Below are 109,370 nucleotides of genomic sequence, written 5' to 3' on the forward strand. Positions count from 1 at the left end.
CGCGGCGCCGATCGCCACGAGCGCCGCGGGATCGGCCTGCGGGGCGCGGCGGACCGCCGTGACGTCGACGGCGTCGACGCGGTGCCGCAGCCGCGAGGGCAGGACCTGCCGGACCGTGGTCAGCGCGCGGGCGGCGGCCTCCTCGATACCGGCACCCGACGTGACGGCGATCCGCAGCGCGACGGCGAGCGCGACCGCCTGGTCGTCGTCGAACAGCAGGGGCGGCAGCTCCGTGCCGGCGGCCAGCCGGTAGCCGCCGTCGGGGCCCTTGGTGGCCTGGATCGGGTAGCCGAGCTCGCGCAGGCGGTCGACATCGCGGCGGACGGTGCGCGGGCTGACGTCCAGCCGCTCCGCCAGCAGCTGTCCCGGCCAGTCGCGACGCGCCTGCAGCAGGGAGAGCAGCGAGAGCAGTCGCGCCGAGGTCTCCAACACGCTCCGGATACTGCCGGAGGTAGAGGACCGTAGCTGACCTCTTCTCCGGGCAACCTCGTGGTCGTCCGAGAACGGCACCAGGAGGTTCCACATGGCAGTCAGCAGCGTCACCCACCTCAACTTCCGCGGCGACGCCCGCGCGGCGCTCGAGTTCTACCGTTCCGTCTTCGACGGCGAGCTGGTCGTGATCACGAACGGCGACATGGGCGTCCCCGGCGACCCGGAGCAGGTCAAGTGGGGTCAGGTCGTCGCCCCGAACGGCTTCCACGTCATGGCCTACGACGTGCCGGCCGACCAGCCGTGGAGCCGCGGCGACGACTCGTTCTTCCTGTCGCTGCGCGGCGACGACGCCGACGAGATCAGCGCGCTGTGGGCGAAGCTCGTCGAGGGCGCGACGGTGCGGGCGCCGCTGGAGCCGGCGCCGTGGGCACCGCTCTACGGCATGCTCACCGACCGCTTCGGCGTCACCTGGGTGCTGGACGTCGCGGTGCAGTACACCCCGGCCTGACGCGTCGAGAACGAACTTGTGGTGATCAACAGGGCCTGTTGATCACCACAACGTCGTTCTCGACGCGTTCCCCGGGTCAGTGGAGCTCGTCGATCGCCTTCTGGATGCGCTTCACCGACACCGGGTACTTCGTGCGGATCGGGTGGGCGTAGAGGTTGACCCGCAGCTCCTCGATCATCCAGCGGATCTCGGTGAGCGCTGCGGAGGGTTCGACGCCCTCGGGCAGCGCGGCCAGCTCGGCGGCGTACTCGTCGGCGACGACGCGGACCTCGGCGGTCCATGCGGCGTCGCGGGCGGGGTCGACGCGCAGCTTCTCGATGCGCTTCTCGATCGCCTCCAGGCACCGGGCCACGTCGCCGAGGCGGGACGCGCCCGCAGCGGTCACGAAACCGGGCCCGACCAGCGCGTCCAGCTGCGCCGTGATGTCCGCGAGGCCGGCCCGCAGGACGGGTGCCCGCAGGTCGGCGACCTGCGCCTGCACCCGGTGCCATACGGCCAGCACGCCCTGCACGGCGCGCAGCACCCGCAGGGTGGTGGAGCCGAGCTGGCGGGCGAAGATCGTCTTCAACCGCGCGTAGCCGGCGTCGTCCCAGCACGGGCCGCCGGCGGCGGTGATCAGCGCGTCGGCGGCCGCGGTGGTGCAGTCGTCGACGAGCGCGGGCACCGAGCCGTGCGGGTTGCGGGAGAGCGCGAGCTTCGCCTGGTTGTCCAGGTCGCGCACGACCTGCCGGTTCGGCGACGGCGTCTCCAGCAGGAGCAGCCGGCGCACCCCGCGGTGGTGGGTGGGGTCGCGCTCGGCCTGCGTGGGGAACGTGCGCACGTCGACGGTCGTGCCGCGGTCGACCAGCCCCGGATACGCGGTGACGACGTGTGCGCCGCGCCGGATCGGCAGCTCGCGCGGCAGCGTGCCCAGCGTCCAGGTGGTGAGGCCGCGCCGCTCGAACTCCTTTCCGGCGGCGGCCATCTCGCGGCGCACCTGCGGGGCCAGCCGGTGCCGCAGCTCGTCGAGGTCGGTACCGCGGGCGACCTCGCGGCCGCGCTCGTCCACCACCCGGAACGTGACGGTGAGGTGCTCTGGCAGGCGGCCGAGCTCCCACGCCTCGCGCGGGATGGTGATGCCGCGCATCCGGCCGAGCTCGCGCTCCAGCCCGTCGAGCAGCGGCTCGGACGTGTCGGTGAGCCGGGTGAGCACGGCGCGCGCGTGATCGGGCGCCGGCGAGTAGAGCCGCCGGATGTTCTTCGGCAGCGTCTTGATCAGCGCCGTGACCAGCTCTTCCCGCCGCCCCGGCACCTGCCAGGTGAACGGGGTGGCGTCGATCTGGTGCAGCGCCGCGGCCGGTACGTCGACGGTGATGCCGTCGTCGCGCTTGCCCGGTTCGAACGCGTACGACAGCGGCAGCGTGAGCCCGCCGGCCTCGACGTGATCGGGGTAGGCGGCCGGGTCGATGCCGGCGGCCTGCTCGGTGCGCAGCATCTCCTCGGTGAAGTCCAGCAGGTCGGGCTGCTGCCGCGACGCCTTCTTCCACCACGAGTCGAAGTGCCGCCCCGACACCACCGACGCCGGGATCCGCTCCTCGTAGAACGCGGCGAGCGTGTCCTCGTCGACGACGAGGTCGCGGCGCCGGGCCCGTTCCTCCAGTTCCTCGACGGTGTCGAGCAGCGCCCGGTTGGCCCGGAAGAACCGGTGCCGGGTCTCCCAGTCGCCCTCGACGAGCGCGTGCCGGATGAAGAGCTCGCGGGCCTCCTCGGGGTCGATGCGCCCGTAGTCGACGCGGCGGTCGACGACGATCGGCACGCCGTGCAGCGTCACGCGCTCGGTGGCGACGGCGCCGGCGCGCTTGCGCGACCAGTGCGGCTCCGAGTACGTGCGCTTCACGAGGTGGCCGGCGAGCGGCTCGATCCACTCCGGTTGGATCTTCGCGACGGTGCGGGCGAACAGCCGCGACGTCTCCACCAGCTCGGCGGCCATCACCCAGCGCGGCGGCTTCCTGGCCAGCGGCGACGCCGGGAAGATCAGGAACTTCGCGCCGCGGGCGCCCAGGTACTCGCGGCTCTCACCCTCCTTGAGCCCGATCTGCGAGAGCAGGCCCGACAGCACGGCGATGTGGACGCGGTCGGGGTCGGCGTCGCCGTCGTTCAGCGTCATGCCCGCGTTGCGGGCCGCGATGCGCAGCTGCTGGTGCAGGTCCTGCCACTCACGGATGCGCAGGAAGTGCAGGAACTCGTCGCGCAGCGTGCGCCGGAACTTGCTGCCGGAGAGCGCCTTGCGCTGCTCGCCGACGTAGTTCCAGAGGTTGAGGAACGCCATGAAGTCGCTGCCCTGGTCCGCGAACCGGGCATGCTTCTCGTCGGCGGCCTGGCGCTGCTCGGTGGGTCGTTCGCGCGGGTCCTGGACGGACAGCGCGGCGGCGATGACCAGCACCTCGCGCAGGCAGCCGGTGCGGTCTGCCTCGACGAGCATGCGCCCCAACCGCGGGTCGACCGGCAGCCGCGACAGCGCCCGGCCGACCGGTGTGAGGCCGTTGCGATCGGTCAGCGCGCCCAGCTCGTGCAGCAGCGCAAGACCGTCGGCGACGGCGCGTGCATCGGGCGGATCGACGAACGGGAACGCGGAGATGTCGCCGAGTTCCAGCGCGATCATCTGCAGCACGACCGACGCCAGGTTGGTGCGCAGGATCTCCGGGTCGGTGAACGCGGGCCGCGCGTCGAAGTCGTCCTCGGAGTAGAGGCGGATGCAGATGCCGTCGGCGACGCGGCCGCAGCGGCCGGCGCGCTGGTTGGCGCTGGCCTGCGAGACCTTCTCGATCGGCAGCCGCTGCACCTTCAACCGCCGGGAGTAGCGGGAGATGCGGGCCAGACCGGGGTCGATGACGTAGCGGATGCCGGGGACGGTCAGCGACGTCTCGGCGACGTTGGTGGCGAGCACGACGCGCCGGCCCAGCGTGGCCGCGTTCGGCGCGAACACCTTCTGCTGCTCGGCGGTGGTCTGCCGGGCGTAGAGCGGCAGGATCTCGATGCCGGGGAAGTTGCGTTTGGCCAGGCCGTCGGCGGTGTCGCGGATCTCCCGCTCGCCGGGCAGGAACACGAGGATGTCGCCGGGGCCCTCGCGGCGCAGCTCCGCGACGGCGTCGCCGATGGCGTCGAGCTGGTCGCGGTCGGGATCGTGCTCCGGGTCGTCGAGGTCGACGATGGGCCGGTACCGCACCTCGACCGGGTACGAGCGGCCGCTGACCTCGACGATCGGGGCGTCGCCGAAGTGCTTGGCGAAGCGTTCCGGGTCGATCGTCGCCGAGGTGATGATCACCTTGAGGTCGGGGCGGCGGGGGAGCAGCTGGGCCAGGTAGCCGAGGATGAAGTCGATGTTGAGGCTGCGCTCGTGGGCCTCGTCGATGATCAGGGTGTCGTACTCGCGCAGCATCCGGTCGCCGGTCAGCTCGGCGAGCAGGATGCCGTCCGTCATGAGCTTGACCAGCGTGGAATCGCCGACCTGGTCGGTGAAGCGCACCTTCCACCCGACGGTCTCGCCGAGCTCGGAGCCCAGCTCCTCGGCGATGCGGGCCGCCACCGTGCGGGCGGCCAGGCGGCGCGGCTGGGTGTGGCCGATCGTGCCGCGCACCCCGCGGCCCAGCTCCAGGCAGATCTTCGGGATCTGCGTGGTCTTCCCGGAGCCCGTCTCGCCGGCGACGATCACCACCTGGTGGTCGCGGATCGCCGCCGCGATGTCGTCGCGGCGGGCGCTGACCGGCAGCTGCTCGGGATAGGTGATGCGCGGGACGGCGGCGCGGCGGCGTTCGACGCGCTGCTCGGCCTGGACGACGGCGGCCTCGATGCCGGCGGTGCCGAGGCGGCGACGCAGCCGGGCCTCGTCGCGCAGGGTCAGCTCGAGGAGGCGCGCCTCCAGCTCCGGTGACACCGCCGGTTCCGGGCGCCGTCCACCTCGACGGCGAGGCCTCCCGCGCCCCGGCCGCCGGTCGCCCCGGGCCGGGACCTCGCTCCGCGACGCGCCCTCGGAAGGGGGCACAGAGGGATCGACCGGCGCAGGGCGTGCGTCAGCAGCTCGGGGCGCGGGAGGGGACATTATGAGAAACAGTCTGCCTGTGCTCGACTACGAGTCCGAGCGTAGGGCGGGCAGCACCTCGTCGGCGACCGGATTTTCCGACGCCGGGTGTTCGACCAGCGCGATGACGCGTCCGGCGAGGAACTGGGCTGTGCGGACCGGAGATCCGCCGCGGGTGACCTCGGCGACCGTGATCGTGCCCCGAGTGTGGGCGATCTCGACGCGGCGACCGGCCCGCGTCGCCTCGATCTCGTACGTGCGGGTCGTGCCGCTGCCCGAGTCGACGACGATCTCGACGCGATCGCCCTTCATCCTGTGCCTCCGGAACGTGGTGGGGCGGCGCCGGGGGGACGGCGCCGCCAGGCAGCCGGGAGTGGCGGTGGCGGGAAGCACCGCGAGGCCCGGCAGGTCTGAGTGGGTGGTGGAAGGGTCCGAGCCGGGCGCCGGTCGCCTCTCGGCGCGTGGCGCACCCGTAGGCGGCAGTGGTTGAGACCCGGGGACACGGATCGCCCGGCTCGGACGCTCTTTCCAACGTGCACCGCCCCCGGAACATTCCCGGGAACGGCGTCCGAGCCGGGCGCCGGTCGCCTCTCGGCGCGTGGCACACCCGTAGGCGGCGATGGTTGAGACCCGGGGACACGGATCGCCCGACCCGAACGACCTGCACAACGGACGGGGTGCGCAGAACATTCCCGCGCGGCCTCACCCGCGAGCGCGCAGCCCGTCGAGCACGACGGCGAGCTGGTGCCGCCAGGTGCCGGGCGTCTCCTCCTCGGTGAGCTGGATGATCCGGCCGAGACCCATGAGCAGCAACGACACGTCGTCGACGCTGACGTCGGCACGCGCGGCACCTGCCTGCTTGGCCCGCTCGACGATGCGGGTCATGACCGGGCCGACGGCCTCCCGGCACGCGACGATGCCGGGCGTGCTGATCAGCGGGTTGCTCAGCCCGTCCAGCAACGCGCGGTGCTTGGCGAGAAGCGCCAGCGAGTCCTCCATGAACCGGCAGAGGCCCTGCCACGGATCGGACGTCGTCGCGGCCTGGTCGACCGCCGCCGCCCAGGCGGTGAAGTCGTCCTCCAGCACCGCGTCGAGCAGGCGGTCCTTCGTGGGGAAGTGCCGGTACAGCGTCCCCATGCCGACACCGGCGCGGCGGGCGATCTCCCGCACGTCCACGGAGAGCCCGCGTTCGGCGAAGACGGCCGCCGAGGTCTCGAGGATCTGCCTGCGGTTGCTCGCCGCGTCGCGCCGCTGGCGCCTGGGCGGTTCCGGACGGGTGGCCACGCACCCAGCTTAGACGTTGCGGAGCACATGCTCCGCTTCTGCTACCCTCGATGAGGTAGCGGAGCATGTGCTCCGGTTAGAGGGGGAAGCATGCGGAACATCGTCATCTCAGGTGGCACGGACGGGATCGGTCGTGCGCTCGCGCTGCACCACCTGCGGGCGGGCGACCGGGTCGTCGTCATCGGCCGGAGCGCGGAGAAGGGCGCCCAGCCGGGACGCGAGGCGGCCGCGAGCGACCGCTTCCACTTCCTCGGGGCCGACCTGTCGCTGGTGTCGGAGAACCGGCGGATCATCGGCGAGGTCGCCGACCGGCTCGGCCACGTCGACGCGCTGGTGCTGTGCGCCGCGTACCTGCGGATGAAGCGGTTCGTGACCAGCGAGGGCTTCGAGTCCTCGTTCGCGCTCGCCTACCTGAGCCGGTTCCTGCTCAGTACCGGGATCGCGCCGCTGATGCGGGACGCCGAGGCGCCGGTCATCGTCAACCTCGCCGTCGTCGGCGCGGGCGCCAGTGCCATGAACTGGGACGACCTCCAGTTCACCGCGAAGCACGTCGGGACGAAAGTGTGGGCACAGACCCGCAGGGCCAACGAGCTGCTCGCCGTCGGCTTCGCGCGCGAGCACGGCCTGGGCAGGATCAAGTACGTGATGGTCAACCCGGTCTACGTGAGGTCGAGCTTCGCGGGCGAGTTCGCCAAGCCGGTCAGGATCGTCATCAGCGCGCTGGGCGCGCTCTCCGCGAAGCCGGCAGCGAAAGCCGTCCTGCCGATCGTCGACCTGATCGAGCACCCGCCCGCACAGGAGCTGTCGTTCTACAAGGCAGCCACGAGGCAGGACCGCACTCCCACCGCTGCCGACGTGGAGGACGCCGAGCGCCTCTACCGCGAGACGAAGCGCATCCTGAACGACTGACGACCCGGGTCGACAGATCGCCTACAGGGCGGCGAGCACCGCGTCGGTCCACCGTGGCCAGGCCTGCACCGCCCAGTCACTGAAGTCCCGGTCGGTCAGGACCACGGCCGCTGCCTGTGCGTCCGGGTCCACCCACAGGAACGTGCCACTCTGCCCGAAGTGCCCGAACGTGCGCGGCGAGCTCGCCGCACCCGTCCAGTGCGGGCTCTTGCCGTCGCGGATCTCGAAGCCCAGCCCCCAGTCGTTCGGCTTCTGGCGGCCGAAGCCCGGGAGCACCCCGTCGAGCCCGGGGAAGGCGACGGTCGTGGCCTCGCGCAGCGTCTCGGGGTGCACGAGCGTCGGCGCCTGCAGCTCGCGCGCGAACAGGACGAGGTCGGCGACGGTGGCCACCGCCCCGGCGGCGGGCGACCCGTCGAGCCGGGTGTGCGCCATGGCGAGCGGCGCCAGCACGGCCTCGTGCAGGTACTGCGCGAACGGCATGCCGGCGTTCGCCGCGACGGTGTCGGCGAGCACCTCGAAGCCGGCGTTGGAGTAGATCCGTCTGCTGCCCGGCTTCGCCTGCTCGACGCCGTCGGAGAACGAGAGGCCGGACGCGTGCGCGGCCAGGTGCCGGACGGTCGACCCGGCCGGTCCCGCCGGCTCGCTCCACTCCACCGCCCCTTCCTCGACGGCGACGAGCACGGCGTACGCGGTGAGCAGCTTGGTGACGGAGGCCAGCGGGAACTCGCGGTCGATGTCGCCGGAGGTCACCGCGGGGCCGCCGACACGGACGAGCGCCGCTCCGACGTGGTCGACGGGCCAGTCGAGCACGGTGCCCACGGCACGGGAGAGTTCCACGCGGACATCCTGCCCGCCGCGGAGGATCATCGCCCGCGTGGCTCGCGTGGTGGTGGGGACGTCGGGGTGGAGGTACCCGCCGTGGCGGCGCACGTTCTACCCGGAGGGGCTCGCCCAGCGGCGGGAGCTGGAGTACCTGTCGCGCCAGGTCACGAGCATCGAGATCAACGGCTCGTTCTACTCGTTGCAGCGGCCGGAGAGCTACCGCACATGGGCCGCGGAGACACCTGACGGGTTCGTGTTCGCCGTGAAGGGCGGCCGGTTCGTCACCCACCTCAAGCAGCTGCGCGACGTCGAGGCGCCGCTCGCGAACTTCTTCGCGTCCGGGGTGCTCGCGCTGGGGCCGAAGCTCGGGCCCGTGCTGTGGCAGTTGCCGCCGCGCATGCGCTACGACGGGGACCGCGTCGGTGCGTTCCTGGAGCTGCTGCCCCGCTCGACGACGGCGGCCGCGGCGTTGGCGGCCCGGCACGACGAGCGGCTGGACGGGCGCGCGCTCACCGAGACCGACGCCGAGCGGCCGCTGCGGCACGCGATCGAGGCGCGCAACGAGTCGTTCCGCGACCCGGCGTTCGTCCGGCAGCTGACCGAGCACGGCGTCGCGCTCGTCGTCAGCGACTCGGCCGGCACCTGGCCGGTGTTCGACCAGCGCACGACCGACTTCGACTACGTGCGGCTGCACGGGCAGGGCGAGCTGTACGTGGGCGGCTACACCGCCGAGGCGCTGGACGAGTGGGCGGCGCGGATCCGCTCGTGGGGAACAGACGCGTTCGTCTACTTCGACAACGACGCGAAGGTGCGTGCCCCCTACGACGCCGTGGAGCTGCTGGAACGGCTGGTGGTCTGAGCCGAGATCTGCTCGATGGCCCATTCGGCCCAGCCGTGCACGGCCTCGTACTGGCGGCGGCCGTACTCGGCGGCGAGGGCGCCGAACTCGATGGGGCCGCATTGCGCCTCGAGGGTGGCGATCACCTCCGCCAGCTGCGCGGCCTGGTCGCCGGTGAACTCGGCGACGCCGCGCAGGTAGGCGATCGCGTCCTCGGGTTCGAGGGCGGAGATGAGGAACATCCGCAGGACCTCTTCGTTGCGCACCTTGCGGGTGCGGTCGCGCTCGAACATCCAGCGCCGCAGCTCGGCGCGCCCGGCGTCGGTGGCGGCGTAGTAGCGGCTGCCCCGGGCGCCCTCGTGCGTGACCTCGACGAGCCCGGCATCGGCCATGCGGTTGAGCTCGGGGTAGATGCTCGTGTGCCCGGCCGCCCAGGCGTGCCGGCCGAGGTGGCCCTCGAACTCCTTGGTGAGCTCGTAGCCGCTGCGCGGCTGGACGATCAGCAGGCCGAGCAGGGCATGGGGCAGTGACATGTGCCGATCTTACATGAAAATCTCGACATGTAAGACTTGACATGTAGCTGGTTCGGCGCCACGCTCGTGCCATGACGACGACCGAGCTGCCCGCCCACCTGAGGGGCCACCTCGCCCCCGTCCCGGACGAGATCACCGCCACCGACCTGCCCGTCGAGGGCGCCATCCCGGCGGAGCTGACCGGGCGCTACTTCCGCAACGGCCCCAACCCGCTGCCCGGCGAGGTCACGCCGCACTGGTTCGTCGGCCACGGCATGCTGCACGGCATCCGCCTGCGCGAGGGTCGCGCGGAGTGGTACCGCAACCGCTGGGTGCGCACCAAGGCGCTCGCCGGCAAGCAGATGGTCAATCCCGAGACCGGTGCCATCGACTACTCGGTCGGTGTCGCCAACACCCACGTCGTCCCGCACGCCGGACGGATCATGGCGCTGGTCGAGTCGAGCTTCCCGCACCTGGTCACGCCCGAGCTCGACACGATCGGCACCTGCGACTTCGAGGGCCGGCTCACCACCGCGATGACCGCCCACCCGAAGATCGACCCCGTCACCGGCGACCTGCACTTCTTCGGCTACGGCTTCGCGCCGCCCTTCGTCACCTACCACCGCGTCGACGCGCAGGGGCAGCTCGTCACGAGCGCCGAGATCGAGGTCCCGGGCCCGACGATGATGCACGACTTCGCCATCACCGACCGGCACGCCGTCTTCCTCGACCTGCCGATCACCTTCCGGATGGAGCTCGCCGGCCGCCGGGGCATGCCCTTCAGCTGGGACGAGGGCTACGGCGCCCGCATCGGCGTCATGCCGCTCGCCACGCCCGGCCGGGTCACGTGGTTCGACGTGGACCCCTGCTACGTCTTCCACGTCGGCAACGCGCACACCGACGCGCAGGGCCGGGTCGTGCTCGACGGCGCCCGCTACGCCCCCGCCGACGTCGTCGCGATGTGGGAGGGCGACGACGGCCCCACCGACGCCGCCGGTCCGGCCGCCGGAGCCGCAGCCACCGGCGCTGCCCGGCTGCACCGCTGGGTGCTCGACCCGGCCACGGGATCGGTCTTCGAGAGCGTCCTGGACGAGCGCCCCGTCGAGTTCCCGACCGTCGACGACGACCGCGTCGGCCGCGAGGCCCGCTACCGGTACGCGGTCTCGCAGACGCCCGGCCGCTCCGCCATCGTCAAGTTCGACGCGGACCACGGCTCGGTCGCGGTCCACGACCTGGGCACCGACACGATCGGCGGGGAGGCCGTGTTCGTGCCGTCGTCGGCTCCGGGTCGGGCCGAGGACGACGGGTGGCTGCTGACCATCACCACCCGGCGCGACGCGTCCGCGTCGCAGCTGCTCGTGCTCGACGCCACCGACGTCGGCGGTGCGCCCGTTGCGGCCGTGACGCTTCCGCGCGGCGTCCCGGCAGGGTTCCATGGTTCCTGGATCGACGACGCCGAGCTGGGGGAACAGTGAACCGGTCAGAACCGAACGAAGCAGACACCCGCGCCGGCGGCATGCGCGCCATGGTGCGCGGACTGCTGATCGACGTCGGCCTGCCGATCATCACCTACTACGTGCTGCGGGCCGCCGGGGCGTCGGAGTGGGTCGCGCTACTGGCGGCCACCGGCGTCGCCGCCGCGCGGATCGTGTGGGGGGTCGTCGCGCAGCGCGAGGTGAACCAGTTCGCCACCGTGATGCTGCTCGTGTACGGGCTCGGGCTGGTGCTCGCGCTTGTCACGGGTGACGAGCGGGTCCTGCTGCTGAAGAGTTCGCTGATCACCGCGTCGATCGGTGCGGTGTTCCTGGTCACGGCCGTCATCGGCAGGCGCCCGCTCACCCTGGCGGCGTCGCAGAGCTTCCAGCCGGCCCGCGCCGCCGAGATCGCCGAGGAGTTCCGCACCGAGCCGGCCGCGCGACGGGCTCACCGGCTCATCTCGGCCGTGTGGGGGACCGGGCTGCTGGCGGAGGCGATCCTGCGGATCCCGGTGGTCTACCTGCTGCCGATCGACATCGGGTACCTGATCTCCGAGCTGATGCTCGTCGGGGCGTTCGTGCTGCTCATCGGCTGGACGGTCTGGTACGTGCGCAGGCTGGGCAGCAACGCGTCGGCACCGGCCGCGGAATCCGCCTGAGCGGTCAGCCGCGGATGCGGCTGGCCTCGCCCTGCCACTCCTGCTCGCGCAGCTCGAACTTCTGCACCTTGCCCGTCGAGGTCTTCGGCAGCTCCGCCACGAACGCGACGGCCTTCGGCGCCTTGTACCGGGCGATCCGCGACCGGACGTGCTCGATCACGTCCTCCTCGGTCGCGGACTCGCCCGGGGCGAGCACGACGAACGCCTTCGGGCGCTCGCCGAACCGCTCGTCGGGCACGCCGATCACCGCCACCTCCAGCACCGCGGGGTGGCTCATGATGGCCTGCTCGACCTCGACGGTGGAGATGTTCTCCCCGCCCGAGATCACCACGTCCTTGGCGCGGTCGCGCAGCTCGACGTAGCCGTCGGGATGCATCACCCCGAGGTCGCCCGAGTGGAACCAGCCGCCGGCGAACGCCTTCTCGGTGCCCTCCGGGTCGTCGAAGTAGCCCTTCATGACGTTGTTGCCGCGCATCACGATCTCGCCCATGGTGGCGCCGTCGGCGGGCACGTCCTGCATCTGCTCGTCGACCACGCGGAGGCGGTCGGCGCACACCATCCCGACGCCCTGGCGGGCCTGGTGCTTCGCGCGCTCCTCCGGGTCGAGGTCGTCCCACGCGCGCTGGTACTCGTTCACCGAGTACGGGCCGTAGGTCTCGGTGAGCCCGTAGACGTGCACGATGCGGAAACCCATGTCCTCTGCGGCGCGGATCGTCGTCGGGCTCGGCGGCGCCCCCGCGGTGGTGATCACCAGCGGCCGGTTCAGCTTCCGCGCCTCCGGGGCGCGCACCACCGTCGTCACGACGGTCGGGGCGCCGTTGAGGTGCGTGACGCCCTCCTCGTCGATGAGCCGCCAGATCACCTCGCTGCGCACCTCGCGCAGGCACACGTGCGTGCCGCCGATCGCCGTCACCGCCCACGGCGTGCACCAGCCGTTGCAGTGGAACATCGGCAGCGTCCACAGGTACACCGAGTCCGGCGTGTGCCCGGAGTGGACGATCTCGCCGTACGAGTTCAGGTGCGCGCCCCGGTGGCTGTACTGCACGCCCTTCGGCCGGCCCGTCGTGCCGGACGTGTAGTTGATCGAGATCGTGGCGTCCTCGTCGTCGACGGCCCACGGCAGCACCGACTCGTCACCGGAACCCCTGGCCAGGAGGTCGCCGTAGCGCACCCCGCTGCCGACGCCGTCGCCCGGGCTCGCCGGGTCGAGCACCGTGATGATCTCCTCGACGGTCTTCAGGCCACTCGCGACCGGCCCCACCGTCGGGTACAGCGCGGCGTCCACCACCAGCAGCTTCGCGCCGGAGTGGTCGAGGATGTAGCGCACCTCCTCCGTCGACAGCCGCGTGTTGATCGCGACGAGCACCGCGCCGGCGAGCGGCACCGCGAAGTGCGCCACCAGCATCTCCGGCACGTTCGGCAGCAGGTAGGCCACGCGGTCGCCCGGCTCGATCCCCGAACCGCGCAGCCCCTTCGCCACCTGCTGCACCTCGGCGGCGAACTCGGCGTACGTCGTCCGGCGCTCCCCGTAGACGATCGCGGTCTTGGAGGCGAAGACGTCGGCAGAGCGTCCGAGGAAGCTCAGCGGGGTCAGGGGGGTGTGCCAGACGGACGACATCCCGTGATACTCGGCGCTGCGGCCGGGTCAGGCAACCGACGGTCGGTTCAACATCGCAACCGGGACGAGATCGATCCCCGCAGCCAACTCGACGGAGGCGGCACGCACTTCGTCGGGGGGCATCCGTGCAACTGCGTACAGAGCCTCGAGCACCGAGTTGGTGCTCGCTTGCAGATCCGTCGGGACGCCGGTCATGTCGAAGTGGTGGATCAGCCGTCGCTGCGGTGCCCCAGCCGGCGACACGGCCACGAAGAGTTGACATTCCAGTGCGATGGCGCCGACGAGGTCGAAGGGCGCCGGGATCGATCGGGATTCGGTCGAGCCGCCCAAGGGGTTGTAGGCCGCGAAGTCGACAGCGCCATCCTCGGGATCGTCGTCCTGGGGTGGAGCGACCGAGTCCGCTGGCCCACGGGTCCACGCCCGCACGATCTGCGTTGCCAGCTTCGCCACGGATGCCTGATCCATGATGTGAGCCCTTTCGCGGCCAAGGGGACGTACGCCTCAGTGTTCCTGATCAGTTCGCGACCCGGATGGCCATTGCCTGGTCGATGCCGTCCGGGCACCGCGTCGGGCCCAGGCAGTAGGCCGTGACAACGCCGAAGGGCTGGCCGTCGACACTCGGCGAGGGATCCACGACCACCTCGATGGTCACGAGCGAGTAGTCGCCGAGTCGTGCGGTCAGGCCATAGAGCCAGCGATTGTCGAAGCTGCGTCGCTGGGGTGCTGCGTTGTTGGCAATCACAGTGGCCACTGCGTCGTCGGACAGGTTGTGGTCGGTCGTGAAGTGGACGAGCCCGAAGGCGCCCGAACCCAGCGATCCTGGACGGCCGAGACGCACGATGATCGGGTTGCCCTTGTTCCCGTTGTCGTTGATCACGAACTGGCACGCGTAGACGGCTGGCGCGCTAGGAAACCGCTGGTTCGGATACGCCATGGTGTCCGGAGGGCAGTTGTTGAACACCGGTCGGACGAGGAAACCCGGGGGTGGCTACGCCAGCGCAGCGCTCGGTGCCACAAGGGTGGCCGCCAGCGCTGCGGCCGCACTGATGATCGAACGCCGCCACTTCGGTGTCCTGACCGCAGCCATGCGGATCAGGATGATGAGGTCGGCGGTGATCCGTGGGCGATCCGCAAGCCATCGCCCGGTTGGACCATCGCTGACCGGAGTCAGCCCTGCAGGCTGATCGCCGCGCGCGGGCAGGAACGCACGGCCTCCTCCAGCTTGGGGCGCAGCGACTCCGGCGGGTTCTCGTCGAGGATGTACAGGAAGTCGTCGTCCCGCACCTCGAACACCTCGGGGGCGATGCCCATGCAGACCGCGTTGGACTCGCACAGATCGAAATCGACCACAACCTTCATGGGCACATGGTGCTCCGCCGTGCTGTGGTCGGCAGCACTCAGGCGACCCTCACCAGTCACTGCGAGGGCTGCGGAACCGCGCAGTTGATCTTCGGGTTGACCCCGACGTAGTTGAGCGGGCCCGCGATCGCGGTGACGAGGACCGTCCCCAGCTCCGCGCACGACACCGACTCGTCCGCTCGGCTGAAGTAGCCGCGCTGGTACGCGGCGAAGACCCCGATGAGCACCCAGACCACGACGATCACAGCACCGATCCGCATGACAGCGGGTTACCCGCCGGTGGAGATCGATAGTCCTCTGTGGTCGGACGGGCGCTCACCCTTCCCGGCGCAGCACGGGCCGCAGTGCGTCCAGCACGTCCACGCTCTCGATCGTCGAGGGCACCGGCTCGTCGTTGCCGTCGGCGATGCCGCGCATGGTCTTGCGCAGGATCTTGCCCGAGCGGGTCTTGGGCAGCGCGGCGACGACGGCGACGTCCTTGAGCGAGGCGACGGCGCCGACCTGGTCGCGCACCATCTGCACCAGCTCGGCGGCGAGTTCGGTCTCGTCGCGCTGCACGCCGGCCTTGAGCACCACGAACCCGCGCGGGACCTGCCCCTTCATCGGGTCGGCCACGCCGATGACGGCGCACTCGGCGACGTCGGGGTGAGAGGCCAGCACCTCCTCCATCCCGCCGGTGGACAGCCGGTGCCCGGCCACGTTGATCACGTCGTCGGTGCGGCCCATCACGTACACGTAGCCGTCGTCGTCGATGCGGCCGCCGTCGCCGGTGAGGTAGTAGCCGTCGAACGCCGCCATGTACGAGCTGACGAACCGCTCGTCGTCGTTCCACAGGGTGGGCAGGGCGCCCGGCGGCATCGGCAGCTTCACCACGATGGCGCCGTCGGTGCCGGGCTCGACCGGCGCGCCGCTCGCGTCGAGGATCTGCACGTCCCAGCCGGGCAGCGGCACGGTCGGGGAACCGGCCTTGATCGGCAACAGCTCGATCCCGGCCGGGTTGGCCACGATCGGCCAACCGGTCTCGGTCTGCCACCAGTGGTCGATCACGGGGATGCCGAGCAGCTCCGACGCCCAGCGGTAGGTCTCCGGGTCCAGGCGCTCCCCGGCCAGGAACAGGTACTGCAGCGACGACAGGTCGTACTTGCGGGCGTACTCGCCGTCCGGGTCCTCCTTCTTGATCGCCCGGAACGCCGTCGGCGCGGTGAACAGGCTCTTCACCCCGTGCTCGGCCACCACCCGCCAGAACTGCCCCGCGTCCGGGGTGCCGACCGGTTTGCCCTCGTACAGCACCGTGGTGGCGCCGGCCAGCAGCGGCGCGTACACGATGTAGGAGTGCCCGACGACCCAGCCGACGTCGGACGCGGTGAACATCGTCTCCCCGGCCGTCACGTCGTACACGTTGGGCATCGACCAGGTCAGTGCCACCGCGTAGCCGCCGCCGTCGCGCACCACACCCTTGGGCTTGCCGGTGGTCCCGGAGGTGTAGAGCACATACAGCGGATCGGTGGCCTTGACCGGCACGCAATCGGCCGGCGTCGCCCCGGCGACCGCGTCGGCCCAGTCGAGGTCGCGCTCGCCCATCGCGGCCTGCGCCTGCGGGCGCTGCAGGATCACGCACCGCTGCGGCTTGTGCCCGGCCAGCTCGATCGCCTTGTCCAGCAGCGGCTTGTAGGCGATGACCCGCTTGCCCTCGATGCCGCACGACGCCGACACGATCACCTTCGGGGCCGCGTCGTCGATCCGCACGGCCAGCTCCTTGGGCGCGAACCCGCCGAACACCACCGAGTGCACCGCCCCGATCCGCGCGCACGCCAGCATCGCGACCGCGGCCTCGGGCACCATCGGCAGATAGATCACCACCCGGTCACCCCGCGTGACACCCAACCCGGCCAGCACCCCGGCGAACACCGCCACCTCGTCGCGCAACTGCGCATAGGTGTAGGTGCGCTGCGTGCCGGTCACCGGCGAGTCGTAGACCAACGCCGCCTGCCCACCCCGACCGGCCTCGACGTGCCGGTCCAGGGCGTTGTGGCACACGTTCAGCTCGCCGTCGGGGAACCACCGGTAGAACGGCGGGTTCGCCGCGTCGAGCGCCCTGGTAGGCGCGACGTGCCAGTCGATCGCCTCCGCAGCCCGCAACCAGAACGCCTCCGGATCGTCGACGCTGGCCTGGAACACCTCGTCGTAGGCACCCACCGTCGCTCCCTCCTCCCGCGGGTCACCGACCCTAGTGCCGCGACGCCCGCTCGGCGCGGCTCGCGACCCGGATGCGCCGATCCCGGTCACGGACGGTCACCCGCTCCACCCGATCGTCAGACTCACGATCAGGTGGTCCAGCTCGTTCCACCCAACGTGACGAGTGGAGCACATGCCGTTGACCCGCTGCGCGTTCCTGAAGGGGCGCGCCGGTGACCGAGGTACTGCCCGCTCGCCCGACCGGTCTCGTCCCGCGCGTCGCCTGGACGCTCGAGCCGGCACCCCGCTGGGCCGAACGCGTCGCGCCCGCCGCACCGGTCCGGACCCGGCGGCGCCGGTGGCCGAGGGGCCTCGCCGGCCTGTTGGCCGCCGTCTGCGCGGTCGGACTCGTCGCGGCCGCCGACACGCCGCGGCCCGCCACCACTGTCGCCGCCCCGGCCGCCGACCCGTGCGGGCCGTCCTGGGTGCGTGCGTGGCAGGCCAGCGTCCAGCCCGGCGCCGTCGACCTCACCGGCGCCACCCTGCGCATGGTCGTGCACCCCGGAGCCGGCGGCAACGAGGTCCGGGTCCGGCTGTCCAACCGCTTCGGCGCGACCCCGCTGGTCGTCGGCAGCGCTGCCGCCGGCCGCTCCGACGGCGCCGCCGGCGTGCTGCCCGGCACGTCGCAGAACGTCGCGTTCGCCGGCGTGCGCGGGGTGACCGTCGCTCCCGGAGCCGAGGTGACGAGCGACCCCGTCCCGCTCGACGTCGCCGCCGGGCACCCGGTCGCGATCAGCGTGCACGTGACCGCCGCCCCGGCCGTCGTGCCCGAGCATCCCGTCGCCCTCCAGACCTCCTACCTCGCCCGGGGGCGCGACCTCACCACGGCACCCACCGTCGACGGGGTCGCCGAACCCGTCCCGTCGTGGTTCGTGCTCACCGGCCTGGACGTGCGGGCCGAGCGGCCCGTCGCCGCCGTCGTCGCGGTCGGCGACTCGATCACCGACGGGGTCGGCTCGCCCGTCGGGGCCGGCGAACGCTGGCCCGACGCGCTGGCCGGCCGCCTCGAGGCCGCCGGCGGGTCGACCGAGATGACGGTGCTCAACGCCGGACTCGCCGGCAACCGGTTGATCGCCGCCGACCCCACCGCGGACGTGGATTCGCCGCTGGCCCGCTTCGCCGCCGACGTCGACGATGCGGCCGGTGCCACCGACGTCCTGCTCAACATCGGCACCAACGACCTGGCCGCCGGTCGCTCTGCCGCCGACGTCGTCGCCGGGCTGGTGGTGTTCGCCGACCGCGCGCACGCCGCCGGGAAGCGGGTGCTGTTCAGCACCATCACGCCGACGACCGCCGGACCGCACGGCACCCGCGCCGCCGTCGCCGCCCGGGAGGCGGTGAACCGGTGGCTCCGCTCGCAGGGCCGCGCGCACGCCGACGGCGTCGTCGACTTCGCGGCAGCGGTGGCCGACCCGGCCGACCCCCGCCGCCTCGCCCCCGCCTTCGACGCCGGCGACGGACTGCACCTCTCGGCCGCCGGCTACCGCGCGATGGCCACCGCGATCGACCCCGCACTCCTGTCCGGGAGCCCGTGCCTGGGCAACCGCACGACCTCGGTGGTGGCGGCGGGCGACTGAACCGGCGTCACGGAAACCACGACTCGCCGGCACGGTTTCCGCAACTCGCGGGAGGGAGGGCCCGCGAGTTGCGGATTCCGTGCCGGCGAGTCGTCCGTTTCGGGACGGCGAGTTGTCCGTTTGGGGACGGCGAGTTGTCCGTATCGGGACGGCGAGTCGTCCGTATCGGGACGGTCGTCAGGCCGGCTCGCGCCACTGCGCGAGCGCGTCGACCGTGCTGGTGGCCCGGAACTCGACGATCTCCGCGTCCGCGAGCCCGTTCACGGCGAACGGGTCCTCGGCGAGCGCCGCGTCCAGCTCGGGGCGCGGCATCGCGGCGAAGAGGAGGAACCCGCCGGTGCGCGGCGTGCGCGCTCCCGAGACCAGCAGCCGGCCGGCGTCGTACTGCTCGCGCAGCCACGCGCGGTGACCGGGCACGTGATCGTCGATCTCGGTCAGCGGGGCGGTGTAGGTCAGCACGACGGCGTACACGGCGCCGACCGTACGCCGCGGTCAGCGGCGCCCGAACCTGCGCAGGCCGCGCCGGCGCGGTTCCTCGTCGTCGGGGAGGGGTGGGAGCGGGCCGGTCGGGGTGTCCTCGCGGTCGAGCCGCTCGATCACCCAGTCGACGGCGAGCGCGCCGGGGCTGACCCCGCGTTCCGCGGCCAACCGCCGCAGCTGCTCGATGCGCAGCTCGGGCAGGCGCAGGGCGAAGACCTGCGCCGAGCCGAAGCGACCGGTCAACTCGGTGGCGTCGCCTGCGGAGCTGGGGGCGAGCGCCGCCAGGTAGGAGTCGAGCTCGACGTCGGGGGCGGCGTCGCCGAACGGGCTGGACGGGTCCGGCTCCGGGGGCCGCTGGCGGGTGCGTCGTTGCGGTTCGGGGGGCCGGTGGCGGGCACGCCGCGGCGGCTCGGGATGCGGCGGGGGCATGGCCGGCAGCCTACGGACCGCTCAGGCGAGCGCGTACCCCGCGACGGTGACGGCGGACGCGATCTCGTCGTGCGCGAGCTCGCGGGCGGACCGGATCGTTACCGTACTGCCGCTCGGACGGTCGTTGAGCGCGACGTCGACCGAGTCGACCCCGGCGATCTCGGAGATCTCCTCGGTGACCGACATCACACAGTGCTGGCAGCTCAGTCCGGTGACGACGATCTCGGTGCGGAACGGCGCCTCGACGGTCATGGTGACCCTTCTGACGTGCGGGAACGGGGGTGTTCGCCGTACATGGTCCCCTCCCGTTCCGATGAGCCGACACCGGGTGGGGGTTCCGTCGTTGCGCAGGCTGCAGAGGGTGACAGCGAGGTCTCAGGGAAGCCCACCAAAGAGGGGTGCGGCGACGCTCCGCGAAATGTAACGTCTCGGTCACGGCCGCCGGGGGACGGCGGTCGACAACTGGTCGGGGAGGCGTCGATGGGCGGTATCGGAAGTATTCGGCGAGAGATCGGCGAGGAGCGGCTCACCGGATCGGGGGGCAGCATCCCGACCCAGCGCACCGCAGCCGACGCCTACCGCGTCACGGACGAACAGCTCACCAAGGCCCGCAAGGTGGTGGCCCGCAACTCGGGCGACACCGAGGACCTCCGGGAGCTGCTCGACATGCTCGGGCTCATCTCGGCCAATCCCGACCTCCCTCCGCCTGTCCTGCGCTGACCTGCGACGACGCCGCGGCGGACCCCGGTTGCGAGGGCTGCCGCGGCGTTGTCCTATGCTGGTGCGGCACCCAACGGACAGCCGTTGGGGGGTCGGGCCCGCTCCGGCGGACCATGCCCCCATCGTCTAGTGGCCTAGGACGCCGCCCTTTCAAGGCGGTAGCGCGGGTTCGAATCCCGTTGGGGGTACGGAGTAGTCTTCCGTAGCAGTACGAGCAAGGCCCAGTGGCGCAGTTGGTTAGCGCGTCGCCCTGTCACGGCGAAGGTCGCGGGTTCGAGTCCCGTCTGGGTCGCTCCACCTCCCGGGTTCTCCGGGAAGGGCCAGGTAGCTCAGTTGGTACGAGCGACCGCCTGAAAAGCGGTAGGTCGGCGGTTCGACCCCGCCCCTGGCCACCATCCTGACCAGCAGTTTCGTTGGTCGGGTGCGTATCGAGCTGCCGGCGTTGTCCTGCCGGATCCGGCGTGCCTGCTCCTTCTGCTGATCCCTGATCTGCCGTCTCCTCCGACGGGCCTCCTGGCGCTATCGTCCGATCAGGAGGTTCGCCGCTGGATCCGGGAGAGGTCGTGGTGCTGGACAGCTCGCGCTCCTGGTTCGCCGTCACGCCGACGGTCGGAGGTCGGGCCGCCGTGCTCACCTTCCGCGGCGTGATCGACCTGGCCACCGAACGCGCGGCGGTCGAGGCCGTGCAGGACGCCGTGTCGGCGCTCCCGCCACCCGACGTGGTCGTCGTCGACCTGACGCCCGTCAGCCACTTCTCCGTCAAGGGCATCTATCTGCTGCGGGCCGTGGCCGACACGTGCGCCCGACGCGGCCTGCGGCTGCGGGTCGTCGTGGACCCGGACAGCATCACGGCCGTCGCCCTGCGGATCGGTGGCCCGACCGACGTCCCGATCTTCGACACCGTCGAGGCGGCCACCCGCGCCGACTAGCGCGTGGGCGCCCACAGCCGATCGGCGTCGCCCGCGACGAGCCGCCCGCGGTAGACGTCGATCTTGTGCGTGATCGCCTGCAGGTTCTCCTGGAGCGCCGCGATCTCCGCGAGCACCCGGTCGCGGTGCGACTCGAGCAGGTCCAGCCGGGCCTCCTCGTTGCCCCTGCCTGCGGCGACGAGCTCGGCGTAGCGTCGGATCTCCGCGATCGACATCCCGGTGGCGCGCAACCGGGTGCAGATCTTGATCCACTGCAGGTCGATCTCGTGGTAGCGGCGGCGCCCGGCTCGGTTGCGGTCGACGGGCGTGATGACCAGCCCGGCCCGCTCGTAGTAGCGCAAGGTGTGGGTGCTGACGCCGCTGCGGCGGGCGGCGTCACCGATGGTGAGACCCGACTCCGGGATCGCCGACTTGTCCGCCTTGACTTCGAGCACGCTCTAAATCCTAGCGTCGGCGGCATGCCTCCACCGGACCGTCGACGACGGGCCCTCGTGCTCGCCATCTGCTGCGCCAGCATGCTCGTCGTCGGGATGGACATCTCGATCGTCAACTCGGCGCTGCCCTGGGTCCGCCACGATCTCGACGCGTCCCCGAGCGGTCTGCAGTGGACGGTCGACGCGTACACGCTGGTGCTCGCGAGCCTGCTGGTCCTGGGCGGCTCCACGGCGGACCGCTTCGGCCGGCGTCGGATCTTCCTCCTCGGGCTCACGGTCTTCGGGATCGGCTCGCTGGCGTGCGGGTTGGCGCCGACCATCGGCTGGCTGATCGCGGCCCGCGTGCTGCAGGGCATCGGTGGGTCGATGCTGAACCCCGTCGCGATGGCGATCGTGGCGAACACCTACACCGAACCCGCCGAGCGGGCGCGCGCGATCGGTGTCTTCGGCTCCACGGCCGGTCTCGCGCTGGCGTTGGGTCCGGTGGTCGGTGGAGCGCTCGTCGACGGGCTGGGCTGGCGCGCGGTCTTCATGGTCAACGTGCCGATCGTGGTGACGGCCGTCGTGCTCGCCGCCCGGCTCGTTCCGGAGTCCCGCGCGCCGCGGGCCCGCCGGTTCGACCCGGTCGGCCAGTCGCTCGTCGTGATCGTGCTGGGCAGCGTCGTGTACGCGGTGATCGAGTCGCAGACGCTCGGCTGGTCGTCGCCCGTGATCGTCGGGCTCGCGGTGCTCGCCGTGCTGGGGATCGCCGGGGTCCTCGCCTACGAGCCGCGGCGCGCGGACCCGCTGCTGGAGCTGCGACTGTTCCGCAGCGTGCCGTTCAGCGCGGCGATCGGCACCGCGCTGTGCGCCCTGTGCGGGTTCAACGCGTTCCTGTTCGTGATCACGCTGTACCTGCAGAACACGCGCGGGATGTCGGCGCTGGCCGCCGGGCTCTGCCTGCTCCCCGTCGGCGTGCTCACCGTGGTGCTCTCGCCCGTCACCGGACGGCTGGTCGGCGCACTGGGTCCGCGGATCCCCCTGCTCGTCGCCGGTGCCGCCATGGCCGTGGGTGGCGCGATCGCACTGGAACTCTCCCCGGGCTCGCCGCTGCCCACGGTCCTCGCCGTCTGCGGGGCGATCGGGGTCTTCCTCGGCACCGTCAACCCGCCGATCACGCAGACCGCCATCTCCGGCATGCCGCGGTCGATGGCCGGAGTGGCCGGGTCGCTGGCCTCCGTCGGTCGCCAGACAGGTACGACCCTCGGCGTCGCCATCGCCGGCACGATCGTGGGCCCGGCACTCGCCAGCGGCCCGCTCGCCTACACCGACGCCGCACAGGCGGTGTGGTGGCTGGTGCTCGCTCTCGGCATCGTCGTCGCGGCGCTCGCCGTGCTCAGCACGGGACCGTGGGCGCGCGGTACCGCGGAACGAGCGGCCGCGCTCTTCTGCGACCTCGACGTCGTGCCCTCGCAGCGCAGCGCAGCGTGACCGGATCCGGCCGGACCTGCGCCGCACCGTCCACCACGCTCGGGCGCATGGAATCCCCGAAGCAGATCGTCCTCCGCGCCTGGCAGGCGTTCGCGACCCACGACCGTGACCGCATCGCCGCCTGCTTCACGTCCGACGCGGAGTGGCTGGCCCCCGCCGGCAACGCCGCGGCGCGCGTGGTCGGCACCCATCACCTGGTGGGCAGGGAGCGGATCGTGCGGTTCATCGCCGACGAGTTCCCCGACGTGTTCGGGGCGCAGGTCGCGGTCGAGTTCGGCGCCGTCGTCGCCGAGGGCGACACCGTCGTCGTCGAGGAGCGGATGCGCGCGACGCTGCCCGACGGCCGCCCCTACGACGTCCAGTACTGCTTCGTCTTCGAGCTGCGCGACGGGCTGGTCCACCGCGTGCGCGAGTACCTCGACACCCGACGCGGCCTGGAGATGTTCGGGATGACCGGCGCCTGACCGGACGCGGGCGGGCTGCTCCGGGCGGCGGCAGCGCGTAGGCGGATCGCGACGTGCTGTAACCGTGGGGATGCGGGCAGCGAATGGCCCCCTGCATCCGTTCAGAAGGGTCGTTCCCCACATGCCCGCATCCGTTCCCGTCAACGGCAAGACCATCACGGCAGGTGTCGTGATCGCGTTCGTCGCCATCGGCGGGGCCTGCAGCAGCAGGGAGTCCGCCGCTCCGCGGGCCCTCAGCTCACCCGTCACGGTCACGGTGACCGTCCCGGTGTACCCGTCCACGACGGCCGCGGCGCCGTACACGGCGACCCCGGCTCCCGTCACCAGCTCGCCGGCGCGCTCCAGCTCCCCTGCGGCCCGTCCCGTCCCGCTCGCCGCCCCGGACCCCGACGTCGACGCCCCTTCGCGGCCGGCCCCGGCCAACGTGTACTACAAGAACTGCGCGGCGGTGCAGGCCGCGGGAGCAGCACCGATCCGCCGTGGGGACCCCGGCTACCGGCCCGCGCTCGACCGGGACGGGGACGGTGAGGGCTGCGCCGGCGACTGACCGGCGAGCAGCACCGGGTTCGTCATCGCCGCCATCGCCCCGTCACCGGACCGCACCGACACCCACACGAATCCGGGGTCGGTCACGGTCGTGGACAGCTCGGCCGTCCGCTGCTCGACCGCCACGCCCCGTTCGGTGTGCACGCGGATCAGCGCGTCGGGCACACCGCCGACCGAGGCCGACACCGTCACCGGGTGCTCGCCCGCGACGAGCAGCTCACCCGGCCCCGCGACCGCCGCTCCCGTCGACGCGGTGAACTCCAGCGAGACGTCGGCGGTCGCGGCGATCCAGCAGCGCCCGGCCCGGACGGCGGCGACGATGTCGGCCGCCGTGCAGGCCGCGGCGCGCACCACGGTTACGGGCGTGCCGAGCTGTCCGGCGAGGTGGGCGTCGCTGTTGCCGACCGCAGGGCGCCACCGCCCGGCCGCGAGGCTGCGGCTCCACTCCGCGACGGCGGCATGGTTGTCGGCCTGCCACGGCACGTCGGAGGTCCACGGCCCGTTCCACACCTCGACGGCGTCGAACAGCTCGAAGGGGTACGCGAGCTGCCCCGACGGGTACGGGGCGTGCGGGTGAGCCGCCACGCAGATGCCGCCGTCGGCGCGGACGCGGGCGAGCTCGTCGGCGATCCGACCGTCGCGGATCCCGTACCGGGAATCGACGAGCAGGCCGGAGCCGACGGAGAGCCAGTGGCCGGTCCGCGTGACGACCTCCTGCCCGGGGATCACCAGGAGGGTGTCGGCGAACGGCGCCCAGTCGGCGTGCCCGTCCACCGTGTCGTGCTCGGTGGTCGCGATGAAGTCGAGCCCGGCTGCACGGGCCTCCCGCACCACGTCCGCCGGGGTGAGATCGGCGCCGTTGGAGCGCGCGGTGTGCACGTGGAGGTCGCCGCGGTACTCGGGCATCAGGTCACCGCGAAGCGGTCGAGCGCATCCTGGATCGCCCGGCTGAACTGCGCGCTGCCGGTGTGCCCCGCGTCCTCGATCACGACGAGCTCCGCGTCCGGCCACACCTTCGCCAGCTCCCACGGCACGTGCAGCGGCCCGCCGAGGTCGAGCCGGCCGTGGATCAGCACGCCCGGGATGCCGGCGAGGCGTGGCGCCTCCCGCAGCAGGACGCCCTCCTCGAGGAACGCGCCGTGGGAGAAGTAGTGCGCGCAGATGCGCACGAAGGCCAGCAGCGCCGCGTCCGGTCGGTTCGAGTAGCTGCCCGGCTGCCCGGTGGCCTCGTGGGAGATGACCGCGTCCTCCCAGGCGACCCACTCGTGCGTGGCGGCCTCGCGGACGGCCGGGTCCGGGTCCTCGACGAGCCGTCCGTACGCGCCGACGAGATCGTCGCGCTCGGCGGGCGGCACGTGGTCGCGGAACCGTTCCCACGCCTCCGGTAGGAACATGCCGACGCCGCGGTAGAGCCAGTCGATGTCGCTGCGCCGGCTCATCGTCACGGCCGGGATCACGATCTCGGTGACGCGCTCGGGGAACCGCTGCGCGTAGGCGAGGATCAGCGTGGAGCCCCACGAGCCGCCGTGCAGCAGCCAGCGGTCGATGCCGAGGTGCGCGCGCAGCAGCTCCATGTCGGCGATCAGGTGCTCCGTGGTGTTGACGCCCATGTCCGTCGCCGGGTCGCTCGCGTGCGGCAGGCTGCGGCCGCATCCGCGCTGGTCGAACAGCACCACGCGGTACCGCTCCGGGTCGAACCGGCGGCGCACGGAGGTCGAGCAGCCCGATCCCGGGCCGCCGTGCACCACGACGGCGGGCTTCCCGTCGGGCGCGCCGCAGACCTCCCAGTAGATGTGGTTGGCGTCGCCGACGTCGAGCATCCCGTGGTCGTACGGCTCGATCGGCGGGTACATGTCGATCAGCCTGCCACCGCTGCGGCGTAGGCCGCGCGGAGATCGCGGTCGAGCAGATCGGTCGAGTCCGCGAACATGTCCACGGACCCGATCAGGGGCAGGCCCCGCAGCCACGGGTCGGTGAGCGTGGCCGCCGCCGCCTCCGCGAACCGCTCCGCACCGAGCACCAGGAACGGGCGCTCGTGGAACGGCCGCGGTGCCGGGTCGACGGGCACCGTCAGACCGGACGCGTTGTGCGCGCGAGCCACGATCCCGTACGCCTCGACGAGCGCGGCCTCCCGTGCCGCGTGCCCGGTGGCGGAGACGGCGCGGGCGAGTTGCTCGCTCAGCTCCCCGGCGATCGGCAGCCGCGCGAACGCCGAGCCGAACCACTTCGGGTACGGCCAGTAGCGCCGCGCCAGCAGGAACGCGACCCGCATCACGTCACGGGCGAGCCGGGCGGCGAGGATCCGCGAGCCCAGCTCGTCGCCGACCTGCGCCGTTCGGCCGACGAAGGCCTCCTCCTGCGCGATCCGCGCCCAGGCGCAGGCCAGCAGGTAGCGGTGGACCTGGTCGGGGAACCACATCAGCGCTGCGCGGACGCGACCCAGCTCGCCGTCGGGATCAGCGAGCGTCGGTCCGGCCGTCGCCTCCAGCAACCGCTGCTGCGGCACGGCCAACCAGTCCAACGGGGTGGCGACAGCCGGCTCGAAGTGGAGGTGGCCACGGAGCCAGCCCGGCAGCGTGTCGACGCCGACGAAGTGCCGGACCGGCGAGTCATCGCCGCGCGAGAAGCGCACCGGCCAGCCGTGGAACGACTCCGGCAGCCCTGCGTCGATGATCGCGCGGACGCGAGGGACGTCCGCGGGTGCCACGAACACCTGCAGGGACGGCCCCCACCCGTGGTCGACGGACTGCGGGGTGTCGAACCCGAGCACGTCCGACCCCGGACCGACGCGCGCCGCGGCGTACGCGACGCCGGCGAGGAGCGGGGCGACGACCTCCTCGTGGAACAGGGTTCCGAGCTCGTTCCCCGGCCGGAATCGGGTTTCCACGGGGTTGAGTATCGCCACGGGGGCGTCCGGCGCGCAGCCGATCAGCCGCTGCCCGACCGTGACCGACAGCTCGCCGAACGCTACGAACGGTCCTGTCGACCGCCCGTCTTCCTGGCTACCATCGCCCGGATGGGGGGCAAGTGTGGGGGCGGAGGGTCGCGTTGATCGGTTCCGTGCAGCCGCGGCGCCGGCACGGCCCGACCCGGATCACCGGGTGGTCGCTGTGGTCCCTCCCTCGACGCGTGCTGTGCGTCGTCCTGCCGATCGAGCTGCTGGCCGTGGTTTCGCTGGCCGTCTCCGCCGCGCACGACGTCGCCGTCCTGCCGGACGGTTGGGTCGCCCGGCTGGCCGTGCTCGTGCTGGCCGGGGTCATCAGCACGGAGTGCTCGCTCGGTGTGGAACGGATCCGGCACCGTCGGGCCACGGTGCCGCACATCGACCTCAGCTCGGTGTGGACGTTCGCGGCAGCCGCCCTGCTGCCGGGCCTCGCGGCCTGCGCCCTCGTCGTGATCCTCTACCTGCACATCTACCTGCGCGTCGACCGCCGTGCCGGGGTGCGGGCGCACCAGGTCATCTACACCGCGGCCACGATCGTGCTGGCCGTGCAGACGGCGTCGGTGATCATGGGCCTGGCCGGGGCCAACCCGTACACCAGCGCCTTCGGTTTGGTGCTGGTCGGCCTTTCGGTGCTGGCCTACGCCGCGGTGAACATGCTGCTGGTCACCACCGTGGTGGTGCTCGCCGGTGAGCACCGCGACCTCGGCACGTTCCTGCGGATGCTGCGCGGCGACAACGAGTGGGTGCTGGAGTTCGCGTCGCTCTCGATGGGTGCGCTGGTCGGCGGCGCGATGGCCTCCTTCGGGCTCGGGTACGCCGTCCTCGTGCTGCCGCCGCTGGTGATGCTCCACCGCACCGTGCTCGTGCGGCAGCTGGAGGAGAAGGCGAACGTCGACTCGAAGACCGGCCTGCTCAACGCCGCCGCCTGGCACGAGCGCGCCGGCCACGAGCTGCGCCGCGCCGAGCGCGCCAACCAGCAGGCCGCCGTGCTCGTGCTCGACCTCGACCACTTCAAGCGCATCAACGACCGCCACGGGCACCTCGTCGGCGACTCGGTGCTGGCCGCGGTGGCCACCGCCGTGCGCGCCGAGGTCCGCGAGGACGACGTCGTCGGGCGCTTCGGCGGCGAGGAGTTCGTCGTCCTCCTGCGCGGTGTCGACGTCACCGACGACCGGGCGCACGCCGAGGCCGTCGCCGAACGCATCCGACGGCGAGTGGCCACGCTCGGGGTGGAGGTGCCCGGCCCGGACGGCACCGTCGTCGTCGCCGACTTCACCGTCTCCATCGGGGGAGCGGTCTTCCCGCCCGACGGGCCCGACCTCGTCCGGCTGCTCGAGACCGCCGACGCCGCCATGTACCAGGCCAAGAACACCGGCCGGAACCGCGTGCGGATGGGCGTCGCCGGATCCTGACCGCGTGGCACCATCTCCTCGGACGCACCTGCAGGAGAAGGGCATGTCGGCTTCGTCGATCGAACGGCCGCCCCGGCCACGCCGGCCCGGCCGCCGTCCCGTCACGTCCCGCTCGGAGATCGAGCACGTCGCCCTCGACCTCTTCTCCCGCAACGGGTTCGAGACCACCACCGTCGACGACGTCGCGGCCGCCGCCGGGATCGGCCGGCGCACCGTCTTCCGCTACTACGCGTCGAAGAACGACATCCCCTGGGGCGCGTTCGACGAGCAGCTCGACCGCATGCGCTCGGTGTTCGCGGCGCTGCCCGACGACCTGCCGGTGATGGCCGGCGTGCGGGCCGCCGTGCTGGACTTCAACGACGTGGCGCCGGCCGAACAGCCGTGGCATCGGCGGCGGCTGCGGCTGATCCTCGAGACGCCGGCGCTCCAGGCGCACTCGACGCTGAGGTACGAGGCGTGGCGGCAGGTCGTCGCCGACTACGCGGCCGCGCGGCTCGACCTGCCCAGCGACGCGCTGATCCCGCAGGCCATCGGGCACGCCAGCCTGGGTGCGGCGCTCGCGGCGTACGAGCGGTGGCTGCGTGCCGACGGCGCCGAACTGCGGGACCTGCTCGACGAGGTGTTCCAGGCCCTGGAGAACGGGTTGGCCGGGGCCCGCTGAGCGCGGGCCCCGGCCGTCCTCGTCAGGAACCCGGCGCCGGTGGGATCGCCGGTGCCGCGGGTACCTGCGGTGCGGCGGGCAGCCCGGACGGGACGTCCGGCACCGGCGCGGAGAGGGCCCCGACCGGCGGCAGGCCGGGCGCGGGCGGTGCGCAGTCGCCCGGACCCGCCTTCGCGTCGTCCGCGGCGCCGGCGGCGGGCGCGGCCGGGTCCGCGGCAGGCGCCCCAGGTGCAGCGGGCGCCGCCGGCGCGGCGGGTGCCGCAGGTGCCCCGGCGGCTGCCGGGTCCGGCGCTGCGCCCGCGCCGGGAAGAGCCGCCGGCAGCCCCGGGGCGCACGGCAACGGCGGGAGGCCGGGTGCAGCCGGAACCCCCGGCAACGCGGGCGCTGCGGGCACGGCCGGAGCACCGGGCACGGCCGGAGCCCCGCTGGGCAGTGCGGCTGCGGGGGCAGCCGCCGGATCTGCGGCCGGGTCGATCGGCTCCGCCGCGACCGGGCCCGCAGCGGGGTCACCCGCCGCCGGCTGCTGACCAGCCGCAGGTGCGGGCTTGGCAGGCAGCTCGCCGGCGGCAGGCAGCGCAGGCGCGGCGGGCAGGGCAGCCCCGACGGCAGGAGCCGCGGGCAGCTCTCCCGGTGCGGCCGGCACTGCAGGAGCGCCGGGCAGGGCAGGGGCGCCGGGCAGGGCAGGAGTGCCGGGCAGGGCAGGGGCGGCCGGCAGGTCACCGGCAGCGGGCAGGGCTGGGGTGGCCGGCAGGTCACCGGCGGCGGGCAGGGCTGGGGTGGCCGGCAGGGCAGGGGCGGCGGGCAGGTCACCGGCAGCGGGCAGGGCAGGGGCGGCCGGCAGAGCCGGGTCCGCCGCGGGCAGAGCAGGGGCTGCGGCCGGCAGCGCTCCTGCGGCACCCGGCAGAGCGGCGCCGGCGTCGGGCGGAGTCGGGACGGGCACCGGGGCGGCGGCGTCGAGCCGGCTCGCGGCGTCCTGCGGGACAGCGGCAGCCGGCAGGCCCGGCAGCGCCGGTGCGCCGGGCAGGCCCGGGAGCCCGCCGGGGACGGGGAGCCCGCCGGGCAGCGGGAGTCCGCCCGGAACGGGGAGGCCACCGGGGATCGGCAGACCACCCGGGACCGGCAGGTCGGGCAGACCAGGGAGGCCGGGCAGTCCGCCGGCGGCCGCGCCGGCGGCGGCCGGCTTGTCGCCCAGACCGGGCAGGGAGATGGGCAGCAGGCCGGTCAGGACGCCGGGCAGCAGCCCGTTGATGGCGCCGAGCAGGCCGCCGAGCAGGCCAGCGAGCGGGCCGCCGTCGCCGCCCAGCCCAGGGACGGCGGCCGGTAGCGCCGGTGCCGGCACCGGAAGTGGTGGCAGCGGTTCCTGCGCGTAGGCCGTCGACGCCGACGCGACGGTGATCAATGCCCCCGCCGACACGGCGGCGATGGAGCGAGTCAGTCTTCGACCCCGCATCGGAGCCTCCCTGATGTGTTCGGACGGTGTGCGCCGGAGATCATGCGACCCCGTACGGCGGGGCACCAGGGCCGGCAGGTGGCAGCGAATGCGCAGGTGAGAGGCTTTTCGTGACGGTGCGTGCTGATCATGCAGATCGTCACCGCGACGGGTGACCGTCGAACGAGGGGCCGGCGATGATCGCTCACCCGGCCGAACCCGATCCACTCGACCGGTGCTGGGCCATCGGCGCTAATGATCACCCGTCGGCATGGCGAATGGTTAGTCGTACCCGTCCGTGTCGACTCGTGACCATCTGTGCCCGTGTCGCGGCCACATCGTCACCGATGGTCACAGTGGTTGACTTCCGCCTCACCGGTCACAGTGACGAAGATCCGGCTGGCCAAGCGTGGCGCGCAGATCCCGTGATAGGTTCGCTCCCGGTTGCAGTACCTAGTTTTCCTCGATCGTTGTGAAGCGTCCGTGGAGAGTGACGGTGGGCTTCACGGACGTACGAGGACACCCTCCGCGCGGCCCGTGTACCCGTTGCAACCCCTTGTCGGCGCAGTGCCGTCAGGGTCGGATTCACGTAGGAGAAACACGCATGCCGCAGGGCACCGTCAAGTGGTTCAACGCCGAGAAGGGCTTCGGCTTCATCGCCACCGACGACAATGGTCCGGACGTCTTCGTCCACTACTCGGCGATCCAGAGCGACGGCTTCCGCACGCTCGAGGAGAACCAGCGCGTCGAGTTCGAGGCGAGCCAGGGCGCCAAGGGTCCGCAGGCCGACACGGTCCGCCCCGTCTGACGTAGCACACCGATCGAAGCCGGCGGCCCCTCGGGGCTCGCCGGCTTCGTCGTGTTCCGGGCCTATCCGCACCAGGCCGCGGTCAGCGCGATGCCGTCGTCCACCCCGCGCGGGGCGAACCCGAGGCCGCGTGCGCCGGCGTCGTCCACGTGCACCGGCGGGAACTTCCCGTAGACCTCTGAACGCCGCGCGAAGGTGTTCGCGTCCGGTCCCAGCGACGAACCCGGCGGCAGCAGCGCGACCCGCTGCCCGCCCACCGCGTCGGCGTAGGCGTGCAGCACGCGGCCCACCCGCGCGACCTCGCCGCACAGCACGTAGCGGCGCCCCGGCTCCCCGCCGTCCAGCGCCAGGACGTGCCCGCGGGCGGCGTCCTCGGCGAGCACCCACGCCATCGGGGCGTCGACGACCGCGGGTACCTCGCCGGCCGCCGCCGCGCGGAACAGCCCGTTGTACGACTCCGGCCCGCGCGGGCTCGGCCCGTAGATGCTGGCGGGGCTGACGACGACCGCCTCGATGCCGTCCGCGGCGAGCACCAGCTCCTCGGCCGCGATCTTGCTGGTCGAGTACGGGTCCGTGAGCGCGGGCGGCGCCACGGGCTCCTCGGCCACCAGCCCGGTCGCGTCCATGATCGCGGCACCGGTGCTGGTGTGGACGAAGCGCCGCGCGCCGGCGGACCTCGCAGCGTCCAGCACGGTGCGCGCACCGTCGACGTTCGCGTGGTGGATCTCCTCCGGTGTGCCGCCGACGGTCGCCGCGAGGTGCAGCACCGCCTCGCAGCCTGCGGTCGCGCGCGCCAGCGAGTCCGGGTCGAACACATCGCCGACGACGACCTCGACTCCCGCCGGCAGCACCCGCCGGGCCCGGTCCTCGTCGCGTGCCAGCACTCGCACGTCGCGACCCTCGTCGGCCAGCACCGCCACCACGACGCTGCCCAGGTATCCCGTCCCACCGGTCACGAGAAGCACCCGTCCTTCCTACACGCGCTACCGCTGAAGTGATCACAGAACGGACACGATCGATTGCCGCTTGTCGACGACGGCTCCTCGACGACCGGTTCCTCATCGATCGGAGTAGCCGCCCGTCCCCCTCCGCCTGGCCGATCGCCGGGCGCCGAACGGACGGGCGGCGTTCCGATGATCGTCACGATCCATTCGTCTCGAAGCCCGGCTCGGTCGCCGCCAGAGGGGTCCCGCTACCGCACCGCGCGGGGCATCCTCGTGTTGCACCTCACAGGAAGTGGGCGTGCAAACGTGTTTGAAACGGAGATGAGCAGATGTCGGGCTGGGACAGCTACCGCGCGGTGTACGGCGCGGAGCTGCGCGCGGCGGCGCGGGAGATCAGCGACCACGGGTGGCCCGTGGTCGAGCTCGACGGAGCCACCGTGGCCGTCGTGACGGGAACCGTGCTCGACTTCCTGGAGGTACCGGCGACGCTGGGCCGCCTGGTCTGCGCGCGCCTGCGGGCCGACGGGCTGGTCGTTCCGGTCGCCGCCACGCCGACGGGCGCCTGGTACTACCCGGTGGCCAGCGGGGCGGAGCTGCCCCTCGAGCTGGCCACGCTCCGCGGCGTCACCCTCCACACCGGCGGCGCCACGGTGCTGATGCCGCCCTCCACCGTCCCCGACGGGTGGGTGCACTGGCGGGTCTCTCCCGCGCTGAGCGGGTACGTCGTGCCCGACGCAGAGCCCCTCCTGCGCGCCGCCGTCGCTGCCGCGCGCGAAGCTGCCGACAGCATGATCACGAGCCCGGGTGCCCAGCGGCCCGCTGGCATGGTCGTCGTCGGAATGCGGTCATGAACGACCGCTGACCGGCGCCCCCGGGCGTCCGCTCCGCTGCAGCGATCGATCTGGTCGCGCCGGAGCCCGGGGCAGCGCCGGTGGTGCGGCGCCCGAGCGGAGGTCTCCCGCAGACCCCTCGACGCGCAGCCGCACCACGAACGTGGCCGGGGCCGGTGGAACACCATCGGCTCCGGCCATCGCCACATACGGGCACTATGGATCCGTGCACCCTTCACAACCCACCGAGCGACCCCGGACCCGTCCGGGCCTCGCCGTGGGGCTGGGCGTCGGCCGGATGGACGCCGCGGCGAAAGCCGCCGACCTGCGCCACATGAAGCGTCTGGCCACGGGCCTGCTCCTGATCGCGACCGTCGTCTTCCTCGTCTTCCGCTGGTGGGAGGTCAACGGCGGACCGGTGATCGTCGGGTACGTGCGCGCGATGGCCGAGGCCGGCATGGTGGGCGCGCTCGCCGACTGGTTCGCGGTCACCGCACTGTTCCGGCACCCCCTCGGCCTGCCGATCCCGCACACCGCGATCATCCCGACGAAGAAGGACGTCATCGGCAACAGCCTCGGCGACTTCGTCGGCGAGAACTTCCTCGCCGAGAACGTGGTGCGCGACAAGCTCGCCACCGTCCAGGCGTCCGCCCGGGTCGGTGACTGGCTGCGCCAGGAGGCCAACGCCGACCGGATCACCGCCGAGCTGGCCAACGTCGCCAAGGGCGTCGTCACCGTGCTGCGCGACGAGGACGTGCAGGAAGTGCTCGAACAGGTGCTGGTGCGCAAGCTCGTCGAGCGGCCGATCGGCCCGCCGCTGGGCACCGTGCTCGAAGGCGTGCTCGCCGACGGGGCGCACCACCGCCTCGTCGACCTGTTCTGCGACCGCGCCTACGACTGGGTCACCGCCAACCACGACATGGTGCTGAGGGTCGTGCACGACCGGGCGCCGTCGTGGTCGCCGCGGTTCGTCGACGACCTCGTCGCCGACCGGGTGTTCCTGGAGATCCAGACGTTCGCGTGGTCGGTGAAGACCGATCCCGAGCACCCGATGCGCAAGGCCGTCGACCGGTTCCTCGAGGAGTTCGCCGCCGACCTCCAGCACGACGACGACACCATGGCCCGCGCCGAACGGGTCAAGCAGCAGATCATCGCCCACCCGAACGTGCAGAAGTTCATCGGCCAGGCCTGGGGCACCGTCAAGGGCATCATCCTCGACGCGGCCGCCGACCCGTCCAGCGCGCTGCGGCTCCGCATCCGCGACGGCCTCCTCAGCTTCGGCTCCCGCCTCGCCACCGACGAGGAACTGCGCGCCAAGCTCGACGGCTGGCTCGCCGACGCCGCCGGCTACGTCGTCCGCCACTACCGCCGCGAGATCACCACCCTCATCACCGACACCGTCGAGCGCTGGGACGCCGAGGAGACCAGCCGCAAGGTCGAACTGCAGGTCGGCCGCGACCTCCAGTTCATCCGCATCAACGGCACGGTCGTCGGCTCCCTGGCCGGACTCGTCATCTACGCGGTGGGACAGCTGCTCACACTCAGTGCTTGACCAGCTACCCGGGTATCCGTCACGCTATGTGGGTCGGATTGGCCAGGCGTAGAGGGGCGGGCTCATGCGGGTGCTGGCGAAGGATGAGCAGTCGAAGGGTGAGAACGGGTGCGACCGAATCCTCGATCCGGACGGCCCAGATCTGTTGATCCAACTGCGACCCGCGGCGTCGGCGGACCACATCGCCATGACTCCGAACTGCGTTCCCGAGGGCGAGATCCTTGGGCGCATCTCTCGGGCGGTGTTCCTCGACGCGGCTCGCCAACTCGGTCTCCGATGATCCCGATCGACTTGGCTCGACTGAACCAGCTCTACGACGGGATCTCGCGCCGTTCCCTCCGAATGGAGACTCGGCAGACCTATGCCGTGCCTTGGGAGGATGAGGACATGGCCGCGTGGCGCAACGGTGAGCCGGAGCCGCCGCACGGGGAGTCCTACCGCGAACACCTTGAATCGGTGCGTCAAAGGGTCGCATCCGGTCGGCGCCCGCAGCGGGTCAGGTTCGTCGAGCTGCCGATGACGGAGTACACGGCCCAGGAGTTCGCCTGGGGATACCCGAACAACACGGCAGCCGGCGAGGAGATCAACGTCATCGACCGGGCCGAGCATCCCGAGTTCGACTCCTACGTGGAGGACTTCGTCGTTTTCGACGATGCCGGCGTCATGTACTACCGGTACGCCGACGACGACAGACTGCTCGGCTACGAGTTCAGCGACGACCCTGCGGTGGTTGCCGAGCATGTGCGGCTCGCCGAAGCGGCATGGGCGGCGTCGATCCCGTTTGCGGAGTGGGAGCGCCGGCACGGGCGGCCGGTGCAGCCGGCCCCTCCCAGCCAGGCAGGAGATGCTAGACAGCTGTCGTGACCTCCCCGTTCGGTACCGCCCGGCAGCGCACCCTCGGTGCGCTGCTGCGGCGGCTACGCAAGCAGGCCGGTTTGTCGGGTACGGCACTGGCCAAGCAGCTTGCCGTCTCGCAGTCACACCTGTCCCGGGTCGAGCTGGGTGCGGCCGCGGCGACCCGCGAGCTGGTCGCGTCGTGGCTGGACGTCACTGGTGCCAGCACCGCCGACCGGACCACGGTGACCGAGCTGTCCGAACGCGTGGCTGCCGAGTTCGGAACCTGGCGCGAGGCGCTCGCGGGCGGATTGGCGAAGGTCCAGCGCGAGTACGCGACCGCCGGAGCGGCAGCGACGACCTTCATGACGTTCGTGCCCGGGCTCGTTCCTGGCCTGTTGCAGACCCCAGAGTACGCGTACCAGCTGATGGCCCGTGACAACGATCCCGATCTGGACATCGCCGAAGCAGTTGCGGCGCGGATGCAGCGGCAGTCGATCCTGACTGACCGCTCCAAGCAGCTGCGTTTCGTGATCGCGGAGACCGCGCTGCTATGGCGGATGGGGCCGGCGGGTGTCATGGCTGCTCAGCTCGACCGGCTCGCTTCGCTCGCCGCTGACCCACGTCTCGATGTCCGAGTGTTGCCGTTCGCCAACACCGGGCCCATCTGGCACGACCACGGCTTCACCATCTACGCCGATCGCGCCGACGGCGAACCGGACCTCGTGAACATCGAGCTGCTCACCGGCCCCATGAACGTGCGTGACCCCGACCAGGTGCGCCAGTACCGCGAGGCGTACGAGCGGCTGGCCGCGCTGTCGGTGGGTGGCGGCGACGCGGTCGACCTGATCCTGCGCATCAAGCGGGAGTCTTACCCAGATTCTTGACTAACTTCCTGGGTAAACTGGATACTCGCTGGGTGGATATCACCCCGCGCTCTCTGGAGTCCGCGTCACCCGTCGCCCTGCAGCTGCTCCCGCACGTGCACGCGTGGCGGCAGTTGCTGCGCGAGCACGTCGATGACGGCACGCGGCACTGCGCGGGTTGCCGTTCGCAGGTCAGCCCGCGGACCTGGTGGCCGTGCACGCTGCACGCGATCGCCGCCGAGGCGGCTGCGCTGGCCGGCGAGGGCGGGGGTGGAAAAACTGTCGGAGGCGGTAGTTAGTGTTGGGACGTGCAGCGATTCATCTCCCGACCGCCACCCCGGCCGCGAGGCCCAGGGCGGCCGCGACCGACCCGACCAGCACAGAACCGATCGCGTTGACGGTCGCGGCGCGGCGGTTCCCGCTGCGCGCGAGGGCGACGGTGTCCTGAGCGAGGGTCGACCACGTGGTGAACGCCCCGCAGAACCCGGTGCCCAGCAGCGCTGCCACAGGCGGCGGCGCTGCGGATCCGACCACGATGCCCAGCACGAACGAGCCCAGCACGTTCACCACGAGGATGCCGCGCGGGAACACCCCATCGTGGCGGGACTGCACGTAGCGGTCCAGCAGGTAGCGCAGCGGCGCACCCGCGGCCGCGCCGAGAGCCACCCAGAGCGCCGTCATCGACGGCCCACCAGCCAGGCGCCGATCGCGGCCGCCCCGATCGCGGTCCCGGCCGTGGCGACGACGTAGAGCACGCCGATCGCGATGTGCGGCGACGGACCGAGCAGCAGCCCGTCGGCGTCGGCGGCGAACGTCGAGAACGTGGTGAACCCGCCGAGAACGCCGGTGCCGAGGAACGGTCGCGCGAGGGGGTGGACGTCCGGTCGCCGGGCGAGCGCGGTGGCGAGCGCGCCCATCAGCAGGCAGCCGAGGACGTTCACGAGGAACGTGGTGAGCGGGAACGCGCCGGGTGCCGTCGGGAGTGCGACGCCGGCCCCGTAGCGGCCCAGCGCCCCCAGCACGCCCCCCGCGGCCACCGCGGCGACGATCGCCGCCTGCGGTGTCGACGGGGTTCCGCCGTGCGCGCGCGATGCCACGCGCACAACCTCCCACAGGCCCGATCGGGTGTGGTGGAGGCCACGCCACCTGCGCAAGCACTGTGCTTGCAATAGCTAGCGCTCGTGGTTAACGTGGTTGGCACCAAGGACGGAGGTGAGAGATGACGGAGCCGGGCAAGGCGTCGAAGCTCTCCCAGCAGAAGGTCGAGAAGGCCGGCGAACGCGTCGGTCAGGCCGTCGAGCAGGTGGGCCAGGTCGTCGAGCAGGCCGGGCAGGTCGTCGGTGACATCGGTCGCGACATCAGTCGTGACATCGGCGGCTACATCCGCGCCCAGCGCGAGCACGCCCAGGTGTCGATGCGCGAGCTCGCCCGCACGGCCGGGGTGAGCAACCCGTACCTCAGCCAGATCGAGCGCGGCCTGCGCAAGCCGTCGGCCGAGATCCTGCAGCAGATCGCGAAGGGGCTGCGGATCTCCGCGGAGGCCCTGTACGTCCGGGCCGGGATCCTCGACGAGAAGCCCGCCAGCGCCGTGACCGACGCGGTGCTTGCCGACCCCTCTCTCACCGAGCGCCAGAAGCAGGTGCTCCTCGACGTCTACCAGTCCTTCCGCCGGGAGAACGGTGACGTCCCGTCCACCCCCACCACCGAACAGCACGCCACAGAGGAGTGATCACCATGGCCGTTTCGCTGCCCACCGCCGCTGACGTCCGCAAGGTCCGTGAGACCGCCCGCAAGAACGCTGCCGAGCGCGCCGAGCTCGTCCGCACCCCGGCACTGGCCGTGCTCGGTGCCGCCGACGCCGCCGTCGCCGCCGTGACCAAGGCCGTCGCCGAGGCCCGGGCCCGCGCCACCGCGCAGGCCGAGGAGGCGCAGACCCGCCTGTCCGGCGCGCAGACCCGCCTCGCGGAGCTGCCGCAGAAGCTGAACGCCGACGAGCTGCGCAAGAGCATCGAGGAGTTCCGCGCCCAGGCCGAGAAGTCCTACAGCGAGTTCGCCGCCCGCGGCGAGCAGGCCTTCGGCCGCCTCCGCAAGCAGCCGCAGGTCAAGCAGGCGTTCGACACCATCGAGTCGGTCACCGACCGGTTCGAGGCCCGCGTCGACGCGCTGGTCGACGACGCGCACGACGCCGCCGAGAAGGCGCTGTCGACCGTGAGCACGCAGACCCGGTCCACGGGCGAGCGGGTGGCCCAGGCCGCCCAGCGCTTCACCGGCCAGGCCTCCACCGCCATCTCGAAGGCCACCAAGGAGGCGTCGGAGACCGTCGCCGAGCTGGGCGCCGAGGCTGCGCAGGAGGTCACCGAGGCTGGTGCCGAGGTCGCCAAGGAGACCCGCAGCACCACCCGTCGGGCGGCCAACCGCACCGCGCCGAAGACCGAGGCGAAGGCCCCGGCCGCGCGCACCCGCAAGACCACCACCACGAAGTAAGCGTTCGCTCCCGCAGTACCGCAGCGCCCCCGAGGACTCCCGTGCCTCGGGGGCGCTGCCATGTTCCTGGGGGCGGCCGTCCGGTTCGTCCGGTGGCGGGGGTGTGCGAGTTCGCGCCGCAACGTAGGCTGGGGTGGTGAGCTGGCTTTCCCACCTCGACAGATGGATCCTCCTGGGGATCTGGCTGCTCGCCATTCCGGTGGGCGGCTACGCCTTCGTCCACGCGCTCCTGCAGCGGGCCGACGCCTTCACCGCCGCCGACAAGCTGACCAAGCCGGCCTGGCTGGGCATCACCGGTGCCAGCCTCGCCATGCTCGTCCTGTTCGAGGGCCCGCGCAGCAGCGGGCTCATGTTCTGGATCGCGGCACTGGTCGCGGTGCTCGTCTACATCGTCGACGTCCGCCCGGCGCTCATCACCGTCCAGGGCGGTGGCCAGCGCTGGTGAGCACTCCCCGCTGGGCGGTGCTCGGCACGCTCGTCGCCGCGCCCGCGCTCGACCGCCCCGACCTCCTCGGTGTCCCCGTCGCCGCCGCGCTGAAGGGCTTCGACCCGGCCGACGCCGCACTCGTCGGCGTCGCGGCGATCGACCCCGACCTCGCCGACACCGCTGCGTTCTGCGAGGCGTACGCGTCGCCGCTCGCGGGCTCGGCCAACTGCGTCGTCGTCGCCGGCAAGCGCGGCGGCGAGGTCCGCTACGCCGCCTGCCTGGTGCTCGCCACCACCCGCGCCGACGTCAACGGGTTCGTCCGCAAGCACCTCGACGTGCGCAAGGCGTCCTTCGCGCCGATGGACGACGCCTGCGAACGCACCGGCATGGAGTACGGCGGCATCACCCCGATCGGCCTGCCCGAGGGCTGGCCCATCCTGGTCGACGCGGCCGTGGCCGCGGCCCCGGAGGTCGTCATCGGCAGCGGCATCCGCGGCTCCAAGCTGGCGCTGCCCGGTGAGCTGGCCGCCCGCCTGCCCGGCGCCGAGGTCGTCGAGGGCCTCGGACGCTGAGCTGGAACCGTCGGTGCGTGCTTCTACGCTGCGGTCGTGGCTCCCGGCGCCTTTCCCGTGCTCGATGTCTCCGACTGGGAGCTGATCGAGAACGAGGTCCTGGGCCAGAACCCCAAGGTGTGGCTCCGGGCACCTGGAGGCACAACGGACAGGCAGGACGACTGGTTGTTCAAGCCAGTAGTGACCCCGCCGTCGACGGGTATCACGCAAGGCGAGGATTGGTCGGAGAAGATCGTCAGCGAGTTGGCGGTACTGCTGGGGGTGCCGTGCGCAGAGGTGCAGCTCGCTCAACGACAGGGTGAACGCGGTCTGATCTCTCGGAACGTCGTGCCAGCGGGTTGGATCCGTATCCTGGGGTCAGACCTCCTGCGCGCAAGGGAGCCGTCCTACGTCGGTGCGTACCTTGACGGCAGAGGGGTTGAGGTACGGCCCAAGGGACGGCCGGGGCACAGCCCGCAGAAGATCGCGCGCGTTCTCGAAGGGTGCGGCCCTCCGAGCGGGAGCGACGAGCTCGGCAGTGCGGTGGCGGTCTTCGCTGGCTTCCTCGTGCTCGACGCCTGGGTGGCGAATCAGGACCGCCACGACCAGAATTGGGCCGTTCTGCGATCTGCAGACATGTCGATGCAGATGCGGCTGGCTCCGTCCTACGATCACGCGAGCAGTCTCGGGTTCAACCTGCGGGACCAGCAGCGCATCGACTGGTCGAACAGGGGACTATCGGGGTTCGTGCGGAGGGCTCGAGCCGGGAGGTTCGAGCACGACCCGTCCGTGCCTACGTCTCGGCGACCGACGCTGGTCGACGTGGCACGAGAGATGCTCGAGCTCGCTGGACGTCAGGTTGAGACCGTCTGGATGGACCGACTCCGCCGGATCGAACGATCCGACGTGGAGTCCGTTGTGGCGAGGATCCCGGAATTGTCGGTCGTCACCGCTACCTTCGTGGCTGAGATACTCGATCTGAACCGGGGGAGGCTGCTCGATGAGTGTTGACGAACTCCCGAGTTCGCTCCGACCGGCGTCGCTGAGCGACTGGGACGCCGGTCGCTCGATGGGGCGTCTCATCGTGGCCTGGCAGCACCCCACGCTTCGTCTGATCTCACCTGTCGGTGTCCTCGAGCACGGGCCTACCGGCTACCGCTTCCGGTATCTGCGTAGAGCACGTGAGCTGGCGGGGTTCCAGCCGTTCCTCGACTTCCCTGCATGGCACGGGGACTACCGCGACGAGCGCCTGTTCCCGCTCTTCGCCCAGCGGATCATGAGTCCGAGGCGCCCCGACTTCCGGCACTTCCTCGATCAGCTGGACCTGTCCCCGGATGCGTCGCCGTGGGAGCAGTTGGCTCGGTCTGGTGGCCGCAGCGAAGGCGATACCTTGCAGGTCTTTCCGGCTCCGGTCGTCGAAGCCGACGGATCGACGGCGTGCATGTTCCTGGTGAGCGGCATTCGCTACTGCAACGGCGGAGTCTTGCCCCATCTTGCAGTGGGAGATCGCCTCGAGTTGCGGGACGAACCCGGCAACAGCGCGAATCCCGAGGCGCTCCATGTCTGCGTCGCGGGCCAGCCGATCGGCTGGATCCCGGACCTGATGATCGATTACGTTCGCACCTCGCGACGGTCCGGTCCTGTGCTCCTCACCGTCGTCCACGTGAACGGGTCGGACGCGCCAGCGCATCTGAGAGTGCTGGTCCGACTGGAAGGCACGGTCCCGCCGGGCTACCAGCCGATGGCCGGTCCTGGTTGGGAGACATTCGTCATCGACTGACCCGTTCGCTGGGAGCCTGGGTTGGGACTCGGCGCCGTAGTGGGTTGCGGGAAGTCTGTTGACGAGCATGTTGTTGGCTTGTGACGTGGCTTCCCATCCCGCTGTCCTCGCCCTGCGCCGCTCCCACGACGCCCTGGCTGCGCTCGTCCCGACCCTGACCCCCGAGCAGCTCGTCGGCCCGGCCTACCCCACCGAGTGGACGGTGGCCGCGACGCTCTCCCACATCGGGTCCGGCGCGGTCATCGGGCTGCTGGGCCTGGACGCCGTACTGGCCGGCGCGCCGGCGCCCGACCGCGCGCAGTACAGCGCCGTGTGGGACGAGTGGAACGCGAAGGACCCGCAGAGCCAGGCCGATGAGGCCGTCGCTGCCGACGGAAAGCTGACCGAGGCGTGGGCCGGCGTCGACGCCGACCGCCTGCCGGAGCTGTCGTTCGCCCTCGGCCCGATGCAGGTCGACGGCGTGACGATGCTGCGCTTGCGGCTCAGCGAGGTCGCGTTGCACAGCTGGGACGTCGCCGTGGCCGTCGATCCGACCGCGGCCGTCGAGCAGGCGGCTGTGGACCAGATCGTCGACAACCTGGCGCAGATCGCCGGCTGGTCCGGGGTGCCCGTCGCCGGATCGCCGGAGGTCGTCGTCGAGACCACCGACCCGGAGCGCCGGTTCGTCATCGCCGTCGGCGAGGCCGTGACGCTGCGGCCGGCCATCGTCGGGGACGGCCCGGCGACGCTCGCGCTGCCGGCAGAGGCGTTCGTCCGCCTCGTCTACGGCCGGCTCGACGCCGAGCACACCCCGACCGGCGTGGCGGGCGAGGAGCTGGAGCGGCTGCGGAAGGTCTTCCGCGGGTTCTGACAGCTCTGCGCTCGACGTCACACACAAAGTGCGGTCCTCACACACGTTGCAGCATGTGTGAGGACCGCACTCGCTGTGTGACGCGGGGTGGACGCTTCGCGTCCTGAGTCGGCCGCGCTCAAGGTTCCTGCGTTCACTCCTAGCGGAACGGGAATCGGCTCCGGGCTTACAGCGTTGCAGCGGTCATGACAGAGACGCTGAAGCTGCCGGTGCTTCCGCTCGCCGACTCGGTGGTGCTGCCCGGCATGGTGGTTCCCGTCCGGCTCGACGAGCCGGAGATCCAGGCAGCGGTCGATGCGGCTTCCAGCGTCGACCGGAAGGTCCTCATCGTTCCTCGGCCCGACGGCAAGTACACGTCCGTCGGCACGATCGCCGTCCTCGAACAGGTCGGACGGCTCCCCAGCGGCGAGAAGGCCGCAGTGGTGCGCGGCGAGGGCCGCGCCCGCATCGGGATCGGCGTGTCCGGCCCCGGCAATGCGCTGTGGGTGGAGGCCACCGAGGTGGTCGACCCGCCCGCGAACGGGCGCACCCAGGAGCTGGCCAAGGAGTACAAGCAGCTGGTCATCGGCATCCTGCAGCAGCGGGGCGCCTGGCAGGTGATCGACTCCGTCCAGCAGATCACCGACCCCGGCCAGCTGGCCGACACCTCGGGGTGGGCCTCGTGGCTCGACCTGGAGCACAAGATCCGACTGCTCACCGAGACCGACGTCGCGAAGCGGCTCGAGCTGCTCATCGAGTGGAACAAGGAGCACATCGCGGAGCAGGAGGTCTCCGAGAAGATCTCCAATGAGGTCCGCGAGGGCATGGAGCGGACGCAGCGCGAGTTCCTGCTGCGCCAGCAGCTGGCCGCCATCCGCAAGGAGCTGGGCGAGGGCGAGCCCGACGGCTCCGACGACTACCGCGCCCGCGTCGAGGCCGCCGACCTGCCCGAGCACGTCCGCAAGGCCGCGCTCGTCGAGGTCGGGAAGCTGGAGCGCTCCTCCGACCAGAGCCCCGAGGCGGGCTGGATCCGCACGTGGCTCGACACGGTCCTGGACATCCCGTGGAACACCACCACCGAGGACTCCGACGACCTGAAGGCCGCCCGCGCGATCCTCGACGCCGACCACGCCGGCCTCGACGACGTGAAGGAACGGCTGATCGAGTTCCTGGCCGTGCGGTCGCGGCGCGAGCGGGCCGGCAAGGGCAAGGTCGGCGGCCGCGGATCGGGTGCCGTGCTGTCGCTGGTCGGGCCGCCCGGTGTCGGCAAGACGTCGCTCGGTGAGTCCGTCGCCCGGGCGCTCGGTCGCAAGTTCGTCCGCGTCGCCCTCGGTGGCGTGCGGGACGAGGCCGAGATCCGCGGCCACCGGCGCACCTACGTCGGCGCCCTGCCCGGACGCATCGTGCGGGCGATCCGCGAGGCCGGCTCGATGAACCCCGTCGTGCTGCTCGACGAGATCGACAAGGTCGGCAGCGACTTCCGCGGTGACCCCACGGCGGCGCTGCTCGAGGTGCTCGACCCGGCGCAGAACCACACGTTCCGCGACCACTACCTCGAGGTCGACCTCGACCTGTCCGACGTGCTGTTCCTGGCCACGGCCAATGCGTTCGACACCATCCCCGGCCCGCTGCTGGACCGCATGGAGGTCGTGACGCTCGACGGCTACACCGAGCACGAGAAGGTCGCCATCGCGCGCGACCACCTGCTGCCGCGGCAGATCGAGAAGACCGGTCTGGAGCCGTCCGACGTGGAGTTCTCCGACGTCGCGCTGGGCATGATCGCCGCCGAGTACACCCGCGAGGCGGGCGTCCGGCAGCTGGAGCGGGGCCTCGCGAAGGTCCTGCGGAAGGTCGCCGTCCAGATCGACACGGGCGCCGAGGTGCCCGTCCACGTCGACGCGGACGCGCTGGTCACCTACCTCGGCCGGCCGAAGTTCACGCCGGAGTCGGCGGAGCGCACGTCCGTGCCGGGGGTGGCGACCGGGCTGGCCGTCACCGGGGCCGGGGGCGACGTCCTGTTCATCGAGGCCACCTCGATGGACGGCGAGCCCGGACTGACCGTCACAGGCCAGCTCGGCGACGTCATGAAGGAGTCGGTGTCGATCGCCCTGTCCTACCTGCGGTCCCGCGGGCTCGCCGGGGACCTGGCGGCGCACAAGCTGCACGTCCACGTGCCGGCGGGTGCGGTGCCCAAGGACGGGCCGAGCGCCGGCATCACGATGACCACGGCGCTGGCGTCGCTCGCGAGCGGGCGGCCCGTCAAGTCGTCGGTCGGTATGACCGGTGAGGTCACGCTGCAGGGCAAGGTGCTCCCGATCGGCGGGGTCAAGCAGAAGCTGCTGGCCGCGCACCGGGCGGGCCTCACCGACGTGATCATCCCGAAGCGCAACGAGCCCGACCTCGACGACCTGCCGGAGAACATCCGCGGCGAGCTGCGGATCCACCCGGTGGCCGACGTGGCCGAGGTGCTGGAGCTGGCCCTGGAGCCGGCGAAGGTGCCCGCGGCGGTCTGAGGTCGTCGCAGTTCGAACGTCAGCAAGGCCGCCTTCACGACCGGATCGGTCCTGGAGGTGGCCTTGCTGTCGTTCCAGGCCCCTGCGGAACCACGGTGAAACGCCCATGAGACCACCCGTGGGCACCCTCGAGGTCGACCAACGGCGGGGGATCATGTGGCGGCCGGTACCAGCGCAACTCCTCCCGCAGAGGAGGACACGCACATGACCAGCACTGACATCCGCGACCACGCGCCGCTGCGCGCAGCCATGACGGGACCCGTCCTGGCGCCCGCCGATCCCGGCTACGACGAGGCCCGCTCCGTCTGGAACGGCGACATCGACCGTCGCCCGGCCGTCATCGCGCGGTGCACGGGCCCGGCGGACGTCGCAGCCGCGTTGGCGTACGCGCAGGAGACGGGGCTGCGGGTCGCTGTCCGCGGCGGCGGGCACGGCTACTGGGGGGCCGCCGTCCCCGAGGGCGGGATCATGATCGACCTGAGCCTCCTCGACTCGGTGACCGTCGATCCCGAGGCGCGCCGGGCCCGGGTCGGCGGCGGGGCCAAGCTCGCGCAGCTCGACGCGGCGACGCAGGAGCACGGTCTCGCCGTACCAGCGGGCACGGTGAGCCACACGGGTGTCGGCGGGCTGACCCTGGGCGGCGGTTTCGGCTGGCTCACGAAGCAGCACGGGCTGTCGATCGACAACCTGGAATCGGTCGAGATCGTGCTGGCCGACGGCCGGTGCGTGCGGGCGAGCGCCACCGAGCACCCGGACCTGTTCTGGGCTGTGCGCGGTGGCGGTGGCAACTTCGGCGTCGTGACGGAGTTCGAGTTCCGGCTGCACCCGGTGGGTCCGCTCGTGCACCTCGGCCTGTTCTTCGTCGAGCAGGAGCGGGCGACGCACGCGCTGCGGACCGCGCGTGACCTGTTCGACGACCTGCCCGCCGACGCCACCCCGGCGATCGCCTGCATTTCCGCGCCGCCGGCCCCGTTCGTGCCGCAGGAGCACCACTTCCGGCCGGGCGTGGCGATCATGGTCGTCGGGTTCGGCAGCGGCGAGGAGCACGCCGCGGCGGTCGCGCCGCTCCGGGCTGCGCTCGAGCCGCTGTTCGAGGCCGTCACCCCGCTGCCGTACGTCGCGCTGCAGCAGCTCCTCGACGACGGCGCGTTCTGGGGGGTGCGCGCCTACTCGAAGGGCCTCTTCCTCGACGAGCTGTCCGACGCCGCCATCGACGTCATCGCCGACCGCACCGGCCGCCGGGACGCGCCCATGTCCCAGCTGCTGACGTTCCCGCTGACGGGCGCCTACCGCGACGTCGCCGACGCCGACACCGCGTGGGGCGGCCGTCGCGACACCGGCTGGCTGATGGCGATCGAGGGTGTGGCGCCCGACCCGGAGTCGTTCGTCGGCGCACGGCAGTGGGCTCGCGACACGTGGGAGCAGCTCGTCCCGATCGCCGGCAGCCCGGCCGGGTACGTCAACACGATGCCGGAGCAGGACGACCGCGCCCTGCTCGCCACGTACGGGCAGGACAAGTACCGCCGCCTGGCGCAGGTCAAGGGGGTCTACGACCCCACGAACGTGTTCGCGGTGAACGCCAACATCAAGCCGGCCTGACACGCAGCACCGGTCGGGAATCTCACGCGGCGCGGGCTGTTGAACGTGCCATGCCTCTCCTTCCCGATCCCTCCACGGAGTTCGGTGCCCGCGTGGCGAAGCGGCTCGACGACGAGGTCGTCGCCTGGCTGACCGTCGTCGACTCGTCGGGTGTCCCGCAGCCGGCGCCGGTCTGGTTCCTCTGGGACGGCGAGTCCGCGCTGATCTACTCGAGGCGGGACGCGCGGCGGCTCGCCCACCTGGCCACGCGCCCGCAGGTGGCGCTGCACCTGAACTCGTCGGCGAGCGGGGGCGACATCGTGGTCCTGACCGGCGAGATCACCGTGGACAGCGCCGCGCCTGCGCCCCAGGACAACCCTCCGTACCTCGCGAAGTACGGCGATCGGATCGCGAACGGGTCGTGGCGGACCCCGGAGGTCTTCGCCGAGACCTACGGGGTGCCGCTGCGCTTCACCCCGCGCCGGGTCCGCGGGTTCTGAGCACTCCCGCTGGCTCAGTGGAAGACGACGGTGCGGTTGCCGTGCACCAGCACCCGGTCCTCCAGGTGCCAGCGCAGCCCGCGGGCGAGCACCAGCCGCTCGATGTCGCGGCCGCGACGGATCATGTCCTCGACGGAGTCGCCGTGGTCGACGCGGATCACGTCCTGCTCGACGATCGGGCCGGCGTCCAGCTCCGCGGTGACGTAGTGGCAGGTGGCGCCGATGAGCTTCACCCCGCGCGCGTGCGCGCGGTGGTACGGCTTCGCGCCGACGAACGACGGCAGGAAGCTGTGGTGGATGTTCATCGCCCGCCCGGCCCACGCGTCGCACAGCTCGGGCGGCAGGATCTGCATGAACCTGGCCAGCACCACCGCGTCCGGGTCGTGCTCGTCGACGAGCTTGCGCACCTCGGCGAACGCGGCCGCCTTGTCGGTGTCGGGGAACGGCACGTGGTGGAACGGCACGCCGTGCGCGCGCACGACCTCGCCCGCGACCTCGTGGTTGCCGATCACGGCGTCCAGCTGGACGGGCAGCTCGCCGAGCGACACCCGGCCGAGGAGGTCGTGCAGGCAGTGCAGCTCGCGGCTGACCAGCACCACCATCCGCTTGGCGACGCCGGTGTCGGTGACCGTCCAGGACGCGTCACCGAGGTCCGCGGCCACTTCGGCGAACCGGCCGCGCAGCTCGTCGAGCCCGAACGGGAGCGAGTCGGCGCGCACGACCTGGCGGGTGAAGAACCAGCCGGTCGCCGGGTCGGAGTGGTAGCCGGCCTCGACGATCCAGCCGCCCGCGTCGGCGAGGAACCCGGCGATGCGGGCGACGATGCCGGTGGTGTCCGAGCAGCTGAGCGTGAGGACGTAACGACGCTCGCCGTTGGGGTCTTCCGGTGTGCTCATGTGGCTCGCTGCTCCAACCATCGATTCGTGAACTGCGCCTCGAGCTCCATCAGCTCGCGCACCTTTCCGGCGACCATCTCCTCGACGCGCGCGCCGAACAGGGGCAGCGCCACCGAGACGTCGGCGTGCACCCGGAACTCGCTGCCGGAGCCCGGCACGTCGGCCACGGCGAGCTGCCCGCCGGCGGTCGCGGGCACCGGCGATCCGACGACCCGCACCTCGACCGTGCCGGTGTGCCCGTCCGGCCCGACCGTCCAGTCCTCGGTGCGCTCCAGCACCAGCCGGCCGGCCAGCAGGCCGCGGAGCGCGTCCGGCAGCCCGGCCGCGTCCAGCTCGTGGCGGAGCACGTACCGCGCCCCGTGCTCGTCGGCGTGGTGGGAGACGACGCTCGCCTCCCGTCCGCCGAGCTCGGCGAGCCGCGCGCGCAGGAACTCCGCGTCCACCAGCGCGCCGTACAGCTGGGCGGCCGGGAACGCCGTCGCGTACCGGTAGTCGATCTGGCTGGGCATTCTGCGGAGGCTACCGTTGCCCATCGTGACCGCCTCCGAGACGGCGTCCGTGTCGACCGCCGGCCTGACCACGCTGCGCCTCGGCGGCCCGGCGGCCCGGTTCGTCGACGCGGCCTCGGCCGACGAGGTCGTGGCCGCGCTGCGCGCCGCCTCCGACGAGGTGCTGCTGATGGGTGGCGGCTCCAACCTGGTGATCGCCGACGAGGGCTGGCCGGGCACCGTCGTGCGGGTGGGGTCGACCGGCCACACCGTGGCGCGCGAGGGCGAGTCGGTGCTGGTCACCGCGGAGGCGGGCACCGAATGGGACGCGCTCGTCGCAGCAACGGTCGCCGAGGGTTTCGGCGGGCTGGAGTGCCTGTCCGGCATCCCCGGCCGCACCGGTGCCACCCCCGTGCAGAACGTCGGCGCTTACGGCGTCGAGATCGCCGACGTGCTCGTCGACGTCGACCTCTACGACCGCCGCCGCGACGTCGTCCGCACCCGGGTCCCGGCCGCGGAGCTGGGCCTCGCGTACCGCACCAGCGTGCTGAAGGGCCGGGCCGACGTGGTCGTGCTGCGGGTACGGCTGCGCCTGACCGCCGACGCGACCAGCGCCCCCGTCCGCTACGCCGAGCTCGCCCGCACCCTCGACGTCGAGCCGGGGACGCGGGTGCCGGCGGCCGCCGCCCGCGCCGCCGTGCTCGGGCTGCGCCGCGGCAAGGGCATGGTGCTCGACCCCGCGGACCACGACACGTGGAGCGTCGGCTCGTTCTTCACCAACCCGGTCGTCGACGAGGAGCGCGCGCCCACCGATGCGCCGCGCTGGCCGGCCGCGGGAGGGCAGGTCAAGCTGCCGGCCGCGTGGCTCATCGAGCGCAGCGGGTTCGCCCGCGGGCACCAGGGACCCGGCGGCCGGGTGGCCCTGTCCGGCAAGCACGTGCTGGCTCTCACCCACCGTGGAGGTGGGCGCACCGCGGACCTGTTGGCGCTGGCCAGAGAGGTGCGCGACGGCGTGCGGGCACGGTTCGGGATCGAGCTTGCACCCGAACCGGTGTTGGTCGGGTGCCACCTCTGAGCTACGCCCGTACGGTGGGTCACAGGTTGCTCTGGGCGCTGGGCAACCCGATCCACGCGCGTGACGTCTTCAACGGGGACGTCGGTAGAGGGGTAGAGGAATGCGACGGGTATTACTGGCCATGGCCGTGGTGGTCATCGGGGTGGCCGGGGTGCTGTTCGCGACCACGGCGTCCGGTGGCCCCAACGCCCCGCTCGCGCCGAAGCCGCCTGCGGCGCAGGTCACCTACACGCCGGCCATCGCAGCCACCGACGTCGACCCGCACACGAAGGCCGCCGTCACCGCCACGGGCGGCAAGATCGTCGAGGTCAAGCTCACCAGCGAGAAGGGCGGCGACGTCGAGGGGAAGATCTCCCCGGACGGCACCCGGTGGGAGGCGAGCGGCCCGCTCCGCTACGGCGCCACCTACCAGTGGCTCGGTGCCGTCGAGGACCCCGACGGCACCCGCGCCCCGCTGCAGGGCATCTTCACCACCAAGGCGCCCACGAAGACCGTCCGCGGCACCCTGAACATCGGCGACGGCCGCACCGTCGGCATCGCCGCCCCGATCCGCATCCAGTTCAACGCCCACGTCGACGACCGGGCCGCCGTCGAGAAGGCGCTGAAGGTCACCACGCCCACGCCGATCGAGGGGTCCTGGGGCTGGCTGCCCGACGAGGGCGGCGGCTCCCGCGTCGACTACCGGCCGAAGGACTACTGGCCCGCCAACACGCAGGTGAAGGTCGAGGCCGACCTCGAAGGCGTCGACTACGGCGGCGGCGCTGTCGGCGCGGCCGACGTCTCCAGCACCTTCACCATCGGCCGCGCGCAGATCGTCAAGGCGGACGTGAACAGCTTCCGCATGATCGTCCTGCGCGACGGCAAGCAGGTCATGGACCTCCCCGCCAGCTACGGGCTCGGCGCCGACCCCGAGCGCAACACCCGCTCCGGCATCCACGTCGTCACCGAGAAGTTCACCGACAAGCGCATGGTGAGCGAGCGCTACCGCTACGACGTCATGGAGAAGTGGGCGGTGCGCATCTCCAACAACGGCGAGTTCATCCACGCCAACCCGGTCTCGGCCGCCGCGCAGGGCTCGTCCAACGTCACGCACGGGTGCGTGAACCTGTCCATCGACAACGCGCGCGCCTACTACGACACCGCGCTCTACGGCGACCCCGTCGAGGTCACCGGCACCCCCGTCCAGCTCGGACCGAAGGACGGGGACATCTGGGACTGGACCGTCCCGTGGGCTCAGTGGAAGACGATGTCCGCGCTGGACTGAGCGGGCCGGCCACGTTCGACGTCACACACGTACGGGCCCCTTCACACATGTCCGAACGTGTGTGAAGGGGCCCAGCGGTGTGTGAATTGCGGCGTTCGCCCGGGCTAGGCCTCGCGGTGCGCCCGCATCGCGTCGTACTGCGCCCGCGGCTTGATGACGATCTGGTCGAGGTTGACGTTGCTCGGGCGGGTGACGGCGAAGGCGATGACGTCGGCGACGTCGTCGCCGGTCAGCGGGGTGAGGCCGCGGTAGGGGGCGGCCGCCTTGTCCGCGTCGCCGTCGAAGCGGACGAGCGAGAACTCGGTCTCCACCAGTCCGGGCAGGATCTCGGTGAGCCGCACGGGCTGCCCGAGCAGCTCGGCGCGCAGGGTGCGGTGCAGCATCGCCTGGGCGTGCTTGGCGCCGGTGTAGCCCGCGCCGTTGTCGTACGGGCCGAGCGCGGCGATGGAGGTGACCGTGACGATGTGGCCGTCACCGGACGCGATCAGCGTCGGCAGCAGCGCCTTCGTGACGCGCAGCGTGCCCATGACGTTGGTCTCGAACATCCAGCGCCAGTCGTCCTCGTCGGCGTCGGCGACCGGGGCCAGACCCTTGGCGCCCCCGGCGTTGTTGATCAGCACGCGCGCTTCGGGGACGGCTGCGGCGAACGCGGCGACGGATTCGGCGTCGGTCACGTCGAGGGGGAGCGCGGTGCCGTCGATCTCCGCGGCGATCTTCTCGCAGCGGTCGAGCCGGCGGGCGCCGAGCACGACGTGGAACCCGGCTCCGGCCAGCGCGTGCGCGGTCGCGGCGCCGATGCCGGAGCTGGCCCCGGTCACGACGGCGGTCGGACGAGTCTCGGTCATGCGTTCTCCAGGCCTTGTTGTGCGGTGCGGGAGCCGCGCCGGGCTGCGGCGCGCTGCCAGCGGAAGATGCCGTAGCCGAGGCCGCCCAGAGCGGTGCCGACCAGGCAGGTGACGAACCAGATGTCGAGCGGCCGGCCGCCGGTCAGCGACGCGACGAACAGCGCCGCGGCGGCCAGTGCCCACAGCGCGGAGCCGACGGCGACGGCGTCGGTGATGCGGGTGAGCCGGGCGGGCAGCGGCGGCGGGTCGACCACGGCACCACCGTAACTGCGATCACCGGACTCCGTGGCAGGAGACCGCTTGCGCCCGCGAAAGAGGTTAGGCTAACCTTCATCACGTCGCTTCGTGGTGGGAGCGGCGCGTCAGTTCGGGAAACGGCATCGGGGTCCTGGCCACTCGGCCAGGACCCCGATCCGCTTCCGGGCTGGTGGGGTCTTCAGCCGGCCCGGTCGTCGAGACGCATCGCCGGGTGACCGGCGGCGGTCAGTGCAGCTACCAGTTCGGTCTCCGGCTCCGGCCCGGATGATCGGATCAGGACCGGCGGCACCGGCTCGGCCAGCTGCCCGCCCCCGAGCACCTCGTCCACGAGCCGGCGCAGCGCCGCCGCGTACGCCGCGACCGCCGGTTCGAGCTCCTCCCGTTCGAGCCCGAGCAGGTCGGCGGCCTCGGCCGGTGACTGGCCGAGCACCTCCCAGCGCGCCACGTATGGCAGCTCGACGACCGCGGCGAACCTCCTGCCCAACTGCTGCACCCGCGCCCGCGACGCAGCCGGCGCGGCGCCCGTGTGCGTCAGCGCGAGCACGGGTCGCAGCCCGAAGGGGGCCAGCCGCAGCGCCTCCGCCGCCCGCATCGACCCCCCACCGCCCCGGCACACGACGATGTCGGCCGCCGGCGCCCACGTGCCGGCGTCGCGCGCGTGCAGCGCCTCCGCGACCGTGCTCGCCCCCGTCCCGTGGCCGAGCCCGGTGACCACCGGGATGCGCAAGCGAGTCATCGCCGCGCGCCGAACGGCAGGGCCACCGCGTCGCCGTCGAGACTCGGATCCACCGGCTCCTCCGGCTCCTCGACGGGCACCGGCGGCGGCTCGTCCAGCTCCTCGCCGAGGTTCTCCTCCCACGCGTCGACGGCGAGCCTCCCGCCGCAGCGCACGACGGGCACGGACAGCCGGATCCAGTACGAGCCGAGCGCCTCCCAGCCGCGCGCCTGCGGGGCGGGCGCGACAGCGGGGATGCCTGCGGTGTCGGGCGCCTCGGCCCATTCCGGCGTGCCGGCGGCAGGCCGACCGGTCCGCCGGTACGGCGTGACCCGCACCCGGACGTCGACGAGCGTGCGGCCGTCGCCGTCGGACCGCACGCGGCCGGGCAGCGCGAACTCGGCGCGCTGCCGGCCCCGGCCGGACCAGCCCAGATGCGTGGGATCGGTGCCCGGGGACGACAGGTAGTCGACCAGGACCCGGCCCCGGCGCTGCGGATCGTCCTCGTCCCACGACAGGTAGTCGGCCGCGAACGCACCGGCCAGCGACGCCGACTCCGCGGGGTCGGGCGACGGGTCGGGGGAGGTGTCGAACGGGACCACCGGTGCCACGGGCTCTGCGGCGACGGCGGCGAATCCCTGCGGATCGGTCTCGGGATCGTCGCTCGCCTCACGACCCTGGCCGGCGTCGCCGAACAGTGCCGTGGACGGGCCCCACGGCGCCGGCGCGCCGATGCGCGGCGCGGCGGCGAGCCGCAAGGGCGGCGGAGCGGGGTCGTCGGGGACCCGGCCGAACAGCCGGAAGCGGGACACCCCGCTCACCGGAGGCAGGGGAGGGCGGCACGGTCGGGCATCGGGTTCCCCGTCTCTCGAGGCGATCGGACGTCCCGACTGTAAGGAGCGTGCCGCAGGCCCGCGGGCGTTTCGCAGATCCGTGTGCACCCGTGAACGTTGCGTCGTACAACTACCCTCAGGGCAGCGGCCACGTGTGGACGGGCTCGTTCGCCTGTGACGACGTCAGGTAGGCGTCCAGCATCCTGCGCAGGGCCTCGTCGCGCCCGAGGCCGCGGTTCTCCAGCGCGGCCACCGCGTCGAGCTGCCAGGCCGCACCCGACCGGCGGGTCGCGCAGCGCTGCTCGATGACCGACAGGTAGCGGTCGATCACCGAGCTGGCGACGCCGAACCGCGTCAGCCCCTGCGCGGCGTCCGGCAGGAGCTTGCGCAGGATCAGCTCGTCGGGCCGGATCCAGCCGGTGCCCGGCCAGTACAGCGGCCCGTCCAGCCCGTGCCGGGCGGCGGTCGTGAAGTTCTCCTCGGCCGCCTCGAACGACATCGACGTCCACAGCGGGCGGTCGGCCTCCACGAGCCCGCGCAGCAGGCCGTAGAAGAACAGCGCGTTCGCCACCATGTCGACGGGGGTGGGTCCGGCCGGCAGCACCCGGTTCTCCACCCGCAGGTGGGGTACACCGTCGGCGACGTCGTAGATGGGGCGGTTCCAGCGCCAGATCGTGCCGTTGTGCAGGCGCATCTCGTCGAGCATGGGGATCTGGCCGGCGTCGAGGTCGGCCAGCGGGTCGTCGTCCTGGGTGCGCGGCAGCAGGCCGGGGAAGTAGCGGCCGTTCTCGGTGAACAGGTCCAGCACGGAGGTGATCCAGCGCTCGCCGAACCAGACCCGGGGGCGCACGCCCTGGTTGCGCAGCTCCACCGACCGCACGTCGCACGACTGCTCGAACAGCGGGATCCGCGTCTCCGCCCACAGCCGCGAGCCCAGCAGGAACGGCGAGTTCGCCCCCACGGCCAGCTGGACGCCCGCCAGGCACTGGGCGGCGTTCCAGTAGGCGGCGAACGAGTCCGGGTGCACCTGCAGGTGCAGCTGCAGCGACGTGCACGCCGCCTCGGGGGCGATCGAGTCGAAGTCGGCGGTCAGGTGGTCGGCCCCCACGGGATGCCGCCCGGACGCGTCGTCGCCGGCGATGTCGAGCCGGATCGGCTCGCCACGGGCGGACAGCAGCTGCTCGTTGAGGACGGCGTAGCGGTCGTCCTCGGACAGCGACTCGAGCACGAGGTCGCCGCGCTGCAGGGTCGGCAGGATCCCGATCACCGCCGGACGGGCCTTGCGGTCGGCCGCTGCGCTCCGCACGAGCGCCAGCTCGTCCACCAGCTGCTGCTCCAGCTGCCGCCACTCGTCACCGGGGAGCGGGCGCGGCGGCAGGTTCAGCTCCATGTTCCAGCGCCCGAGCTCCGTGGTGAAGTCCGCCGAGCCGATCGCGTCGAGCACGTCGCGGCCGACCAGCGCGGGTGCGAGCTCGTCGTCGACGAGGTTGAACTCCAGCTCCAGGCCGGTCATCGGGTCGGCCCGGGCGAACCGCTGCTCGCGCAGCATCACGGCGAGCGCCTCGACGCAGCGCTGCACCTTCGCGCGGTAGTTCTGCCGATCCCGTCGACTGAATGTGGTCCGGTCGACGTCCTGGCCCACCGCGCGATGCCTCCTACAAGACCGGAAAACCCTCACGCCCGCAGTGCCGGCCGGGCGATTGTCCACCGTGACACACCCGTGATCGCTCCGCTACGGCTGACCGGGCGACGCGATCGCAGCGAGCTCCCTGACGCCTGCGAACATCGCGGACCGTGGCCACCATCACGCCGATCTCCGACGTCGCCGACCCGCGCGTCGACGACTTCCGCGATCTGACCGAGGCCGACCGCCGCCCCGACCGTCCCGGCGGCCGCGGACTGGTGATCGCGGAAGGGGTCGTGGTGGTGCGCCGACTGCTGGAGTCGCCCTACCCCGTCCGGTCGCTGCTGGGCGTCCCACGGCGGCTCGACGAGCTGGCTGCCGACCTCTCCGACGTGGACGTGCCCGCCTACGCAGCCGACGCCGACACGATGGCGTCCGTCGTCGGGTTCCACCTCAACCGCGGCGTGCTCGCCGTCGCCGACCGGGCCGTTCAGCCGACGGCGGCGGAGCTCGCCAGCACCGCGCGTGCCGTCGCCGTGCTGGAGGGGGTGAACGACCACGAGAACCTCGGCTCGGTGTTCCGCAACGCCGCAGCGCTCGGCGTCGACGCCGTCCTGCTGGGGCCGCGCTGCGCCGACCCGCTGTACCGGCGCAGCGTGCGCGTCTCCATGGGGCACGTGCTGCGGGTGCCGTTCGCGGAGCTGCCCGGACCGTGGCCGGGAGCGCTGGACGTGCTGCGCGCAGCCGGACTGCAGGTCGTGGCGCTCACCCCGGCCGCCGACGCCGTCCCGCTGCGGGCGGCCGGTCTCTCCGGCGCCCGGGTCGCACTGCTGCTGGGCGCGGAAGGCCCCGGGCTGACCGCCGAGGCGCTCGCCGCCGCAGATCAGCGGGTGTGCATCCCGATGGCGAGCGGAGTCGACTCGCTCAACGTCGCGACGGCCGGCGCGATCGCGTTCCACGCGGTGCTGGGCTGATCGACCTGTCGATCTAGGGTGGCCGACGTGGAGCTCGGCGACCGGCAACCCGGCGACCCGCCCCTGCCGCCGGACCTGCAGGCCGCGGTGGACGAGTGGAACGCCCACGCCGACGCGGTGGCTCGCGGCGGACGTCCGGAGGAGCTGGAGCTGCTGCGCCGGCGTGGCCGCCAGCTCGCGTCGCGGCTCTCCGGGGTGCTCGGGCGGCCGGTGGAGTTCGTCGACCCGATCGACGGCGTCGTCGAGTCGGTCACCGTCGGCACCGGGCCGCTGCCGCGGCTGCGCGAACCCAGCGGCCCCACCCCGTGGGTGACCGGGCTCGTCATCGCCGGGTTCACCGCGGTGTTCGTCGGGATCGCGGACGTGGCACTCAGCCGGGCCTTCGCCGACGCGTTCGGGGCGCTGTGGGTGCCCGCGAACCTGCTCGTCGGGCTGGGGCTGACGCCGAGCCTGTGGCTGATGCGGCGGATCGCGCTGTGGCGGTGGTTCTCCCTCGGCGCCGCCGTCGGGCTCGCGGCGGCGTGGGTGGTGCTGCTGCTGGGGCTGCTCGCTCCGTCCTGAGCCGGTCAGACCTCGGCGACCACGAACAGGAAGCGCGGCGCCGTCGTGAGCAGGCGCCAGGCCCGTGGATCGCTCTGCTCGACGTACGGCTGCGGGGCCGGCTCGTCGAGCGTCGAGAGCCGCAGCCCGGCCTCGGCGAGGGCGTCGATCATCGCGCGCAGCGGCCGGTGCCAGAACCGGACCCACGGCAGCGGATCCGCGAGGTCGGCCCGGTGCAGCGGCACCTCCGGCCCGAGGCGTTCCGCGGCGACCTCCAGCATCCCGGCGCTGGCGTCGACGCCGACCACGCGGGCACCCCGAGCCACCAGCTCGGCGGCGTGGGCGCCGGCGCCGCACCCGGCGTCCAGGACGTGCTTGCCGGCGACGTCACCGACCATCGCGAGGACGGCAGGACGCTCGTAGCCGGCGTTGAACGCCTTGCTCTCGTTGTGGGCGGCGTAGGACCGGGCGAACGAGTCGTAGTCGTTCGCTGCGGTCATCGCTGACCGCGGACTCCGAGCAGCACCTCGTCCCACGACGGCATGACGGGCTTGCCCTTCTTGGTGCGCTTCGGCGGCGCTGGCTCCTCGGCGACCGGTTCGGGCTCCGGCTCGACCGCGACGGGTTCCGGCTCCGGCTCCGGCTCGGGTTCCGGGACCGGCGGCGGTGTCGGCCGTGCTGCGGGGCGCGCGGGCGGCGCCGACTCGATCGGCTCGGCCTGGCGCTGCGCAGGCGGTGCGGCCGGCCGCTCGGGCGCCGCCGAGCGGGCCGCGGGCGCGCCGGCGCCGTCGGCGGTGCGCCGGGCGGCGACGCGCTGCTCCTCCGGGTCGGCCGCCGGGGTGTCGGCCTCCGGGCGGGCCATGTCGATCACCGGACCGACGGTGCGCAGTGGGCGCTGCGGGAGACCCTCGACGAGGTCGCTGGCGTGCTCGTCCAGCGCGGTGACGGTGCCGCCGTGCGCGCCGGGCTGGAACGTCCAGTGCGCGGTGTTGTCCGACCGGCCCGCGCGCCACGACAGCGCGACGACCCACCGGCCGTCCTCGCCCTTCCACGAGTCCCACTCCGTGTCGGAGTAGTCCAGGCCGCGTAGGCCGAACGTGTGCGCGACGACGTCGCCGAGCATCCGCGAGTCGGCGCCCTCGGCGCGCATCGGATGGGCGCGCTGCGCCACCTCCGCGGTGCGCGACCGTTCCAGCAGGACCGGGTAGGCGAAGCGTTCGATCTTCGCGATGGGGACGCCGGCGGCGGTCGCGACCTGCTCGACGGACGCACCGGCCCGGATGCGGGCCTGGATCTCGCGTGGGCGCAACTGGCTCTCCAACTCGATCGCGATCTGTCCCAGCCGCGTCAGATCGCCGCGGGCCGCGGCGCGCAACTGCTCGTCGGCGGGGACCACGAAGCGCTCCTGACGGCCGGGCTCCTCGAGGACGACGGAGAGCGCTCCGTTGTCCTCGGTGATGCCGACGACTCGTAGCGCGCGCATCTGCTCCCCTGCCGCCCTGCTCTCGCTGCGTACTTCTCCCCGTCCGAGTGACGGTAGATGCCGTTTCGCAACCCGCCTCGGAGGCGCGCCGAAGCGACATCCCCCGGTTCGGGGGGTAGAACCTCCGACCACGACCCGTCGGACACGGAGCGTGGCACCATCCAACCTATCGATCACGGCCCGCGCTCGTTGCCACCGCTACCGCAGGTTCACCCGATGCGGTCGACCACCCAGTCGATGCACGTGGTGAGCGCGGCGACGTCGGCCGGGTCGACCGCGGGGAACATGCCGATGCGGAGCTGGTTGCGGCCCAGCTTGCGGTAGGGCTCGGTGTCGACGATGTCGTTGGCCCGAAGGACCTTCGCGACGGCCGCCGCGTCCACCGCGTCGGTGAAGTCGATGGTGCCCACGACCTGCGAGCGCAGCGCCGGGTCGGTGACGAAGGGCGTCGCGAACTCGGACTTCTCCGCCCACGCGTAGAGCGTGCTCGACGACTCGCGGGTGCGGGCGACGCAGGCGTCCAGACCGCCGAGGGAGAGCATCCAGTCGATCTGCTCGGCCATGAGGATCAGCGTGGCCAGTCCGGGAGTGTTGTAGGTCTGGTCCTTGAGCGAGTTGTCCATGGCCGTCGCCAGCGACAGGAACGGCGGGATCCACCGGTCCGACGCCGCGATCTCGGCGGCGCGCTGCAGCGCGGCCGGGCTCATCAGGGCGATCCACAGGCCGCCGTCGGAGGCGAAGCCCTTCTGCGGCGCGAAGTAGTACACGTCGGAGTTGCGGACGTCGACCGGCAGGCCGCCGGCGCCCGAGGTCGCGTCGATCAGCACGAGCTGGTCCGACGTCGCCGACGTCGGCCGCACGACCGGCACCGCCACGCCGGTGGACGTCTCGTTGTGCGCCCACGCCACGACGTCGCAGCTCTGGTCGCTGGTCGGCTCGGGGGCGCTGCCCGGGTCGGCCTTCACCACGACCGGGTCGGCGAGGAACGGGGCGCCCTTGGTCGAGTCGGCGAACTTGGCGGAGAACTCGCCGTACACAAGGTGCAGGGCGCGGTTCTTGACCAGGCCGAACGTCGCGACGTCCCAGAACGCGGTGGACCCGCCGTTGCCCAGCACGACCTCGTAGCCGTCGGGCAGGGAGAACAGCTCGCGCAACCCGGCGCGAACCCGTCCCACGATGGCCTTGACCGGCTGCTGCCGGTGGGAGGTGCCCATCACAGCGCCCGAGGCGGCCAGCGCCTGCAGCTGCTCGGGTCGCACCTTCGACGGCCCGCAGCCGAACCGGCCGTCGGCGGGGAGGAGCTCGGCGGGGATCGTGAGATCGGCGGTCACGGCGTCCAGTCTCGCACCGACGTCGGGCGCACCTCACGCCGACCGGTCGCCGCGGTAGGTGCGCCGGTACGCCAGCGGTGCCACCCCGATCGCCGCGTGCAGGTGCTGCCGCAGCGACGCGGTGGTGCCGAAGCCTGCATCGGCCGCCACCCGCTCTACGGGCAGGTCGGTCGCTTCCAGCAGGCGCCGGGCCAGGCTGACGCGCTGGGCGATGAGCCACTGCGCCGGGCTCTGCCCGGTCTCCTGGCGGAAGCGACGCGTGAACGTGCGGACGCTGGTGCGGGCGTGCGCGGCGAGGTCGGCGACGGTGAGCGGCTCGGCGAGCCGGTCGAGCGCCCAGGCCTGCGTGGGTGAGGTTCCGGGGCCGTCCGGGTGGGGCGGGGGCTCGGCGAACTGGCTCTGCCCGCCGTCGCGCCACGGCGCGACGACCGACCGGCGCGCCACCCGTTGCGCGACCGCGGCGCCGTGGTCGCGCCGCACCACGTGCAGCAGGAGATCGATGCCGGCTGCGTTGCCGGCGGAGGTCAGCACCTCGTCCTCGTCGACGTACAGCACGTCGGGATCCAGATCGACCTGCGGGAACAGCTGCCGGAACCGGTCGGCGTGCATCCAGTGCGTGGTGGCGCGCCGGCCGTCGAGCCGGCCGGCGGCGGCGAGCACGAACGCCCCGGTGCAGATGGACACGAGCCGCGCGTCGAGCCCGTCCAGCGCGGCGGCGAGCGGTGCGTCGAGCTCGCCGCGGCGTACCGTCGGATGGTCGTAGACGCCCGGGATCACCACCGTGTCGGCCTCGCGCAGGATCGACGCGTCGTGGTCGGGCAGCACGGTGTACTCCGCCGACGTACGGACGGGACCGCCGTCGAGGCTGGCCGTGCGGACCCGGTAGAGCGGCCGCTCGGCGTCGTCGCGGGCGCTCCCCAGGAACTTGTGCGGCAGACCCAGCTCGAACCCGACCACGCCCGGCAGCGCCAGCACCGCGACCTCATGCATGGCCGGATCCTTTCATATGTTGGCCTTCCGGCCACTGGTTGATCGGCGACCCGTCGGCGAGGGTTGACCGGTGACCGTGCTCCCTCTCCGGCGCGTCCACCCTGCGTGGTGGGTCGCCGCTGCGACGTTCCTCGCCCTCGTCGGCGCCGCCGGCTTCCGCGCCGTCCCCGGTGTGCTCATGGACCCGCTGCAGGCCGAGTTCGGCTGGTCGACGGCCACGATCTCGCTCGCCGCCGCCGTCAACATGGCCCTCTACGGGATGACGGCGCCGTTCGCCGCCGCGCTGATGGAGCGCTTCGGCATCCGGCCGGTGATCACGGCCGCGCTCGTGGTCGTGGCGGCCGGCAGCGGCCTCACCGTGTTCATGACGGCGAGCTGGCAGCTGGTGCTGTGCTGGGGCGTGCTCGTCGGGCTCGGCACCGGATCGATGGCCCTCGCGCTGGTCGCGACGATCACCGGCCGCTGGTTCGTCGCTCGCCGCGGGCTCGTCTCGGGCGTGCTCACCGCGGCCGGGGCGGCAGGTGGGCTGGTGTTCCTGCCCCTCGTCGCGCACGTGGCGCAGGACCAGGGCTGGCGGGCGGCGTCGCTGTGGGTGTCGTTCGCGGCGCTGGCCGTCGTCCCGGTGGTGCTGTGGCTGATCCGGGAGCGCCCGGCCGATCTCGGGCTCGCCCCGTACGGCGGCACCGACGCCGACAACCTGGCCCCCGTGCGGACCGGGGCCGCCCGCGTCGCCGTCCAGGCGCTCGCCGACGGAGTGCGCTCGAAGGCGTTCTGGTTCCTCGCGGTCGGCATGATGATCTGCGGCGCCACCACGATGGGCCTGATCCAGCCGCACTTCGTGCCGGCCGCGCACGACCACGGCATGCCGGCCACGACGGCCGCGGGCCTGCTCGCGCTCGTCGGGATCTTCGACGTCGTCGGCACGATCGCGTCGGGCTGGCTGACCGACCGGGTCGACCCGCGCAAGCTCCTGCTGGCCTACTACGTGCTGCGCGGCTGGTCGCTGCTGGCGCTGCCCGTGCTGTTCGGATCCACGGTGGAGCCGCCGATGCTCGCCTTCATCGTGTTCTACGGGCTCGACTGGGTGGCGACGATCCCGCCCACCATGGCGCTGTGCCGCGAGGCGTTCGGCGCGCGGGCACCGGTGATGTTCGGCTGGGCGTTCGCCAGCCACCAGGTCGGGGCCGCGCTCATGGCGGTGGTCGCCGGGATCGTCCGCGACGAGGTCGGCAGCTACGACCTCGCCTGGTACGTCGGTGGCGCCGTCTGCGTGCTCGCCGGGGTGGTGTCGCTGTTCGTGCCGAAGCGCCGCGTCGCGGTCCCGGTGGTGGTGGCCGCCGGTTAGGTCCGCTGCCACCACGGCGCTGGGGACGGGGTGGCGGACGACGTCAGCGGCACACCGGTGCCCAGCGGCACCACCACCCCGTCGAAGACGCGTGCCTGAGGCGTGGCGAGCACCCAGCCCTGCAGGGACAGCGTGGCCCCGGCGACCAGCGCACCGATCTTGAGCGCGGTCAGCCGGCCGGCGTCGACGACGGCCTCGGCGGCGCGCACGGTCAGCGCCAGCTCGACCGTGAACTCGAGCGTGGCGACGACCTGCCCGTCGACCAGCACGTCGACGACGGGCTCGTACGTCCTGGGGAAGCTGCGCTCGGCCAGCACGACGTCCTCCGGCGGACCTGGTGCGTCCCGCGTCCGGCGGGCCGCCTGCGCCAGCGCGCCGGCGGTGGACAGCCCCGCCACGAGCGCGTCCCCGACCCCGATCGACAGCTGCTGCTGGAGCACCTCCGCGATACGCGCCTCGGCGATCGCGCCGACGGCCGCGACCAGGCCCGGCAGCGCGCGCCGCGCGAACCCCCTGTCGCGCAGAGCGTCACCCGTCGGACCGAGCACCTCGGCGATCGTCGGTGGGGCGCTCATCGGGTGCTCCTGGCGACGACGCGCACGGACACGTCCGCGCCCGATCCCGGACCAGGTGGCACCACCGGCCCGACGGTCATGCCGGCCGACCGGGCGGCGACGTCGGGCAGCCGGCCGCGGGACTGTCGAGGGATCGGGGGCGCTGCCGCGGCGACGGGGCGGGGTCGGCGGCGCAGGGCAGCAAAGGCGAGGGCCGCGACGACCACACCGACCGCCACACCGATCCCCAGTCCCGATCCGCCCTCGTGCGGAGGTGGACCGGGCTGCGGGACGTACGGCACCGAAGGGCGGGGCTCCGCCGTGGTGGGGCCGGTGCCGGTGCCCACGGTGAGCGTTCCCGTCGCGGTGGACGTGCCGGGCAGGAACCGGTTCTGGCACGTCGCGACGACCTGGTGGTCCGCGGTGGCGATGCCGGACGGCACGGTGAACGTGGTGCGGAACGTGCCCCGGTTCGACGCGCCCTCCTGGACGGTCTCGCTGGCAACGAGTGCACCGTCGAGGGTGATGGCCACCTCGACCGGGGCGGGTCTGCCGTCGTGCGTGGTGAAGTCGTCGATGCAGTCGTCGAAGCCCGTGCCTTCGACGGCCACGGTGCCGCCTGGCCGCGCCGATCTCGGCGTCAGCACGATCCGCTGCCGATTGGCCGGACCCACGACCGTGACGTCCTTGGACTGGTGCACCTTCCGGTCCTCGACGCAGGAGGCTTCGATGCTGGTGGGGCCGGGCCGCGTGTCAGCCGGGATCTGCACGCGTTCGGTGAAGGTTCCGTTCGGCCGCACGGCGATGGGGTCGCCGAGAGGATCCGCGCCGATGGTCGCGAGGACGGTGGCGCAGGTGAAGTCGGTGCCACCGATGTCGAGGATCATTCCGGGCACGATCGGGCCGTCGGGAACGAACAGCGTCGGCGGCGGTGGGTGCGGAGTGGTGGTGAGCACCAGCGCCACGAGTCCCTGCACCAGCCGCCGCATCCGCCCGCCTCCCCCGACGCCTGTCGAGGACGCTAGGCCGCGGTGCGGTCACGCACATCGGGGCTGGCACCGAGACGGAGACGCAGAACGGCCCTCCCGCCGCAGCGGGAGGGCCGTTGGATCAGACCGTCACTTGTGGTCGAGCTGGTCCCAGCCCTCGACCTCTTCCGGCTTGCGCGGGCCCGGCCCGATGTACTGCGCCGACGGGCGGACGAGCTTGTTCTCGCGCTTCTGCTCCATGATGTGCGCGCTCCAGCCGGCGGTGCGGGCGCTGGTGAACATCGCGGGCATCATGTGCGGCGGCACCTCGGCGAAGTCGAGGATCACCGCGGCCCAGAACTCGACGTTCGTCTCGATGGGGTGGTCGGGGCGGCGCTCGCGCAAGATCTTCAGCGCGGCCTGCTCCAGTGCCACGGCGACCTCGTAGCGGGGCGCCTTCAGCTCCTGGCAGGTGCGGCGCAGCACGCGGGCACGTGGGTCCTCGGCCCGGTAGACCCGGTGCCCGAAGCCCATGAGCTTCTCCTTGCGGTCGAGGATGCCCTTGACCAGGCCGTCCGGGTCGCCGGTGCGCTCGACCTCCTCGATCATCGGCAGCACCCGGGCCGGCGCGCCGCCGTGCAGCGGGCCGGACATGGCGCCGATCGCGCCGGACAGCGACGCCGCGACGTCGGCGCCGGTCGACGCGATGACGCGCGCGGTGAACGTGGAGGCGTTCATGCCGTGCTCGGCCGCGGAGACCCAGTAGGCGTCGATGGCCTTGATGTGGGCGGGGTCGGGCTCACCCCGCCAGCGGGTCATGAAGCGGGCGGTGATCGTCGGGCACTCGTCGATGCGCCGCTGCGGCACGGCCGGCACGCCGATGCCGCGCGCGGACTGCGCGACGTACGACAGCGCCATCACCGAGGCGCGGGCCAGCTGCTCGCGGGCCTCCTCCGGCGGGGTGTCGAGCAGCGGGCGGTATCCCCAGTAGGGGGCGAGCATCGCGAGGGCGGCCTGCACGTCGACGCGGACGTCACCGGTGTGCACCGGGATCGGGAACGGGTCGGCGGGCGGCAGGCCCGGCCCGAAGCGGCCGTCGACCAGCAGCGCCCACACGTTGCCGAAGGTGACCTTGCCCACGAGGTCCTCGATGTCGACGCCGCGGTAACGCAGCGCGCCGCCGTCCTTGTCCGGCTCGGCGATCTCGGTGCGGAAGGCGACGTGGCCCTCCAACCCCGACTTGAACCCGGGTGGTGGCGGGGGTACCTCCCACTCGCCCGACTCCGACTTCTGGCCGGTTGGCGCAGCGGTCACCGCGACCTCCTCGTTGTGGTCCCCGTTGCGGGCGGTCCGCCCTGGGCCGTCCAGGGTGTTTGACGGCTAACGTGGTTGGCGTCACCCTGCCTGCAGGCGCGACGTCCTGCAACGGGACGAAGGGGTGGCTTCTGTCACCGGGGGATCCGCGAACGGGGAGTGGATGGACGAGCCGCATCTGGCCGGTATGCGCGTGGCCTACCGGGAGTCGGTGTTCGACGTCGCCGACCTGGCCGACACCTGGCACGAGCAGCTGTCGGCGTGGTTGACGGAAGCCGAACGCGAGGGGGTCACCGAGCCCAACGCGATGGTGCTGGCGACCAGTGACGAGGTCGGCCGGCCGAGCTCCCGCACCGTGCTGTGCAAAGGACTCGACGAGCGCGGTGTCGTGTTCTACAGCAACTACACCTCGGCGAAGAGCCGCGACCTGCGCACCACGCGCTACGCGTCGGTGACCTTCCCCTGGTACCCGTTGCAGCGCCAGGTGCACCTGCGGGGCGGGGTGGAGCGCGTGTCCCCGGCCGAGACGCAGGCCTACTGGGCGTCGCGGCCGCGGGGTTCGCAGCTGGGCGCGTGGGCGTCGGCGCAGTCGACCGTGGTGCGCGACCGGCGGGTGCTCGACGACGCGCTGATCGCCGCCACCCGCCGGTTCGAGGGGGAGGACGTGCCGGTGCCGCCGCACTGGGGTGGCTGGCGGATCGTGCCCGATCAGGTGGAGTTCTGGCAGGGTCGCGCCGATCGCATGCACGACCGGCTGCGCTTCGAGACCGACCGCGCGACCCGGCGGTGGACGGTGCAGCGCCTGGCGCCCTGATCGCGCCGTGATCGACGCCGCGGGACCGATGTCCGATTCGGCGGTGTCGATCGTGGTAGGTGTCGTGGGGTGACTCCGATCGAACCCCCGACGCAGCCCATGGAGACGGAGTCGCGGACGCGGGTGCTGGACCGGGTGCGCGGGATGCTGGCCGACACCCGACCGCTGCGCACGCCTGCGTACCGGAGGCTGTGGCTCGCCGCGATCGTCACCACGATCGGTTCGCAGCTCACGCTCGTGGCCGTGGCGTACCAGCTCTACGACCTCACGGGCTCCTCGGCGTGGGTGGGGCTGACGGGTCTGTTCGGGCTGGTCCCGCTGATCGTGTTCGGCCTGTGGGGCGGCGCGATCGCCGACGCCGTCGACCGCCGGACGCTGCTGCTGGTGACCGTCACCGGCATCGCGGTCACCTCGCTGCTGCTCTTCGTGACGGCGGCGACGGGGCTGGGCGGCCCGTGGCTGGTGCTTTCACTGGTGGCCCTGCAGACCGCGTTCATCGCCGTCGACCAGCCGACCCGCAGCGCGGTGCTGCCGCGGCTCCTCCCGGCAGACCAGCTGCCGGCCGCCAACGCGCTCACGATGACGGTGTTCCAGACCGGCGCCGTCGCCGGCCCGCTCCTCGCCGGCGGGCTGATCCTGGTCACCGGGGTGCCCGCCCTGTACCTGCTCGACGCCGTGGCGCTGCTCGCCACCCTGTGGGCGTCGTGGCGCCTACCGCCCATGCCCCAGGAACGGGACGGGCGGCCGCGTGCCGGGCTGCGCGAGATCGTCGCCGGGTTCCGCTACGCCGCGATGCACAAGATCCTGCTGGTGTCGTTCCTGATCGACGTGGTCGCGATGGGCTTCGGCATGCCGCGCGCGGTGTTCCCGGAGCTCGCCCAGGTGCGGTTCGCGCAGCCGTTCGGCAGCGGCGTCGCGCTCGGCGCGCTCTACGCGGCCATCCCGATCGGGATGGTGATCGCCGGCCTGTTCTCCGGCTGGCTGGCCCGCGTCGGCCGACAGGGCGTGGCGGTGGCCGCGTCGATCTGCGTGTGGGGGATCGGGGTCGCCCTGTTCGGGGTGACCGGGTCGATCTTCCTCGCGGTCGCGTTCCTCGCGCTGGCCGGCGCCGGCGACCTGGTGAGCTCGGTGTACCGCTCGTCCATGCTGCAGTCGGTCGCCACCGACGAGATGCGCGGCCGCATGCAGGGCGTCTTCATCGTCGTCGTGGCCGGCGGGCCGCGGCTGGCCGACATGTGGCACGGCGCCGCGGCCGACTGGATCGGGCCGGGCGCCGCGGCCACGGTCGGTGGGGTCGCCGTGGTGGTCGGTGCGGTCGCCGTCCTGGTGGCGTTCCCGGCCTTCTGGCGGTTCCGGGTGGAATTGGGTCAGCGCACCCCGGACCGGTAGATCTGCTCCAGGGCCGGGTCGCGCAGCGGCCCGGTGAACCACTTGCGCGCCGACAGGACGTACCAGCCACCGAACAGCACCAGTGCGCCGCCCACCGTGATCGGGGCGTAGTTGACGTACTCCCACGAGAAGTCGGTCGCACCGGGGATGCCGCGCGGCGAGAACGGCAGCAGGAACAGCACGCAGACGATGACGATCCACACGACGGCGGTGATCGAGATCCACCGGTAGTGGTGGCCGAGCGTCCAGTCACCCGTCTCGAAGGAACGGCCGGCCCGGATCCGCAGGAAGATCGGGATCCCGAAGGCGATGTTGAGGCCGATGACCGCGATCGAGCTGCCCACCGCGTAGCCGACCGCGCCGTTGACCAGCGTCGGGATCATCAGCGCCCACGCGACGGAGCAGATCGCGATGACGGCGTTGACCGGGACGCGGTTGCCGGAGACCCGCCGCCACACCTGCGAGAAGGGCACGGCGCGGTCGCGGGAGAACGCGAACATCATCCGCGACGCGGACGTGACCGAGGCGGTGCCGCAGAACAGCTGCGCCATCACCGCGATCAGCAGCAGGAACTCCGCCCAACCGTCGCCCATCGCGGTGCGCCAGATGAACGTGACCGCGTACTGGCCCTCGCGGGCCGTGGCCAGCGGGTCGGTGACGACGAACGTGATGGCCACCAGCAGCGCGAACCCGAACACGACGGACACGACCACGGACATCACCATGCCCATCGCCGACGAGCGCGACGCCGAGCGCGTCTCCTCGCTCATGTGCGCCGAGGCGTCGAAGCCGGTGATCGTGTACTGGGCCATCAGCAGCCCGAGGCCGAACACGAACAGCAGCGACGAGTCGGAGAAGCCGGAGTTGTTGATGACCTCGCCGAAGACGAAGCCGACCGACTGGTGCTTGCGCGGCACCACCACGAGCAGGACGACGATCAGCGTCACACCCGCCATGTGCCACCACGCCGAGATCGAGTTCAGCAGCGACAGGACGTTGACGTTGGCGAGGTTCAGCGCGAGGTGCAGCCCGACGATGACGGTGTAGACGATGAAGATCGTGATGTTGTCGGTGCCGACGACGTCGGGGAACCACAGGTTCAGCAGGGCCGTGGTGAAGGTGGCGGCGCCGTAGTCGATGGCCGCGGTGACGGCGATCTGCCCGAGCAGGTTGAACCAGCCGGTGAACCAGCCCCATGCGGGCCCGCCGAGCTTCGACGCCCAGTAGTACAGCGCTCCGGCCGTGGGCATCGCGGACGCGATCTCGGCCATCGCCATCGCCACGATCACGCAGAACGCACCGACGAACAGCCAGCCCCACGTGATGACGACCGGACCGCCGCTGTTGTACGCCAGGTAGTACGAGGTCAGGCAGCCGGCGAGGACCGAGATGATCGTGAACGAGATGGCGAAGTTGGAGAACCCGCCGAACTCGCGGTGCAGCGTCTGCGCGTAGCCGAGGCGGTGCAGCAGCGCCTCGTCGTCGGACTTGGGGACGGGGGCCTCGTACTGCGGGCGAGGGGAGCCGAACGTCCTGCCGGTCTGCGGAGCGTCGAAGCGGAGCATGGGGGCCTTCGGGTCGGCCGCAGGGGGACTGACTGCGGCGGGGTGCGGAGGGGAGCGGACGTCAGCGGCGGATCAGGCCGGAGTGTCGACCGCACTCGAGCAGCGCGGTGGTGTGGCGGTGGGTGGGGCCGAGCGACTGCTCGGCGTCGGCGATGGCCGAGGTCAGCACGAGGTAGGCGGACTCGACGGCGCCGGACGCCGATCTCGCCATCGCCAGGCCCATGCGGGAGGTAAGCGTGTCGGGGTGGTCGGCCCCGAGCGTGCGGGTGCGCTGGGCGGTGACCAGCGCGGACAGTGCCACGGCGTCGTCGACGTCACCGGAGAGGCGGTAGGCGACGGCCAGTGCGTCGCGAGCCGTGAGGGTGTCGGGGTGCTCGTCGCCGAGCACTCGGGAACGGTCGGCGACGCAGGTGAGCAGCATCGTCAGCCCCTCCCGGCGCCGGCCCGCGAGCATGCACGCCACGGCGAGGTTGCCGGCCACGCGCAACGTGTCGGGGTGATCAGGGCCGAGCACCGCCCGGCAGTCCGACAGGACGGCCGCGAGCTCGGGGATCGCCTGCTTGGGGCGGTCGGACCGACAGAGCTCTGCAGCTGCCGCATTGCGGTCGGCGAGATCGCCGACCACGCCTTTGGTTGAGCTACCAGTGGTGTCGGCGTACAAGTCCGCCAGCGGTGCTCGCGTCATCCCAGTCCCCCGGTCGGCCGCATGGTCACTGCATGGTGTGACGAAGGGTAAGCCATGGGCACCACCGGACAGGTGAAGAGGGGAGCTACACCACAGTCTTCGGTTACTGACAGACGCTGGATCGTCCTGTAGTGCACTCGGTGTAGATCACGATTCGGGCACCGCTTGCGGTCCGGACGGCTGAGGTGTATCCGGTTCGGTCCGCCGGACCTAGTCTCGCCCGGTGCCCGTCCCCGTCACCGACCTCGACCCCGCGACCGAGGCGCTCCTCGACTCCATTCCGTGCACGCGCGCGCAGCCGCGCACCGTCGAGGAGCTGTCCGGTGGGCTGACCAACCGCAACCTCAAGGTCACCAACGCCGACGGTGTCTGCGTCGTCCGCATCCCGGCCGCAGGCCCGGGACTGCTCGGCATCGACCGCGACCACGAGCACGCCAACTCCGTCGCCGCCGCGGAAGCCGGCGTCGGTGCGCCGGTGCTGCACTACCGACCGGGTGCCGGGCTCACCGTCGGCTTCCTGCCCGGCGAGGCGCTCTCCGACGAGCGGCTGCACGACCCCGCCGTGCTGCGCCGCGTGGCGGCCGCGTGCAAGCAGCTGCACGCCGGTCCGCGGTTCGTCAACGACTTCGACATGTTCGCCGTGCAGGCCCGCTACCGCGCGATCGTCGCCGAGCACGGGTTCCGCCTGCCTCCGCGCTACGACGAGTTCGCGCCCGCGCTGGCCGCCGTGCGCGGTGCGCTCGGGCCGCGCACCCACACCGTGCCCTGCAACAACGACCTGCTCGCCGAGAACCTGCTCGACGACGGCGAACGCGTGCGCATCATCGACTACGAGTACTCCGGCAACAACGACCCCTGCTTCGAGCTCGGGAACATCTGGAGCGAGGCGACCCTGCCGCCGCCCCTGCTGGACGTGCTCGTGGAGGCCTACTTCGGCCGCCCCCGCCCGGCCCAGGTGGCGCGGGCCCGGCTGTTCGGGCTGGTCGCGAAGTACGGATGGACGCTGTGGGCGTCCATCCAGGAAGGGTCCAGCCCCCTCGACTTCGACTTCTGGTCGTGGGGCATGGAGAAGTACGACCGTGCGGTCGCCGAGTTCGACGGGCCGGAGTTCGAGCAGCTGCTCGCCACCGCCCGTCAGTCAGATTGAGGATCCGGAGGTCAAGTGAGTACGCCCGAGAAGCAGCGCACCGCCGCTGACGACGATGCAGCGCTGCTGCACAAACTGGGCTACGCCCAGGTGCTGTACCGCGAGATGGGCGGGTTCTCGAACTTCGCGATCTCGTTCACGATCATCTCGATCCTCGCCGGCTGCCTGACCTCGTACTACATCGCGTTCAACAGCGGAGGTCCGGTCGCCATCACCTGGGGCTGGCTGCTCTGCGGCGCCTTCTGCGTGCTCATCGCCATGGCGATGGGCGAGATCGCGTCGGCCATGCCCACGGCCGGAGCGCTGTACTACTGGGCGTCCAAGCTCGGCGGGCCGGCGTGGGGCTGGTTCACGGGCTGGTTCAACCTGGTGGGCCAGATCGCGGTCACGGCGGCCATCGACTACGGCGCGGCCACCTTCACGACGGCCCTGTTGAGCCTGTTGACCGACGGGCTGATCGGTACCGACACCGTCACCATCTTCGTCGTCTACACGGTGATCATCGCCATCCACCTGACCCTCAACCTGCTGAACGTGAACCTGCTCGCCAAGCTCAACACGATCTCGGCGTGGTGGCACATGGCAGGCGTCGCGGTGATCGTCGCGATCCTGATCATCGTTCCCGAGCGGCACCAGAGCGCCGCCTACGTGTTCGGGTCGATGATCAACAACACCGGATTCTCCGACTCCGCGTTCTGGTTCGTCTTCGGCCTGGGCCTGCTCATGTCGATGTACACCATCACCGGCTACGACGCCTCGGCGCACATGAGCGAGGAGACCCGCGCTGCGTCGCGGTCCGCGGCTGTCGGCATGGTCATGGCCGTCGCCGTCTCCGTCGTCTTCGGCTTCATCCTGCTCGTCGCTGTCACGTACGCCGTTCCGTTCACGCCCGACGGCCTCCCGGACAACGCCAACGTGTTGCTCGGCGGGGGCACGCCGGACGCACCGGCTCCGGCCAACGCGGTCGTCTACATCTGGACCACGTCGCTCGGCAACCTGTGGACCGAGTTCCTGCTGGTCATCGCCGTGGTGGCGCAATTCTTCTGCGGTACGGCGTCGGTCACGTCGGCGTCGCGGATGATGTTCGCCTTCTCCCGTGACCGTGCAGTGCCGTTCTCGACGGTGTGGCGCAAGGTCTCCTCGAACCGGGTGCCGGTCAACGCGGTGATCGCGATCGTCGTGCTGTCCTGGGCGCTGATGATCCCGACCCTGATCAACGGGACGGTCGGCTACGCCGTGGGCACGTCGATCGCCGTCATCGGGCTCTACATCGCGTTCGCGCTGCCGATCATCCTGCGGATCAAGGCAGGCGACTCGTTCGAGGCCGGCGCATGGTCGCTCGGGAAGCACTACAAGTGGATCTCCCCGGTCGCCGTCATCTGGATCGCGATCGTGTGCATCCTCTTCCTCCTGCCCGCCTACGAGGCTGGTGTTCCGTGGTCGGAGAACTTCACCTGGCTCTCGGTGAACTACGCCCCGCTCACCGTGGGCGCCGCGTTGATCGGGTTCGGCGGCTGGTACTTCCTGTCGGCCAAGAACTGGTTCACCGGGCCGGTGCGTGAGAACACGGAGTCGATCGAAGCTGCGCTCGAGGCCGAGGCGTCGTCGGCCGAGCCCGCCGCGGTCGGCGCGACAGCTGCGGCCGCGGCTGCCGCGGCTGGTGCCGCCACCGCGACGGTCGCCGCTGCGACGGCCGAGGAGTCAGCACCGGCGACGGAGACCGAGCCGGCCGCTGACGCGGAGCCGGTTACGGAGGCCGAGCCCGAGGCAGCGCCGGTTACGGAGGCCGAGCCCGAGGCAGAGCCGGTTGCTGAGGCGGAGCCGGTTGCGGACGCGGAGCCGGTTGCGGACGCGGAGCCGGTTGCGGCTTCCGAGGCGCCCGCGGCCACCGAGGAGACCCCGGCGGCCGAGCCTGCAGCGGCGGAGTCGGCGGAGACCGAGGAGCCGGTGGTTGCCGGGTCCGATTCGGACTCCTCCTCCGACACGTCGGCGAGCGCATCCTCGGACTCGTCGTCGTCGGACTCGTCTTCCTCTGACTCGTCGTCGACGTCGTCCACGTCGGACGGTTCCTGACCGGGGTGGATGCGCCCGGCGTCCGGTAGATCACACGCTCCGCCGGGCGCATCCACACTCCCGCGCACTAGCGTTGCACCGAACCCGGCAACCATCAGTGCGAGGGAACCTCCACATGTCCGACAACACCACAACGGCCGTGCTGCGCGTAGGCGCGGACGACCACGAGATGTCGATCAAACAGGCCTCCGAGGGAGCGCCAGCTTTCGACATCGGCAAGCTGCTGACCAGTACCGGGATGACCACGCTGGACTACGGCTACGGCAACACCGCAGCGTGTCAGTCCGCGATCACCTACATCGACGGCGATGCCGGGATCCTGCGCTACCGCGGTTACCCGATCGACCAGCTGGCCGAGAAGTCCACCTTCCTCGAGGTCAGCCACCTGCTCATCTACGGCGAGCTGCCCACGCAGTCCGAGCTCGACGCGTTCACGAACAAGATCAGCCGGCACACGCTGCTGCACGAGGACCTCAAGCGGTTCTTCGACGGCTTCCCCCGCGACGCGCACCCGATGCCGGTGCTGTCCAGTGCGGTCAGCGCGCTGTCGACCTTCTACCAGGACGCCCTGGACCCGTTCGACCAGGACGCCGTCGAGCTGTCCACCGTCCGCCTCCTGGCGAAGGTGCCGACGATCGCGGCGTACGCGTACAAGAAGTCGGTCGGGCAGCCGTTCCTCTACCCGGACAACTCCCTCGGCCTGGTGGAGAACTTCCTGCGCATGACGTTCGGCTTCCCCGCCGAGCCGTACGAGGTCGACCCCGCCTTCGTGAAGGCACTGGACACGCTGCTGATCCTGCACGCCGACCACGAGCAGAACTGCTCGACGTCCACCGTGCGGATGGTCGGCTCGTCGCACGCGAACCTGTTCGCGTCGATCTCCGCCGGCGTCAACGCGCTCTTCGGCCCGCTGCACGGCGGTGCCAACCAGGCCGTTCTGGAGATGCTGCAGAAGATCCAGCACGAGGAGGACGGCAACGTCGAGAAGTTCGTCGAGCGGGTCAAGAACAAGGAGGACAAGGGCGCTCGCCTGATGGGCTTCGGGCACCGCGTCTACAAGAACTACGACCCGCGCGCGAAGATCGTGAAGCAGAACGCCGACGCGATCCTCAAGGGTCTCGGCATCTCCGACCCGCTGCTCGACATCGCGATGCGGCTGGAGGAGAAGGCGCTCGCCGACGACTACTTCATCGAGCGCAAGCTCTACCCGAACGTCGACTTCTACACCGGCGTGATCTACCGGGCGATGGGCTTCCCGACCCGCATGTTCACGGTGCTGTTCGCGCTCGGCCGGCTCCCCGGCTGGATCGCGCACTGGCGCGAGATGATCAGCGACCCGACCACGAAGATCGGGCGCCCGCGCCAGCTCTACACCGGTGCCACCGAGCGGTCGTACGTGGAGATGTCCGCCCGCTGACGCGCCCAGAGGCCGACGCGAACCCCGCGACCCGGACCGGGCCGCGGGGTTCGACGTCCCGGATGGGCCAGAGCTGCACGAGTCTCGCGGGCCGCTCATCTACCGATCGGGCTCCTACGCCCGCCGGCCCTGAGCAGGCGAGCACCGGGCCGGGCGGGGGGACGACCGACCCGGTGCTCTGCTCGGGAAGCTTGGTCATGTCGGGCTTCAACGTCGTTTCACCTGGGTGTCTGTGGGGCACTACGGTCGATGGCTGTGACGTCCGTGGTGTGGTTCCGGCGAGATCTGCGCGTCGGGGACCAGCCGATCTTCCTCGCCTGCGAGGGGCCGGCGCTCGCGTTGTTCGTGCTGGATCCGGCGCTGCTGGCGCCGTCGGGGCCGGCGCGGCGGACGTTCCTCTACCGCAACCTGCGCTGCCTCGACGACGCGCTGGGCGGGCGCCTGACGGTCGTGCGCGGCGATCCCGTGGACGTCGTTCCGCGGGTGGCGGCAGCGGTCGACGCGGCGAAGGTGCACGTCGCCGCCGATTTCGGCCCTTACGGCGGCCGGCGCGACACCGCGGTCGCCGAGGCGCTGGGCGCGGAGGGCCGGGAGCTGGTGCGCACCGGGTCGCCGTACGCGGTGGCGCCTGGGCGGGTGCGGAAGGCCGACGGCGACCCGTTCAAGGTGTTCACGCCGTTCCGTCGGGCATGGGCGGAGCACGGCTGGCGCGGTCCCGCGGCGACGGACGCCGGCACCGTCGACTGGCTCGATCCGGGTGACCTGGACGAGGGGATCCCCGACGACGAGGCCGTCGACGCGGAGCTGCCCGACGCGGGCGAGTCGGCGGCGCTCGCCCGCTGGCACGCATTCCTCGACGACGGTGTCGGCCGGTACGGCGAGGACCGCAACCGGCCCGACCGCCCGGGTACCTCGCAGATGTCGCCGTACCTCAAGTTCGGCCTGATCCACCCGCGCACGATGCTCGCCGACCTCGCCCGGCGCCGGTCCGCATCGGCCCAGACGTACACGACGGAGCTCGCGTGGCGCGAGTTCTACGCCGACGTGCTGCACCAGCGGCCGGACTCCGCCCGCGGCAACTACGACCGCGCGTTCGACGCGCTGCCCGTCGAGCAGGGCGCCGCAGCCGAGGAGGCGTTCCGACGCTGGCAGGACGGCGCGACCGGCTTCCCGATCGTCGACGCCGGGATGCGCCAGCTCCGCGCGGAGGCCTGGGTGCACAACCGGGTGCGCATGATCGTCGCGAGCTTCCTGGTGAAGGACCTGCACCTGCCGTGGTGGTGGGGTGCGCGGCACTTCATGCAGCTGCTCGTCGACGGCGACCTCGCGTCCAACCAGCACGGCTGGCAGTGGACGGCCGGCTCGGGCACCGACCCGGCCCCCTACTTCCGCGTGTTCAACCCGGTCGCGCAGGGCGAGCGCTTCGACCCCGACGGCGAGTACGTGCGCCGGTACGTACCGGAGCTGCGCGGAGTGCCGGGCCGGCAGGTGCACCAACCGTGGAACCTGGACGGCGGGATTCCGGACGGGTACCCCGAACCGATGGTCGACCACCGGGAAGAACGGCTGGCCGCGCTGGCCAGGTACGAACAGGTGAAGGCCGCGCGGGCTGATCGGGCCCGGTAGGGTCGCGGCACCGACGAGGGGACGTGATCATGGCGGAACAGGGGCGCCCGCGCAGGCGGCGCAAGTGGATCGTGCTGCTGGTCGCAGTCGGTGCCGGAGCATGGCTCGTCCGCTCCCGGCGCACCCCGGAACCGGACGCGTGGGTCCCGCCGCTGCCCGTCCCGTCGAGCACGCCGCCGCCCCGGCACGCCGCCGCCACGCCGGAGGCCGCCACGATCGAGGCGGAGTCGACTGGCGAGCCGCCGAAGCACGCCGCGAACGGCTCGAACCCGCTGTTCACCGAGGCCCCGGCCGAGCCGGAGAACGGCGCCGCCCCGCTGCCGGACGGTTCCGCACCCGGCCCCGAGTACGTGATCAAGGGCAACGCCGACTCGATGCTGTTCCACACCGAGTCGAGCCCGTACTTCGGGCGGACGAAGGCCGAGGTGTGGTTCCGCACCGAGGAGGAGGCCACCGCGGCCGGCTTCACGAAGTGGACCCGCCGCAGGCCGAAGGGCTGACACCATGGACGCACGCGAGATCAACCCGCGGGTGATCGCGAAGTTCCGCGCCGGCGAGGACCCGGACGGCATGCACCGCGACCGCCTGCTGCTGCTCACCACCACCGGCCGCCGCACCGGCGAGCCACGCACGTCGCCGATGGCCTTCTTCCTGGACGGCGGGACGCCCGTCGTCTTCGCGTCCAACATCGGCGCCCCGCGCCACCCGGCGTGGTACCTCAACCTCGAGGCGGACCCGCACGTCACCGTCGAGACGCCGGAGGAGACGTTCGACGCGACGGCGACCGTGGCGCAGGGCGCCGAGCGGGAGCGCCTGTGGGCCGCAGCCGTCGCGCTCTTCCCGTTCCTCCCCGACCACCAGGAGAAGGCGGGCGATCGGGAGATCCCGCTGGTCTCGCTCGTGCGCGACTAACCGCGCAGGGCTTCCCGCAGCGAGACCCGGGCACCCGTCCGCAGCACCGAGTTGCGGTAGACGCGGCCGGCGACCCGCACCACGACGGCGATCGCCAACGCCGCGATGAGCGCCGCCACCGCGACCTCCCACAGCTCCGCCGCGCCGAGGGCGTAGCGCGCCGGCATCACCGTCTGGGAGAAGAACGGGACGTACGACAGCACCGTCGCGAGGGGGCTGCGCGGGTCGCTGGGCAGCAGGTTCACCGTCAGGATGAACGGCACCAGCAGGATGAAGATCATCGGTGCGACGACGGTGTTCAGCTCCTCCTGACGCGACACGGTCGAGCCGACCGCGGCGTACAGCGCGGCGAAGAGGAAGAAGCCCAGCACGTACCAGACGATCACCATCGCGAACAGGCCGATGGTCGCCGCGGGCAGTGTGAGCAGGCCGAACGCCGCGCCCCCCGCGGCCGCGACCCCGCCGAGGATCACCAGGTTCAACAGCCCGACCGCGCCCAGACCGATGATCTTCCCGGCCAGCAGCTCCCACGGCTTGATCGTGGCCAGCAGCAGCTCCACCACCCGGCTCTGCTTCTCCTCCACGACGCCCGTCGCCACCAGCTGCCCGTACGCCGAGAGCGAGACGAAGAGCAGGATCGTGCCGACGATCGCCAGCGCGAGGCGCTGACCGCGGTCCGGGTCCACCGGTTCGAGGGTCTCCTCGGTGACGGCGGAGCGCGCGTCCAGTGCCGCTGCGTCGGTCCCCGCCGCCTGCAGCACCTCGGCCACCGCGACCTGCCGAGCAGCCGTGCGGACGACGTCGGCGAGCTGGTCGTCGACGGCGTCCCGGCCGATCAGCGCGTAGTGACCGGGCGTTCCGGTCAGCAGCGCGTCGAGCTCGTCGGCGGCGACGGCGGACCGCCCCGCCTCCTCCGTGACGTCGCGGAGCTGCAGCGTGAGGCCCTTCGCGTGAGCCGTGGCGTCGAGCACGCTGGTCAGTGACGCGGCGTCCGGGGTGATGCCCACCGTGCTGGTGGAGCGCTGGCCGGCGACGAACGCCGAGATGGCGCCGACCACCCCGAAGAGCACGAGCGTGATCAGCAGGCCGATCACGAAGCTGCGCGACCGCACCTGGGTCACGAACTCGCGCCGGGCGACCAGCCCGATCGCCTGCCCGGACGACAGCGGCGCGCTCATCGGACCACCTCCGGGGCTGCGGCGGAGACGACGTCGCGGTACAGCTCGGTCAGCGGTGGGCGGTGGCGGCGGAACTCGTGCACCGGCCCGGCGGCGACCGCCGCGGCGAGCACCTGCTGGTCGTCCGTGCCGTCCAGGCGCAGGCGGGTGCGGGCGCCCTCGGTCTCCAGCACGGTCACGCCGGCGAGGTGGTCGGCCCAGCCGGCGGCCGGGCCGTCCACGTCGAGCACGACGCCGCGGTCGCGGTCGCGCAGCTCCGCAACGGTGCCCACGGCGACCATGCGGCCATCCGCGATGATGCCGATGCGGTCGCACAGCCGCTCGACGAGGTCGAGCTGGTGGCTGGAGAACACCGTGGGGACGCCGCCCTCTGCCTTGTCCCGCAGCACCCCGCTCATCACCTCGACGGCCGTCGGGTCCAGCCCGGAGAACGGCTCGTCGAGCACGAGCACCTCCGGGTCGTGCACGAGCGCTGCAGCCAGCTGCACCCGCTGCTGGTTGCCGAGCGAGAGCTTCTGCACCTCGTCGCCCAGGCGGGCGTCGACGCCGAGCCGCTCCGCCCAGTGCTGGGTCGAGCTGCGCGCCTCGCCCGGCCCGAGCCCGTGCAGCCGCGCCAGGTACTGCAGCTGCTCGGCTACCCGCATCTTCGGGTACAGCCCGCGCTCCTCCGGCATGTAGCCGATGCGCCGGCGCACGTCCGCGTCGACGGGTGCGCCCTTCCAGCGCACCTCGCCGGCGTCCGATGCGAGCACGCCCAGGACGATCCGCATCGTGGTCGTCTTGCCGGCGCCGTTGCTGCCGACGAACCCGAACACCTCGCCCGGTTGGACGGTGAACGAGACGTCGGTCAGCGCGGCGCGCGTCCCGAACCGCTTGGAGACCCCCCGAATGTCCAGCACGGATGGACCCTAGACGGTCGGGCGATCGTCATTGGAAGGTGCGGAAGCTCGCGGCGTTGTCCTTGGTGACGAGCGCGGTGCCAGTGTCGATGAAGGCCTCGACCGGCTTGCCCTGCACCGCGTTCGCCGCCGCCTCCACGCCGAGCGCCGCCATCTTGCCGGGGAACTGCGCGATCGTGGCCTGCATGTGGCCGCCGAGGATCGCGGCCGCCGCGTCCGGGAGGCCGTCGTAGCCCATCACCAGCACCTGCTTGCCCTTCTGCTCGGCCACCCCGGCGGCGGCGATGGCCGGGTCGTCGCAGGCGGAGTAGATGGCGGTCAGGTTCGGTTCACGCGTGAGCAGGTCCTGCGCGACGGTGGCGCCCTCAGCGGAGTCGCACTTGGTCTCCGCGCCGCCGATGACGACCTTCACGCCGGTGCCGTCGAGCGCCTTCTGGACGCCCTCGATGCGGGCCGCCAGCGCAGGAGCGCTGCGCACGCCCTCCATGAGGCCGATCGTGTTCCCGGGCTTGAGCACGGACTTGAGGTAGGCCCCGGCCGCCTGCCCGCCCTTGACGTTGTCGGTCGCGACGACCGCGGTCTCCTTGGTGAAGTCCTGCAGGTCGTTGTCCACCAGCACGACCTTGACGCCCTTGTCCGCCGCGGCGTCCAGCGCCGGGACGACGTCGGGGCCCATCGGCGTGATGACCAGCGCCTTGAACCCGCGCGCCACCGCGTCCTGGATCTGCGCCGTCTGGCACGACACGTCGGTCGGGGACTTGCAGGAGAAGTAGCTGATGTCCACCAGCCCGGGGTGCTGCGTGGCGTAGGCCTTCGCCGAGTCCTCCATCGCCGTGAAGAAGGCCACCGGGAACTTCGTGACGAACGCGATCTTGACCGGTCCGGCGCCGGCCGCGGTCGCTCCGGTGGACGGCGCGGCCGCGCCCCCGCCGCCGCAGCCCGCCGTGACCATCGCCAGCGCGGCCGCGCCGGCCAGGAGAACGTGTCGGTTCCTCATTGCAAGAGCCCCTTCGGTCGCTGGACGGGTCGTGCTCAGAGGGGCCGGCTCCCGGCGGCCCCGACGATCCAGGCCACGAGCTGCGCGTGGTTGTCCGCCGTCGGGACGGTCTCGCCGACGGCGCGCCCGCGCCGCAGTACGAGGGCCCGGTCGGCCACGGCCATGACGTGGTCCATGCTGTGCGAGACGAGGACGACGGCGACGCCGCTCTCCTTGAGCCGGCGCACCAGGTCGAGCACGCGGGCGGACTCCCGAAGCCCCAGCGCGGCCGTCGGCTCGTCGAGGATCACCAGGGTGGACGAGAACGCCACCGCCCTGGCGACGGCGACGGCCTGCCGCTGGCCGCCGGACATGAGTGCAACGGTGGCGTCCAGGTCGGGGAGGCTCACCTGGAGCCGTTCCAGCAGCTCACGGGTACGGTCGGCCATCTGCCGGTGCCGCATGAACCGCAGCCCGCGGGGCAGCCAGGACGGGCCGGCCAGTTCCCGGCCCGCGAAGAAGTTCGCGGCCGGGTCGAGGTTGTCGAAGAGCGCGAGGTCCTGGTAGACGGTCTCCACCCCGTGGGCCCGCACGGCCATCGCGCCGGCGTCCGTGACGTCCTCCCCGTCGAGCACGATCGAGCCCGAGTCGAGCCGGTGCACCCCGCTGATGGCCTTGACCAGGGTGGACTTCCCGGCGCCGTTGTCGCCGAGCAGGGCAAGCACCTCGCCGCGGGCCACGTGCAGCGACACGCCGTCGAGGGCGACGACGGCGCCGAACCGCTTGCTCGCCTCGTGCACCTGGAGGACCGGACGTTCGGTCATCGCGCACCCACCGCCTGCAGGCTGCGGAAGCGGCGTTCGAGGTGGCCGCGCAGGACGTCGAGCTCCACCGCGACGACGATCACGAATCCGGCCGCCATGTACTGCCAGTTCGGGTCGATCCCGAGCAGGTTCAGCCCGTTGCGCATGACCGCGATGACGAGCGCGCCGGTCAGCGCGTTCAGGACGGAGCCGCGGCCGCCGAGGAAGCTGGCCCCACCGATGATCACGGCCGCGATGGCGTCCAGCTCGGCGAACGCGCCCGACGTGGGCGAGCCGGCGTCGCCGCGACCCATGGTCAGCAGGGCCGCGACGCCGGCGAGGAACCCGCAGACGACGTACACCGAGATCAGCACGGCCGGGACCGGGATGCCGTTGCGGACGGCCGCCTCGGGCCCGCCGCCGACTGCGTAGATCCACCGGCCCCACACCATCCCGCGCAGCACCAGCGCGACGACGGCGGCGACCCCGACGACGACGAGCGCGGCGGTGGGGAACCACCCGATGGCACCGCCCCCGGGGATGGCGGCGATCCGGCCCGCGCCGATCTCCTTCACCACCGGGGGAGCGCCCCGGATGGTGCGGCTCCCGGACAGGTAGAGGGCGAGACCGCTCGCGGCCGTCAGCATCGCCAGCGTCGCGATGAACGGGTGCGGCAGCCTGCCCTTGACGTAGAGCAGGCCGTTGACCAGGCCCACGAGCGAGCCGGTCGCGAGGGCGGCGAGCACGGCCACCAGGGCCGAGCCCTGGCTGCGCCAGACCAGCGCTCCGACGACGGCGCACAGCGAGAGGTTCGAGCCCACCGACAGGTCGATCCCGCGCGTCACGATGACGAGGAGCTGGCCGAGCGCGAGGACGCACACGACGGCCGACTGGTTGAGCAGGTTGCCGATGTTCTCCAGCGTCAGGAAGACGTCTGACAGCACGGCCAGCACCACGACCAGCAGCAACAGGATCGCGACCGGCCCGGCCCGCAGCGCGAGCAGCGCGAGCTTGAGGCCGCGGTAGCGGGCGTCGGGCGGAGTCGGTGCGGCGGGTTCGGACGGGGTCGGACCACCCCGGGGCGGGGCGAGCTCCGAGCGGCCCTCTCGTGTCACAGGGACTCCAGCGTCCGGCGGGGAGGAAGGGGCTCACCGTAGGGTTTCCGACATGAGATAGTCAATAACCGATTTCCTATATTTTATTCGGATATACTACGATGCGGGCACGACCTCACAGCGGGAGCCCCGTGACCGACCCCTATCGCCTGCACGCCGCGAGCCCGGCGCCCGCGGCGCTGCGCCTGACCGCGCGGCAGCCGCTCGTGCTCGACGTCTACGACGCGCTCGTCGACATGCTCATGAACCACGACTTCGACCCCGGTGAGCGCCTGAACATCGACGCGCTCACCCGCACGCTCGGCGTCTCGCAGACGCCGATCCGTGAGGCCATGGCCCGGCTGGAGGCCGAAGGGCTCATCGTCAAGGAACCGCGTCGCAGCTACACCGTCGCGCCCCTCATCACCCTCGACGAGCTCAGGGCGCTGATGGATCTGCGCCTCCTGATCGAGCCCTCCGCCGCAGCGGCGGCCGCCCGCCGGGCGTCTCCGGCGGAGGGCGCGGACCTGATCGCGTTCGCCCGCAGCGGCGGCGCCGGCCGCCACGGCGGCACCGCGAACCGGCTCGACATGATCTACGACGCCACGTTCCACGACCGGGTCGCCGCGCTCGGCGGCAACTCGTGGCTGCGTGACTCGCTGGCCCGGCTGCGCAGCCACGTGCACATGTACCGGCTCTACCACCACGCGCGGCACGCGGCCGCGACCACGCCCGAGCACGTGGCGATCGCCGAACCGATCGCAGCCAACGACCCCGACGCCGCCGCCGAGGCCATGCGCCGCCACCTGACGGAGGCGATGGAGCGCATCGACGAGGTGTTCGCCCGCAACCGGTAGCCCGCGGGCGGCGCGGCGGATCACCGGGGCCGTACATCGCACCGACTACGATCAGCACCGCTCGATGACGAAAGGGTGACTGTGAGTGGTCGAGGCCGGCGCTGGCTGCTCCCTGCCGCGACGGTGTCGGCCACCGTCATCGTCGCCCTGTGCACCGTGCTGATCGGCTCCGGAACCGTGTTCGGCACCGCGACGGCCGGGCCGGCGCCGGCCGCACCGCCACTGCCGGTGCGGATGGTCGGGTTGGGTGACTCGATCCCGGCCGCGTACGGCTGCGACGGCTGCACCGGCTTCCTCGACATCTACGCCGACGCGCTCGGCGACGCCCGGTCGACCGCCGTCACCGTCACCAACTTCGCCGTCGGTGGCTGGACCACCGCGGACCTGCTCGCGTCGCTCACCCCGGGCGACGAGGTCGAGGGCGCCGTCGTCGATCCCGACGGGGCGTCGCGCACCGTCGGCCAGTCCGACATCGTCACCGTCATGATCGGTGCGAACGACTACGACGCCATGGTCGACACGTTCGCGGAGGGCCGCTGCGGCGGCGCCGACGGCCTGGCCTGCTTCGACTCGGCCACCGCGATGGTGACGCGCGACCTCACCGCGATCCTGCAGCGCATCCGGCAGCTGCGCGGCGGGCACCCCACCACCCTGCAGGTGCTCGGGTACTGGGACGTCTTCCCCGACGGCGAGTTCGCCGAGCAGGCCTACGGCCCGCAGTTCGTGCGGGACAGCACGAGGGTCACGCAGCTCGCCAACGCAACCATCAAGGACGTCGCGCAGGCACAGCAGGCCTGCTACGTGGATCTCTACACGCCGTTCAAGGGGCCGGACGGCGACGTCGACGACACCCCGCTGCTGATCGACGACGGGGAGCACCCCAACCAGGCCGGCCACCAGCGGATCGCCGACGCGCTCGCGGCGACGGCCTGCGACCCGAGCTGACGGACCGACCCGGAAGAGCATCGAGTGACCTGGCTGTGGGACGTCTCGACCATCACCGGCGCACTGCCCGTCGCGCTGACGGTGCTCGGTGCGCTCGGCCTGGTGGCGCTGCTGCTGCGCCGGGACCCGCGGTGGTGGGTGCGGCTGCTCCCGATCACCCTCGGCGTCGCGCTCGCGCTCACCGCCGTCGCCGACGTGGCCCTCGAGCTGTGGCGGCCCTTCCCCGAGTCGCTGCCCGCGCGGATCCTGCTGTGGGCCGGGCTGGGGATCTGGGCGGTGGTCCTGGTCGCGGTGCGGGTCGGCCCGGCCCGCTGGTGGGGCCGCATCGGGCTCACGGTGGCGATGGTGCTCGTCGTCGCGCTGAGCGCCATGAAGATCAACGCGTTCTACGGGTACCGGCCGAACCTGGGAGCCGTGTTCGGCGTCCCGCAGATCAGCGAGGTCGACTTCGCCGCGCTCGCACCCGTCCGCCCGACCGTCTCCGCCGCCCCGCACCAGCCCCTGAGCCTGTCCTGGCACCCGCCGGCGGACCAGCCGAAGCGCGGCGAGGTGACCCAGGTGGCCATCGACGGCACGCGGTCCGGCTTCAAGGCGCGCCCGGCGATGGTCTACCTGCCCCCGGCGTACCTCGGCTCGGTGCGCCCGCTGCTGCCGGTGCTCGTGCTGATCCCCGGGCAGCCGGGCGGGCCGGAGGACTGGTTCGTCGCCGGCAAGCTGGCATCGGTCATGGACGGCTTCGCGGCCGCGCACGCGGGTCTCGCGCCGATCGTCGTCGTGCCGGACGCGACCGGGTCCCCGCTGGCCAACACGCTGTGCCTGGACTCGCAGCTCGGCAACGCCGAGAGCTACCTCGCAGAGGACGTGCCCGCGTGGCTCACCCAGCACCTGCAGGTCGACCCGGACCGCAGCCGCTGGGCGATCGGCGGCTTCTCCTTCGGCGGCACGTGCGCCCTGCAGCTGGCGCTGCGCCGCCCGGCCGGCTACCCGACGTTCCTCGACGTCTCCGGCCGTCCCGAACCGACCCTCGGTGACCACGCGAGCACCGTGCAGGCCACGTTCGGCGGCGACGAGGCGCGGTTCCGGGCGGTGAACCCGCTCGACATCCTCGCCGCCGGGCAGTTCCCCGGCACGGCCGGCTACGTCGTAGTCGGGCGCGACGACCCCGACGTGCCGGTGGCGTGCCGGCCCCTGCCCGCCGCGGCCGAGCGGGCCGGGATCTCGCTCAAGATGGAGCAGCTGCACGGCGGCCACACCTGGGCGCTCGCCATCACCGGTCTGCAGCACGCGCTGCCCTGGATCGCGTCCCGGGCGGGCCTCATCCCTTAGGGCTGGCGGCCGTCGTCGTCGGCGGGCTCGCCGCGATGCAGCTCGCGAGCGTCAGAGCCGCGCGCGCCGCCCCACCGCCGGCTCGGTGATCGTGGTGGAGATGCCGTAGCCGCGGATCTTGCGGTAGATCGTGGCCCGCGACATGCCCAGGTGCCGCGCTGCCTCGGCCTTGTTGCCGGCGTTGTCGATCAACGCGTCGACGATGGCGTCGCACTCGATCGCCTCCAGCGGCGTGAGCACGCGACGCGTGGTGGCCCGCGTCTCCGGCGGCAGGTCGTCGGGCATCAGGACGCCGGCCCGTCGCCGCGCGACGGTCTTGCGCAGCACCTGGTAGAGCTGCTCGACGTTGCCCGGCCAGCGGTTGCGCATCAGCACGCGCAGCGCGGCGGGGGAGCAGGTCAGGTCCGAGCCGCGGGTGAGCCGTGCGATCAGGTGCGGCACCAGCTCCTCGACGTCCTCGAGCCGGTGCCGCAGCGGCGGTACCTCGACGGTGCGCGGGAAGAACTCCAGCAGGTCGACGCCGTCGTCGCCGACGGGAAGGCCGCCGGGCCCGACGGTCGCGACCACCCACGGGCACTCGTTGTCCGGCGACTCCCGGTGCGGTTCCAGCGCGTCGGCGAGTGATTGCCGGCCCTCGGTGTCGAGCTCGTCGAGGTGCGTGAGGATCAGCGTGCCGCCGCCCCCGTTGTCCAGCTCGCCGGCGAGCTCGGCGAGCCAGCGCGCGTCCCAGTCGCGCGCGTCGAGCACGCGGATGTGCGCGGCCGGCGCCCGCATCTGGTGCGCCGCCTTGGCCAGCGTGGTCTTCCCGCTGCCCGGTTCGCCCTGCAGCACCAGCCATTCCCGGCTCTGGAAGTGCCGGTCGGCGGCCTGGCAGCACTTGGCCCACTGCAGGCTGGACCCCACGGCCGCGGTCGGCGTCGACATCGACGACGGCAGCGTGCGCCGGCCGGTCTGGGCGGGCGCGGAGTCGGCGAGCTGCACGTTGAGGACGCCACCGGCCGAGCCCCGGTCGATCCAGCTGGGCCGGCACTGCACCCGCGCGACCGCGCCGCTGGGCAGGTCGAGCAGCAGCAACCGGCGGCCCGACGTCAACGCCTCCGTGGCACCGGCGACGAGGGCCACCTGATCGGCCGGGGTGATGGACTCGCGGGCGACGTCGTTCATCATCACGACGTCCGGGCCGACGGCGATGACGGCGCCGCGTGCCCGCCGGGCGGCGGTGAGGTAGTCGTGCAGGAGCGCCAGCTCGCGCGGGCCGGACAGGTCCAGCAGCGCCGCCTCGATCTGCCGCGCGATGCGCGACACCGTGGTGGCCATGAACCGGCCGGCGTCGGGCCGCCAGCACGTCAGGTCGACGACGCCGAGCAGCTTGCCGCTCACCGGGTGCCAGATCGGGGCGCCGGCGCAGGCGAACGGCGCGAGCGGCTCCACGTAGTGCTCGTGGCCGAACACCTCGGCGGGGCCGCGACCCTCCAGCGCGGTGCCGATGCCGTTGGTGCCGACGAACTTCTCCGCGTAGCTGAAGCCTGGCGCGAGCCAGATCCGGTCGAGCGCCTGCCGCAGGGCCGAGTCGCCGGTGCGGCGGTCGAGCACCACGCCGTCGGCGTCGGTCAGGATGACGCTGACGGGCTCGGTGGCCAGCTCGTCGGAGATGTCGCCGAGGATCGCGGTGGCCGCGCGGGTCAGCGGCGAGTCGGGTTCGAGGTCCCAGTCGTCGCGCAGCTCGACGTTGTCGACGGGGATCTCCCACTCGCGGGACCGGGCCCAGGACGCCAGGATCGTGTCGCGCACGACGCCGGCGGGCACCACGTCGTCGACCAGGAACGACGTGCGCGCACGAACGAGCTGGTCACCCGACCTCTCGGCCGGCGGACCAGTTGCTCCGTCCGTCGCGCGCCCCAAGCGGTGGCCTCCTCGGCGCAGCTCGCGCTCCGCCGCAGCGCGGAACGTCGTGCAACCGAAGCTACCTGCTGGTGGACGTCACCGACAGCAGGCGGACGACCGCGAATCGTCTCATATTGAGACCTCGACCGCGCATCGACGGAGGTGTGATTCCCGGCACGAGGGAACCGCATCGGTGCTGGCCCGCGCTCCGGGGCTGGTGGGGCGACCTCCGCCCACCACCAGAGCCCACCACCACGTGAGGAGACGACGTGAGTCGGCAGAGCTTGGCAAAGGCTCATCAGAAGATCCAGGAACTGTCCTGGGAGCCGCAGTACCACGAGCCGTACATGAAGTACGGGACCGACTACACCTTCCGCAAGGCGGCCAAGAAGGACCCGCTCAAGCAGGTCCTCCGGTCCTACTTCCCCATGCAGGAGGAGAAGGACCACCGGGTGTACGGGGCGCAGGACGGTGCCATCCGCGGGAACATGTTCCGGCAGGTGCAGGAGCGCTGGCTGGAATGGCAGAAGCTGTTCCTGTCCATCATCCCGCTGCCCGAGATCTCCGCGGCGCGGTCGATGCCGATGCTGTTCCACGCGGTGCCGAACCCGGAGCTGCACAACGGTCAGGCGATCCAGATGATCGACGAGGTCCGCCACTCGACGATCCAGCAGAACCTGAAGCGCCTGTACATGAACAACTACATCGACCCGGCGGGCTTCAACAACACCCTGCGGAACTTCCACGGCGACTACTGCGGCACCATCGGCCGCCAGTTCGCGGAGGGCTTCATCACCGGTGACGCGATCACCGCGGCCAGCATCTACCTGACGATCGTCGCGGAGACGGCGTTCACGAACACCCTGTTCGTGGCCATGCCGGCCGAGGCCGCGGCCAACGGCGACTACCTGCTGCCGACGGTGTTCCACTCGGTCCAGTCCGACGAGTCGCGGCACATCTCCAACGGCTACGCCACGCTGCTCATGGCCCTGTCCGACGAGGACAACCGCCAGCTGCTCGAACGCGACCTGCGCTACGCGTGGTGGAACAACCACCGCGTCGTCGACGCCGCCATCGGCACGTTCATCGAGTACGGCACGAAGGACCGCCGCAAGGACCGCGAGTCCTACGCGGAGATGTGGCGGCGCTGGATCTACGACGACTACTACCGGGCCTACCTGATCCCGCTCGAGAAGTACGGGCTGGTCATCCCGCACGACCTCGTCGAGGAGTCCTGGAAGCAGATCTGGGAGAACGGTTACGTCCACGAGGTCGCGCAGTTCTTCGCCACCGGGTGGCTCGCGAACTACTGGCGCATCGACGGCATGACCGACGAGGACTTCGAGTGGTTCGAGTACAAGTACCCGGGCTGGTACGACAAGTACGGCAAGTGGTGGGAGAACTACAGCCGGCTGGCGACGCCGAACGGGCACAACCCGATCGTCTTCGAGGACGTCGACTACGTGTACCCGCACCGCTGCTGGACCTGCATGGTGCCGTGCCTGGTGCGGAAGGACATGGTCATGGCCGAGGTCGACGGCCAGTGGCGCACCTACTGCCACGAGGTGTGCCGCTGGACCGACGCCGAGGCGTTCCGGCCGTCGTACCAGGGCCGGGAGACGCCGAACATGGGCAAGCTCGTCGGTCACCGCGAGTGGGAGACGCTCTACCACGGCTGGAACTGGGCCGACGTCGTCTCCGACATGGGCTTCGTCCGTGACGACGGCAAGACGATGACGGCGCAGCCACATCTGAACCTCGACCCGTCGAAGATGTGGACGCTCGACCACCTGCGTCGCTGCCCGCCGCTGGCCAGCCCGAACGTGATCCTCAACGAGATGAGCGACGACGAGCGCACCGCGTTCGCCGCCGACTACGTCCGTCAGGGTCCGGCGGGGCGGCCGGCACCGCAGGCCTCCTCCTCGTGAGCAGGCCTGCCTGATCGCCTGAGCGCGGGTCAGGCGAGGGGGAAGGGCCCCGAACGTGGGGCTCTTCCCCCGCTCCGACCTGCCCAGGAGCCGGTTCCACCGCCGTTCCCACGAAGCGAGGACGAGCAGTCAATGGGAGACAAGCACATCGTCCGGTTCGAACCGGTCGGCATCGAGATCGAGGTCGACGAGGACCAGACGATCCTGCGCGCGGCCGCCGAGAACGGCGTCCAGCTCATGCACGGCTGCAAGGAAGGGCAGTGCGCGGCCTGCAAGTCGTTCGTGCTCGAAGGCGACATGGACGACATCGACCTGGAGCGGTACTCGACGTTCGCCCTTCCCGACTACGAGAAGGAGGAGGGGTCGACCCTCCTGTGCAGGGCGCACGCCTACGGCGACCTCGTCATCGAGCTGCTGCAGTACGACGAGGAGATCATCCGGAACGGCCTGCCCCTCACCAAGGGCGTCGTGGAGGTCGTCTCGAACGAGTCGGTCACCCACGACATGCGCCACCTGGTGGTGCAGCTCGTGGAGCCGGCGGAGATCAAGTTCTTCCCCGGTCAGTACATGGACTTCATCGTTCCCGGCACGAACGAGTCGCGGTCGTTCTCGATGGCGAACACGCCGAACCGGGACGGGATCTTCGAGTTCGTGATCAAGGTCTACCCGGGCGGGCTGTTCTCCGAGTACCTCGACCAGCGACTCCAGGTGGGCGACCGGTTGGAGGTGGAGGCGCCGTTCGGCACCTTCACCCTCCGCGAGAACCGGACGTCGGACATCGTCTTCGTCGGCGGCGGCGCCGGAATGGCACCGGTGCTCGGCCTGCTGCGGTCGATGGCCGAACGCGGGGTGGAACGGCGGGCGCGCTTCTACTACGGCGCCCGCACCGCGAAGGACCTCTGCTTCGAGAAGGAGCTCGCCGAACTGGGCGAGCAGCTCGCCGATTTCTCCTACATCCCGGCGCTGTCCGAACCGGTCGCCGGTGAGGAATGGGCCGGCCACACCGGGCTCATCACCGCGGTGGTCGAGCAGAACGAGACGAGTCTGGAGGGGATGGACGCCTACGTCTGCGGTCCGCCGCCGATGGTGGACGCGGCGATCGTGACGCTGACCGCACTGGGCGTGAACGAGCAGAACATCTATTACGACAAGTTCACCACGACCGGTGAACAAGAAGGCGAGGACGGTTCATGACCACTACCGAACGGCCGGAGCGCAGCGTCCCGAAGCCCGTCTTCACCGACGCGGAGGCCGGCGCGCGCGAGTTCCCCGATTCCGGCGCCAGTGCACGGCGCTACAACTACTTCAAGCCCGCCAAGCGCAAGCAGACCCACTACGAGGACGTCACCGTCGAGGTGCAGCCCGATCCTCGGCACTACCTCTCCCAGGGCTGGATCTACGGATTCGCCGACGGTTCCCGCGGCTACCCGCTGAACTGGACGAAGCTGAAGGCGTGGGGCGTCGACAAGCCCGAGCCGGAGCGCGGTGTCGGGTCCGGCGGCCTGCCGAAGGACTTCGAGTGGCCCGCACACGGTTGGCACGAGTTCCGCGATCCCAACGAAGAGTGGGAGATGACGTTCTACCGCTACAACGCGAACGTCGTGCGGCAGGTCAACCAGAACGTCGAGAACGCGCGGCAGGGCAAGGCGTTCGAGCAGTGGACGAACAACTGGGTGCGGTTCGTGGAGCGCAACGTCGGCGCGTGGATGCACATCGAGCACATCCTCGGGCTGTACGTGTTCGCCGCGTGCAACCGCTCCGGCCCGACCAACATGCACAACACCGCCATGGCGGTGAACAGCATGCACAAGATCCGGTTCGCGCAGGACCTCGCGCTGTACAACCTCACGCTCTCCGAGGAGATCGACGGCTTCGACGGTGCCGCGCACATCGAGGCGTGGAACTCCGATGCCGAGTGGCAGGGCGCCCGCGCCCTGTGCGAGGCGCTGACGGCCGTCGACGACGACTGGGGCGAGTCCGTCTTCGCCACGAACGTCGTCTTCGAACCGCTCATCGGCGAGCTGTTCCGCTCCAACCTGGTCATGCAGTCCGCGGCACCGAACGGCGACTTCGTGACGCCCACGGTGGTCGGGGCCGGCGAGTTCGACTTCGCCCAGCGCGACCTGCGCTGGACGATCGCCTGCTTCGCCCCGCTCACCGAGGACCGCGAGTTCGCCGACCACAACAAGCAGCTGATGCAGGGCTGGCTCGCGAAGTGGGTGCCGCAGGCGCTCGACGCCGCCCGCAAGATGCAGCCGCTGTGGTCGCAGCCCGACGCCAAACCGCCGCGCTTCGAGGACTCCCTGGACAAGGCCAAGAACCGGTTTGCCGGGATCTGCACCGATCTCGGCCTGAACACGCCCGAGGAGCTGAAGCAGTGACGACCACCTTCACGACGGCCGAGAGCCCGTACCAGGCCGACAACACCGCGTCCGGCAAGGCCGGCGTCACGCTGATGAACAACCAGATCGGCGTGGTCGTGGCCGAGGTGATGAACCGCCAGGACAACGTGACGGTCACCTACCTGCCGTCCATGATCCGGGTCGACTGCGTGGGCCGGATGGATTTCGTCTACGCGGACATCTCCGAGGCGCTCGGCGAGGACGAAGGCTTCTACGACGCCGCCGAGTTCGAGGAGAACATGTCGACGCACTACGGGAAGATGATCCACATGGATGACCGGACCGTCATGTTCGGGAATCTCGAGGAAGCGGCCGAATTCATCGGCGACATGCTCCCGCCGGCGGTCTCGTAATCGTTCGACACCTCTAGTGCTGGCCGGGTCGTCGTCCGTGCATGAACGGGCGACGGCCCGGGCTCGTTGTTCCGCCCCCGCGCAGCAGACCAACGCGAGACATCTCCAGGAGGACGATCCATGGCCAAGGAACTGCGATTCGGCGAGGAGGCCCGGCAGCTGTTGCAGGCCGGCGTCGACCAGCTCGCCGAAGCCGTCAAGAGCACGCTCGGGCCGAAGGGCCGCAACGTCATCCTGGAGAAGATCACCGGGACGCCGGAGGTCACCAACGACGGCGTCACCATCGCCCGGGAGATCCACCTGCGCGACCCGTTCGAGAACATGGGCGCGCAGATCCTCAAAGAAGCCGCCGTCAAGACCAACGACACCGTCGGCGACGGCACCACCACCGCCACCGTGATCGCGCAGGCCATCGTCCGCGCCGGCATGCGGGCCATCTCCGACGGCGGCAACCCGGTGCTGGTCAAGCGCGGGATCGACCTGGCGGTCGGGGTGATCGTCGACCGGCTTTCGCAGGTCGCGCACCCGGTGTCCAGCGAGGAGGAGCTCTCGCGCGTCGCCGCCATCTCCGCCAACGACGACGAGACGATCGGGCGCGTCGTCGCCCGCACCCTGCACACCGTCGGCGACGAGGGCGTCATCTCGGTCGACGACAGCCCGGTGCCGGGCCTCTCGGTGAACTTCGTCGAGGACTTCGAGTTCGACAACGGCTACGTGTCGCCGTACCTGGTGACCGACCCCGGCTCGATGACGGCCGTCCTCGACGACCCGTACCTGCTGTTCTCCGCCGAGAAGATCACCGACGTCCGCACGCTGATGCCGGTGCTCGAGAAGGTCATGCGTGACCCGAAGCCGCTGGTCATCGTGGCCGAGAAGGTCGAGGGCACGGCGCTGCAGATGCTCGTGCACAACCACGTGAACGGGCACATCAAGGTGACCGCGATCCAGGCGCCGGGCTTCGGCGAGAAGCGGGTGCACCTGCTGGAGGACATGGCCGCGCTGTGCGGCGGGAAGGTGCACTCGAAGGCGTCGTCGTTCGCGCTGGAGCAGATGACCGTCGAGCACCTGGGGCGGGCCCGGCAGGTGCGGGCCACCAACGAGCAGACCGTGATCATCGGCGGTGGTGGCGACCCGGACGCGCTGGAGCGGCGGCTGGCCCAGCTGCGCGCCGAGATGGCGCGGGCGAGCATCGGCACCGACGAGGACTGGCTGAACGACCGCATCGCCCGGCTCTCGGGCAAGGCGGCGATCATCCTGGTCGGCGCGCCGACCAACGCGGAGCTCAAGGAGATCCGCCACCGCGTCGACGACTCGCTGCAGGCCACGCGGGCCGCGATGGCCGAGGGCATCGTGGCGGGCGGCGGCGCGGCGCTGCTGCACGCCGAACCCGCACTCGACGCGCTCGACGTCACCGGCGACTACCGGATCGGCGTGGAGATCGTGCGGGCGTCGCTCACCGAGCCGGTGCACCTGATCGCCTCCAACGCCGGCTACGACGGTGACGACGTCGTCAAGCAGGTCACTGCGCTGGGCGTCGACGAGGGGTTCGACGCGCTGGAGGGCCGCTACGGCGACATGGTCGAGCTCGGCATCATCGACCCGCTGCGGGTCGTGCGCTCCGCGCTGCAGAACGGCGCGTCCGTCGCCGGGCTGATCCTCACCACCAATTCGCTGGTGGCCGAGGAGCAGACGCCGTGGAACAAGGCGCTGATGACCGAGTTCGGCCAGCTCGACGAGGGCATCCCGCAGCCGTCGCCGGATTCGAGCACCCCCCAGTCGCTGGGCCTCGGCCCGTCCATGGGCTGATGTTCACCCACCGCGGCGAGTCGTTCCGCGTCGTCGACGGCCAGGTGCACGTGTGGGACGCCAGCCCGCACAACCAGGCCATCCCCGACGGGGAGGTGTACGCCACCGACCTGCTGCGCCGCCACCGCGAGCTGGACGGGGTCGGCGTGCCGCGGCACCAGGTCGAGCGCGTGTCGGAGGAGAGCCTGCTGCGCGACGTGTTCGACACCGGGTTCGTCGACCGCGCGGTGCTGCAGCCGGTGGTGCTCGGCGACCTGTTCGTGCTGGGCTTCAGCCCGCTCGAGTGGCACGCCGAGATGGCCGAGTGGATGCCGGACCGGTTCGTCCTGTCCGGCGAGCTGGATCCCGCCGCCGGTCAGCCGGGCGCCCGCGGGCTCGTCCCGCGGGTGCGCCGGCACGACCTGCGCGGCATCACCCTGTGCGAGCAGCGTCGGCCCACCGGCCGGCTGCCGCTCGGGGAGCCGTGGCTGCGCCGGGTGCTGGCCCGGTGCGCGGAGGCGGGCGCCGACGTCGTCCACGTCGGGGTGGGGCCGTCGACGCGCCCGGCGCCCTGGCGGCGGGAGGAACCCGACGCGCGGCGGCGGCCACATGTCCCGAGCTGGGCGGAACCGCTCCAGTCCGGGTCGATGCTGCCGGTGCGGCGCGCAGCGGAGCGGGTCGCGCCGCCCGGGTTCGACCCGGCGCAGCTGCGGGCGCTGGCGGGGGAGCTGCCGGAAGTGTCGTTCGTGCTCGGGGCGGGCTGCCTGCCCGGCCGGCAGCTGTGCGCGCTCGGCGAGCTGCCGAACGTGTCCGTGCTGCTCACCGAGATCCTGCCGTGGATGGGCTCGACGGACTTCGCGCACGCGTTCGGCGGCCTGCTGCGGGCGTTCGGGGCGCAGCGGCTGCTCTTCGGCAGCGGCTACCCGATGGTCCGACCGGGGCGGCTCGTGCGCGAGCTCGCCTCGTACCGGTTCCCGCCGGAGCTGATCCACCGCTACCCGCGCTGGGACACCACGGCGGTGCGTGCGGTGCTCGGCGGCAACGCGGCTCGGCTCTACCGGATCGGCGACCTGCACGCTGCGCCAGGAGTCGCGGCGGCGGGTGCCTAAGGGATCAGGCCGGTTCGGGCAGGGGGAAGAGCCGGAGGAAGTGCTCGGCCACCGCGCTCGGGCCGTCGACCAGCACGGTGCCGTCGCGCACCGCGTCGGCGAGTGCGCGGCCGGAGTAGAGCAGGGCGACGAGCGTGCCCCGGTCGGTCGCGATCGTCACCGTCGGCTCGTCGGTAGGTCCTGCTGACAGCCGCAGCTCGGCGTCGGCGATCTCGACCCGGAACGGGCGCCCGTCGACGACGAGCGCGATCGTCGCCGCCCAGCCGGCGGCCGTGGCCGGGTCGAACATCGCCCGAAGCGACAACATGACCGAGTCGACGCTGGTGTCCGCGTCGTGCTCCAGCGTCGGCGAGCGGCTGCCCCACCGCCCGAGGTCGGTGATCACCTGGTCCAGCTCGGCGCCCCAGCTGGTCAGTTCGTAGACCTGCGACGCGGCCGGTGGCGGCAGCCGGCGCTGGACGACGACCCCGGCCTCGTGCAGCTCGCGCAGCCGCGTCGACAGCATGTCCGCGCTCGCGCCGGGGATCCCGGCCCGCAGGTCGGAGAACCGCTTCGGGCCCAGCAGCAGCTCGCGCACGATGACCAACGCCCAGCGCTCGCCGATGAGATCGAGGGCGTGGGTCACAGCGCACCCCTCGCCGTACTTCCGTCGGCCTGCCACGGCAACCACCCTACCAGCGGCGATCGGAAAGTCCGCCAAGGTAGTTGTGTTTTCCGACTTCATAGTCGTACTGTCCGACTATCAATCTGGTCGAGCAGGAGGAAGACATGCCACAGATCCTCATCGAGGCCCCGCAGGGCATCGGCGACGAGGCGAAGCTGCAGATGGTGCGGGAGATCACGGCCGCGGTCGACGAGGCCTTCCGCGTCCCCGACGTCCGCGTCTGGCTGCGCGAGTACCCGCCCGGGTCCGTCGCGCAGGACGGCCGCATCGGCGCCGAGCCGATCCGGCCACTGGTCTTCCTGGAGGTGCCCGAACTGGACGACATCGACGCCCGGCGGGCGATGTCCAACCGGATCAGCGCGGCGATCGCCGCGGGCTACGAAGGCCTGGCCAACACCGCCGAGACCCTCGTCCTGATGAACCACTACCCGCTGGAGTACGCCGGCTTCGGCGGCCGGCTCCTGTCCGACGACCCCGACGCCGTCGAGGCCATGCGGCAGCTCAATCATCGATGACCGAGCGCCCGCTGCTCGGGCACGATGGACCACGAGGGGGGATTCACATGGGGAGATTCGCGGTGCGCGCGGCTCGCGTCTTCGACGGCGAGCAGGTGCTGGACGGGCCGGTCGCCGTGCTCGTCGAGGACGGCCGCACGGTCGGGGTGGACCCGCGGGGGAGCGTGCCGGACGGCTGGCCGGTCACCGACCTGCCGACGGCGACGATCCTGCCCGGGTTGATCGACTGCCACGTGCACCTGTGCGCCGACGCCGGCCCGGGTGCGCTCGAGCGGCTGGCCGAGTCCGGTCGTGAGCAGCTCGACGCGACCGTCGTGGCGTCGCTGCGGCAGCACCTGGCTGCTGGCGTCACCACCGTCCGGGACCTCGGCGACCAGGACGGCGCCGTCCTCTCCTGGCGGCGTGACGGTGGCGGGGCCGGGCTGCCGGCCGTGTTCGCCTCGGGCCCGCCGATCACCAGCGTCGGCGGGCACTGCTGGTCGATGGGCGGGCAGGCCAGCGGGGAGGCGGAGCTGCGGGCGCACGTCCGCAAGCGCGCCGAGCTCGGCGCCGACGTCGTCAAGATCATGGCGAGCGGCGGTGTGCTGACCCCGGGCACCGACACCACGCGTCCCCAGTTCACCGAGGACGAGCTGCGCGCGGTCGTGGCGGAGGCACGCGCGCACGGACTGCCGACCACGGCGCACGCCCACGCCCTGTCGGCCGTCGAGCAGGCGATCCGCGCCGGCGTCGACGGCATCGAGCACTGCACCTGCCTCACCGCGACCGGGGTGCAGATCAGCGACGACCTCCTCGCGGCGCTCGCGCAGGCGGGCACCGTGGTCTGCCCCACCCTGGGCTCCGACCCCGCCGTCGTGGTGCCCCCGGAGATCATCGCGATCGCCGCGCGGGCCGGGGTCACCGAGGAAAGCCTGCGCCGGGTCGCCGGGCTGGTCCACGGCGCGGGCGTGGCGTTCGTCGCCGGTTCCGACGGCGGCATCGGCCCGGCCAAGCCGCACGGCCTGCTCCCGCTCACCCTCGCCGAGTACGTGACGGCCGGGATGCCGTCCCGCGCCGCGCTCACCGCGGCCACCTCCGCCGCCGCGGACGCGCTCGGCGCGACCACCAAGGGCCGGATCAGGCCCGGGCACGACGCCGACCTCCTCGTCGTCGACGGCGACCCGATCGCCGACATCGCCGCCCTGCAACGGCCACTCGCCGTCTACCTGGCGGGCCAGCCGAGCGCAATCATGGGGTGATGGACGCCGTCGAGGAGTTCGCCGAGCTCGTGCAGGGCGACGCCCCGCCGCTCGACCGCTGCGCGCTGCTCCTCGCCGCGGCCGTCGAACCCGACACCGACGTCGAGCGCTGGCTGCGCGCGCTCGACGGGCTCGCCGACGGCGTCGACTCGCTGGACGCGCTGCTGCGACGGCTGTTCGTCGACATCGGCCTGACCGGCAACGCCACCGACTACACCGATCCGCGCAACTCGCTGATCCCGTACGTGCTGGGTCGCGGCCTGGGCATCCCGATCTCGCTCGCGGTCGTCACGATCGAGGTGGGGCGGCGCGCCGGCATCGCGCTCGACGGCATCGGGATGCCGGGGCACTTCCTCGTCGAGGTGCCCGGCACCGGCCGTTTCCTCGACGTGTTCGCCGGCGGTACCGAGCTGGACGCCGCGGGCTGCGAGCGTCGCTGGCGGGAGCTGGGCGGGCAGGGCGAGTTCGAGCCTGCGTTCCTCGCACCCGTGCCGGCCTGGGCGATCCTCGCGCGGATGCTGGAGAACCTGCGCGGCAGCTACCGCACCCGTCGCCGTCCCGCCGACCTGGAACGGGTGCTGCGGATGCGGCTCGCCCTGCCCGCGGCCGACCTCACCCACCTCGTCGAGCTCGCGGAGGCGCTGGGCGCGCAGGCGCGCTGGGACGAGGGCGCGGCGCTCCTGCGCGCCACGCCGCCGGAGCTGCCGGCCGAGCAGCGTGCGGCGCTGGAGCTGCGGGCCCGGAGCCTGCTGGCCCACCTCAACTGAGGAGGAACCTCACGTGGCGACGTGCCGGCCGGTGCTCACCGGGCCGGAGTCGACGCCGGGCACGCCGCGCCCGCGCAGCGACGCCCCCTTCGTCTCGACCACGAACCACAACGCCACCATGCCGACCACGCACGAGCCCATCATGTAGAAGGCCGGAACGAGGTTGTTGCCGGTGGCCTTGATCAGCGCGTCGTTCACCGCGGGCGCCGTTCCGCCGAACACGGCCGTGGCGACGTTGTAGGAGATCGCCATCCCCGAGTACCGGACGTGGGTCGGGAACATCGCCGGGAAGGTCGCCGAGATCGTGCCCAGCTGCAGGAGGTAGACCAGCCCCAGCACGGTGAACCCGATGATGGCCGGGACGAGACCCTGCGCCATCAGCAGGAACATGGGGATCGCCAGCACGAAGATGCCGGCCAGCGAGATCCACCAGCACGACTTGCGCCCGATGTGGTCGGACAGCGCTCCGGCGAACGGGATCACGATCATCATCGCGACCTGGCCGATGATGACCAGGAGGTCGGCGCTCGCCGAGTCGAGCCCGATCGTCCCTTGCAGGTACGTCGGCATGTACGCCAGCAGCGTGTAGTTGATGACGTTCAGCGCGATGACGAGACCGAAGAGCTGGAGCACCGGTTTCCAGTAGTCGACGACCAGCGCCTTCAACGCGAGCGCTGCACCGCTCTCGGACTCGCCGGCCGCGTCGAGCTCGCGGAAGCAGGGCGTGTCCTCCATCTTCAGCCGGAGGTACAGCCCGATCCCGCCCAGCGGCAGGGACAGCAGGAACGGGATGCGCCATCCCCACTCCGCCATCGCCGCGTCACCGACGATGACGTTGACCAGGTAGACGACGAGCACCGCGGCGGTGAAGCCCGCCAGCGTCCCGAACTCGAGGAAGCTGCCCCAGAAGCCCCGCTTCCTGTCGGGGGAGTACTCGGCCATGAACGTCGCGGCCCCGCCGTACTCACCACCCGTCGAGAAGCCCTGGACCACCCGGAGCAGGACGAGCAGGATCGGCGCCCAGATGCCGATGGTCGCGTAGCCGGGCAGCACGCCGACCAGGAAGGTCGCGCCGCACATCAGGATGATCGTGGTCGCGAGCACGGTGGTACGGCCCAGGCGGTCGCCCAGCGGGCCCCAGATGAAGCCGCCGAGCGGCCGCAGGACGAACGACACCGCGAACACCAGCAGCGCCGCGAGCGTCGAGTACTCGCCGGGGAAGAAGTTCTGCCCGATCTCGGTAGCGACGTAGGCGTAGACCCCGTAGTCGAACCACTCCGTCGCGTTCCCCAGCGCGGATGCCCCGACGGCTCGACGAAGCTGCGCCGGCGGGACCTCGGAGGAGGTGGCTGTGGGTGCGGACCGCGCCGGGTCGACCATGTGCTCGACTCCCTTGACATCGATGGCCGCGCCGGGTGCGGCGCCGCCCGGATAACGGCAGGACCGTACCTGCGCCGACGCGATGCCGCAGGACGGCGGAATCCGTGCGCCGCGCTCAGCGCCAGCCGTCGGGCAGCACGCGGAACCCGTCGACGGGCGAGCGCCAGGCGTACGCCCAGCACACCCGCCCGTCGACGGCGACGCGGACGCGCTCGTAGTCGGGGCCCTCGTACTCGTCGAGGACGGGCAGGAGGCCGGCGGGGTCGCGCAGCGGCACCACCGCGCCGGGCGTGACGCCGGGCCCGTCGGGCAGCCAGGCGGGGTAGCCCAGCCCGGTGTCGAGCACCGTGCCGGGGACGCTCGCGGCGACCGGCGCCCCGGCGGCGTGCGGGGCGACGAGCGTCCACGCCGGATGGCCGGGCTGCAGCGAGCCGTAGGCGAACAGGGCGGCCGGCCAGTTCGCAGGGTCGGGCGCGCCGCGCTCGGTGCGCGCGACGAGGCCGTCGCCGCCGGCGGGTGCTCCGACGAGCGCTGCGGCGGCGTCCTGCGCGACGTCCGCGCACCGCACCGGCTGCCCGTCGACGAGGAGCGGGCGGCGGATCTCGGAGCGGCCCAGGTAGCACCACGGGCGCTCGATCAGCGCGCCGTCCTCGGTGCGGACCTCGCCGGTGTCGAGACGGGCGAGCCGGTAGCGGTCACCGCGGCCCTCGCAGCGGTCCAGCGCCGCGATCTGCGCCGGCGTGGCGAGCCAGACCGCGTGCTGCTCGACGAGGCCGGGCGCTGCGGCGAGCACCGCCGGTCGTTGCGCGTCGCGGAGGCGCAACCCCGACGCCCAGACGGCGGCGAGACCGGTCGTGCGCGCCCGCAGGACGACCACCGGCTCGTCGCCGAGCCCGTGGACCGCGCGCAACCAGGTGATCTTGGAGGGGCACCGGTTCGACCCGTAGGTGAGCAGCGGGACCCGGTCCCGGCTCGGCGAGGCACCGTGCCGGTCGAGCCAGGTGTCGAGCGGCGCGCCCGCCACGGCCCAGCCGGATCGGCTGGGTCGTAGCGGATGGCTGTGCCCTGCGACGTGGACGAACGAGCTGTCCGGTGTCGAACCCGGGTACGGGTCGACGGGGAACAGCGCGTCCGGCCACATCCTTCGATCAGTTGCCCTTGGGCAGCTCGGTGATCTGGTCGGCCGGCGGCGCGGTCACGGTGACCGGTTCGCCCCAGTTCTTGAGCTTCACCAGGACGGTCACCGCCTGGCCCTGGGCGGAGATGGCCGTCTTGTACTGGATCGGCAGGTTCGCCTGATCGAGCCACAGCTGCATGTCGACGTTCTGCACCCCGGACTGCTGCAGCTGCTCGATCTGCTCCTTCTCCGCAGGCGTGGTCGCCGCGGCGGCGGCCTTGCTCATGTCCACCGCGATGTCGTAGCGCGTTGCCGGGGCGCCGTCGACGGGCTCCTCGGCCTTGCCCTTCATGGTGCTGATGGACTTGAACTGGTCGAACTGCTTCGTGACGTCGACCTGGTCGATGATCTGGGAGAACTGGGCGGTCCGCGGGTCGTTCGGGTCGACGGGCATCTTCAGCCACTTCGCGTTCGGCTGAGAGTTCTTGACGTACATGACCCTGTCGATGAGGCGCATCTCCATCGCGCCCATCTGGGGGACGGTCAACGTGAGCTGCATCTTCACGTCGGAGCCGTTGATCGCGTAGGCGCCCTCGCCGGTGATCGACTGGCCGCCGACGCTCATGTTCATCGACATGGACGCGCTGGTCTTGCCCTGCGTCGACTTCGAGATCGCATCCGACAGCTGGTCGATCGTGGTGATCTGCGCGACCGGGGCCGGTGCGGCGGCGCCAGGCGCGGGTGCCGCGGTGCCGGCAGTGCTGCCCCCACAGCCCGCCAGCGCCAACGCGGCCGCTGTACAAGCGGCGAGCAGGAACGTCTTGCGCATGAGTCAACCCCCTGGGTTTCCGGCCGTTTCAGGCCCAGGGCGTGGATCCTCCCATGCGTCCGACATCGGTATCCCGGGGCGTTGCCCGGGCCGCCGGTTAGGGTCGACACGTGCTGCCTCGCGCGATCGACTGGGTGGACGGGCGGATCCGGCTCGTCGACCAGACGGCGTTGCCCCGCCTGACCACCGTGGACATCACCGGAGTGGACGAGCTGATCGACGCGATCCGCCGGCTGGTGGTGCGCGGGGCGCCCGCGCTCGGCGTCGCCGGTGCGCTGGGCGTGGCGCTGGCCGCCCGTACGCAGAAGGGCGCGGACCTCGCGGCGACCGCGGACCGGCTGGCCGTCGCGCGCCCGACGGCGGTGAACCTCACGGTGGGGGTGCGCCACGCCATGGCCGCCGCCCCCGACGGCCCGGGCGCCGTGCTCGCGGCGGCCCTGGCGCTGCGCGACGCGGACATCGCCGCCTGCCACGCCATCGGCGACCGGGGTGCCGACCTGCTCGCGCAGCTGTGCGGTCCGCGTCCGCTGCGGCTGCACACGCACTGCAACGCCGGCGCGCTGGCCTGCGTCGAGTGGGGCACCGCGCTCGGCGTCGTGCGGTCGCTGCACCAGCGCGGACAGGTCGACCTGGTCGTCGCGGACGAGACCCGGCCGCTGCTGCAGGGCGCCCGCATCACGGCCGTCGAGCTGGCCGCCGAGGACATCCCGCACCGCGTCGTCGTCGACGGCGCCGGCGCGTCGATCATCGCCCGCGGGCTCGTCGACGCGGTCGTCGTGGGGGCGGACCGGGTGGCTGCCAACGGCGACGTCGCCAACAAGATCGGCACCTACCCGCTGGCGCTGGCCGCGGCCCGAGCCGGCATCCCGTTCGTCGTCGCGGCACCGGAGACGACGGTCGATCCCGCGACCCCGGACGGGGCTGCCATCGAGATCGAGGAACGCGCCGCCGACGAGGTGCTCGCCGGCGGCCCCGCCTGGAACCCCGCGTTCGACGTGACCCCGGCCGACCTGGTGACGGCCATCGTCACCGAGGAACGGGTGTGGCGGCCGGAATGATCCGGCACCCCGCCGCGTTGGCCGGCGCATGGCCGAGATGCGCGCGGTGGTGCTGAGCGGGCCGGGGCCCGTCGAGAACCTGCAGATCCGAACGTTGCCGGTACCCGAGCCGCGCCCTGGCTGGGTGCTGATCGAGGTACGCGCGTTCGGGGTCAACCGCTCCGAGCTGCACACCCGGCTGGGCCTCGCCGAGGGCGTCACGTTCCCCCGCGTGCCCGGCATCGAGGCCACCGGTGTGGTCGCCGCTGCCCCCGGCGGCGAGTTCGCCGAGGGCCAGCAGGTCGCGGCGATGATGGGCGGGATGGGCCGCACCTTCGACGGCGGGTACGCCCAGTACACCCTCGTGCCGGCGGCGCAGGTCGTGCCGTTCCGTTCCGACCTGCCGTGGGAGCGGATCGCAGCGCTCCCCGAGACCCTGCAGACCGCGTACGGCTCCCTGACCACCGGCCTGGACCTGCAGAAGGGCCAGACGCTGCTGGTGCGCGGCGGCACGTCGTCGGTGGGGACGGCGGCGATCGCGCTGGCCAAGCGCACCGGCGCCACGGTGCTCGCCACCACGCGCCGTCCCGACCGGTTGGCCGCGCTCGCCGACCTCGGCGTCGACCACCCGCTCGTCGACGACGGCGAGCTGGCGAAGCAGGTGCGCGCGATCGTGCCCGACGGCGTCGACGCGGCGTTGGAGCTGGTCGGCGCCCCGACCCTGCCCGACACGCTGCAGGCGGTGCGCGTGCACGGCACCGTCTGCTTCTCCGGGATCCTCTCCAACGCCTGGGTGATCCCGGACTTCTACCCGATCGCCTACCTCCCCAACGGCGTGCGGCTCACCGCGTACAGCGGCGACGCCTCCGACCTGCCCGCCGACGCGCTGCAGGACGTCCTCGACGGCATCGCCGAGGGCACCTTCGACATCGCCGAGCCGACCGTCTACGCGTTCGACGACATCCGCCGCGCGCACGACGACATGGAGCACGACCGCGTGGTCGGGAAGATCGTCGTCACGCTGGGCTCTCGACCGTGAGGCCGTGGCTCGCGGCTGCCGTCGCGAGCCGGTCGTCGTAGGTGAGGACGGCGGTGAGGTCGTCGCGGACCATGAGGGCAGTTGCCAGGTGGATGGCGTCGAGCGAGCGCAGCATCGGGTCGGGGAGCCGGCTGGCCGACTCGATGATGGCTGCGGAGATCTCCGCGGTTCCGACCCTGGTGAGCACGATGTCCATCTGCGGCAGGCGGTCCGGTGCCCGCCGGAGGATGCTGCGCCTCGCCTCGACGACGAGCAGGCTGCTCGACAGCATGTCGGCGCCGTCCAGGTACCGGTCGACAGCGACGGACTCGTCCTCGGCGATGACCAGCTTGATCAGCGCCGAGGTGTCCACGTAGATCAATAGCGCTCCTCGTCGCGCATCTGGCGGAGCGTCTCGGACAGAGACGGACCGTCGTCGTCGAGAGGCAGCGGCGGGGGCAGGCCGCGCGTTCCCCGCTGAAGGGCGGGCCGGATCTGCCCGGCCGCGACCATCTGCTCGTACACCGATCGCGGCTCCTCTGCCGGCACGAGGTAGGCGACGAGCTTCCCGCGCCTCGTCACCGGTACGCGTCGGCCTTCCACGGCCATCTCCACGTATCGCGAGGCGTTCTGCCGCAACTCGCGGATGCCGATCGGCTCGGGCTCGCTCATGACCGCAAGGTAGCACTTGACGTGCTACACGGCGGGTATTTCGCTCAGTACTGCGCCTCGAACTGCAGGTGCAGCACGGGTGGGTCGCGATGCCCGAGCCGCGCCAGCACCGGCCCGACCTCCTCGGCGATCCGCCCGATCTCCTCCGGTGGCACGGCCCGATGGGAGTCGCCCTCCAGCCCGAAGGTGCCGAGCAACCGCCCGACCATGGCGTAGTGGTCCTCGCCGTCGGTGAACCGGCCGGTCCACACCTCAAGGCCGGCGGCGGTGGCCGCTTCGGCGTCGGGGTGACTCTCCTCGCCCCACGCGTCGAGGGTCTCCTCGTCGTCGGGGTCGAGCGGGATCTTGACCCCGACGAACGCGACGAACCCATCGGCACCCATCAGCGGCCTCGCCTTCCGCGGATCGACCGGGCGATCCGTGCCAGTAACTCGCGGGCATCGTCGCCCTGGTGGGCCTGCGCCCAGAGCCGCTCGAAGATCCCGCGCAGCACAGCGAGATCGGCTGGGTCCTCGACGTAAGCGGGACCGAGCGCGCCACTGACTTCGGCGGCGCGCTCCCCGTAGATGAGGAAGGTGCCGGTCGCCGTTAGCGGTTTGGGGCTCGACTGGTCGATCACGGCGATCTCGACGTGCTCTCGGGTGCTGACCTCGGCGATGTGTTCCACGAGCTCGGCCTGCACCGCGCGCGAGTCAACGATCCAGCGCAGCGCGCCCTCGTAGAGCAGGAACCGCCAGGAGCGGGCCGGATCGTCGAGCAACGCGGTCCGCTCTTCACGGCGAGCCCACCACTCCGGGCCGGGGTCGGCGCCGTCGTCGTCGCCGGCCAGCATGGCCTTGGTCCACGCCCGGGTCTGCAGCACGCCCGAGACACTGTTGGAACTCCAGCTCCAGACGTAGTCCGCGGTGGCCATGTAGTCACGGATGCGGCCCTGGATGACGTGGGCGTTGCGCAGGACCACGGTGCGGCCCAGGTGCGCGTAGTGGGTGGCGGTGCTCACCTCGGCCAGCTCGACCAGCCGAGCAGCCTGCTCGGGCGTCGCACCGGCCGCGGCCGCGAAGGCGGCCGCGGCTTCTGGATCGAGCGGCGGTCCCTGGCCCTGCTCCAGGCGGGAGAGCTTGGCCTGGGTCAGCCCTACGACCTTGGCGAAGTCCACCTGCCGACGGCTCCCGCGGAGGGTGATCAGCAGTTGGGGCATCTCACCCCGCCTGCTGACCTCCTCCTGGGATCGCCGTGGCACCTGTTCCGTCTATCAGCCGACCGGGGTCCGCGCCAAATCGGCGTGCTCGGCGATCCAGTCCTCGTACGGCACGCCGGCGTTCCACTTGGCCTCGGCGTCGCGCAGGTAGAGATCGTGGCGCGGCGGCGGGATCACCTCCGAGCCGACGAACGCCCCTCCGTCGGTGTACTCCGACCTGATCACGACCGGTGGTCCGTCGACCGGGAAGCAGATCCAGTAGTCGTGGTCGATCACGCCGGGGATGATGTGCTCACCGCGGTGCAGCACGCGGACGATCTCCTCCCGAGCGATGAACGTCATGCCGCCGAACATCGACGCCCGCTCGTCGTCGGTGAGCTCCTCGGACAGGATGCGCAGCCGCTTCGTGATCATGTCGCGACGGCGCTCCTCGGCGATCCGGTCGACCCAGGGGCTGTGATACGTCGCAGGGTCGAACTCGCCCGCGAGCCATTTGGCACGGCTCCTGTTCTGCGCCGGGACGTCGTACCAGGGCAGGCACTCGTGGTGGAACAGCCGGTCACCCGGGCCCTTGTAGTGCGCGTCGATGACGTCCTCCAGCTCCTTCACGACGAGGAGGATCGGCGACCGATCCGCAGCGGGCACGGTGCCCAACTGCTCGCGTGGGTTCATGAGCTCGGCGAAGGCGGCCAGTTCGTCGGGATCGGTGACCAGCGTCGAGACGAGATGGCCGTCGGCACTCATCTGCGCGGGTACCCCGCCAACCGCCTGGCCGGGTTCCAGCGTGATGTCGTGCTCGGCGAGGTACGCGGCAGCCGCGGCCTCGTCCAGTTTTCGGGTGATCACGTAGTGCACGTCGGGTCGATCGGACAGCACGTGCTCACCCGGACAGTTGCGGTCCTCGTCGCTGTCCTCCCACGCCGCGGTCCACAGCGTGGTGATGGTCAGGTCTCTGGTCATCGGGCCTCCCCCGTCGGCTCGTGCAGAGCCCTGAGTGTCTCCATGAAGGACTCATTAGTCCATCAACTCATGCATATGGACGAGCGGCTAGGGCTCGTGTAGCTTCGCATTACGCAATATAAGCATGAGTATAGACGAAGGGTCGGACGTTGATCGGACCATTGATCACCCTCATCCTCGGGGACCCGGGTATGGCGGACCGGATCCTCGCCGTGCACGTCGATGACGGCACAGGCCGGTGCGCGCGCTGCGTCGTCCACGACCGCCCGGCGGCCGTGCACCCGTGCGTGCACCGCAACCACGCCCTCCACGCCCGCACCGTGCAGGAGAGCTGCGCCGATGGCCGGCCGTGAGTGGGACACCCGCGTCGTCTGGAACGACCGGCGCGGATGCTGGTGGTGGAACGCCTGGCGGGAGACCACCTGCACTGAGGTGTGGGGCTTCGCGGACTCCCCGGAAGAGGCGCTGCGCGCGATGACGGTGGCGATCCGGCGCGCCGGGGACGGGGTCACGCCGAGCGGCGGGCCGACCCGATGATCAGTGGCCGCGCGCGATCCACTCGTCCAGGTGCGGCGCCTCCGACCCGATGCTGGTGGAGTCGCCGTGCCCGGTGCGGACGGTGGTGTCGCCGGGCAGCGTGAGCAGGGTGGTGCGGATGGACTCGATGATCGTGTCGAACGACGAGTAGGAGCGGCCGGTCGCGCCCGGTCCGCCGTGGAACAGGGTGTCGCCGGTGAACACTGTGCCCAGTTCCGGCGCGTATAGGCAGGTGGACCCCGGCGAGTGGCCCGGGGTGACCAGTGCCCGCAGTTCGACACCGCCCGCGGCGAGCGTCGCGGGGATCTCGCCGTCGGGCTTGCGGTCCGGCCAGGTCAGCTCCCACAGCACCGCCTCGGCCGGGTTCAGCAGGATCGGCGCGGAGAAGCGGTCGGCCAGCGCGGGGGCCTGGTTGACGTGGTCGTCGTGCGCGTGGGTGCACACCACGGCCACCACCCGCCGGTCGCCGACGGCGGCGGCGATCGCTTCCGCGTCGTGCGCGGCGTCGATGACGAGCACCTCGCGGTCGTCGCCGACGATCCAGACGTTGTTGTCGACGTCCCACGTGCCGCCGTCGAGGGAGAACGTGCCGGAGGTGACGATGTGGTCGATCGCCATCAGAACAGGACCACCGACCGCAGCACCTCGCCGCGCTCCATCTTGTGGAACGCCTCCTCGACGTCGTCGAGGGAGATGGTCTCGGTGACGAACTTCTCCAGCGGCAGCCTTCCCTGCAGGTGCAGGTCGATGAGCAGCGGGAAGTCGCGGGTGGGCAGGCAGTCGCCGTACCAGGACGACTTGGTGGCGCCGCCGCGGCCGAACACGTCGATCAGCGGCAGATCGAGCGTCATGTCCGGGGTCGGCACGCCCACCAGCACCGCGGTGCCGGCGAGGTCGCGCGCGTAGAACGCCTGCTTGAAGGTCTCGGGCCGGCCCACCGCGTCGATGACGACGTTGGCGCCGTTGCCGTCGGTCAGCTCCTGCACGGCCTCGACGACGTCGCGCTCGCGGCCGTTGACGGTGTGGGTGGCGCCGAACTCCTTGGCCCACTCCAGCTTCCGCGGGTCGACGTCGACGGCGATGATCGTGGTGGCGCCGGCGAGCTTCGCGCCGGCGATCGCGGCGTCGCCCACGCCGCCGCAGCCGATCACGGCGACCGAGTCGCCGCGGCGCACGCCGCCGGTGTTCATGGCGGCGCCGATGCCGGCCATGACACCGCAGCCGAGCAGGCCGGCGACCTCGGGCTTTGCGGCCGGGTTCACCTTCGTGCACTGGCCGGAGTGCACCAGCGCCTTTTCCACGAACGCGCCTATCCCAAGGGCGGGGGAGAGCTCCTGGCCGGACTCCAGCGTCATCTTCTGCGCGGCGTTGTGCGTGGAGAAGCAGTACCAGGGCTCCCCGCGGCGGCACGCGCGGCAGGTGCCGTCGACGGCGCGCCAGTTCAGGATCACGAAGTCGCCCGGCGCGAGATCGGTGACGCCCTCGCCTACCGACTCGACCAGGCCCGCGGCCTCGTGGCCGAGCAGGAACGGGAACTCGTCGTTGATGCCGCCCTCGCGGTAGTGCAGGTCGGTGTGGCACACCCCGCACGCCTGGACGGCCACGACGGCCTCACCGGGCCCCGGATCGGGGATCGTGATCGTCTCCACGGTCACCGGCTTGCCCTTGCCGGGTGCGACGACTCCACGGACCTGCTGCGGCATCTGCCATCCCCTCATCGATGAGTTCATGCGTACCCTGCCACGCTTGTACCGTCTCGTCTCGTGATCGAACGCGAGCGGGTGGACGGCATCGCGGTGGTGCGCCTGGCGCACGGCCCGGTGAGCGCGATGGACCTCGAGCTGTGCACGGCGATCGCGGAGACCTTCGCGTCGCTTGCCGACGACCCGGCGCCGGCCGTGGTCCTCACGGGCACCGGTTCGGCGTTCTCGGCCGGCGTCGACCTGCGCCGGATCGTCGACGGTGGCGGCGCGTACGTCGACGAGTTCCTGCCGGCGCTGTGCGCGGCGTTCCGGGCGGTGTTCACGCTCGGCAAGCCCGTCGTCGCGGCCGTGAACGGGCACGCCATCGCCGGTGGCTGCGTGCTCGCGGCCTGTGCCGACGCGGTGCTGATGGCCGATGGGAAGGGGCGCATCGGCGTCCCCGAGATCAAGGTCGGGGTGCCGTTCCCGCAGGTCCCGTTGCAGGTGATGATCCACGCCGTCGGGCCGGTGGTGGCGCGGCGGCTGGTGATGGGCGCGCAGACCCACGATCCGGCCACGGCCCGCGAGTTCGGCCTGGTCGACGAGGTGGTGGCGCCCGACGCGCTGCTGGCGCGGGCGGTGGCGATCGCCCGGGCGACGGCGGCCGAGGTCCCGTCCGACACGTTCGCCGCCACGAAGGCCCAGCTGCGGCGGCCCGCACTCGAGGTCATGGACCGCGGCGAGGGCGACGACCACACCGCCGAGCTCTGGCGCCGCCGCGCGACCGACGGCTGGATAGCCGACTACCTCGCGCGCGTCACGGGGAAGCGGTCAGGGTCCTGATCATCGTGTCGAGGTAGGCAGGCGAGAGGTCCGCCTCGCCGGGCGTCGCGTGGGCGAGCTGGGCGAGGCCGAGGTAGCTGGTGTAGGCGAGCAGCCCGCGCCGCGCTGCCTCCTCCGCGGAGAACCCCAGCTCGACGAACCGCTCGGTCAGGTACCCGAGCCGGCGCCGGGTGACCCGGGCGAGCACCGGGGCGACGAGCGGGTGGTGCGCCGTCGCCAGCAGCGCGAGCTCGACCCGGGCGGCCTCGCCGACGCGCGTGCCGACCGCGCCCCCGATCAGCGCCTTCAGCCGCGGCAGCCCGGGTGGCGCGGTGTCGACCAGGGCGATGACGTCCTCGGTGTCGTGGCTCTCCCAGCGCTCCAGCGTCGCCGCGATCAGTGCGTCGCGATTGGCGAAGTGCCAGTAGAAGCTGCCCTTGGTGGCGCCGAGGCGGGCGGCCAGGGGTTCGACGGCGATCGCGGCCAGCCCTCCGTCGGCCAGCGCGTCGAGCGCGGCGGCGGTCCAGTCGGTGGCGCTGAGGCGCTGTCGTGACGGCACCTCCGTACGCTACCGTACGGACAACTGTACGGTTGCGTATGGAAGGGGAGCCATGCGGATCCACAATGTCCACGAGCGTGTCGTCCAGGCGACAGCGGAGCAGGTCGGGGCCCTGCTCGCGCGGCTCGGGCAGCCCGACGACGTCCTCTACCCGCCGGGCTGGGCGCCGCTGCGGCTGGACGGGCCGGTCGCGGTGGGCGCGAGCGGGACCCACGGCCGCGTCACCGAGTACGCGCCCGGCCGGCTCCTGCGGCTCACCGCGCCGCCCGGGCTCGGCATCGCCGGCACGCACGCGTTCACCGTGACACCCGTCGACGCGCAGCACGTGCGGGTGCGCCATGAGGTGGACGGCGCCGGCGGGCCCGCCGCGTGGTTGGCGTGGCACGCCGTCGTGGGCCCCGCCCACGACGCCATCCTGGAACAGCTGCTGGACCGGGTCGAGCTCGGCGTCGGATCGGGCCCGGACCGCCCGGCCCGCGTCGCGCCCTTCGCCCGGCTCCTGCGCTGGGCGACGCGGCCGCGCGCCCAGGCCGTCGCCGTGCCGCGGACCGACCTGCTGGAAACGGCGCTGCCGCGCATCGACTTCGCCGACGCCCACGCCGTCGAACGGCACGCCGCACTGCCCGACGATCCGCAGACCTGGGCGGACGAGGTCTTCCACCACCCGCCGGCGTGGGTCGCCGGGTTGCTGGGGCTGCGCCAGGCGCTCGTCGGGCTCGTCGGCATCGAGCGGGGTGGGCCCGAGTCGTTCGCGATCGTGCGGGCGAGCGGCGACGAGGTGCTGCTCGGCAGCGACGCCGGCCACCTCGACTTCCGCGTGAGCGTGCGCTGCGAGCCGCGCCGCACGGTCGTCAGCACGGTCGTGCAGGTCCACAACCTGCGCGGCCGGGCCTACTTCGGACTGGTCCGGCTCGTGCACCCGGTCGTCGTGCGCGGCATGCTCACCCGGGCTGCCGCGAGCCTGGCGCGAAAGTCCAATGCGGGCGTCGCCGATCGGGTCACGATCGACGCA

General features: G+C 72.0%; 117 protein-coding genes and 3 tRNA genes (3 of these 120 cut by a window edge). 63 read left to right on the plus strand and 57 right to left on the minus strand.

Features of this window, described 5'->3' with window-relative positions:
* A protein-coding gene (locus tag ACQEVB_RS09670; protein ID WP_432967733.1) for a helix-turn-helix transcriptional regulator crosses the window boundary here: on the minus strand, positions 1-432 show its start. The gene continues 501 nt to the left of window position 1, outside the view; only the first 432 of its 933 coding nucleotides appear in the window; its start codon is at positions 430-432; its stop codon lies beyond the left edge, outside the window.
* Positions 433-523: 91 nt separating this feature from the next.
* Between ACQEVB_RS09670 and ACQEVB_RS09675 the strand changes: the two genes are divergently transcribed.
* Positions 524-940, plus strand: a complete 417-nt coding sequence (locus tag ACQEVB_RS09675; protein ID WP_432967736.1) for a VOC family protein — start codon at positions 524-526, stop codon at positions 938-940.
* Between the two features lie 76 nt (positions 941-1,016).
* Here the strand turns inward: ACQEVB_RS09675 and hrpA are convergent, their stop codons facing one another.
* The 3 genes from hrpA to ACQEVB_RS09690 all read right to left on the minus strand — a co-directional run bounded on the left by hrpA (position 1,017) and on the right by ACQEVB_RS09690 (position 6,281).
* Positions 1,017-4,853 carry an ATP-dependent RNA helicase HrpA gene (gene hrpA, locus ACQEVB_RS09680; protein ID WP_432967739.1) on the minus strand — a complete coding sequence of 1,279 codons (3,837 nt, stop codon included), beginning with the start codon at positions 4,851-4,853 and terminating at the stop codon, positions 1,017-1,019.
* Positions 4,854-5,045: 192 nt separating this feature from the next.
* The gene (locus ACQEVB_RS09685) at positions 5,046-5,309 is read right to left on the minus strand and encodes a hypothetical protein (RefSeq protein ID WP_432967742.1); all 264 of its coding nucleotides are present in this window, start codon (positions 5,307-5,309) and stop codon (positions 5,046-5,048) included.
* 390 nt (positions 5,310-5,699) lie between these two features.
* Positions 5,700-6,281: a TetR/AcrR family transcriptional regulator gene (locus ACQEVB_RS09690; RefSeq protein ID WP_432967745.1), complete on the minus strand. Its 582-nt coding sequence runs from the start codon at positions 6,279-6,281 to the stop codon at positions 5,700-5,702.
* 90 nt (positions 6,282-6,371) lie between these two features.
* Between ACQEVB_RS09690 and ACQEVB_RS09695 the strand changes: the two genes are divergently transcribed.
* Positions 6,372-7,190 (plus strand): SDR family NAD(P)-dependent oxidoreductase, encoded by an 819-nt coding sequence (locus ACQEVB_RS09695; RefSeq protein WP_432967748.1) that lies wholly within the window; start codon positions 6,372-6,374, stop codon positions 7,188-7,190.
* Between the two features lie 21 nt (positions 7,191-7,211).
* Here ACQEVB_RS09695 and ACQEVB_RS09700 read toward each other — a convergent pair whose 3' ends face one another.
* A complete protein-coding gene (locus ACQEVB_RS09700) occupies positions 7,212-8,027 on the minus strand; it encodes a serine hydrolase domain-containing protein (protein WP_432967751.1) in 816 nt (271 codons plus the stop codon).
* Positions 8,028-8,055: 28 nt separating this feature from the next.
* Between ACQEVB_RS09700 and ACQEVB_RS09705 the strand changes: the two genes are divergently transcribed.
* Entirely contained in the window at positions 8,056-8,871 is an 816-nt protein-coding gene (locus tag ACQEVB_RS09705; protein ID WP_432980265.1) for a DUF72 domain-containing protein, read from the plus strand.
* Here the strand turns inward: ACQEVB_RS09705 and ACQEVB_RS09710 are convergent.
* Entirely contained in the window at positions 8,832-9,383 is a 552-nt protein-coding gene (locus ACQEVB_RS09710; protein ID WP_432967754.1) for a PadR family transcriptional regulator, read from the minus strand. The two genes, ACQEVB_RS09705 and ACQEVB_RS09710, sit on opposite strands and share 40 nt — an antisense overlap.
* A 71-nt stretch (positions 9,384-9,454) precedes the next feature.
* Between ACQEVB_RS09710 and ACQEVB_RS09715 the strand changes: the two genes are divergently transcribed.
* Both ACQEVB_RS09715 and ACQEVB_RS09720 read left to right on the plus strand, forming a co-directional pair.
* Positions 9,455-10,837: a carotenoid oxygenase family protein gene (locus tag ACQEVB_RS09715; protein WP_432967757.1), complete on the plus strand. Its 1,383-nt coding sequence runs from the start codon at positions 9,455-9,457 to the stop codon at positions 10,835-10,837.
* Positions 10,834-11,496: a VC0807 family protein gene (locus ACQEVB_RS09720; RefSeq protein ID WP_432967760.1), complete on the plus strand. Its 663-nt coding sequence runs from the start codon at positions 10,834-10,836 to the stop codon at positions 11,494-11,496. Before ACQEVB_RS09715 ends, ACQEVB_RS09720 begins: the two co-directional genes overlap by 4 nt.
* 4 nt (positions 11,497-11,500) lie before the next feature.
* Here ACQEVB_RS09720 and ACQEVB_RS09725 read toward each other — a convergent pair whose 3' ends face one another.
* From ACQEVB_RS09725 to ACQEVB_RS09750, 6 genes are all read right to left on the minus strand, one after another.
* Positions 11,501-13,114: an acyl--CoA ligase family protein gene (locus ACQEVB_RS09725; RefSeq protein ID WP_432967763.1), complete on the minus strand. Its 1,614-nt coding sequence runs from the start codon at positions 13,112-13,114 to the stop codon at positions 11,501-11,503.
* Positions 13,115-13,141: 27 nt separating this feature from the next.
* Positions 13,142-13,579, minus strand: a complete 438-nt coding sequence (locus tag ACQEVB_RS09730; protein WP_432967765.1) for a hypothetical protein — start codon at positions 13,577-13,579, stop codon at positions 13,142-13,144.
* 49 nt (positions 13,580-13,628) lie between these two features.
* On the minus strand, positions 13,629-13,991 hold the full coding sequence (locus tag ACQEVB_RS09735; RefSeq protein ID WP_432967768.1) for a hypothetical protein: 363 nt from the start codon (positions 13,989-13,991) through the stop codon (positions 13,629-13,631).
* A 290-nt stretch (positions 13,992-14,281) separates the two neighbouring features.
* Entirely contained in the window at positions 14,282-14,473 is a 192-nt protein-coding gene (locus ACQEVB_RS09740) for a ferredoxin (RefSeq protein ID WP_432967771.1), read from the minus strand.
* Between the two features lie 56 nt (positions 14,474-14,529).
* On the minus strand, positions 14,530-14,733 hold the full coding sequence (locus ACQEVB_RS09745) for a hypothetical protein (RefSeq protein ID WP_432967774.1): 204 nt from the start codon (positions 14,731-14,733) through the stop codon (positions 14,530-14,532).
* 55 nt (positions 14,734-14,788) lie between these two features.
* Entirely contained in the window at positions 14,789-16,669 is a 1,881-nt protein-coding gene (locus tag ACQEVB_RS09750) for a propionyl-CoA synthetase (RefSeq protein WP_432967777.1), read from the minus strand.
* Between the two features lie 212 nt (positions 16,670-16,881).
* On the opposite strand from ACQEVB_RS09750, the gene ACQEVB_RS09755 reads away from it, so the two are divergent.
* Positions 16,882-18,285, plus strand: a complete 1,404-nt coding sequence (locus ACQEVB_RS09755; protein WP_432967780.1) for a GDSL-type esterase/lipase family protein — start codon at positions 16,882-16,884, stop codon at positions 18,283-18,285.
* A gap of 177 nt (positions 18,286-18,462) precedes the next feature.
* Here the strand turns inward: ACQEVB_RS09755 and ACQEVB_RS09760 are convergent, their stop codons facing one another.
* From ACQEVB_RS09760 to ACQEVB_RS09770, 3 genes are read right to left on the minus strand one after another with little or no spacing between them, the layout of a single operon-like run.
* Positions 18,463-18,756, minus strand: coding sequence for a YciI family protein (locus ACQEVB_RS09760; protein ID WP_432967783.1), 294 nt, complete (start codon positions 18,754-18,756; stop codon positions 18,463-18,465).
* A gap of 21 nt (positions 18,757-18,777) precedes the next feature.
* On the minus strand, positions 18,778-19,194 hold the full coding sequence (locus ACQEVB_RS09765; protein ID WP_432967786.1) for a hypothetical protein: 417 nt from the start codon (positions 19,192-19,194) through the stop codon (positions 18,778-18,780).
* 21 nt (positions 19,195-19,215) lie between these two features.
* Positions 19,216-19,446, minus strand: coding sequence for a heavy-metal-associated domain-containing protein (locus ACQEVB_RS09770; protein ID WP_432967789.1), 231 nt, complete (start codon positions 19,444-19,446; stop codon positions 19,216-19,218).
* A gap of 228 nt (positions 19,447-19,674) precedes the next feature.
* On the opposite strand from ACQEVB_RS09770, the gene ACQEVB_RS09775 reads away from it, so the two are divergent.
* The 5 genes from ACQEVB_RS09775 to ACQEVB_RS09795 all read left to right on the plus strand — a co-directional run bounded on the left by ACQEVB_RS09775 (position 19,675) and on the right by ACQEVB_RS09795 (position 20,843).
* Positions 19,675-19,914, plus strand: a complete 240-nt coding sequence (locus tag ACQEVB_RS09775) for a hypothetical protein (RefSeq protein ID WP_432967792.1) — start codon at positions 19,675-19,677, stop codon at positions 19,912-19,914.
* A gap of 115 nt (positions 19,915-20,029) precedes the next feature.
* Positions 20,030-20,102 (plus strand) — tRNA-Glu (locus ACQEVB_RS09780).
* Between the two features lie 30 nt (positions 20,103-20,132).
* Positions 20,133-20,206: transfer RNA gene (locus ACQEVB_RS09785), tRNA-Asp, on the plus strand.
* 26 nt (positions 20,207-20,232) lie between these two features.
* Positions 20,233-20,309, plus strand: a tRNA-Phe gene (locus tag ACQEVB_RS09790).
* Positions 20,310-20,477: 168 nt separating this feature from the next.
* Complete coding sequence (locus ACQEVB_RS09795; protein ID WP_432967795.1) at positions 20,478-20,843, plus strand: STAS domain-containing protein; 366 nt, start codon at positions 20,478-20,480, stop codon at positions 20,841-20,843.
* On the opposite strand, the gene ACQEVB_RS09800 is transcribed toward ACQEVB_RS09795, so the two are convergent.
* Entirely contained in the window at positions 20,840-21,277 is a 438-nt protein-coding gene (locus ACQEVB_RS09800; RefSeq protein ID WP_432967798.1) for a MerR family transcriptional regulator, read from the minus strand. The two genes, ACQEVB_RS09795 and ACQEVB_RS09800, sit on opposite strands and share 4 nt — an antisense overlap.
* 24 nt (positions 21,278-21,301) lie before the next feature.
* Between ACQEVB_RS09800 and ACQEVB_RS09805 the strand changes: the two genes are divergently transcribed.
* From ACQEVB_RS09805 to ACQEVB_RS09815, 3 genes are all read left to right on the plus strand, one after another.
* Complete coding sequence (locus ACQEVB_RS09805) at positions 21,302-22,747, plus strand: DHA2 family efflux MFS transporter permease subunit (RefSeq protein ID WP_432967801.1); 1,446 nt, start codon at positions 21,302-21,304, stop codon at positions 22,745-22,747.
* A gap of 47 nt (positions 22,748-22,794) precedes the next feature.
* Entirely contained in the window at positions 22,795-23,211 is a 417-nt protein-coding gene (locus ACQEVB_RS09810) for a nuclear transport factor 2 family protein (protein ID WP_432967804.1), read from the plus strand.
* 121 nt (positions 23,212-23,332) lie between these two features.
* A complete protein-coding gene (locus ACQEVB_RS09815) occupies positions 23,333-23,758 on the plus strand; it encodes an excalibur calcium-binding domain-containing protein (protein ID WP_432967807.1) in 426 nt (141 codons plus the stop codon).
* Here the strand turns inward: ACQEVB_RS09815 and ACQEVB_RS09820 are convergent.
* The 3 genes from ACQEVB_RS09820 to ACQEVB_RS09830 are packed head-to-tail and all read right to left on the minus strand — an operon-like array spanning position 23,704 to position 26,644.
* Positions 23,704-24,663 (minus strand): CehA/McbA family metallohydrolase, encoded by a 960-nt coding sequence (locus ACQEVB_RS09820; RefSeq protein WP_432967810.1) that lies wholly within the window; start codon positions 24,661-24,663, stop codon positions 23,704-23,706. The two genes, ACQEVB_RS09815 and ACQEVB_RS09820, sit on opposite strands and share 55 nt — an antisense overlap.
* Positions 24,663-25,619, minus strand: a complete 957-nt coding sequence (gene pip / locus ACQEVB_RS09825) for a prolyl aminopeptidase (protein ID WP_432980268.1) — start codon at positions 25,617-25,619, stop codon at positions 24,663-24,665. The genes ACQEVB_RS09820 and pip overlap by 1 nt, the downstream gene beginning before the upstream one ends.
* A complete protein-coding gene (locus ACQEVB_RS09830; protein WP_432967813.1) occupies positions 25,616-26,644 on the minus strand; it encodes a DUF4037 domain-containing protein in 1,029 nt (342 codons plus the stop codon). The genes pip and ACQEVB_RS09830 overlap by 4 nt, the downstream gene beginning before the upstream one ends.
* Before the next feature lie 161 nt (positions 26,645-26,805).
* Between ACQEVB_RS09830 and ACQEVB_RS09835 the strand changes: the two genes are divergently transcribed.
* Together ACQEVB_RS09835 and mftR are read left to right on the plus strand one after the other, a co-directional pair.
* Positions 26,806-28,113, plus strand: a complete 1,308-nt coding sequence (locus tag ACQEVB_RS09835) for a GGDEF domain-containing protein (protein ID WP_432967816.1) — start codon at positions 26,806-26,808, stop codon at positions 28,111-28,113.
* A 43-nt stretch (positions 28,114-28,156) separates the two neighbouring features.
* Positions 28,157-28,774, plus strand: a complete 618-nt coding sequence (gene mftR, locus ACQEVB_RS09840) for a mycofactocin system transcriptional regulator (RefSeq protein WP_432980270.1) — start codon at positions 28,157-28,159, stop codon at positions 28,772-28,774.
* Positions 28,775-28,796: 22 nt separating this feature from the next.
* Here mftR and ACQEVB_RS09845 read toward each other — a convergent pair whose 3' ends face one another.
* A complete protein-coding gene (locus ACQEVB_RS09845) occupies positions 28,797-30,224 on the minus strand; it encodes a hypothetical protein (RefSeq protein WP_432967819.1) in 1,428 nt (475 codons plus the stop codon).
* 583 nt (positions 30,225-30,807) lie between these two features.
* On the opposite strand from ACQEVB_RS09845, the gene ACQEVB_RS09850 reads away from it, so the two are divergent.
* Entirely contained in the window at positions 30,808-31,011 is a 204-nt protein-coding gene (locus ACQEVB_RS09850; protein WP_432967822.1) for a cold-shock protein, read from the plus strand.
* A gap of 62 nt (positions 31,012-31,073) precedes the next feature.
* On the opposite strand, the gene ACQEVB_RS09855 is transcribed toward ACQEVB_RS09850, so the two are convergent.
* On the minus strand, positions 31,074-31,967 hold the full coding sequence (locus tag ACQEVB_RS09855) for an NAD-dependent epimerase/dehydratase family protein (RefSeq protein WP_432967825.1): 894 nt from the start codon (positions 31,965-31,967) through the stop codon (positions 31,074-31,076).
* A 317-nt stretch (positions 31,968-32,284) separates the two neighbouring features.
* Here ACQEVB_RS09855 and ACQEVB_RS09860 point away from each other — a divergent pair, with 317 nt between their 5' ends.
* The 4 genes from ACQEVB_RS09860 to ACQEVB_RS09875 all read left to right on the plus strand — a co-directional run bounded on the left by ACQEVB_RS09860 (position 32,285) and on the right by ACQEVB_RS09875 (position 36,058).
* Positions 32,285-32,806, plus strand: a complete 522-nt coding sequence (locus ACQEVB_RS09860) for a bifunctional DNA primase/polymerase (RefSeq protein WP_432967829.1) — start codon at positions 32,285-32,287, stop codon at positions 32,804-32,806.
* Positions 32,807-33,083: 277 nt separating this feature from the next.
* Positions 33,084-34,337, plus strand: coding sequence for a DUF445 domain-containing protein (locus ACQEVB_RS09865; protein ID WP_432980273.1), 1,254 nt, complete (start codon positions 33,084-33,086; stop codon positions 34,335-34,337).
* A gap of 276 nt (positions 34,338-34,613) precedes the next feature.
* The gene (locus ACQEVB_RS09870; RefSeq protein WP_432967832.1) at positions 34,614-35,201 is read left to right on the plus strand and encodes a DUF6879 family protein; all 588 of its coding nucleotides are present in this window, start codon (positions 34,614-34,616) and stop codon (positions 35,199-35,201) included.
* A complete protein-coding gene (locus ACQEVB_RS09875) occupies positions 35,198-36,058 on the plus strand; it encodes a helix-turn-helix domain-containing protein (RefSeq protein WP_432967835.1) in 861 nt (286 codons plus the stop codon). Before ACQEVB_RS09870 ends, ACQEVB_RS09875 begins: the two co-directional genes overlap by 4 nt.
* A 297-nt stretch (positions 36,059-36,355) precedes the next feature.
* Here the strand turns inward: ACQEVB_RS09875 and crcB are convergent, their stop codons facing one another.
* Complete coding sequence (gene crcB, locus ACQEVB_RS09880; protein ID WP_432967838.1) at positions 36,356-36,718, minus strand: fluoride efflux transporter CrcB; 363 nt, start codon at positions 36,716-36,718, stop codon at positions 36,356-36,358.
* Positions 36,715-37,134 carry a fluoride efflux transporter FluC gene (locus ACQEVB_RS09885; RefSeq protein WP_432967841.1) on the minus strand — a complete coding sequence of 140 codons (420 nt, stop codon included), beginning with the start codon at positions 37,132-37,134 and terminating at the stop codon, positions 36,715-36,717. Before ACQEVB_RS09885 ends, crcB begins: the two co-directional genes overlap by 4 nt.
* A 122-nt stretch (positions 37,135-37,256) precedes the next feature.
* On the opposite strand from ACQEVB_RS09885, the gene ACQEVB_RS09890 reads away from it, so the two are divergent.
* The 10 genes from ACQEVB_RS09890 to ACQEVB_RS09935 all read left to right on the plus strand — a co-directional run bounded on the left by ACQEVB_RS09890 (position 37,257) and on the right by ACQEVB_RS09935 (position 46,699).
* Entirely contained in the window at positions 37,257-37,766 is a 510-nt protein-coding gene (locus tag ACQEVB_RS09890) for a helix-turn-helix domain-containing protein (RefSeq protein WP_432967844.1), read from the plus strand.
* Between the two features lie 5 nt (positions 37,767-37,771).
* Complete coding sequence (locus ACQEVB_RS09895; protein WP_432967847.1) at positions 37,772-38,521, plus strand: hypothetical protein; 750 nt, start codon at positions 37,772-37,774, stop codon at positions 38,519-38,521.
* A gap of 136 nt (positions 38,522-38,657) precedes the next feature.
* The gene (locus tag ACQEVB_RS09900) at positions 38,658-38,966 is read left to right on the plus strand and encodes a DUF2516 family protein (protein WP_432967850.1); all 309 of its coding nucleotides are present in this window, start codon (positions 38,658-38,660) and stop codon (positions 38,964-38,966) included.
* Complete coding sequence (locus ACQEVB_RS09905; protein WP_432967853.1) at positions 38,963-39,520, plus strand: YbaK/EbsC family protein; 558 nt, start codon at positions 38,963-38,965, stop codon at positions 39,518-39,520. The genes ACQEVB_RS09900 and ACQEVB_RS09905 overlap by 4 nt, the downstream gene beginning before the upstream one ends.
* Before the next feature lie 36 nt (positions 39,521-39,556).
* The gene (locus tag ACQEVB_RS09910; protein WP_432967856.1) at positions 39,557-40,510 is read left to right on the plus strand and encodes a HipA domain-containing protein; all 954 of its coding nucleotides are present in this window, start codon (positions 39,557-39,559) and stop codon (positions 40,508-40,510) included.
* Positions 40,500-41,279 carry a hypothetical protein gene (locus ACQEVB_RS09915; protein WP_432967859.1) on the plus strand — a complete coding sequence of 260 codons (780 nt, stop codon included), beginning with the start codon at positions 40,500-40,502 and terminating at the stop codon, positions 41,277-41,279. The genes ACQEVB_RS09910 and ACQEVB_RS09915 overlap by 11 nt, the downstream gene beginning before the upstream one ends.
* An 85-nt stretch (positions 41,280-41,364) precedes the next feature.
* Entirely contained in the window at positions 41,365-42,129 is a 765-nt protein-coding gene (locus ACQEVB_RS09920; RefSeq protein WP_432967862.1) for a maleylpyruvate isomerase family mycothiol-dependent enzyme, read from the plus strand.
* Between the two features lie 185 nt (positions 42,130-42,314).
* Positions 42,315-44,621, plus strand: a complete 2,307-nt coding sequence (gene lon, locus ACQEVB_RS09925) for an endopeptidase La (RefSeq protein WP_432967865.1) — start codon at positions 42,315-42,317, stop codon at positions 44,619-44,621.
* A 204-nt stretch (positions 44,622-44,825) separates the two neighbouring features.
* Positions 44,826-46,220 carry an FAD-binding oxidoreductase gene (locus ACQEVB_RS09930; RefSeq protein ID WP_432967868.1) on the plus strand — a complete coding sequence of 465 codons (1,395 nt, stop codon included), beginning with the start codon at positions 44,826-44,828 and terminating at the stop codon, positions 46,218-46,220.
* Positions 46,221-46,270: 50 nt separating this feature from the next.
* A complete protein-coding gene (locus ACQEVB_RS09935; protein ID WP_432967871.1) occupies positions 46,271-46,699 on the plus strand; it encodes a TIGR03667 family PPOX class F420-dependent oxidoreductase in 429 nt (142 codons plus the stop codon).
* Between the two features lie 14 nt (positions 46,700-46,713).
* Here ACQEVB_RS09935 and purU read toward each other — a convergent pair whose 3' ends face one another.
* Positions 46,714-47,595, minus strand: coding sequence for a formyltetrahydrofolate deformylase (gene purU / locus ACQEVB_RS09940; protein WP_432967874.1), 882 nt, complete (start codon positions 47,593-47,595; stop codon positions 46,714-46,716).
* Complete coding sequence (locus tag ACQEVB_RS09945; RefSeq protein ID WP_432967877.1) at positions 47,592-48,104, minus strand: DUF2505 domain-containing protein; 513 nt, start codon at positions 48,102-48,104, stop codon at positions 47,592-47,594. Before ACQEVB_RS09945 ends, purU begins: the two co-directional genes overlap by 4 nt.
* 25 nt (positions 48,105-48,129) lie before the next feature.
* On the opposite strand from ACQEVB_RS09945, the gene ACQEVB_RS09950 reads away from it, so the two are divergent.
* Both ACQEVB_RS09950 and ACQEVB_RS09955 read left to right on the plus strand, forming a co-directional pair.
* Complete coding sequence (locus ACQEVB_RS09950; protein ID WP_432967880.1) at positions 48,130-49,158, plus strand: UDP-N-acetylmuramate dehydrogenase; 1,029 nt, start codon at positions 48,130-48,132, stop codon at positions 49,156-49,158.
* A 121-nt stretch (positions 49,159-49,279) separates the two neighbouring features.
* On the plus strand, positions 49,280-50,422 hold the full coding sequence (locus tag ACQEVB_RS09955; RefSeq protein ID WP_432967883.1) for a L,D-transpeptidase: 1,143 nt from the start codon (positions 49,280-49,282) through the stop codon (positions 50,420-50,422).
* Positions 50,423-50,526: 104 nt separating this feature from the next.
* Here ACQEVB_RS09955 and ACQEVB_RS09960 read toward each other — a convergent pair whose 3' ends face one another.
* The 5 genes from ACQEVB_RS09960 to ACQEVB_RS09980 all read right to left on the minus strand — a co-directional run bounded on the left by ACQEVB_RS09960 (position 50,527) and on the right by ACQEVB_RS09980 (position 54,715).
* On the minus strand, positions 50,527-51,267 hold the full coding sequence (locus ACQEVB_RS09960; protein WP_432967886.1) for an SDR family NAD(P)-dependent oxidoreductase: 741 nt from the start codon (positions 51,265-51,267) through the stop codon (positions 50,527-50,529).
* The gene (locus tag ACQEVB_RS09965; RefSeq protein ID WP_432967889.1) at positions 51,264-51,521 is read right to left on the minus strand and encodes a DUF2530 domain-containing protein; all 258 of its coding nucleotides are present in this window, start codon (positions 51,519-51,521) and stop codon (positions 51,264-51,266) included. Before ACQEVB_RS09965 ends, ACQEVB_RS09960 begins: the two co-directional genes overlap by 4 nt.
* A gap of 182 nt (positions 51,522-51,703) precedes the next feature.
* Positions 51,704-52,252: a hypothetical protein gene (locus ACQEVB_RS09970; protein WP_432967892.1), complete on the minus strand. Its 549-nt coding sequence runs from the start codon at positions 52,250-52,252 to the stop codon at positions 51,704-51,706.
* Between the two features lie 5 nt (positions 52,253-52,257).
* Positions 52,258-53,061 (minus strand): hypothetical protein, encoded by an 804-nt coding sequence (locus ACQEVB_RS09975; protein ID WP_432967895.1) that lies wholly within the window; start codon positions 53,059-53,061, stop codon positions 52,258-52,260.
* A gap of 148 nt (positions 53,062-53,209) precedes the next feature.
* On the minus strand, positions 53,210-54,715 hold the full coding sequence (locus ACQEVB_RS09980) for a glutamate--cysteine ligase (protein WP_432967898.1): 1,506 nt from the start codon (positions 54,713-54,715) through the stop codon (positions 53,210-53,212).
* A 152-nt stretch (positions 54,716-54,867) separates the two neighbouring features.
* On the opposite strand from ACQEVB_RS09980, the gene ACQEVB_RS09985 reads away from it, so the two are divergent.
* The gene (locus tag ACQEVB_RS09985; protein ID WP_432967901.1) at positions 54,868-55,671 is read left to right on the plus strand and encodes a TrmH family RNA methyltransferase; all 804 of its coding nucleotides are present in this window, start codon (positions 54,868-54,870) and stop codon (positions 55,669-55,671) included.
* A 27-nt stretch (positions 55,672-55,698) separates the two neighbouring features.
* Positions 55,699-56,232 (plus strand): DUF2537 domain-containing protein, encoded by a 534-nt coding sequence (locus ACQEVB_RS09990; RefSeq protein ID WP_432967904.1) that lies wholly within the window; start codon positions 55,699-55,701, stop codon positions 56,230-56,232.
* A 5-nt stretch (positions 56,233-56,237) separates the two neighbouring features.
* On the opposite strand, the gene ACQEVB_RS09995 is transcribed toward ACQEVB_RS09990, so the two are convergent.
* From ACQEVB_RS09995 to ACQEVB_RS10010, 4 genes are all read right to left on the minus strand, one after another.
* Positions 56,238-56,711 carry a methyltransferase domain-containing protein gene (locus tag ACQEVB_RS09995; protein WP_432967907.1) on the minus strand — a complete coding sequence of 158 codons (474 nt, stop codon included), beginning with the start codon at positions 56,709-56,711 and terminating at the stop codon, positions 56,238-56,240.
* Positions 56,708-57,694: a septation protein SepH gene (gene sepH, locus ACQEVB_RS10000; RefSeq protein ID WP_432967910.1), complete on the minus strand. Its 987-nt coding sequence runs from the start codon at positions 57,692-57,694 to the stop codon at positions 56,708-56,710. Before sepH ends, ACQEVB_RS09995 begins: the two co-directional genes overlap by 4 nt.
* 209 nt (positions 57,695-57,903) lie before the next feature.
* On the minus strand, positions 57,904-59,025 hold the full coding sequence (gene serC, locus ACQEVB_RS10005) for a phosphoserine transaminase (RefSeq protein WP_432967913.1): 1,122 nt from the start codon (positions 59,023-59,025) through the stop codon (positions 57,904-57,906).
* Between the two features lie 33 nt (positions 59,026-59,058).
* Complete coding sequence (locus ACQEVB_RS10010; protein WP_432967916.1) at positions 59,059-60,015, minus strand: GlxA family transcriptional regulator; 957 nt, start codon at positions 60,013-60,015, stop codon at positions 59,059-59,061.
* Positions 60,016-60,085: 70 nt separating this feature from the next.
* Here ACQEVB_RS10010 and ACQEVB_RS10015 point away from each other — a divergent pair, with 70 nt between their 5' ends.
* Complete coding sequence (locus ACQEVB_RS10015) at positions 60,086-61,360, plus strand: MFS transporter (protein ID WP_432967919.1); 1,275 nt, start codon at positions 60,086-60,088, stop codon at positions 61,358-61,360.
* Here ACQEVB_RS10015 and ACQEVB_RS10020 read toward each other — a convergent pair.
* The 3 genes from ACQEVB_RS10020 to ACQEVB_RS10030 all read right to left on the minus strand — a co-directional run bounded on the left by ACQEVB_RS10020 (position 61,357) and on the right by ACQEVB_RS10030 (position 64,115).
* Positions 61,357-61,935: a hypothetical protein gene (locus tag ACQEVB_RS10020; protein WP_432967922.1), complete on the minus strand. Its 579-nt coding sequence runs from the start codon at positions 61,933-61,935 to the stop codon at positions 61,357-61,359. The genes ACQEVB_RS10015 and ACQEVB_RS10020 overlap by 4 nt on opposite strands.
* Positions 61,932-62,903 carry a hypothetical protein gene (locus tag ACQEVB_RS10025; protein ID WP_432967925.1) on the minus strand — a complete coding sequence of 324 codons (972 nt, stop codon included), beginning with the start codon at positions 62,901-62,903 and terminating at the stop codon, positions 61,932-61,934. Before ACQEVB_RS10025 ends, ACQEVB_RS10020 begins: the two co-directional genes overlap by 4 nt.
* Before the next feature lie 129 nt (positions 62,904-63,032).
* On the minus strand, positions 63,033-64,115 hold the full coding sequence (locus tag ACQEVB_RS10030; RefSeq protein WP_432980276.1) for a citrate synthase 2: 1,083 nt from the start codon (positions 64,113-64,115) through the stop codon (positions 63,033-63,035).
* A gap of 244 nt (positions 64,116-64,359) precedes the next feature.
* Here ACQEVB_RS10030 and pdxH point away from each other — a divergent pair, with 244 nt between their 5' ends.
* A complete protein-coding gene (gene pdxH / locus ACQEVB_RS10035; protein ID WP_432967928.1) occupies positions 64,360-65,010 on the plus strand; it encodes a pyridoxamine 5'-phosphate oxidase in 651 nt (216 codons plus the stop codon).
* A 99-nt stretch (positions 65,011-65,109) separates the two neighbouring features.
* Positions 65,110-66,399 carry an MFS transporter gene (locus tag ACQEVB_RS10040; protein ID WP_432980279.1) on the plus strand — a complete coding sequence of 430 codons (1,290 nt, stop codon included), beginning with the start codon at positions 65,110-65,112 and terminating at the stop codon, positions 66,397-66,399.
* On the opposite strand, the gene ACQEVB_RS10045 is transcribed toward ACQEVB_RS10040, so the two are convergent.
* Together ACQEVB_RS10045 and ACQEVB_RS10050 are read right to left on the minus strand one after the other, a co-directional pair.
* Positions 66,378-67,964 carry an amino acid permease gene (locus ACQEVB_RS10045; protein WP_432967931.1) on the minus strand — a complete coding sequence of 529 codons (1,587 nt, stop codon included), beginning with the start codon at positions 67,962-67,964 and terminating at the stop codon, positions 66,378-66,380. The two genes, ACQEVB_RS10040 and ACQEVB_RS10045, sit on opposite strands and share 22 nt — an antisense overlap.
* Before the next feature lie 61 nt (positions 67,965-68,025).
* Entirely contained in the window at positions 68,026-68,589 is a 564-nt protein-coding gene (locus ACQEVB_RS10050) for a tetratricopeptide repeat protein (protein WP_432967933.1), read from the minus strand.
* Positions 68,590-68,872: 283 nt separating this feature from the next.
* On the opposite strand from ACQEVB_RS10050, the gene ACQEVB_RS10055 reads away from it, so the two are divergent.
* The 6 genes from ACQEVB_RS10055 (at position 68,873) to ACQEVB_RS10080 (ending at position 75,824) form a co-directional block, all read left to right on the plus strand.
* Positions 68,873-69,796 (plus strand): phosphotransferase, encoded by a 924-nt coding sequence (locus ACQEVB_RS10055; protein WP_432967936.1) that lies wholly within the window; start codon positions 68,873-68,875, stop codon positions 69,794-69,796.
* Positions 69,797-69,811: 15 nt separating this feature from the next.
* Positions 69,812-71,869, plus strand: coding sequence for an amino acid permease (locus ACQEVB_RS10060; protein WP_432967939.1), 2,058 nt, complete (start codon positions 69,812-69,814; stop codon positions 71,867-71,869).
* Positions 71,870-71,984: 115 nt separating this feature from the next.
* The gene (locus tag ACQEVB_RS10065) at positions 71,985-73,286 is read left to right on the plus strand and encodes a citrate synthase (protein ID WP_432967942.1); all 1,302 of its coding nucleotides are present in this window, start codon (positions 71,985-71,987) and stop codon (positions 73,284-73,286) included.
* 249 nt (positions 73,287-73,535) lie between these two features.
* Positions 73,536-74,912 carry a cryptochrome/photolyase family protein gene (locus ACQEVB_RS10070; protein WP_432967945.1) on the plus strand — a complete coding sequence of 459 codons (1,377 nt, stop codon included), beginning with the start codon at positions 73,536-73,538 and terminating at the stop codon, positions 74,910-74,912.
* 29 nt (positions 74,913-74,941) lie between these two features.
* Positions 74,942-75,412: a sunset domain-containing protein gene (locus ACQEVB_RS10075; protein WP_432967948.1), complete on the plus strand. Its 471-nt coding sequence runs from the start codon at positions 74,942-74,944 to the stop codon at positions 75,410-75,412.
* A gap of 4 nt (positions 75,413-75,416) precedes the next feature.
* Positions 75,417-75,824 carry a nitroreductase/quinone reductase family protein gene (locus ACQEVB_RS10080; RefSeq protein ID WP_432967951.1) on the plus strand — a complete coding sequence of 136 codons (408 nt, stop codon included), beginning with the start codon at positions 75,417-75,419 and terminating at the stop codon, positions 75,822-75,824.
* Here the strand turns inward: ACQEVB_RS10080 and ACQEVB_RS10085 are convergent.
* From ACQEVB_RS10085 to ACQEVB_RS10105, 5 genes are read right to left on the minus strand one after another with little or no spacing between them, the layout of a single operon-like run.
* Positions 75,821-77,002 (minus strand): ABC transporter permease, encoded by a 1,182-nt coding sequence (locus ACQEVB_RS10085; protein ID WP_432967954.1) that lies wholly within the window; start codon positions 77,000-77,002, stop codon positions 75,821-75,823. The genes ACQEVB_RS10080 and ACQEVB_RS10085 overlap by 4 nt on opposite strands.
* A complete protein-coding gene (locus ACQEVB_RS10090; protein ID WP_432967957.1) occupies positions 76,999-77,901 on the minus strand; it encodes an ABC transporter ATP-binding protein in 903 nt (300 codons plus the stop codon). Before ACQEVB_RS10090 ends, ACQEVB_RS10085 begins: the two co-directional genes overlap by 4 nt.
* A 28-nt stretch (positions 77,902-77,929) precedes the next feature.
* Positions 77,930-78,898 carry a sugar ABC transporter substrate-binding protein gene (locus ACQEVB_RS10095; protein ID WP_432967960.1) on the minus strand — a complete coding sequence of 323 codons (969 nt, stop codon included), beginning with the start codon at positions 78,896-78,898 and terminating at the stop codon, positions 77,930-77,932.
* A 35-nt stretch (positions 78,899-78,933) separates the two neighbouring features.
* Positions 78,934-79,701 carry an ATP-binding cassette domain-containing protein gene (locus ACQEVB_RS10100; protein WP_432967963.1) on the minus strand — a complete coding sequence of 256 codons (768 nt, stop codon included), beginning with the start codon at positions 79,699-79,701 and terminating at the stop codon, positions 78,934-78,936.
* Positions 79,698-80,795 carry an ABC transporter permease gene (locus tag ACQEVB_RS10105; RefSeq protein ID WP_432967966.1) on the minus strand — a complete coding sequence of 366 codons (1,098 nt, stop codon included), beginning with the start codon at positions 80,793-80,795 and terminating at the stop codon, positions 79,698-79,700. The genes ACQEVB_RS10100 and ACQEVB_RS10105 overlap by 4 nt, the downstream gene beginning before the upstream one ends.
* Positions 80,796-80,926: 131 nt before the next feature.
* Between ACQEVB_RS10105 and ACQEVB_RS10110 the strand changes: the two genes are divergently transcribed.
* From ACQEVB_RS10110 to ACQEVB_RS10120, 3 genes are all read left to right on the plus strand, one after another.
* Positions 80,927-81,631, plus strand: coding sequence for a GntR family transcriptional regulator (locus tag ACQEVB_RS10110; protein WP_432967969.1), 705 nt, complete (start codon positions 80,927-80,929; stop codon positions 81,629-81,631).
* 81 nt (positions 81,632-81,712) lie between these two features.
* Positions 81,713-82,576, plus strand: coding sequence for an SGNH/GDSL hydrolase family protein (locus ACQEVB_RS10115; protein ID WP_432967972.1), 864 nt, complete (start codon positions 81,713-81,715; stop codon positions 82,574-82,576).
* A 24-nt stretch (positions 82,577-82,600) separates the two neighbouring features.
* Positions 82,601-83,902 (plus strand): alpha/beta hydrolase, encoded by a 1,302-nt coding sequence (locus ACQEVB_RS10120; protein WP_432967975.1) that lies wholly within the window; start codon positions 82,601-82,603, stop codon positions 83,900-83,902.
* Between the two features lie 51 nt (positions 83,903-83,953).
* Here ACQEVB_RS10120 and ACQEVB_RS10125 read toward each other — a convergent pair whose 3' ends face one another.
* Positions 83,954-85,804 carry a sigma-54-dependent Fis family transcriptional regulator gene (locus ACQEVB_RS10125; protein ID WP_432967978.1) on the minus strand — a complete coding sequence of 617 codons (1,851 nt, stop codon included), beginning with the start codon at positions 85,802-85,804 and terminating at the stop codon, positions 83,954-83,956.
* Positions 85,805-86,070: 266 nt separating this feature from the next.
* Here ACQEVB_RS10125 and ACQEVB_RS10130 point away from each other — a divergent pair, with 266 nt between their 5' ends.
* The 6 genes from ACQEVB_RS10130 (at position 86,071) to ACQEVB_RS10155 (ending at position 93,363) form a co-directional block, all read left to right on the plus strand.
* Positions 86,071-87,714 carry a methane monooxygenase gene (locus ACQEVB_RS10130; RefSeq protein ID WP_432980282.1) on the plus strand — a complete coding sequence of 548 codons (1,644 nt, stop codon included), beginning with the start codon at positions 86,071-86,073 and terminating at the stop codon, positions 87,712-87,714.
* A 132-nt stretch (positions 87,715-87,846) separates the two neighbouring features.
* On the plus strand, positions 87,847-88,908 hold the full coding sequence (locus ACQEVB_RS10135) for an FAD-binding oxidoreductase (RefSeq protein ID WP_432967981.1): 1,062 nt from the start codon (positions 87,847-87,849) through the stop codon (positions 88,906-88,908).
* Positions 88,905-90,095: an aromatic/alkene monooxygenase hydroxylase subunit beta gene (locus tag ACQEVB_RS10140; protein WP_432967984.1), complete on the plus strand. Its 1,191-nt coding sequence runs from the start codon at positions 88,905-88,907 to the stop codon at positions 90,093-90,095. Before ACQEVB_RS10135 ends, ACQEVB_RS10140 begins: the two co-directional genes overlap by 4 nt.
* Complete coding sequence (mimD, locus tag ACQEVB_RS10145; RefSeq protein WP_432967987.1) at positions 90,092-90,469, plus strand: propane 2-monooxygenase effector subunit MimD; 378 nt, start codon at positions 90,092-90,094, stop codon at positions 90,467-90,469. The genes ACQEVB_RS10140 and mimD overlap by 4 nt, the downstream gene beginning before the upstream one ends.
* Before the next feature lie 120 nt (positions 90,470-90,589).
* Positions 90,590-92,275: a chaperonin GroEL gene (groL, locus tag ACQEVB_RS10150; RefSeq protein WP_432967990.1), complete on the plus strand. Its 1,686-nt coding sequence runs from the start codon at positions 90,590-90,592 to the stop codon at positions 92,273-92,275.
* Positions 92,275-93,363 carry an amidohydrolase family protein gene (locus ACQEVB_RS10155; RefSeq protein WP_432967993.1) on the plus strand — a complete coding sequence of 363 codons (1,089 nt, stop codon included), beginning with the start codon at positions 92,275-92,277 and terminating at the stop codon, positions 93,361-93,363. The genes groL and ACQEVB_RS10155 overlap by 1 nt, the downstream gene beginning before the upstream one ends.
* Positions 93,364-93,367: 4 nt before the next feature.
* On the opposite strand, the gene ACQEVB_RS10160 is transcribed toward ACQEVB_RS10155, so the two are convergent.
* Positions 93,368-94,024, minus strand: coding sequence for a winged helix-turn-helix transcriptional regulator (locus tag ACQEVB_RS10160; protein WP_432967996.1), 657 nt, complete (start codon positions 94,022-94,024; stop codon positions 93,368-93,370).
* A 107-nt stretch (positions 94,025-94,131) separates the two neighbouring features.
* Here ACQEVB_RS10160 and ACQEVB_RS10165 point away from each other — a divergent pair, with 107 nt between their 5' ends.
* From ACQEVB_RS10165 to ACQEVB_RS10175, 3 genes are read left to right on the plus strand one after another with little or no spacing between them, the layout of a single operon-like run.
* Positions 94,132-94,542, plus strand: coding sequence for a tautomerase family protein (locus ACQEVB_RS10165; RefSeq protein ID WP_432967999.1), 411 nt, complete (start codon positions 94,132-94,134; stop codon positions 94,540-94,542).
* A gap of 47 nt (positions 94,543-94,589) precedes the next feature.
* A complete protein-coding gene (locus ACQEVB_RS10170) occupies positions 94,590-95,780 on the plus strand; it encodes an amidohydrolase family protein (RefSeq protein WP_432968002.1) in 1,191 nt (396 codons plus the stop codon).
* Entirely contained in the window at positions 95,780-96,547 is a 768-nt protein-coding gene (locus ACQEVB_RS10175; RefSeq protein ID WP_432968005.1) for a transglutaminase family protein, read from the plus strand. The genes ACQEVB_RS10170 and ACQEVB_RS10175 overlap by 1 nt, the downstream gene beginning before the upstream one ends.
* A gap of 9 nt (positions 96,548-96,556) precedes the next feature.
* Here ACQEVB_RS10175 and ACQEVB_RS10180 read toward each other — a convergent pair whose 3' ends face one another.
* The 3 genes from ACQEVB_RS10180 to ACQEVB_RS10190 all read right to left on the minus strand — a co-directional run bounded on the left by ACQEVB_RS10180 (position 96,557) and on the right by ACQEVB_RS10190 (position 99,873).
* Positions 96,557-97,927, minus strand: a complete 1,371-nt coding sequence (locus ACQEVB_RS10180; protein ID WP_432968008.1) for an MFS transporter — start codon at positions 97,925-97,927, stop codon at positions 96,557-96,559.
* A gap of 115 nt (positions 97,928-98,042) precedes the next feature.
* Positions 98,043-99,068, minus strand: coding sequence for a gamma-glutamylcyclotransferase family protein (locus ACQEVB_RS10185; RefSeq protein WP_432968011.1), 1,026 nt, complete (start codon positions 99,066-99,068; stop codon positions 98,043-98,045).
* 7 nt (positions 99,069-99,075) lie between these two features.
* On the minus strand, positions 99,076-99,873 hold the full coding sequence (locus tag ACQEVB_RS10190; protein WP_432968014.1) for a hypothetical protein: 798 nt from the start codon (positions 99,871-99,873) through the stop codon (positions 99,076-99,078).
* Between the two features lie 113 nt (positions 99,874-99,986).
* Here ACQEVB_RS10190 and mtnA point away from each other — a divergent pair, with 113 nt between their 5' ends.
* Complete coding sequence (gene mtnA, locus ACQEVB_RS10195) at positions 99,987-100,931, plus strand: S-methyl-5-thioribose-1-phosphate isomerase (RefSeq protein WP_432980285.1); 945 nt, start codon at positions 99,987-99,989, stop codon at positions 100,929-100,931.
* A gap of 37 nt (positions 100,932-100,968) precedes the next feature.
* Positions 100,969-101,949, plus strand: a complete 981-nt coding sequence (locus ACQEVB_RS10200; protein WP_432980287.1) for a zinc-binding alcohol dehydrogenase family protein — start codon at positions 100,969-100,971, stop codon at positions 101,947-101,949.
* Here the strand turns inward: ACQEVB_RS10200 and ACQEVB_RS10205 are convergent.
* The 5 genes from ACQEVB_RS10205 to ACQEVB_RS10225 are packed head-to-tail and all read right to left on the minus strand — an operon-like array spanning position 101,927 to position 104,758.
* On the minus strand, positions 101,927-102,301 hold the full coding sequence (locus ACQEVB_RS10205; RefSeq protein ID WP_432980290.1) for a type II toxin-antitoxin system VapC family toxin: 375 nt from the start codon (positions 102,299-102,301) through the stop codon (positions 101,927-101,929). The genes ACQEVB_RS10200 and ACQEVB_RS10205 overlap by 23 nt on opposite strands.
* 5 nt (positions 102,302-102,306) lie before the next feature.
* Positions 102,307-102,600, minus strand: coding sequence for a type II toxin-antitoxin system Phd/YefM family antitoxin (locus tag ACQEVB_RS10210; RefSeq protein ID WP_432968017.1), 294 nt, complete (start codon positions 102,598-102,600; stop codon positions 102,307-102,309).
* 44 nt (positions 102,601-102,644) lie between these two features.
* Entirely contained in the window at positions 102,645-102,983 is a 339-nt protein-coding gene (locus ACQEVB_RS10215) for a hypothetical protein (protein ID WP_432968020.1), read from the minus strand.
* Positions 102,983-103,798 (minus strand): Scr1 family TA system antitoxin-like transcriptional regulator, encoded by an 816-nt coding sequence (locus tag ACQEVB_RS10220; protein WP_432968023.1) that lies wholly within the window; start codon positions 103,796-103,798, stop codon positions 102,983-102,985. The genes ACQEVB_RS10215 and ACQEVB_RS10220 overlap by 1 nt, the downstream gene beginning before the upstream one ends.
* A 54-nt stretch (positions 103,799-103,852) precedes the next feature.
* The gene (locus tag ACQEVB_RS10225) at positions 103,853-104,758 is read right to left on the minus strand and encodes a DUF6879 family protein (RefSeq protein WP_432968026.1); all 906 of its coding nucleotides are present in this window, start codon (positions 104,756-104,758) and stop codon (positions 103,853-103,855) included.
* A gap of 191 nt (positions 104,759-104,949) precedes the next feature.
* Between ACQEVB_RS10225 and ACQEVB_RS10230 the strand changes: the two genes are divergently transcribed.
* Together ACQEVB_RS10230 and ACQEVB_RS10235 are read left to right on the plus strand one after the other, a co-directional pair.
* Positions 104,950-105,111: a hypothetical protein gene (locus ACQEVB_RS10230; RefSeq protein WP_432968029.1), complete on the plus strand. Its 162-nt coding sequence runs from the start codon at positions 104,950-104,952 to the stop codon at positions 105,109-105,111.
* The gene (locus ACQEVB_RS10235) at positions 105,098-105,295 is read left to right on the plus strand and encodes a hypothetical protein (RefSeq protein WP_432968032.1); all 198 of its coding nucleotides are present in this window, start codon (positions 105,098-105,100) and stop codon (positions 105,293-105,295) included. The genes ACQEVB_RS10230 and ACQEVB_RS10235 overlap by 14 nt, the downstream gene beginning before the upstream one ends.
* On the opposite strand, the gene ACQEVB_RS10240 is transcribed toward ACQEVB_RS10235, so the two are convergent.
* Complete coding sequence (locus ACQEVB_RS10240) at positions 105,296-105,913, minus strand: MBL fold metallo-hydrolase (protein WP_432968035.1); 618 nt, start codon at positions 105,911-105,913, stop codon at positions 105,296-105,298.
* Positions 105,913-106,998 carry an S-(hydroxymethyl)mycothiol dehydrogenase gene (locus ACQEVB_RS10245; RefSeq protein WP_432968038.1) on the minus strand — a complete coding sequence of 362 codons (1,086 nt, stop codon included), beginning with the start codon at positions 106,996-106,998 and terminating at the stop codon, positions 105,913-105,915. The genes ACQEVB_RS10240 and ACQEVB_RS10245 overlap by 1 nt, the downstream gene beginning before the upstream one ends.
* Before the next feature lie 60 nt (positions 106,999-107,058).
* On the opposite strand from ACQEVB_RS10245, the gene ACQEVB_RS10250 reads away from it, so the two are divergent.
* Positions 107,059-107,820: an enoyl-CoA hydratase/isomerase family protein gene (locus tag ACQEVB_RS10250; protein ID WP_432968041.1), complete on the plus strand. Its 762-nt coding sequence runs from the start codon at positions 107,059-107,061 to the stop codon at positions 107,818-107,820.
* Here ACQEVB_RS10250 and ACQEVB_RS10255 read toward each other — a convergent pair.
* Positions 107,795-108,358 (minus strand): TetR family transcriptional regulator, encoded by a 564-nt coding sequence (locus tag ACQEVB_RS10255; RefSeq protein WP_432968044.1) that lies wholly within the window; start codon positions 108,356-108,358, stop codon positions 107,795-107,797. The genes ACQEVB_RS10250 and ACQEVB_RS10255 overlap by 26 nt on opposite strands.
* Before the next feature lie 52 nt (positions 108,359-108,410).
* Here ACQEVB_RS10255 and ACQEVB_RS10260 point away from each other — a divergent pair, with 52 nt between their 5' ends.
* Positions 108,411-109,370: the 5' portion of a DUF2867 domain-containing protein gene (locus tag ACQEVB_RS10260; protein WP_432968047.1), read on the plus strand. The gene runs 3 nt beyond the window's last position; 960 of the gene's 963 nt are visible here — the first part of the coding sequence; its start codon is at positions 108,411-108,413; its stop codon lies off the right edge, out of view.
* On the plus strand, position 109,370 holds a 1-nt sliver of the coding sequence (locus ACQEVB_RS10265; RefSeq protein ID WP_432968050.1) for a DUF3224 domain-containing protein. Its footprint extends 392 nt past the window's final position; a 1-nt sliver of its 393-nt coding sequence is all that appears in the window; only part of the start codon is in view: it crosses the right edge, with 1 base visible at position 109,370; its stop codon lies off the right edge, out of view. Before ACQEVB_RS10260 ends, ACQEVB_RS10265 begins: the two co-directional genes overlap by 4 nt.

Origin of the sequence: Pseudonocardia sp. CA-107938, from assembly GCF_050936315.1 — a bacterium.
GTDB lineage: Bacteria > Actinomycetota > Actinomycetes > Mycobacteriales > Pseudonocardiaceae > Pseudonocardia.

What these genes read in the sequence shown, in the direction of transcription:
- ACQEVB_RS09770 (WP_432967789.1), bottom strand. Translation starts at nt 19,446, where the DNA reads ATGACCGTCGAGGCGCCGTTCCGCACCGAGATCGTCGTCACCGGACTG.
- ACQEVB_RS10245 (WP_432968038.1), bottom strand. Translation starts at nt 106,998, where the DNA reads ATGCCGCAGCAGGTCCGTGGAGTCGTCGCACCCGGCAAGGGCAAGCCG.
- sepH (WP_432967910.1), bottom strand. Translation starts at nt 57,694, where the DNA reads ATGCGCGCGCTACGAGTCGTCGGCATCACCGAGGACAACGGAGCGCTC.
- ACQEVB_RS09695 (WP_432967748.1), top strand. Translation starts at nt 6,372, where the DNA reads ATGCGGAACATCGTCATCTCAGGTGGCACGGACGGGATCGGTCGTGCG.
- ACQEVB_RS09675 (WP_432967736.1), top strand. Translation starts at nt 524, where the DNA reads ATGGCAGTCAGCAGCGTCACCCACCTCAACTTCCGCGGCGACGCCCGC.
- ACQEVB_RS10095 (WP_432967960.1), bottom strand. Translation starts at nt 78,898, where the DNA reads ATGAGGAACCGACACGTTCTCCTGGCCGGCGCGGCCGCGCTGGCGATG.
- ACQEVB_RS09740 (WP_432967771.1), bottom strand. Translation starts at nt 14,473, where the DNA reads ATGAAGGTTGTGGTCGATTTCGATCTGTGCGAGTCCAACGCGGTCTGC.
- ACQEVB_RS09765 (WP_432967786.1), bottom strand. Translation starts at nt 19,194, where the DNA reads ATGCCCCCGCCGCATCCCGAGCCGCCGCGGCGTGCCCGCCACCGGCCC.
- ACQEVB_RS10100 (WP_432967963.1), bottom strand. Translation starts at nt 79,701, where the DNA reads ATGACCGAACGTCCGGTCCTCCAGGTGCACGAGGCGAGCAAGCGGTTC.
- ACQEVB_RS10175 (WP_432968005.1), top strand. Translation starts at nt 95,780, where the DNA reads ATGGACGCCGTCGAGGAGTTCGCCGAGCTCGTGCAGGGCGACGCCCCG.
- ACQEVB_RS09820 (WP_432967810.1), bottom strand. Translation starts at nt 24,663, where the DNA reads ATGCCCGAGTACCGCGGCGACCTCCACGTGCACACCGCGCGCTCCAAC.
- ACQEVB_RS10010 (WP_432967916.1), bottom strand. Translation starts at nt 60,015, where the DNA reads ATGCATGAGGTCGCGGTGCTGGCGCTGCCGGGCGTGGTCGGGTTCGAG.
- ACQEVB_RS09935 (WP_432967871.1), top strand. Translation starts at nt 46,271, where the DNA reads ATGCCTCTCCTTCCCGATCCCTCCACGGAGTTCGGTGCCCGCGTGGCG.
- ACQEVB_RS09845 (WP_432967819.1), bottom strand. Translation starts at nt 30,224, where the DNA reads ATGCGGGGTCGAAGACTGACTCGCTCCATCGCCGCCGTGTCGGCGGGG.
- ACQEVB_RS10190 (WP_432968014.1), bottom strand. Translation starts at nt 99,873, where the DNA reads ATGCGCAAGACGTTCCTGCTCGCCGCTTGTACAGCGGCCGCGTTGGCG.
- mftR (WP_432980270.1), top strand. Translation starts at nt 28,157, where the DNA reads ATGTCGGCTTCGTCGATCGAACGGCCGCCCCGGCCACGCCGGCCCGGC.
- ACQEVB_RS10040 (WP_432980279.1), top strand. Translation starts at nt 65,110, where the DNA reads ATGGAGACGGAGTCGCGGACGCGGGTGCTGGACCGGGTGCGCGGGATG.
- ACQEVB_RS10075 (WP_432967948.1), top strand. Translation starts at nt 74,942, where the DNA reads ATGGCGGAACAGGGGCGCCCGCGCAGGCGGCGCAAGTGGATCGTGCTG.
- ACQEVB_RS09860 (WP_432967829.1), top strand. Translation starts at nt 32,285, where the DNA reads ATGTCGGGCTGGGACAGCTACCGCGCGGTGTACGGCGCGGAGCTGCGC.
- ACQEVB_RS09960 (WP_432967886.1), bottom strand. Translation starts at nt 51,267, where the DNA reads ATGACCGAGACTCGTCCGACCGCCGTCGTGACCGGGGCCAGCTCCGGC.
- ACQEVB_RS09915 (WP_432967859.1), top strand. Translation starts at nt 40,500, where the DNA reads ATGAGTGTTGACGAACTCCCGAGTTCGCTCCGACCGGCGTCGCTGAGC.
- ACQEVB_RS10165 (WP_432967999.1), top strand. Translation starts at nt 94,132, where the DNA reads ATGCCACAGATCCTCATCGAGGCCCCGCAGGGCATCGGCGACGAGGCG.
- ACQEVB_RS09685 (WP_432967742.1), bottom strand. Translation starts at nt 5,309, where the DNA reads ATGAAGGGCGATCGCGTCGAGATCGTCGTCGACTCGGGCAGCGGCACG.
- ACQEVB_RS09865 (WP_432980273.1), top strand. Translation starts at nt 33,084, where the DNA reads ATGGACGCCGCGGCGAAAGCCGCCGACCTGCGCCACATGAAGCGTCTG.
- ACQEVB_RS09730 (WP_432967765.1), bottom strand. Translation starts at nt 13,579, where the DNA reads ATGGATCAGGCATCCGTGGCGAAGCTGGCAACGCAGATCGTGCGGGCG.
- ACQEVB_RS10140 (WP_432967984.1), top strand. Translation starts at nt 88,905, where the DNA reads ATGACCACTACCGAACGGCCGGAGCGCAGCGTCCCGAAGCCCGTCTTC.
- lon (WP_432967865.1), top strand. Translation starts at nt 42,315, where the DNA reads ATGACAGAGACGCTGAAGCTGCCGGTGCTTCCGCTCGCCGACTCGGTG.
- ACQEVB_RS09890 (WP_432967844.1), top strand. Translation starts at nt 37,257, where the DNA reads ATGACGGAGCCGGGCAAGGCGTCGAAGCTCTCCCAGCAGAAGGTCGAG.
- ACQEVB_RS10215 (WP_432968020.1), bottom strand. Translation starts at nt 102,983, where the DNA reads ATGGGTGCCGATGGGTTCGTCGCGTTCGTCGGGGTCAAGATCCCGCTC.
- crcB (WP_432967838.1), bottom strand. Translation starts at nt 36,718, where the DNA reads ATGACGGCGCTCTGGGTGGCTCTCGGCGCGGCCGCGGGTGCGCCGCTG.
- ACQEVB_RS09805 (WP_432967801.1), top strand. Translation starts at nt 21,302, where the DNA reads ATGCCTCCACCGGACCGTCGACGACGGGCCCTCGTGCTCGCCATCTGC.
- ACQEVB_RS10045 (WP_432967931.1), bottom strand. Translation starts at nt 67,964, where the DNA reads ATGCTCCGCTTCGACGCTCCGCAGACCGGCAGGACGTTCGGCTCCCCT.
- ACQEVB_RS10070 (WP_432967945.1), top strand. Translation starts at nt 73,536, where the DNA reads ATGGCTGTGACGTCCGTGGTGTGGTTCCGGCGAGATCTGCGCGTCGGG.
- ACQEVB_RS10135 (WP_432967981.1), top strand. Translation starts at nt 87,847, where the DNA reads ATGGGAGACAAGCACATCGTCCGGTTCGAACCGGTCGGCATCGAGATC.
- groL (WP_432967990.1), top strand. Translation starts at nt 90,590, where the DNA reads ATGGCCAAGGAACTGCGATTCGGCGAGGAGGCCCGGCAGCTGTTGCAG.
- ACQEVB_RS10230 (WP_432968029.1), top strand. Translation starts at nt 104,950, where the DNA reads ATGGCGGACCGGATCCTCGCCGTGCACGTCGATGACGGCACAGGCCGG.
- ACQEVB_RS10210 (WP_432968017.1), bottom strand. Translation starts at nt 102,600, where the DNA reads ATGAGCGAGCCCGAGCCGATCGGCATCCGCGAGTTGCGGCAGAACGCC.
- ACQEVB_RS09710 (WP_432967754.1), bottom strand. Translation starts at nt 9,383, where the DNA reads ATGTCACTGCCCCATGCCCTGCTCGGCCTGCTGATCGTCCAGCCGCGC.
- ACQEVB_RS10200 (WP_432980287.1), top strand. Translation starts at nt 100,969, where the DNA reads ATGCGCGCGGTGGTGCTGAGCGGGCCGGGGCCCGTCGAGAACCTGCAG.
- pdxH (WP_432967928.1), top strand. Translation starts at nt 64,360, where the DNA reads ATGGACGAGCCGCATCTGGCCGGTATGCGCGTGGCCTACCGGGAGTCG.
- ACQEVB_RS09815 (WP_432967807.1), top strand. Translation starts at nt 23,333, where the DNA reads ATGCCCGCATCCGTTCCCGTCAACGGCAAGACCATCACGGCAGGTGTC.
- ACQEVB_RS10185 (WP_432968011.1), bottom strand. Translation starts at nt 99,068, where the DNA reads ATGTGGCCGGACGCGCTGTTCCCCGTCGACCCGTACCCGGGTTCGACA.
- purU (WP_432967874.1), bottom strand. Translation starts at nt 47,595, where the DNA reads ATGAGCACACCGGAAGACCCCAACGGCGAGCGTCGTTACGTCCTCACG.
- ACQEVB_RS09850 (WP_432967822.1), top strand. Translation starts at nt 30,808, where the DNA reads ATGCCGCAGGGCACCGTCAAGTGGTTCAACGCCGAGAAGGGCTTCGGC.
- ACQEVB_RS09810 (WP_432967804.1), top strand. Translation starts at nt 22,795, where the DNA reads ATGGAATCCCCGAAGCAGATCGTCCTCCGCGCCTGGCAGGCGTTCGCG.
- ACQEVB_RS10085 (WP_432967954.1), bottom strand. Translation starts at nt 77,002, where the DNA reads ATGAGCGCGCCGCTGTCGTCCGGGCAGGCGATCGGGCTGGTCGCCCGG.
- ACQEVB_RS10170 (WP_432968002.1), top strand. Translation starts at nt 94,590, where the DNA reads ATGGGGAGATTCGCGGTGCGCGCGGCTCGCGTCTTCGACGGCGAGCAG.
- ACQEVB_RS09775 (WP_432967792.1), top strand. Translation starts at nt 19,675, where the DNA reads ATGGGCGGTATCGGAAGTATTCGGCGAGAGATCGGCGAGGAGCGGCTC.
- ACQEVB_RS09725 (WP_432967763.1), bottom strand. Translation starts at nt 13,114, where the DNA reads ATGTCGTCCGTCTGGCACACCCCCCTGACCCCGCTGAGCTTCCTCGGA.
- ACQEVB_RS09945 (WP_432967877.1), bottom strand. Translation starts at nt 48,104, where the DNA reads ATGCCCAGCCAGATCGACTACCGGTACGCGACGGCGTTCCCGGCCGCC.
- ACQEVB_RS10240 (WP_432968035.1), bottom strand. Translation starts at nt 105,913, where the DNA reads ATGGCGATCGACCACATCGTCACCTCCGGCACGTTCTCCCTCGACGGC.
- ACQEVB_RS10080 (WP_432967951.1), top strand. Translation starts at nt 75,417, where the DNA reads ATGGACGCACGCGAGATCAACCCGCGGGTGATCGCGAAGTTCCGCGCC.
- ACQEVB_RS10065 (WP_432967942.1), top strand. Translation starts at nt 71,985, where the DNA reads ATGTCCGACAACACCACAACGGCCGTGCTGCGCGTAGGCGCGGACGAC.
- ACQEVB_RS09745 (WP_432967774.1), bottom strand. Translation starts at nt 14,733, where the DNA reads ATGCGGATCGGTGCTGTGATCGTCGTGGTCTGGGTGCTCATCGGGGTC.
- ACQEVB_RS09895 (WP_432967847.1), top strand. Translation starts at nt 37,772, where the DNA reads ATGGCCGTTTCGCTGCCCACCGCCGCTGACGTCCGCAAGGTCCGTGAG.
- ACQEVB_RS09870 (WP_432967832.1), top strand. Translation starts at nt 34,614, where the DNA reads ATGATCCCGATCGACTTGGCTCGACTGAACCAGCTCTACGACGGGATC.
- ACQEVB_RS10025 (WP_432967925.1), bottom strand. Translation starts at nt 62,903, where the DNA reads ATGCGGCGGCTGGTGCAGGGACTCGTGGCGCTGGTGCTCACCACCACT.
- ACQEVB_RS10225 (WP_432968026.1), bottom strand. Translation starts at nt 104,758, where the DNA reads ATGACCAGAGACCTGACCATCACCACGCTGTGGACCGCGGCGTGGGAG.
- ACQEVB_RS09930 (WP_432967868.1), top strand. Translation starts at nt 44,826, where the DNA reads ATGACCAGCACTGACATCCGCGACCACGCGCCGCTGCGCGCAGCCATG.
- ACQEVB_RS10020 (WP_432967922.1), bottom strand. Translation starts at nt 61,935, where the DNA reads ATGAGCGCCCCACCGACGATCGCCGAGGTGCTCGGTCCGACGGGTGAC.
- ACQEVB_RS10180 (WP_432968008.1), bottom strand. Translation starts at nt 97,927, where the DNA reads ATGGTCGACCCGGCGCGGTCCGCACCCACAGCCACCTCCTCCGAGGTC.
- ACQEVB_RS10220 (WP_432968023.1), bottom strand. Translation starts at nt 103,798, where the DNA reads ATGCCCCAACTGCTGATCACCCTCCGCGGGAGCCGTCGGCAGGTGGAC.
- ACQEVB_RS09715 (WP_432967757.1), top strand. Translation starts at nt 9,455, where the DNA reads ATGACGACGACCGAGCTGCCCGCCCACCTGAGGGGCCACCTCGCCCCC.
- ACQEVB_RS10155 (WP_432967993.1), top strand. Translation starts at nt 92,275, where the DNA reads ATGTTCACCCACCGCGGCGAGTCGTTCCGCGTCGTCGACGGCCAGGTG.
- ACQEVB_RS10235 (WP_432968032.1), top strand. Translation starts at nt 105,098, where the DNA reads ATGGCCGGCCGTGAGTGGGACACCCGCGTCGTCTGGAACGACCGGCGC.
- ACQEVB_RS09955 (WP_432967883.1), top strand. Translation starts at nt 49,280, where the DNA reads ATGGCCGTGGTGGTCATCGGGGTGGCCGGGGTGCTGTTCGCGACCACG.
- ACQEVB_RS09995 (WP_432967907.1), bottom strand. Translation starts at nt 56,711, where the DNA reads ATGACCGCAGCGAACGACTACGACTCGTTCGCCCGGTCCTACGCCGCC.